The sequence below is a fragment of the Aquimarina sp. AU119 genome, from assembly GCF_900312735.1.
Taxonomy (GTDB): Bacteria; Bacteroidota; Bacteroidia; order Flavobacteriales; family Flavobacteriaceae; genus Aquimarina; species Aquimarina algiphila.
Window position 1 is genome coordinate 1 of record NZ_OMPF01000007.1, and the last position, 115,343, is coordinate 115,343.

General features: G+C 33.1%; 127 protein-coding genes and 1 pseudogene (1 of these 128 running past the window's edge). 46 read left to right on the plus strand and 82 right to left on the minus strand.

The window, feature by feature from the left end; all coding sequences use genetic code 11:
* Nucleotides 1-206 precede the first annotated feature (206 nt).
* Nucleotides 207-578 (plus strand): nuclear transport factor 2 family protein, encoded by a 372-nt coding sequence (locus tag DK442_RS06595; RefSeq protein WP_109435076.1) that lies wholly within the window; start codon nt 207-209, stop codon nt 576-578.
* Between the two features lie 82 nt (nt 579-660).
* Nucleotides 661-1,080 (plus strand): SRPBCC domain-containing protein, encoded by a 420-nt coding sequence (locus tag DK442_RS06600; RefSeq protein WP_109435077.1) that lies wholly within the window; start codon nt 661-663, stop codon nt 1,078-1,080.
* A gap of 57 nt (nt 1,081-1,137) precedes the next feature.
* Here the strand turns inward: DK442_RS06600 and DK442_RS06605 are convergent, their stop codons facing one another.
* The 3 genes from DK442_RS06605 to DK442_RS06615 are packed head-to-tail and all read right to left on the minus strand — an operon-like array spanning nt 1,138 to nt 2,712.
* A complete protein-coding gene (locus DK442_RS06605) occupies nt 1,138-1,923 on the minus strand; it encodes an SDR family NAD(P)-dependent oxidoreductase (protein WP_109435078.1) in 786 nt (261 codons plus the stop codon).
* Between the two features lie 10 nt (nt 1,924-1,933).
* On the minus strand, nt 1,934-2,398 hold the full coding sequence (locus DK442_RS06610; protein ID WP_160114075.1) for an SRPBCC domain-containing protein: 465 nt from the start codon (nt 2,396-2,398) through the stop codon (nt 1,934-1,936).
* A 20-nt stretch (nt 2,399-2,418) separates the two neighbouring features.
* Nucleotides 2,419-2,712 (minus strand): DUF1330 domain-containing protein, encoded by a 294-nt coding sequence (locus DK442_RS06615; protein WP_109435080.1) that lies wholly within the window; start codon nt 2,710-2,712, stop codon nt 2,419-2,421.
* A gap of 103 nt (nt 2,713-2,815) precedes the next feature.
* Between DK442_RS06615 and DK442_RS06620 the strand changes: the two genes are divergently transcribed.
* The 11 genes from DK442_RS06620 (at nt 2,816) to DK442_RS06670 (ending at nt 12,509) form a co-directional block, all read left to right on the plus strand.
* The gene (locus DK442_RS06620; RefSeq protein ID WP_109435081.1) at nt 2,816-3,241 is read left to right on the plus strand and encodes a helix-turn-helix domain-containing protein; all 426 of its coding nucleotides are present in this window, start codon (nt 2,816-2,818) and stop codon (nt 3,239-3,241) included.
* A 134-nt stretch (nt 3,242-3,375) separates the two neighbouring features.
* Nucleotides 3,376-4,140, plus strand: a complete 765-nt coding sequence (locus tag DK442_RS06625) for a hypothetical protein (RefSeq protein WP_109435082.1) — start codon at nt 3,376-3,378, stop codon at nt 4,138-4,140.
* 113 nt (nt 4,141-4,253) lie between these two features.
* A complete protein-coding gene (locus DK442_RS06630; protein ID WP_109435083.1) occupies nt 4,254-4,769 on the plus strand; it encodes a hypothetical protein in 516 nt (171 codons plus the stop codon).
* A 116-nt stretch (nt 4,770-4,885) separates the two neighbouring features.
* Entirely contained in the window at nt 4,886-5,605 is a 720-nt protein-coding gene (locus DK442_RS06635) for a hypothetical protein (protein WP_109435084.1), read from the plus strand.
* A 276-nt stretch (nt 5,606-5,881) separates the two neighbouring features.
* Nucleotides 5,882-7,327 carry a serine hydrolase gene (locus DK442_RS06640; RefSeq protein ID WP_109435085.1) on the plus strand — a complete coding sequence of 482 codons (1,446 nt, stop codon included), beginning with the start codon at nt 5,882-5,884 and terminating at the stop codon, nt 7,325-7,327.
* A gap of 165 nt (nt 7,328-7,492) precedes the next feature.
* Nucleotides 7,493-8,509 carry a hypothetical protein gene (locus DK442_RS06645; protein ID WP_109435086.1) on the plus strand — a complete coding sequence of 339 codons (1,017 nt, stop codon included), beginning with the start codon at nt 7,493-7,495 and terminating at the stop codon, nt 8,507-8,509.
* A gap of 138 nt (nt 8,510-8,647) precedes the next feature.
* A complete protein-coding gene (locus tag DK442_RS06650) occupies nt 8,648-9,181 on the plus strand; it encodes a hypothetical protein (protein WP_109435087.1) in 534 nt (177 codons plus the stop codon).
* 238 nt (nt 9,182-9,419) lie between these two features.
* Complete coding sequence (locus tag DK442_RS06655; RefSeq protein ID WP_109435088.1) at nt 9,420-10,799, plus strand: dicarboxylate/amino acid:cation symporter; 1,380 nt, start codon at nt 9,420-9,422, stop codon at nt 10,797-10,799.
* Entirely contained in the window at nt 10,762-11,193 is a 432-nt protein-coding gene (locus DK442_RS06660; RefSeq protein WP_160114076.1) for a helix-turn-helix transcriptional regulator, read from the plus strand. The genes DK442_RS06655 and DK442_RS06660 overlap by 38 nt, the downstream gene beginning before the upstream one ends.
* Nucleotides 11,194-11,286: 93 nt before the next feature.
* A complete protein-coding gene (locus DK442_RS06665; RefSeq protein ID WP_109435090.1) occupies nt 11,287-11,820 on the plus strand; it encodes a DUF4199 domain-containing protein in 534 nt (177 codons plus the stop codon).
* 83 nt (nt 11,821-11,903) lie between these two features.
* The gene (locus DK442_RS06670; protein WP_109435091.1) at nt 11,904-12,509 is read left to right on the plus strand and encodes a hypothetical protein; all 606 of its coding nucleotides are present in this window, start codon (nt 11,904-11,906) and stop codon (nt 12,507-12,509) included.
* Nucleotides 12,510-12,601: 92 nt separating this feature from the next.
* Here the strand turns inward: DK442_RS06670 and DK442_RS06675 are convergent, their stop codons facing one another.
* From DK442_RS06675 to DK442_RS06710, 8 genes and pseudogenes are all read right to left on the minus strand, one after another.
* Nucleotides 12,602-12,775 carry a DUF1737 domain-containing protein gene (locus tag DK442_RS06675; RefSeq protein ID WP_109435092.1) on the minus strand — a complete coding sequence of 58 codons (174 nt, stop codon included), beginning with the start codon at nt 12,773-12,775 and terminating at the stop codon, nt 12,602-12,604.
* A gap of 207 nt (nt 12,776-12,982) precedes the next feature.
* Nucleotides 12,983-13,443, minus strand: a pseudogene (locus tag DK442_RS06680) (hypothetical protein).
* Nucleotides 13,443-14,024 carry a MarR family winged helix-turn-helix transcriptional regulator gene (locus DK442_RS06685; protein WP_109435093.1) on the minus strand — a complete coding sequence of 194 codons (582 nt, stop codon included), beginning with the start codon at nt 14,022-14,024 and terminating at the stop codon, nt 13,443-13,445. Before DK442_RS06685 ends, DK442_RS06680 begins: the two are co-directional and overlap by 1 nt.
* Nucleotides 14,017-14,751: an AAA family ATPase gene (locus DK442_RS06690; RefSeq protein WP_109435094.1), complete on the minus strand. Its 735-nt coding sequence runs from the start codon at nt 14,749-14,751 to the stop codon at nt 14,017-14,019. The genes DK442_RS06685 and DK442_RS06690 overlap by 8 nt, the downstream gene beginning before the upstream one ends.
* A gap of 43 nt (nt 14,752-14,794) precedes the next feature.
* On the minus strand, nt 14,795-15,406 hold the full coding sequence (locus DK442_RS06695) for a hypothetical protein (RefSeq protein WP_109435095.1): 612 nt from the start codon (nt 15,404-15,406) through the stop codon (nt 14,795-14,797).
* A gap of 1 nt (nt 15,407) precedes the next feature.
* Complete coding sequence (locus DK442_RS06700; RefSeq protein WP_235010917.1) at nt 15,408-15,671, minus strand: DUF2024 family protein; 264 nt, start codon at nt 15,669-15,671, stop codon at nt 15,408-15,410.
* A gap of 2 nt (nt 15,672-15,673) precedes the next feature.
* Entirely contained in the window at nt 15,674-16,399 is a 726-nt protein-coding gene (locus DK442_RS06705) for a hypothetical protein (protein ID WP_109435096.1), read from the minus strand.
* A 65-nt stretch (nt 16,400-16,464) separates the two neighbouring features.
* Complete coding sequence (locus DK442_RS06710; protein ID WP_109435257.1) at nt 16,465-16,698, minus strand: thioredoxin family protein; 234 nt, start codon at nt 16,696-16,698, stop codon at nt 16,465-16,467.
* Between the two features lie 290 nt (nt 16,699-16,988).
* Here DK442_RS06710 and DK442_RS06715 point away from each other — a divergent pair, with 290 nt between their 5' ends.
* The 5 genes from DK442_RS06715 to DK442_RS06735 are packed head-to-tail and all read left to right on the plus strand — an operon-like array spanning nt 16,989 to nt 20,186.
* Entirely contained in the window at nt 16,989-17,399 is a 411-nt protein-coding gene (locus DK442_RS06715; RefSeq protein ID WP_109435097.1) for an Rrf2 family transcriptional regulator, read from the plus strand.
* Nucleotides 17,400-17,456: 57 nt separating this feature from the next.
* Complete coding sequence (locus DK442_RS06720; RefSeq protein ID WP_109435098.1) at nt 17,457-18,425, plus strand: alpha/beta fold hydrolase; 969 nt, start codon at nt 17,457-17,459, stop codon at nt 18,423-18,425.
* A gap of 12 nt (nt 18,426-18,437) precedes the next feature.
* Nucleotides 18,438-19,352 (plus strand): pyridoxamine 5'-phosphate oxidase family protein, encoded by a 915-nt coding sequence (locus tag DK442_RS06725; RefSeq protein WP_109435099.1) that lies wholly within the window; start codon nt 18,438-18,440, stop codon nt 19,350-19,352.
* 25 nt (nt 19,353-19,377) lie between these two features.
* A complete protein-coding gene (locus DK442_RS06730; RefSeq protein ID WP_109435100.1) occupies nt 19,378-19,776 on the plus strand; it encodes a DUF4440 domain-containing protein in 399 nt (132 codons plus the stop codon).
* 17 nt (nt 19,777-19,793) lie between these two features.
* Nucleotides 19,794-20,186, plus strand: coding sequence for a nuclear transport factor 2 family protein (locus tag DK442_RS06735; protein WP_109435101.1), 393 nt, complete (start codon nt 19,794-19,796; stop codon nt 20,184-20,186).
* Nucleotides 20,187-20,267: 81 nt separating this feature from the next.
* Here the strand turns inward: DK442_RS06735 and DK442_RS06740 are convergent, their stop codons facing one another.
* Entirely contained in the window at nt 20,268-20,699 is a 432-nt protein-coding gene (locus tag DK442_RS06740; RefSeq protein WP_109435102.1) for a helix-turn-helix domain-containing protein, read from the minus strand.
* Nucleotides 20,700-20,793: 94 nt separating this feature from the next.
* Here DK442_RS06740 and DK442_RS06745 point away from each other — a divergent pair, with 94 nt between their 5' ends.
* On the plus strand, nt 20,794-21,258 hold the full coding sequence (locus DK442_RS06745) for a hypothetical protein (RefSeq protein ID WP_109435103.1): 465 nt from the start codon (nt 20,794-20,796) through the stop codon (nt 21,256-21,258).
* 301 nt (nt 21,259-21,559) lie between these two features.
* On the opposite strand, the gene DK442_RS06750 is transcribed toward DK442_RS06745, so the two are convergent.
* From DK442_RS06750 to DK442_RS06785, 8 genes are all read right to left on the minus strand, one after another.
* The gene (locus tag DK442_RS06750) at nt 21,560-22,795 is read right to left on the minus strand and encodes a DJ-1/PfpI family protein (protein ID WP_109435104.1); all 1,236 of its coding nucleotides are present in this window, start codon (nt 22,793-22,795) and stop codon (nt 21,560-21,562) included.
* Between the two features lie 15 nt (nt 22,796-22,810).
* On the minus strand, nt 22,811-23,896 hold the full coding sequence (locus tag DK442_RS06755) for a DJ-1/PfpI family protein (protein WP_200825096.1): 1,086 nt from the start codon (nt 23,894-23,896) through the stop codon (nt 22,811-22,813).
* Nucleotides 23,897-23,994: 98 nt separating this feature from the next.
* Nucleotides 23,995-24,963 carry a GlxA family transcriptional regulator gene (locus DK442_RS06760; RefSeq protein ID WP_109435105.1) on the minus strand — a complete coding sequence of 323 codons (969 nt, stop codon included), beginning with the start codon at nt 24,961-24,963 and terminating at the stop codon, nt 23,995-23,997.
* A gap of 35 nt (nt 24,964-24,998) precedes the next feature.
* On the minus strand, nt 24,999-25,232 hold the full coding sequence (locus DK442_RS06765; protein ID WP_109435106.1) for a hypothetical protein: 234 nt from the start codon (nt 25,230-25,232) through the stop codon (nt 24,999-25,001).
* Nucleotides 25,229-25,591, minus strand: coding sequence for a rhodanese-like domain-containing protein (locus DK442_RS06770; RefSeq protein WP_109435107.1), 363 nt, complete (start codon nt 25,589-25,591; stop codon nt 25,229-25,231). The genes DK442_RS06765 and DK442_RS06770 overlap by 4 nt, the downstream gene beginning before the upstream one ends.
* Nucleotides 25,588-25,905, minus strand: a complete 318-nt coding sequence (locus DK442_RS06775) for a DUF3817 domain-containing protein (RefSeq protein WP_109435108.1) — start codon at nt 25,903-25,905, stop codon at nt 25,588-25,590. Before DK442_RS06775 ends, DK442_RS06770 begins: the two co-directional genes overlap by 4 nt.
* Before the next feature lie 10 nt (nt 25,906-25,915).
* Nucleotides 25,916-26,380: a hypothetical protein gene (locus DK442_RS06780; RefSeq protein WP_109435109.1), complete on the minus strand. Its 465-nt coding sequence runs from the start codon at nt 26,378-26,380 to the stop codon at nt 25,916-25,918.
* A gap of 61 nt (nt 26,381-26,441) precedes the next feature.
* Nucleotides 26,442-27,029: a TetR/AcrR family transcriptional regulator gene (locus tag DK442_RS06785; RefSeq protein WP_160114077.1), complete on the minus strand. Its 588-nt coding sequence runs from the start codon at nt 27,027-27,029 to the stop codon at nt 26,442-26,444.
* A 168-nt stretch (nt 27,030-27,197) separates the two neighbouring features.
* Between DK442_RS06785 and DK442_RS06790 the strand changes: the two genes are divergently transcribed.
* From DK442_RS06790 to DK442_RS06805, 4 genes are all read left to right on the plus strand, one after another.
* The gene (locus DK442_RS06790; protein WP_109435111.1) at nt 27,198-28,061 is read left to right on the plus strand and encodes a sigma-70 family RNA polymerase sigma factor; all 864 of its coding nucleotides are present in this window, start codon (nt 27,198-27,200) and stop codon (nt 28,059-28,061) included.
* A 54-nt stretch (nt 28,062-28,115) separates the two neighbouring features.
* Nucleotides 28,116-28,724, plus strand: a complete 609-nt coding sequence (locus DK442_RS06795) for an FMN-dependent NADH-azoreductase (protein ID WP_109435112.1) — start codon at nt 28,116-28,118, stop codon at nt 28,722-28,724.
* A 12-nt stretch (nt 28,725-28,736) separates the two neighbouring features.
* Nucleotides 28,737-29,252, plus strand: a complete 516-nt coding sequence (locus tag DK442_RS06800; protein WP_109435113.1) for a cupin domain-containing protein — start codon at nt 28,737-28,739, stop codon at nt 29,250-29,252.
* A 147-nt stretch (nt 29,253-29,399) separates the two neighbouring features.
* Nucleotides 29,400-30,428 (plus strand): LacI family DNA-binding transcriptional regulator, encoded by a 1,029-nt coding sequence (locus tag DK442_RS06805; protein ID WP_109435114.1) that lies wholly within the window; start codon nt 29,400-29,402, stop codon nt 30,426-30,428.
* On the opposite strand, the gene DK442_RS06810 is transcribed toward DK442_RS06805, so the two are convergent.
* The 3 genes from DK442_RS06810 to DK442_RS06820 form a co-directional block, all read right to left on the minus strand.
* On the minus strand, nt 30,425-31,474 hold the full coding sequence (locus DK442_RS06810; protein ID WP_109435115.1) for an aldose epimerase family protein: 1,050 nt from the start codon (nt 31,472-31,474) through the stop codon (nt 30,425-30,427). The two genes, DK442_RS06805 and DK442_RS06810, sit on opposite strands and share 4 nt — an antisense overlap.
* A gap of 219 nt (nt 31,475-31,693) precedes the next feature.
* Nucleotides 31,694-33,019 (minus strand): xylose isomerase, encoded by a 1,326-nt coding sequence (gene xylA, locus DK442_RS06815; protein ID WP_109435116.1) that lies wholly within the window; start codon nt 33,017-33,019, stop codon nt 31,694-31,696.
* 4 nt (nt 33,020-33,023) lie between these two features.
* Nucleotides 33,024-34,511, minus strand: a complete 1,488-nt coding sequence (locus DK442_RS06820; RefSeq protein WP_109435117.1) for a xylulokinase — start codon at nt 34,509-34,511, stop codon at nt 33,024-33,026.
* A gap of 327 nt (nt 34,512-34,838) precedes the next feature.
* Between DK442_RS06820 and DK442_RS06825 the strand changes: the two genes are divergently transcribed.
* From DK442_RS06825 to corA, 5 genes are all read left to right on the plus strand, one after another.
* Entirely contained in the window at nt 34,839-35,435 is a 597-nt protein-coding gene (locus DK442_RS06825) for a TetR/AcrR family transcriptional regulator (RefSeq protein WP_109435118.1), read from the plus strand.
* Between the two features lie 245 nt (nt 35,436-35,680).
* Nucleotides 35,681-38,065, plus strand: coding sequence for an RND family transporter (locus tag DK442_RS06830; protein ID WP_109435119.1), 2,385 nt, complete (start codon nt 35,681-35,683; stop codon nt 38,063-38,065).
* Nucleotides 38,066-38,091: 26 nt separating this feature from the next.
* Complete coding sequence (locus DK442_RS06835; RefSeq protein ID WP_109435120.1) at nt 38,092-38,865, plus strand: outer membrane lipoprotein-sorting protein; 774 nt, start codon at nt 38,092-38,094, stop codon at nt 38,863-38,865.
* Nucleotides 38,866-39,249: 384 nt separating this feature from the next.
* Nucleotides 39,250-40,455, plus strand: a complete 1,206-nt coding sequence (locus tag DK442_RS06840; RefSeq protein ID WP_109435121.1) for a hypothetical protein — start codon at nt 39,250-39,252, stop codon at nt 40,453-40,455.
* A gap of 95 nt (nt 40,456-40,550) precedes the next feature.
* On the plus strand, nt 40,551-41,633 hold the full coding sequence (gene corA / locus DK442_RS06845) for a magnesium/cobalt transporter CorA (RefSeq protein WP_109435122.1): 1,083 nt from the start codon (nt 40,551-40,553) through the stop codon (nt 41,631-41,633).
* A gap of 80 nt (nt 41,634-41,713) precedes the next feature.
* On the opposite strand, the gene DK442_RS06850 is transcribed toward corA, so the two are convergent.
* Genes DK442_RS06850 through DK442_RS06865 form a run of 4 tightly spaced genes read right to left on the minus strand, consistent with a single transcriptional unit; the run spans nt 41,714 to nt 46,826 of the window.
* Nucleotides 41,714-43,123 (minus strand): TolC family protein, encoded by a 1,410-nt coding sequence (locus DK442_RS06850; protein ID WP_109435123.1) that lies wholly within the window; start codon nt 43,121-43,123, stop codon nt 41,714-41,716.
* 1 nt (nt 43,124) lies between these two features.
* Nucleotides 43,125-44,474 carry an HlyD family secretion protein gene (locus tag DK442_RS06855; RefSeq protein ID WP_109435124.1) on the minus strand — a complete coding sequence of 450 codons (1,350 nt, stop codon included), beginning with the start codon at nt 44,472-44,474 and terminating at the stop codon, nt 43,125-43,127.
* A gap of 6 nt (nt 44,475-44,480) precedes the next feature.
* Complete coding sequence (locus tag DK442_RS06860; RefSeq protein ID WP_109435125.1) at nt 44,481-46,148, minus strand: peptidase domain-containing ABC transporter; 1,668 nt, start codon at nt 46,146-46,148, stop codon at nt 44,481-44,483.
* 3 nt (nt 46,149-46,151) lie between these two features.
* Nucleotides 46,152-46,826 carry a TetR/AcrR family transcriptional regulator gene (locus DK442_RS06865; RefSeq protein ID WP_109435126.1) on the minus strand — a complete coding sequence of 225 codons (675 nt, stop codon included), beginning with the start codon at nt 46,824-46,826 and terminating at the stop codon, nt 46,152-46,154.
* Between the two features lie 167 nt (nt 46,827-46,993).
* Here DK442_RS06865 and DK442_RS06870 point away from each other — a divergent pair, with 167 nt between their 5' ends.
* Nucleotides 46,994-47,359 carry a hypothetical protein gene (locus DK442_RS06870; RefSeq protein WP_109435127.1) on the plus strand — a complete coding sequence of 122 codons (366 nt, stop codon included), beginning with the start codon at nt 46,994-46,996 and terminating at the stop codon, nt 47,357-47,359.
* A gap of 83 nt (nt 47,360-47,442) precedes the next feature.
* Here DK442_RS06870 and DK442_RS06875 read toward each other — a convergent pair whose 3' ends face one another.
* From DK442_RS06875 to DK442_RS06905, 7 genes are all read right to left on the minus strand, one after another.
* Nucleotides 47,443-48,297 (minus strand): M57 family metalloprotease, encoded by an 855-nt coding sequence (locus DK442_RS06875; RefSeq protein WP_109435128.1) that lies wholly within the window; start codon nt 48,295-48,297, stop codon nt 47,443-47,445.
* Between the two features lie 539 nt (nt 48,298-48,836).
* Complete coding sequence (locus DK442_RS06880; RefSeq protein WP_109435129.1) at nt 48,837-49,112, minus strand: ATP-dependent Clp protease adaptor ClpS; 276 nt, start codon at nt 49,110-49,112, stop codon at nt 48,837-48,839.
* A 62-nt stretch (nt 49,113-49,174) separates the two neighbouring features.
* Nucleotides 49,175-50,014 carry a 50S ribosomal protein L11 methyltransferase gene (prmA, locus tag DK442_RS06885; protein WP_109435130.1) on the minus strand — a complete coding sequence of 280 codons (840 nt, stop codon included), beginning with the start codon at nt 50,012-50,014 and terminating at the stop codon, nt 49,175-49,177.
* Nucleotides 50,015-50,116: 102 nt separating this feature from the next.
* Entirely contained in the window at nt 50,117-50,869 is a 753-nt protein-coding gene (tpiA, locus tag DK442_RS06890) for a triose-phosphate isomerase (protein ID WP_109435131.1), read from the minus strand.
* 60 nt (nt 50,870-50,929) lie between these two features.
* Nucleotides 50,930-52,003 carry an ABC transporter permease gene (locus tag DK442_RS06895; RefSeq protein WP_109435132.1) on the minus strand — a complete coding sequence of 358 codons (1,074 nt, stop codon included), beginning with the start codon at nt 52,001-52,003 and terminating at the stop codon, nt 50,930-50,932.
* Nucleotides 52,004-52,005: 2 nt separating this feature from the next.
* Entirely contained in the window at nt 52,006-53,679 is a 1,674-nt protein-coding gene (locus DK442_RS06900) for a BT_3928 family protein (protein WP_109435133.1), read from the minus strand.
* An 89-nt stretch (nt 53,680-53,768) separates the two neighbouring features.
* Entirely contained in the window at nt 53,769-54,311 is a 543-nt protein-coding gene (locus DK442_RS06905) for a DUF1599 domain-containing protein (protein WP_109435134.1), read from the minus strand.
* Between the two features lie 184 nt (nt 54,312-54,495).
* Here DK442_RS06905 and folP point away from each other — a divergent pair, with 184 nt between their 5' ends.
* The 3 genes from folP (at nt 54,496) to DK442_RS06920 (ending at nt 56,962) form a co-directional block, all read left to right on the plus strand.
* Entirely contained in the window at nt 54,496-55,314 is an 819-nt protein-coding gene (gene folP / locus DK442_RS06910) for a dihydropteroate synthase (RefSeq protein ID WP_109435135.1), read from the plus strand.
* Between the two features lie 83 nt (nt 55,315-55,397).
* Nucleotides 55,398-56,174, plus strand: a complete 777-nt coding sequence (gene cdaA / locus DK442_RS06915; RefSeq protein WP_109435136.1) for a diadenylate cyclase CdaA — start codon at nt 55,398-55,400, stop codon at nt 56,172-56,174.
* A complete protein-coding gene (locus DK442_RS06920) occupies nt 56,174-56,962 on the plus strand; it encodes a DUF3667 domain-containing protein (RefSeq protein WP_109435137.1) in 789 nt (262 codons plus the stop codon). The genes cdaA and DK442_RS06920 overlap by 1 nt, the downstream gene beginning before the upstream one ends.
* Nucleotides 56,963-56,978: 16 nt before the next feature.
* On the opposite strand, the gene DK442_RS06925 is transcribed toward DK442_RS06920, so the two are convergent.
* Entirely contained in the window at nt 56,979-58,742 is a 1,764-nt protein-coding gene (locus DK442_RS06925; RefSeq protein WP_109435138.1) for an ABC transporter ATP-binding protein, read from the minus strand.
* Nucleotides 58,743-59,489: a tRNA pseudouridine(38-40) synthase TruA gene (gene truA, locus DK442_RS06930; RefSeq protein WP_109435139.1), complete on the minus strand. Its 747-nt coding sequence runs from the start codon at nt 59,487-59,489 to the stop codon at nt 58,743-58,745. It lies immediately after the preceding gene.
* Nucleotides 59,490-59,692: 203 nt separating this feature from the next.
* On the opposite strand from truA, the gene DK442_RS06935 reads away from it, so the two are divergent.
* Nucleotides 59,693-60,187: a metallophosphoesterase gene (locus DK442_RS06935; RefSeq protein ID WP_109435259.1), complete on the plus strand. Its 495-nt coding sequence runs from the start codon at nt 59,693-59,695 to the stop codon at nt 60,185-60,187.
* A 57-nt stretch (nt 60,188-60,244) separates the two neighbouring features.
* On the opposite strand, the gene DK442_RS06940 is transcribed toward DK442_RS06935, so the two are convergent.
* On the minus strand, nt 60,245-60,652 hold the full coding sequence (locus DK442_RS06940; protein ID WP_109435140.1) for a DUF4293 domain-containing protein: 408 nt from the start codon (nt 60,650-60,652) through the stop codon (nt 60,245-60,247).
* Nucleotides 60,653-60,850: 198 nt separating this feature from the next.
* On the opposite strand from DK442_RS06940, the gene rho reads away from it, so the two are divergent.
* The 3 genes from rho to DK442_RS06955 all read left to right on the plus strand — a co-directional run bounded on the left by rho (nt 60,851) and on the right by DK442_RS06955 (nt 65,084).
* Entirely contained in the window at nt 60,851-62,479 is a 1,629-nt protein-coding gene (gene rho, locus DK442_RS06945) for a transcription termination factor Rho (RefSeq protein ID WP_109435141.1), read from the plus strand.
* Between the two features lie 176 nt (nt 62,480-62,655).
* Complete coding sequence (gene msrA, locus DK442_RS06950) at nt 62,656-63,327, plus strand: peptide-methionine (S)-S-oxide reductase MsrA (RefSeq protein WP_109435142.1); 672 nt, start codon at nt 62,656-62,658, stop codon at nt 63,325-63,327.
* A 608-nt stretch (nt 63,328-63,935) separates the two neighbouring features.
* Entirely contained in the window at nt 63,936-65,084 is a 1,149-nt protein-coding gene (locus DK442_RS06955; protein ID WP_109435143.1) for an SH3 domain-containing protein, read from the plus strand.
* Between the two features lie 216 nt (nt 65,085-65,300).
* Here DK442_RS06955 and DK442_RS06960 read toward each other — a convergent pair whose 3' ends face one another.
* The 5 genes from DK442_RS06960 to DK442_RS06980 form a co-directional block, all read right to left on the minus strand.
* Nucleotides 65,301-66,188: a bifunctional 5,10-methylenetetrahydrofolate dehydrogenase/5,10-methenyltetrahydrofolate cyclohydrolase gene (locus tag DK442_RS06960; RefSeq protein WP_109435144.1), complete on the minus strand. Its 888-nt coding sequence runs from the start codon at nt 66,186-66,188 to the stop codon at nt 65,301-65,303.
* Between the two features lie 43 nt (nt 66,189-66,231).
* Nucleotides 66,232-67,560 (minus strand): signal recognition particle protein, encoded by a 1,329-nt coding sequence (ffh, locus tag DK442_RS06965; protein ID WP_109435145.1) that lies wholly within the window; start codon nt 67,558-67,560, stop codon nt 66,232-66,234.
* A 239-nt stretch (nt 67,561-67,799) separates the two neighbouring features.
* Nucleotides 67,800-69,995: a fasciclin domain-containing protein gene (locus DK442_RS06970; protein ID WP_109435146.1), complete on the minus strand. Its 2,196-nt coding sequence runs from the start codon at nt 69,993-69,995 to the stop codon at nt 67,800-67,802.
* Between the two features lie 122 nt (nt 69,996-70,117).
* Nucleotides 70,118-71,455: a fasciclin domain-containing protein gene (locus DK442_RS06975; RefSeq protein ID WP_109435147.1), complete on the minus strand. Its 1,338-nt coding sequence runs from the start codon at nt 71,453-71,455 to the stop codon at nt 70,118-70,120.
* Nucleotides 71,456-71,629: 174 nt separating this feature from the next.
* Complete coding sequence (locus tag DK442_RS06980) at nt 71,630-72,292, minus strand: hypothetical protein (RefSeq protein WP_109435148.1); 663 nt, start codon at nt 72,290-72,292, stop codon at nt 71,630-71,632.
* A 101-nt stretch (nt 72,293-72,393) separates the two neighbouring features.
* On the opposite strand from DK442_RS06980, the gene DK442_RS06985 reads away from it, so the two are divergent.
* From DK442_RS06985 to DK442_RS06995, 3 genes are read left to right on the plus strand one after another with little or no spacing between them, the layout of a single operon-like run.
* Nucleotides 72,394-72,909: an RNA polymerase sigma factor gene (locus DK442_RS06985; protein WP_109435149.1), complete on the plus strand. Its 516-nt coding sequence runs from the start codon at nt 72,394-72,396 to the stop codon at nt 72,907-72,909.
* A 55-nt stretch (nt 72,910-72,964) separates the two neighbouring features.
* A complete protein-coding gene (locus DK442_RS06990) occupies nt 72,965-73,870 on the plus strand; it encodes a FecR family protein (protein ID WP_109435150.1) in 906 nt (301 codons plus the stop codon).
* A 53-nt stretch (nt 73,871-73,923) separates the two neighbouring features.
* Entirely contained in the window at nt 73,924-76,386 is a 2,463-nt protein-coding gene (locus tag DK442_RS06995; protein WP_160114078.1) for a TonB-dependent receptor plug domain-containing protein, read from the plus strand.
* Here DK442_RS06995 and DK442_RS07000 read toward each other — a convergent pair.
* Nucleotides 76,376-76,849: a GNAT family N-acetyltransferase gene (locus DK442_RS07000; RefSeq protein WP_109435152.1), complete on the minus strand. Its 474-nt coding sequence runs from the start codon at nt 76,847-76,849 to the stop codon at nt 76,376-76,378. The two genes, DK442_RS06995 and DK442_RS07000, sit on opposite strands and share 11 nt — an antisense overlap.
* 137 nt (nt 76,850-76,986) lie before the next feature.
* Nucleotides 76,987-78,765 carry an arginine--tRNA ligase gene (gene argS / locus DK442_RS07005; RefSeq protein WP_109435153.1) on the minus strand — a complete coding sequence of 593 codons (1,779 nt, stop codon included), beginning with the start codon at nt 78,763-78,765 and terminating at the stop codon, nt 76,987-76,989.
* 88 nt (nt 78,766-78,853) lie between these two features.
* Here argS and DK442_RS07010 point away from each other — a divergent pair, with 88 nt between their 5' ends.
* From DK442_RS07010 to DK442_RS07020, 3 genes are all read left to right on the plus strand, one after another.
* On the plus strand, nt 78,854-79,285 hold the full coding sequence (locus tag DK442_RS07010; RefSeq protein WP_109435154.1) for a hypothetical protein: 432 nt from the start codon (nt 78,854-78,856) through the stop codon (nt 79,283-79,285).
* A 60-nt stretch (nt 79,286-79,345) separates the two neighbouring features.
* Nucleotides 79,346-80,773 carry an SDR family oxidoreductase gene (locus DK442_RS07015; protein ID WP_109435155.1) on the plus strand — a complete coding sequence of 476 codons (1,428 nt, stop codon included), beginning with the start codon at nt 79,346-79,348 and terminating at the stop codon, nt 80,771-80,773.
* Nucleotides 80,774-80,853: 80 nt separating this feature from the next.
* Complete coding sequence (locus DK442_RS07020; RefSeq protein ID WP_109435156.1) at nt 80,854-81,477, plus strand: chromophore lyase CpcT/CpeT; 624 nt, start codon at nt 80,854-80,856, stop codon at nt 81,475-81,477.
* Between the two features lie 8 nt (nt 81,478-81,485).
* On the opposite strand, the gene DK442_RS07025 is transcribed toward DK442_RS07020, so the two are convergent.
* From DK442_RS07025 to rpsL, 38 genes are all read right to left on the minus strand, one after another.
* On the minus strand, nt 81,486-81,896 hold the full coding sequence (locus DK442_RS07025) for an Rrf2 family transcriptional regulator (RefSeq protein ID WP_109435157.1): 411 nt from the start codon (nt 81,894-81,896) through the stop codon (nt 81,486-81,488).
* Nucleotides 81,897-82,014: 118 nt separating this feature from the next.
* A complete protein-coding gene (ctlX, locus tag DK442_RS07030; protein WP_109435158.1) occupies nt 82,015-82,947 on the minus strand; it encodes a citrulline utilization hydrolase CtlX in 933 nt (310 codons plus the stop codon).
* Nucleotides 82,948-83,032: 85 nt separating this feature from the next.
* Nucleotides 83,033-83,947: a dimethylarginine dimethylaminohydrolase family protein gene (locus DK442_RS07035; protein ID WP_109435159.1), complete on the minus strand. Its 915-nt coding sequence runs from the start codon at nt 83,945-83,947 to the stop codon at nt 83,033-83,035.
* A 214-nt stretch (nt 83,948-84,161) separates the two neighbouring features.
* Entirely contained in the window at nt 84,162-85,448 is a 1,287-nt protein-coding gene (locus DK442_RS07040) for a citrate synthase (RefSeq protein ID WP_109435160.1), read from the minus strand.
* 173 nt (nt 85,449-85,621) lie between these two features.
* The gene (eno, locus tag DK442_RS07045) at nt 85,622-86,911 is read right to left on the minus strand and encodes a phosphopyruvate hydratase (protein ID WP_109435161.1); all 1,290 of its coding nucleotides are present in this window, start codon (nt 86,909-86,911) and stop codon (nt 85,622-85,624) included.
* A gap of 186 nt (nt 86,912-87,097) precedes the next feature.
* Nucleotides 87,098-88,213 (minus strand): glutamine-hydrolyzing carbamoyl-phosphate synthase small subunit, encoded by a 1,116-nt coding sequence (gene carA / locus DK442_RS07050; protein WP_109435162.1) that lies wholly within the window; start codon nt 88,211-88,213, stop codon nt 87,098-87,100.
* Between the two features lie 209 nt (nt 88,214-88,422).
* Nucleotides 88,423-88,902, minus strand: coding sequence for a 50S ribosomal protein L17 (rplQ, locus tag DK442_RS07055; RefSeq protein WP_109435163.1), 480 nt, complete (start codon nt 88,900-88,902; stop codon nt 88,423-88,425).
* Nucleotides 88,903-88,962: 60 nt separating this feature from the next.
* The gene (locus DK442_RS07060) at nt 88,963-89,955 is read right to left on the minus strand and encodes a DNA-directed RNA polymerase subunit alpha (RefSeq protein ID WP_024770856.1); all 993 of its coding nucleotides are present in this window, start codon (nt 89,953-89,955) and stop codon (nt 88,963-88,965) included.
* 23 nt (nt 89,956-89,978) lie between these two features.
* Nucleotides 89,979-90,584 (minus strand): 30S ribosomal protein S4, encoded by a 606-nt coding sequence (gene rpsD, locus DK442_RS07065; RefSeq protein WP_109435164.1) that lies wholly within the window; start codon nt 90,582-90,584, stop codon nt 89,979-89,981.
* 135 nt (nt 90,585-90,719) lie between these two features.
* Entirely contained in the window at nt 90,720-91,103 is a 384-nt protein-coding gene (gene rpsK / locus DK442_RS07070) for a 30S ribosomal protein S11 (protein ID WP_025666464.1), read from the minus strand.
* Between the two features lie 8 nt (nt 91,104-91,111).
* Entirely contained in the window at nt 91,112-91,486 is a 375-nt protein-coding gene (gene rpsM / locus DK442_RS07075) for a 30S ribosomal protein S13 (RefSeq protein WP_109435165.1), read from the minus strand.
* 2 nt (nt 91,487-91,488) lie between these two features.
* On the minus strand, nt 91,489-91,605 hold the full coding sequence (ykgO, locus tag DK442_RS07080; RefSeq protein WP_013621733.1) for a type B 50S ribosomal protein L36: 117 nt from the start codon (nt 91,603-91,605) through the stop codon (nt 91,489-91,491).
* Nucleotides 91,606-91,722: 117 nt separating this feature from the next.
* Nucleotides 91,723-91,938 (minus strand): translation initiation factor IF-1, encoded by a 216-nt coding sequence (infA, locus tag DK442_RS07085; protein ID WP_008613577.1) that lies wholly within the window; start codon nt 91,936-91,938, stop codon nt 91,723-91,725.
* The gene (secY, locus tag DK442_RS07090; protein ID WP_109435166.1) at nt 91,938-93,278 is read right to left on the minus strand and encodes a preprotein translocase subunit SecY; all 1,341 of its coding nucleotides are present in this window, start codon (nt 93,276-93,278) and stop codon (nt 91,938-91,940) included. Before secY ends, infA begins: the two co-directional genes overlap by 1 nt.
* A gap of 10 nt (nt 93,279-93,288) precedes the next feature.
* A complete protein-coding gene (gene rplO, locus DK442_RS07095) occupies nt 93,289-93,741 on the minus strand; it encodes a 50S ribosomal protein L15 (protein WP_109435167.1) in 453 nt (150 codons plus the stop codon).
* Nucleotides 93,742-93,750: 9 nt separating this feature from the next.
* Nucleotides 93,751-93,930 carry a 50S ribosomal protein L30 gene (rpmD, locus tag DK442_RS07100; protein WP_027392536.1) on the minus strand — a complete coding sequence of 60 codons (180 nt, stop codon included), beginning with the start codon at nt 93,928-93,930 and terminating at the stop codon, nt 93,751-93,753.
* Between the two features lie 10 nt (nt 93,931-93,940).
* Nucleotides 93,941-94,465 (minus strand): 30S ribosomal protein S5, encoded by a 525-nt coding sequence (rpsE, locus tag DK442_RS07105; RefSeq protein WP_109435168.1) that lies wholly within the window; start codon nt 94,463-94,465, stop codon nt 93,941-93,943.
* A 6-nt stretch (nt 94,466-94,471) separates the two neighbouring features.
* A complete protein-coding gene (gene rplR, locus DK442_RS07110; RefSeq protein WP_109435169.1) occupies nt 94,472-94,828 on the minus strand; it encodes a 50S ribosomal protein L18 in 357 nt (118 codons plus the stop codon).
* Nucleotides 94,829-94,839: 11 nt separating this feature from the next.
* The gene (gene rplF / locus DK442_RS07115; RefSeq protein WP_109435170.1) at nt 94,840-95,382 is read right to left on the minus strand and encodes a 50S ribosomal protein L6; all 543 of its coding nucleotides are present in this window, start codon (nt 95,380-95,382) and stop codon (nt 94,840-94,842) included.
* A gap of 21 nt (nt 95,383-95,403) precedes the next feature.
* On the minus strand, nt 95,404-95,802 hold the full coding sequence (rpsH, locus tag DK442_RS07120) for a 30S ribosomal protein S8 (RefSeq protein ID WP_109435171.1): 399 nt from the start codon (nt 95,800-95,802) through the stop codon (nt 95,404-95,406).
* Between the two features lie 70 nt (nt 95,803-95,872).
* Nucleotides 95,873-96,142 carry a 30S ribosomal protein S14 gene (gene rpsN, locus DK442_RS07125; RefSeq protein WP_108866676.1) on the minus strand — a complete coding sequence of 90 codons (270 nt, stop codon included), beginning with the start codon at nt 96,140-96,142 and terminating at the stop codon, nt 95,873-95,875.
* A gap of 2 nt (nt 96,143-96,144) precedes the next feature.
* On the minus strand, nt 96,145-96,696 hold the full coding sequence (rplE, locus tag DK442_RS07130; RefSeq protein WP_109435172.1) for a 50S ribosomal protein L5: 552 nt from the start codon (nt 96,694-96,696) through the stop codon (nt 96,145-96,147).
* Between the two features lie 2 nt (nt 96,697-96,698).
* On the minus strand, nt 96,699-97,010 hold the full coding sequence (gene rplX / locus DK442_RS07135; RefSeq protein WP_109435173.1) for a 50S ribosomal protein L24: 312 nt from the start codon (nt 97,008-97,010) through the stop codon (nt 96,699-96,701).
* A gap of 13 nt (nt 97,011-97,023) precedes the next feature.
* Complete coding sequence (gene rplN, locus DK442_RS07140) at nt 97,024-97,392, minus strand: 50S ribosomal protein L14 (protein WP_027392543.1); 369 nt, start codon at nt 97,390-97,392, stop codon at nt 97,024-97,026.
* Nucleotides 97,393-97,394: 2 nt separating this feature from the next.
* Nucleotides 97,395-97,652, minus strand: coding sequence for a 30S ribosomal protein S17 (gene rpsQ / locus DK442_RS07145; RefSeq protein WP_024770871.1), 258 nt, complete (start codon nt 97,650-97,652; stop codon nt 97,395-97,397).
* Between the two features lie 12 nt (nt 97,653-97,664).
* Nucleotides 97,665-97,859: a 50S ribosomal protein L29 gene (gene rpmC / locus DK442_RS07150; RefSeq protein ID WP_025666452.1), complete on the minus strand. Its 195-nt coding sequence runs from the start codon at nt 97,857-97,859 to the stop codon at nt 97,665-97,667.
* A 13-nt stretch (nt 97,860-97,872) separates the two neighbouring features.
* Nucleotides 97,873-98,292 carry a 50S ribosomal protein L16 gene (rplP, locus tag DK442_RS07155; protein ID WP_109435175.1) on the minus strand — a complete coding sequence of 140 codons (420 nt, stop codon included), beginning with the start codon at nt 98,290-98,292 and terminating at the stop codon, nt 97,873-97,875.
* Between the two features lie 20 nt (nt 98,293-98,312).
* A complete protein-coding gene (gene rpsC, locus DK442_RS07160) occupies nt 98,313-99,041 on the minus strand; it encodes a 30S ribosomal protein S3 (protein ID WP_109435176.1) in 729 nt (242 codons plus the stop codon).
* An 8-nt stretch (nt 99,042-99,049) separates the two neighbouring features.
* Nucleotides 99,050-99,457 (minus strand): 50S ribosomal protein L22, encoded by a 408-nt coding sequence (gene rplV / locus DK442_RS07165; RefSeq protein WP_109435177.1) that lies wholly within the window; start codon nt 99,455-99,457, stop codon nt 99,050-99,052.
* A gap of 8 nt (nt 99,458-99,465) precedes the next feature.
* Complete coding sequence (gene rpsS / locus DK442_RS07170) at nt 99,466-99,744, minus strand: 30S ribosomal protein S19 (protein WP_024770876.1); 279 nt, start codon at nt 99,742-99,744, stop codon at nt 99,466-99,468.
* A 6-nt stretch (nt 99,745-99,750) separates the two neighbouring features.
* The gene (gene rplB, locus DK442_RS07175; RefSeq protein ID WP_109435178.1) at nt 99,751-100,575 is read right to left on the minus strand and encodes a 50S ribosomal protein L2; all 825 of its coding nucleotides are present in this window, start codon (nt 100,573-100,575) and stop codon (nt 99,751-99,753) included.
* Nucleotides 100,576-100,584: 9 nt separating this feature from the next.
* Nucleotides 100,585-100,875 carry a 50S ribosomal protein L23 gene (gene rplW / locus DK442_RS07180; RefSeq protein WP_109435179.1) on the minus strand — a complete coding sequence of 97 codons (291 nt, stop codon included), beginning with the start codon at nt 100,873-100,875 and terminating at the stop codon, nt 100,585-100,587.
* Between the two features lie 5 nt (nt 100,876-100,880).
* A complete protein-coding gene (rplD, locus tag DK442_RS07185; protein WP_109435180.1) occupies nt 100,881-101,510 on the minus strand; it encodes a 50S ribosomal protein L4 in 630 nt (209 codons plus the stop codon).
* Entirely contained in the window at nt 101,510-102,127 is a 618-nt protein-coding gene (rplC, locus tag DK442_RS07190; RefSeq protein ID WP_109435181.1) for a 50S ribosomal protein L3, read from the minus strand. The genes rplD and rplC overlap by 1 nt, the downstream gene beginning before the upstream one ends.
* Nucleotides 102,128-102,274: 147 nt before the next feature.
* On the minus strand, nt 102,275-102,580 hold the full coding sequence (rpsJ, locus tag DK442_RS07195; RefSeq protein WP_010181931.1) for a 30S ribosomal protein S10: 306 nt from the start codon (nt 102,578-102,580) through the stop codon (nt 102,275-102,277).
* Nucleotides 102,581-102,591: 11 nt separating this feature from the next.
* Nucleotides 102,592-104,718: an elongation factor G gene (fusA, locus tag DK442_RS07200; RefSeq protein WP_109435182.1), complete on the minus strand. Its 2,127-nt coding sequence runs from the start codon at nt 104,716-104,718 to the stop codon at nt 102,592-102,594.
* A gap of 10 nt (nt 104,719-104,728) precedes the next feature.
* Nucleotides 104,729-105,205 carry a 30S ribosomal protein S7 gene (gene rpsG / locus DK442_RS07205; RefSeq protein WP_024770882.1) on the minus strand — a complete coding sequence of 159 codons (477 nt, stop codon included), beginning with the start codon at nt 105,203-105,205 and terminating at the stop codon, nt 104,729-104,731.
* 23 nt (nt 105,206-105,228) lie between these two features.
* A complete protein-coding gene (gene rpsL / locus DK442_RS07210; protein WP_024770883.1) occupies nt 105,229-105,603 on the minus strand; it encodes a 30S ribosomal protein S12 in 375 nt (124 codons plus the stop codon).
* A 513-nt stretch (nt 105,604-106,116) separates the two neighbouring features.
* Between rpsL and DK442_RS07215 the strand changes: the two genes are divergently transcribed.
* The 4 genes from DK442_RS07215 to DK442_RS07230 form a co-directional block, all read left to right on the plus strand.
* Entirely contained in the window at nt 106,117-109,380 is a 3,264-nt protein-coding gene (locus DK442_RS07215; protein WP_109435183.1) for a SusC/RagA family TonB-linked outer membrane protein, read from the plus strand.
* 14 nt (nt 109,381-109,394) lie between these two features.
* Nucleotides 109,395-111,137, plus strand: coding sequence for a SusD/RagB family nutrient-binding outer membrane lipoprotein (locus DK442_RS07220; RefSeq protein ID WP_109435184.1), 1,743 nt, complete (start codon nt 109,395-109,397; stop codon nt 111,135-111,137).
* A gap of 48 nt (nt 111,138-111,185) precedes the next feature.
* Nucleotides 111,186-112,235: a hypothetical protein gene (locus tag DK442_RS07225; protein ID WP_160114079.1), complete on the plus strand. Its 1,050-nt coding sequence runs from the start codon at nt 111,186-111,188 to the stop codon at nt 112,233-112,235.
* Between the two features lie 330 nt (nt 112,236-112,565).
* Nucleotides 112,566-115,343, plus strand: the 5' portion of a protein-coding gene (locus DK442_RS07230) for a SusC/RagA family TonB-linked outer membrane protein (protein WP_109435186.1). The gene runs 405 nt beyond the window's last position; 2,778 of the gene's 3,183 nt are visible here — the first part of the coding sequence; its start codon is at nt 112,566-112,568; its stop codon lies off the right edge, out of view.

Consider the following 115,343-nt stretch of genomic DNA (forward strand, 5'->3'; position numbering starts at 1 on the left):
CTTAGTAGGAAAAGAGAAGGGATTATCAATGTTGACGAACTGCAATGTTCTACGTGTATATTAATCTTATTCCTCTCTTTTGTTCTTTCTGATTAAACCTTAAAATTAAGAGATTGTAAACTTAAGATGTGTATAATATCCATGATGCTTTCGGGATTCAAACTCATCATATAAGAAACGTTAGCAGCAATTAAATACGATAATAAATGAAGCCAGAAGATTTTATAACAGCATATGAAACTGCTTTAAAAACGCGGGAATGGAAAAATATTGAACCATTATTTCATGATAATGTTTGTGTGACATTTTCAAATGGAACTGTGCATAATGGAAAATCCATGGTGAAGGTTGCTTTTGAAAATAATTTTTCGGTAATCAAGAATGAAGAATATTCAATACAAAATGTCAAATGGGTACTAAAAAACGAGTCAATTGCTGTTTTCTTGTTTGATTTTTTTTGGGAAGGTGTTATTAATAAAAAGTATACAAAAGGAAACGGAATTGGGACTTCTGTATTGATAAACAAAAATGGAAAATGGATTCTATTGACAGAAAACCTAAGTAAAAAAGCAACTTGACAAATCAATAGAAGGAATAAAAACAAAGAATTCTATGTCCTAGTATTGAGATTGAATTCATTATATAATTAAATTGAAAGAAATGGCAAATATTAGACACAACTTAACAATTACCGCATCTACTAAACAAGTATATGATGCAATAACATTAGAAAATGGTTTAAAAGGTTGGTGGACACAAGAAGCTACTGCAAAACCGGAAGAAGGAAACATAAATCATTTCAAATTTGGTGATGAATATTTCAACGAAATGAAAATCTTAAAACTAAATCCCCCAAATCAAGTTCATTGGGAATGTGTAGATGGAGATAAGGAGTGGATCGGAACTAATTTGTCTTTTGTACTGGAAGAAAGAGACGGCATTACTTTTCTTAAATTCTCCCATTTAAATTGGGCAGAAGAAAGTGAATTCTTTGGATTTTGCAGTCATCATTGGGGTAGGTTTTTAGATAGCCTTAAATCATTGTGTGAAACTGGAAAAGGTCAACCATTTATAAAATAGATTACTGAAATATAATTCACTCTGCCGTATAACAAAGTGAATTATGATATTTATCGACTACTCCAAAATGTGTCCGACTGATTGATTGATGATAGTTCCTGTCATATAACTTGCTAAATCCGATGCTGCTAAGACCACAACATTTGCTGTATCTTCTGTAGAAGGGAGTTTTTTCATTGATGTTTTATTTTGCGTTATAAATTGCTGCATTTCATCTCTACTCATTCCCATATTTGATCCCATAGTAGCAAAAGTATAGTCAATTGTAGGTGAATCGGGCATTGCTTCTGTTCTTACACCAATTACTCTTACCCCTTCTGGCCCCCACTCATTTGCCAAACTCTTTAGTAAACCTTCAGTAGCAGCATGAGATGCTGTTAATGCTGGACTCCATGGAGAGCCCACCTTAGCCAAGGTAGAAGTGATAAATATGATAACCCCATCCCCTTGTTGCGACATTATTGGGTATGCTGCTTTAGCAGTAAGAAACTGGCATGCAGTAGTGGATTTCAAAGGAATCATAAATTGCTCTAAAGATACTTCCATAGCAGGTTTTCCATGATTATACTCTGCTGGATCCGAAGCACTTAAATTAATCACAATATCAACAGCTAAGTTTTCTTTTTTAAACCAATTAAAATACTCTTTAACGGCGGTCTCATCTAAAGTGTCCAACTTTCTTATTTCTCCTATCTCTGATTCTTCTGCTATGCCATCTACATTAATATCAGACATATAAATAACGGCCCCATGTGCCTTTAAAGTTCTTGACACTTGCATTCCTGTAGCTCCTTTGGCTCCAAAAACAAGCGCATTCTTGTTTTTTAATAATTGATTATTCATATTTTGAGTTTTAATTTTGACTATTCGCTACTAAGTTTGGAGCTCCAATTCCCGTTTCTAAATATTGCTTAAGGCTACTTGCTATAAAATGAGTCCACCCAGCATCACAAATTTCATAACAATTTAAATTTGGGGTTAACCCTTTGTGGGTAAATGAAACTTCTATCATCTCATCACTTAACCCTTTAAAAACAAAAGATATTTCGCTATTCAACCATTCTTTTTTTATGTTTTTAAGACCTGAAAATGAATGATTTGCATAAATACATCTCCAAGTGACATGACGAAATTCTTCCAATTCTGAAATTACAAAACGCCATTCTGTATCTTCTTCAAAAAAAACAGAAAACTCATGTCCAATTTCATTAGCTACTTTGTTATCTACGTTTCCCCACCATTTATTCACTTCAGTTGTTATTGCTTCAAATGCTTTTTCTTTTGATGCTTTAACTCTAATTGTTTTTTTAAAATCCATATTCATTTGTATTAATTTTATTATCTAAAATATTCTGGAGCTAAACTTATCCAACCTCGAGTTGTATTTTCATATAGCTTTTTATACTTCTCATAATCTTTAGAATTATAAAATTCTTGAGCATTCTTAACCGATTTAAACTCTATCACTACGACAACTTCTAATGGTGTCCCAAATAAATTTTTAGATTTTGGCGTTGCCACCAAAAATTTTCCATTAAACTTTTCCAATACTTCATTTATTATTTTCACAGGAGGAACGTAATTCTTCTTATCTGTCACTGTATAATTTTCTATAAGATAACCTCTGTTCATAAATCTAATTTTTCATGTATATTTGACCAGTTGCAAAAAACAACTAGACAAATATATAAAACTAATTGTTTTTTACAACTAGTTTTTAAATAAAACTAAAAAAATGAAAGAGTCAAAATCATTGTGCCCTGTAAATCAATACCTTGAAATCTTTGGAGATAAGTGGACTTTACTAATAATAAGGGATATTATGTTTGACGGGAAACGATACTTTAATGAAATAAGAGAGTCTGATGAGAAAATCGCAAGTAATATTTTAACAGACAGACTTAATAAATTGGAAAAATCAGGTGTTATACTTAAAACAAGAGATATTAAACACAAGCAAAAAAACATATATACATTAACCAAAACGGGCATTGATCTAATGCCTATTATAATAGCAATGTCTGAATGGAGTTTAAATCATAGAAAAGTTTCTGATAAAGATAGAATACATGTCTCAAACCTCATAAAGGGAGGTAAGGCATTACAAAACAAAATGAGTGCAGCCCTTTTAGAAGAGTTTGAATCTATTTCTAAAAATTAGATTACATTTTTTTTGCTAAAAGAAGTAAACAAATGTAATTTACCTAGAGAGAAATATTAATTGAATTATGGAATACCTAATTAAACAAAACATTTAAAAAAACTATAATGTAAACAAAATGTATAACTAATGATATGAAGTTTTATAAACTATTTCTAATACTAACTTTTATTATAATACATCTATCTTGTAAAGCCCAGGAATTAGATTCAAGAATCGAGATTGTTCCTGTAATCATTGAGCAAGAAGCAACATCTATTTGGAGAACGATCAATGATATTGCTTTTTTTGAAAAACAAGGCTATACCATAAACCTTCCTAAACACAAGTTAATCGATTCACTAATTGTTAAATCAAAAAATGGAACATTTAGAAACGAAGATTTTACATCCATTTACACCCTTTTAGAAACCAAAATATTCAATAAAGAACACTATACTAAAGCCATTGAAAAATTAAATAAACATAGCAATCTTATTAATTCATTAATTAATCAAATTGATGCTCAAAAAAAGGATTGGGATTGGGAGTTCAATATATTTGATACTTATAAAATTATATTAACTCTGTATGGAACAGGAGGAAGTTATGATCCCGATGAAGGAACTATAACTTTATTGACCACTCAAGAAGGCAGTTTTATGAATTATCAAAACCCTGCAAATACTATAATCCATGAAATCACTCATATGGGAATGGAATACTCAATTGTTCAGAAATATAAGCTTTCTCATGGCAATAAAGAGCGTATAGTTGACACCTTTGTCTTTCTAATGTTTAAAGAAGCACTTCCTGAGTATCGTATCCAAAATATGGGAGACATAAAAATCGATAATTATTTAAATACTCAGAAAAATATAAACGCACTAGATGAAATAGTATCAAAATTTGCCAACTAATTGTTTTAGCAAAATATTAACCTGTGATGCTTGGTTTCCTTTTACTATTTTAGTTATTTAAAATATGCGACTAACTATCCCCTATTAGTTGTAAAAAAATTAATACAAACATTATGAAGAACAAATTATCCTTACTTATAGTCGGACTTTTGTTCATTTGCTGTTCTGACAAACAAAAGACAAAAAATGACACTCCTATTACAATAGTAAATAAGTTCGATCATGAAGAGGTAAAGTGGTTCAAGACCAAAGGAAAAGGAACGATAAGAGGAGTCGCAAAATTCAAATCAAAACAAGGAGATTTACGCTTTGGAGAAGAATTTAGAATAGAATTAATGCCTAACTGTCTTTATACTGAGGAGAGGTTAAGTAAAATATACCAAAATAAGAATTCTGGATTTATTTATGTAGAAGATGGTATTCCCAAATTTACTCCTGACCCCAAAAGATATCACGAAACAAAAAAAACAATGTGTAATCAAAAAGGGGAATTTGAATTTAATAATCTTCCTGAGGGTGACTATTACATCATTGCTTTTATGTTATGGGATAAAACAGGAGGTGGAATAATGCAGCACGTAGTACTTTCTGAAAATGAATCAAAAAGTATCGAGATGATTAACTTTTAATAAATCAAACATAACTTCTCCTTACTATGTATAAAAAAAGAGGATATGTAAAATGATCTATTTACCTAACCTAGATGCACATAACTAATCTTATCTATCCATAAAAAACTCATCATATGAAAAAACATCTTCCAACGATTAACTTTATCCTTTTACTCCTGCTGGCTTGTTTTATTTTTTTTGACAGACAAACCAGTGCAATCGAAACATTTAAAGAAATACAAGCGGAAAGATTAAGCATTATTGGTGCCGATAAAAACCTATATATAGCTATCAGCAATCCAGAAAAACAGGCTTTAGCCACTACTCATGGTGTGCCTAATAATCCCGGTTCTGATAGAGATTTACCCGGAATAATATTTTTTAATCGTGTTGGCGATGAAGTAGGTGGTATTTATTATGATGGAACAGATGATGAAAATTTTGCCGGAATAACTTTTGATCAGCAAAAAAATGATCAGATTATGGCAATTATGAAGGATGAATACATCGAAAAAGGGGAATGGAAAAGGTGGTATGGAATGTTCTTTAGAGAAAGGTCGGATTCCATCAGAGTTCAAAAACTTTACGATCAATTTCTAGAAAGAACCAAATTAATGACCAAACAGGAAAAGGATAATGAGTATTTAAAATTTAAAAAATATCTGGATTCAGAAATTAATATTTATAGAATGTTCCTTGGTCGGGAAGAAAGTAAAAACACCGGCCTATTCATTTATGATTCTAAAGGTAATGAACGGATCAAAATTTATGTTGACAAGTTTGACAATACTCGATTTGACATTTTGGATAAGGATGGAAATAAAATTAATGCCGAGAACGATGTAGAAGAATAAAATGTTTTATAACTATTAAATGATTACAACTAAGAAAATAACATAGCGAGATTCTGATGGAATTTATGAAGGTTTTTTAGCTCATAATCAAAATATTAAAACCAAAATTCCCGTCATATTAATTGCTCATGCATTTGGAGACCAATCCATATTTGAAGAACACAAAGCGATTGAACTCGCCAAATTAGAGTCCATTGGTTTTGCAATTGATACTACTTATCTTAATAATCTATTATAGAGTTCTGCGTTTATATTTATATAAAAACCTATCGAAATATGAAAGTCTCAACCAAACTAATGTCACTCTTATTAGGATTAGTGATTTTGGCCTGTAAATCCGACTCAATTTCTAAAATGAATATTGGTATAGAAAAAATTGAGAATGGTTTGATTACGACCGCTTCTATAAATGGTAAAAATGGAGAGTATAATATTTATAAAAGAATGGAATATTATGGTGTTCCTGGGGTTAGTATTTCGGTTATAGACAAAGATACCTTCCGAATAAAAAAGGGTTACGGTCTTCGCAATATCGAACAAAAAGATTCTATTGACTCAAATACAATATTTCAAGCCGCGTCTGTAAGCAAGCCTATAACCTGTTTTGCCATATTAAAAATGGTAGAAAGTAATTTAGTTTCCTTAGACGTAGATGTAAATAGTTATTTAAAAAATTGGAAAATAGATTATTCAAATTATAAGGATTCTACTAGAGTTACTCTTCGCCAACTCTTGTCACATAAATCTGGATTATCTGTTGGAGGGTTTCAAGGCTATGAAAATAAAGATAGCATCCCAAATTTAATAAGTATTCTAAATGGAACCAGCCCTTCTAACAATACACCTGTGAAGTTAAAATTTCAACCAGGCTCAGATTGGTCTTATTCTGGAGGTGGATATGTTGTCATACAAAAAATCATTGAGGATGTCTTACAAGAAAGGTACTCGGATGTTATGGACTCTATAGTACTAAAACCCCTTAAAATGGATTCGAGTTTTTTTGATCCAACTTTTGCAGATAAAAATAAAAACGTAGCTCTAGGGTACAATTATGATCGCAGCCTTGTAGGTAGTGGCTGGAGATTTTATCCTGAGCTGGCAGCAGCTGGATTATGGACCACCCCTTCTGATATATTAAAATTCATTGTGGCAATTGGAGATTCCCTTAATAAGAAACCAAATAGTCTTTTAACTGCTGATAGTGCGAAGGAAATGCTTGACTTAGGTCTTTTTGTGGATAATAAAGAAGAACCGACCGTATTTTCCTTTAGAGGAACAAACAAAGGATACCGTTGTGAATTTATCGGATTTACGAAAAATGGCGAATGTAATGGGGCGATGGTTATGACAAATTCATATGCAGGAAGGTATTTAATTCAAGAAATTTTACGATCAATAACAAGACAATATGATTGGAGATATCCTTTCGCAAAAGAACCGGTTGAATTTATCCAAAACCTAACTAACAATAAACCAATACATCAATTCAGTGGTGATTATCAATACGCTGATAGTAAATTCGTTTTTTCAGTAAAACCTTCAGATAGCCTATTGTTAATAGAAAGACATTGGAATGGAAATTTTTCTTATTTGACACAAATTTCGGATAGTCTATTTATTGATACATCAACCTTGAACGAATACAAGTTTGTCTATAATCGAGAAAATAGAAATCCTATCCTAATTGTCAATAACAAACGAGAATATAAAAAAATAAAGTAACTGCGCTTAATGTTGACTATAATTCATTGTAATTAATTATTGGTACGACTCAACTTACCAAAACCCATATGTATTTTCTATTCAGTTTGTATTTACTAAATTAGGTATTTAAACCATCTAACACATCTTATACATGAATTGTTGGCAATACTAAAATCTATAAGAATGAAATGTAGTATACTATTCTTAATCTCACTTGTAATAAACTGTAGTGCCTTTAGTCAGAATAAAACCAATACAAGTATAGCAGAAACGGATTATTTTGAATTCTATAGTGATTATTGGATCAATCTTCATCATTTTTTATTTCAAAAAGCTAGTAGTGATCAGGAAAAAAGGATACAAGAAGATGGACACCGATTACTGGATATTAATGAAGCAGTCGTATATAAAAACTTGAACGATAAGCAAGCAAAAAAATTAACTGAAGCAATTACATATTACAAAAAGAACATCATCGATAGAAGTTTACACAGAAGGCTTGGCAGAGAACGCGTTTGGCTTCAAAAACAACCAATAGACCAACCTATAACAGATACCTTGTTTTCTAAACGTTATACAAAAATTCTAAATCAAGCTTCAGAGGTATACAGAACTACGTTTTGGCCTATTCACACGAAACAAAATAAGCAAGTCATCACAAAACATCTGTCTACAATTAAAAAATTAGAAGCCAATGTATTTTCTAAAATGGTAAAACTCACTCTCACCGATTGGCCCACAAAAACCAAAGTTAGAGTCGATTTAACAGCATATGCAAACTATGCGGGTGCTTATACACCTACACGACCCAAATTTAACCTTTTTATATCTACATTAGATCCTAGAATAGAAAGTACAGCAGGTATTGAAATCCTATTTCATGAAGGATCACACCTATTCTTTCGGTATGGCGGTCCTTACAGAGAAGGCATTAGTAAAATCTTTAATAAAAAAGGGTTAAAAATAAAGTATCCAGGGCATTTATGGCATGCATCTATGTTTTATTTATGTGGTAGAGTTGTACAAGACGAATTGAAAAAACTGGATAGTACCACACATCAATTAATTATAGATAGCCGGAACGTTTATAGTAATTATAACACCCCTAAATTTAGAAAAGCCTTAGAATCCTATTACCAAAATGAACATGATTTTGAAACTACGATAATTAAATTATTGGATAACTTAAATAGTCAATAAAAATAGATAGAAATTTGGTACATTAAATTAATATACAACAAGTAAAACAAAAGATATTTAAGTTTCACCTTTAACAGGGTGTAATTATAACAACATAAATGATAATTTTGAAACTTAAATACATAACCACTATACATAATGAACACTAAAACTTTCTTACTTTTTTTTATAGGTATTACAATCGTAGGCTGCTCAGGAGATACTCCTGATAGTTATTTTGGTAAGACAACATTAAATGTCAATAGGTATTTTAATTTTGGAAAAAGAGACTTTACAAGTATGCAACAATCCCAAAAGCAAAATATGCTCATCAAACTATCTGATAGTGAAATAGGGTATACAGAAAGTTATGTCGAACATATAGAAACCTATTTAATCCCTTTAATCAATGAGGATATTAAAAAAGTAAAAGATCTAAAACCTACAACAGATACTCAGGAATTAATCGATGCATCTTTAGAAGTATATACCTTTATACAACAATCGTATGAGACCGATTATATGGCAATAGCAAAAATGATGGATGCCAAAGAAAGTCAGAATAAAATTGATGCAGCCATCGAACAGCTACAAGCCGAAAAAGCATCCCTCCTCAATGATAAAAAGAATAAATTATACTTTATAGCCAAACCTTTTGCAGAAAAAAATGGTATTAATGCCGAGTTTAGATAAGATTACAAAGTGGAAACTATATCGATCACCTTAAAACTTGTGCTGCAGATCCTGCTAAAGGGCTAACCCTGGTTTCTAATTTTGATGAACCAATAATCATTTAAAAATAAAAGGTGGAACAATACCCTGTACACCTCATTATGACTGAATTCTAAATCAAAAATCATTGCAATTTCATTAACTTTGGGTAAAGCAGAAAAACCTTGCGGATATTTTCCACAACGAACCATACCTAAACATGTTGACAAACATTAAGAACACCGTGATAGAATTCAGACCTCTTAATAATTTATCAGTTTATTTAGATCGTCTTACAAAAGGTCGATTATGGATTAAGGTAAGTATTGGAATCATTTTAGGGGCGGGATTAGGGATTCTACTTAATCCATCTACAGGACTGCTTTCAGAGGATATTAGTTTGCGGCTGGCCGATTGGCTTGATCTACCGGGTCAAATTTTTATGAGGCTGGTTCAGATGATCATGATCCCATTGATATTTACATCAATCATTACGGGAATTGTGAGTAACACCTCAGAGAACCTTAAAACCTTTGGTCTTCGGCTATTACTGTATTTTGTTTTTACTACTGCTATTGCCATCATAATAGGTCTGGCTGTAACACTTATTTTGAGACCCGGCCAGTATATTTTTACACTTGGTGGATTTCCAAATAGTGGTAAAAGTCAAATCGTTACTGATGAACAGACTAGTCTTATTGACAACATTCCAAATGCTATATCAAACCTTATCCCTAATAATCCGCTTGAGTCCATCTTAATGGGAGAAATGTTAGGCGTTGTAATTTTTACCATCATAATTGGTGTAGCAATTACCCAACTCAGTCAAGAAACAGCAAGACCTATTATTCGTTTTTCAGAAGCTATTCAGAAAATTTGTATGATCATAGTATCATGGGCTATGATGCTGGTCCCCTATGCTGTATTTGGTTTGATAGCAGCTTTGTTATCCAGAACAAGCATTGAAATATTCCTTGGTTTAGGATACTATATGGTTGTAGTTATACTGGGTCTGATCGTATTAGTGACATTCTATTTAGTACTGGTTTTAGTAATAGCCAAGAAAAACCCTTTCAAGTTCTTAAAAGCAATTAAGGAACCACAACTATTGGCATTTTCTACCGCCAGTTCTGCTGCGGTTATGCCGCTTTCTATGAAAACAGCAGATGAAAAATTAGAGGTATCCTCTAATATCAGTGATTTTATTATCCCGGTTGGAGCCACAATTAATATGGATGGAACAGCATTATTTCAATGTGTAACGACTTTATTTCTGGCACAAGCTTATGGCATCGAATTGACCATAATCAACCTACTATTAATCACCTTCACCGTTGTGGCCGCTTCTATAGGAACTCCCGCCATTCCAGGAGGTGGAGTTATTATTTTGACAACGGTATTACAGAGTGCAGGAATTCCGATTGATGGCCTTATTATTATTATTGGGATAGATCGTATTTTGGGAATGTTTAGAACAGCTGTTAATGTAACCGGAGATCTTACTGCATGCTTAATCTTTAACAAGTTTTATGGGACTACATCAAACACTAAAACACGTACCAATGAAGACAAAAATATTACCTATCATAAAGTCGAATAAGATTTTGGGGATTTTAGCCTTACTTGTTTTTATCGGAGTTCTTGTATTCGATATATTTTATCTTTCTGCTTCTTACGGAATCGTGGAAATCAATAGTATAAACTCTCTATTATTAGTCCCATTCATAGTTCTGGTATGCTGGTTTGGGATATTACTTGGAAAATCAAAACTATCGGATGAATTTGATATGGCATATCAAGGAAAAATTAGCAATAGAGAAAAAGAAGTTATTGCTCTAATAGTCACAGGAAAGAAAAATAAAGAAATTTCTGATGAACTTTTTGTGGATATTTCGACTATAAAGTCACATATAAATAACATCTACCGAAAAACGGGAGTGAAAAACCGAAAAGAACTCATTTCGGTTGCCAAATCAGTTCTAGAAAAGGATTGAATCTACAAAGTCCACCCTTTTTTCAGCCCTTTAACAATAGACATTCAAATTATTCTTGAATAAAATTGTAGAAAATTTTAAAGATCTACAACAATGAAAAAAATTAGAACACCAATTTTCTATGGCTTTGTAATTGCTTTGGCAGGAACCGTCTTAATGATTAGTTTGTTAGCACTTGATTTACTTGGTCCCAATGCCATCTCTTCTGATAGAGAAATGATTGGAGGGACCATCTTATTTTTAATGCTTTACCTCTTTTTGTTAATCGGAATTTATTTTGCTTTAAAGAAGAAAAAGCAACAAAACAATTCTCAATTAAGCTTTAAAAATTCACTATTACTAGGTTTTATGATAAGCATATCGACTGCTTTATTTAGTGTGGTTTTTACCTATATTTTCTATGAGATATTATATCCCAAATATGTAAATGAACTTCTTTTAGCGATGAAAGAAAAGATGAACCTTTTAAGCATCCCAAAAGAGAAAATCGATGAAAAGCTTGCAGAAAGGACTACATACTACAGCACCGCTATCCAAAGTGGTTATTCTTTTATAGGAAATTTTATTACCGGTATGGCATTTACTCTTTTATTGAGTTTTTTTTTAAAGACAAACAAAAAGATATAAATAAAAAGAAATAGGAATGATTACAATAACTTATAAAAAAATAAGGTAATTTGGATGCTTAGTATTTTACTAACAACAAATCAATGATTAAAAAGCTATTAAAAGTAGTACTTGCCTTGATTCTTATTGTTTCCATTGGCGCTGGGTACCTTTATTTTAGATTGCATAATGATATTGATAATATTCTTGATGCAAAAAGTGATTGGCGAAGTGAAGTACTGGAGTTTCCATTACTCTTTGCTGGAGATCTGGACTATGAAGGTGAAGAACATATTCGATTTGCTCCGGGTTGGGGAGAACCCAATAGTGAGGATTACTTTTCGTATGTATTTGTATGGATGATTAAAGAAGACCCTAATCTCAATCCCTCTGAATTAAAAAATATCATCAGTACCTACTTTGATGGATTGATGAATATGGGGGCAATAACCAATCTCAGTTTCTTTAAAGATATTCCAGAAACTATAACTACCATACAACAAATAGATACAAATACATATCAAGGTACTATAACCCTTTATGATGAATTTTTTTCAAAAAAGATCTTTGTACTTAATGCAAAAATCAAAAATGAATATTGCTCTACTAAGGAAAAACATTTAGTTTGGTTTTATCTGTCTCCACAAGAATACAATCATCCCATTTGGAACGACCTTATAGGTATACAGTTAACATCAACATGTGATTAGTTCATAGAGGAAACACTATGAACCGTAAAATAATAGTAAACAAAACTGCTTCTCTATTGGGCGTAGCTAAGTATATTTCTGGTAATGAACTCCTAATTAGGACTCAATTCTTCCTTAATAATGGATTGAAAATATCGTACTCCCAATTGACCTCCGTAGGCTAACACAAATATTCCTGCGGTAGGTTTCCAACCATCTTCTAAAAAAATATTGACTTTCTCTTCTAATTTGTGTTCAGATTGATCAGATAGTATTTTATATTCCATAAGTAATTTTTGATTAAACGCATTTCACCTAAAACAAATTTATTTTAAGTTTTCTTCATTTTCTTACGGATTACCGTAATGAGATTACCATATAAAACCCTTATCAGAGTTACATCAACAAAAAACAACACCTGATCTACTAGAAAACAGATCATTAGTCAAAACATATACCATGAAGTATAAAAAATGGTCAGTAGTTTTTTTTCACTATTTAGTTTCATCCCAATAGTAGCCATCTGGATAGATTCTTTCTCCAAAAATAGCAGTTTCCACTCTAATTATCGTAGCTCCTTCTTCTATGGCGATCTCCAGATCACCACACATCCCCATAGATAATTCATTCATGGTTACATTGGCAATATTGAGGTCTATCACCTCATCCTGGATTTGCTTTAATAACTGGAAACATGTTTTCACTTCTGTAGTATCAGAGCTAAGCAATCCTATAGTCATCAAGCCTTTTATATGAATATTCTTGAATTAAGTTCTTGCACTTTATTCTCTCCAATAATCGTTTCTCCTTGTTGTAAAGCAAAATTTATCTTGTCTGTATCTACTATTTTTGTAGCCAGTAATAAACGAACCTGCTTTGGATCTCTATGAACACGTATACAGGTTTCCTGTATTCTTTTATGAATACGGCTTAAATTACCTGTAATAGTTTCCATTATTCCACAAGTGTTTGATGGTCTGGACAATCGATTTGAAGTTCGTGATTATTGAGTGACTTTTCCAAGAAAGAACAATAATGCTCATTACCATTTTTTGAATAATGATAGCAGGTTAGACACATGCGTTGGATTGATATTATTGAATTTCGGTTTAAATTTTCAATAATCTTTAACAACCCATTTAAAAATATCCCTTTTGTGGTATCTGTTAATTTACCTATAGCATGATCTAATGCATTGGTATACCCTGAAACTTTATTTGCTATTTCTTTTCCTTCTTTTGTTAACTCGACCATATAGCTTCTGGAGTCATAGGTATCAGGAATTTTTATAAGCATCTTTTTTTCGAGCAATACTTTAACCGAATCGCTTATGGTTGCTTTGGTCAAATCAAATTCTTTAGCAAAGAAACTCACCTTTAACATCTCCTGCTCATGAGTAAGGCAGAATATCAAAATTTGTATTTGTATAGGGCTTATTCCGTATTTCTTACTTTCCTGCCATAAGAGCACTCTAAACGTTTTCGATATTCGTTCTAGGGCTTGAGTAATTTTATAATTTACCTCTATATCAGTCATGATCTTGGGTTACCAGGATTCCTTTGGATTCTTCTCTTTTAATAATTTCCTTTTTCATTTCCTTATACATATGGTCTTTTGCCTCTGCATACGAGATCCCATAGACTCTTTTTACATTTCTATGGCTTTTAGGAAATTTAGTCAATATATCGTCATAAAACGTATCTAATTCATTTTGATCAGGAAGTTCAAATTTTAATTTTAATTGAAAACGTCTCAATAAAGCAGTATCAATACTCCTGAAATGATTGGTCGCTGCAATTAACAAGGTCGTATCGGGCAGGTAATCAATTAACTGAATTATTGTATTGACCAGACGTTTCATTTCTCCAGAATCCTTATTATCATAATCTCGTAGTGTACCGATATAATCAAATTCATCTATAAACAATACCGCTTTTTCTCGATCTGCTTTGCGAAATACATTGGTCATATTCTTAGCAGTTTCTCCTAACTTCGAAGAGACAATGTTTCCCAGATCTAAAATCATCATCTTTTTACCTATCGCATTGGCAATAGCTTTTGCCGTAGTTGTTTTTCCGCAACCTGTATGGCCGTATAACAACAATTTATTATCCACCGGCAAGTTATAGCGCTTTAAAGCTTCAACGTGCTTAAACTCCTTTAATAATTGATCTAAAGCATTTTTATTATGCTCATTAAAATGAATTTTATCCAAAGGAAGTATCGTTTCTTCCTTATGAATCAACAAATCATATATATTCATTCCCTTCTACTTCTATATCATTAAGATTACAAAGTTAGCAATCCTAATTAAAAGAAGTAATCTTATCGGCTATTTCTTTATAAGTAATATGACCAAACCACTCTGCTATGATTTCATAACTATCGTTAAATAAAACAAAACTTGGGGTACCTCTCAATTGATTTAAGGTGAATGTGAGTGCTATTTTGTCTAATGACCTTAGATAATGAGCAACTCTTTTTTGCAATGCTACTTTTTCAAAATCTGGCCATAGTGCATAACTAGGATTGATGTTACAAATAGTTTCTATGGCAACATTTATATCGCTTAGGGTTTCTTCTATCTTATCCATCACAATAGGAAAATCCAGTGAATATGGAAGCGTTTCTATACCTTGTTGTAACATCATCTTTTTGGTCTCCCCTACCAAAGCCCCATCATTAACCAAATGTGTTGTATGCGCTATGGTATTTTTGTCATAATCCTCAAAAGCTGTGGATAAGGCTAAAAAAGAAACATCTTCTTTATGAAACTGGTGATATAGTTCATTAAAGAGCGGTAATGCATAAGAAAAGCATCCCGGACAATTTACTTGAAAGACCAAAAGGAGATTAAAATCTTTGATCTTAAAATCTCCTTGTAATGTCTTTTCAAAATGTAATTCAAGTTTTTTCATATTAATTACAGTGTTCCATTTCAATAATGTAATATCCTTTTTGTCGAATTTCTTGTTCAACAGCTTCCGGAGCACGCTCCATATGGCAAAAATTACATTCTTTTGTCGTTAACTGAAAATTTAAAATCCCTTTTTGGGCTAAATATTCCTTTCCATAGGCATATACATCTTCTACTGATGTATGATCTTCAACCAGGATATCAAAATGCATGTTAACATTGGTTGCTTTGGGCACATAGGTATCATAAACAGAAACTTTCATCATCGTTATTTCAATTTTACAGTATAGGGTAATGATAAATCTCCACTGGCTACACTAAACACATCATAGACTCCTAACATAGGTTGATCTTCTTTACTTGTATTTACAATCATATAGGCTGCTACTCCATCATATTTAAAAGAAGTTTGATTATTCATTCTATAATCAGGAATTACCACTTTGATCGTGTTCTCTATTGTCGTCACGGGAAAACCTGGAGAATCCATATACATAGGCATTCCTGGATTTGTAGGTGGTAATGTAACATTATCTGTATCTGTAAATTGTTTTACAGCCAATCCTCCTGGTACACGCTCATCTTTATGCAAAACTACCCAGTGCGGGTGCCAGATCACGCCATCATTATCAAAGATAGCATCATTGTTTTCATCCCAGATCGGTGTATCATCAAAATCAGGATGAGAAGTAAGTGCCATAGCAACTATTCCTTCTGTCTGACTAAAACCTACATCAGTTGGTTTTAAAGATGTAGGGAAAACATATCCTAATACAGGTGCTCCATCCAAAGATCCATTAGGAGTTGGAGTAGTTTTACCTGCTGTTCCTTTAACATTGATTTCCCATACACTTATACTTAGATTAGAATGATGTGTTACTTCTGCATTCTTAATGACAAAGTCGTCGTTGTTATATGGTCTTTCCTGAGCACATGAAGTGGTTATTACACCAAGAACTAAAATTGCTAATATTACTAGTTTATCTAATTTCATTTTATCTTATTTTTAAAAGTTAGGAATCTTAAAATTAGGATTCCTAACTTTATAGATTAAAAAAATTACCCTTTTACATCTGCCATTGAGGCTCCAAAGTTTAAATGCAATACATTTCCTTTTGGAGTTAACAATGCTGGTACCGATTGCACTCCTGCTTTTTCGGCTTCGGGGATTCGGTCTCTGACCTCTCCTATATTTACTATTTCGACATTTTCATTACCTACTAATTCTAAAATGTCATGTTCTGCACTTATACATACTGAACATCCTGCATGATAAAAAACTGATTTATTCATAATTTTATTTTTATACTTTTTATTTTTTAGCAATATTGCCAATACAAATATAGTTAGGATTCCTTACTATATAAAATATTTTTTCACTTTTCTCATTATTCATAGGCAATTAATCTCATTAGGTCCTTATATTACTCATCTTTCTTACCTCATAATTTTTATGTTATCAAGCTTTACCTTTTATATTATCTAAAGAACGGATTGCAAATAGTATATATTTCTAAAATTTAATTTTGCAGTTACAAAAACATTCTTATCTTTGTACTGTAACAATTTTTAATACAGTTATATTGGTCAAAAGCAAATTTTCCATATCATTACACATTATGACACTATTGGCTTTGTATAAAGATGATTGGTGTTCTTCTTCTGACATTGCGAGTAGCCTAAACATTAACCCTGTTCTGGTTAGAAAGGAAATTGCTGCTCTTAAAAAAGGACATTTGATTGAAAGTAAAGAAGGAAAAAATGGAGGTATACGTTTGCTTAAGGATGCAAATAAAATTTATCTATCTGATATTTTTACAGTAATAAAAGGAGATAGTAGTGTCCTGTCATTATCCAATAATATACCAGACCCAACGTGCAGAATTGGAAAACAGATAAACACAAAACTCGAAACGCTGTTAGAAACTATTGACAATTCTATTGTAAGGGAATTAAACAAACAAACCTTGGAAGAATTTAAAAATCAATTTTAGCTTTTTTTTAACCAAAACTGTAACAAAATAAATTACAGATAAAATAAATTATTTAAAATGAAAACAAAAAAAATACTCCTTGGACTATTCGGTCTTGCTTTGTTGTCTGGATGTACCAGTATTGATCAACAACATAAAAATTCAATATTAATTAAAACCGAACCTATGAAAACAAAAAACAAAGTAGTAAAAATTGATGATCTATCTATTTTCTATCGAGAAGCAGGAATACAAAACAAAGAAACTATTTTGATGTTACATGGTTTTCCTTCTTCATCTCATATGTATAGGGATCTTATAGGACAATTATCCGATAAGTATCATATTATCGCACCAGATTATCCTGGTTTTGGTTTAAGCTCTATCCCTCCTATATCTGAGTTTGAGTATACATTTGAGCATATAACTGACATCATGAATCAGTTTGTTGATAAACTTAAGTTAGATGGTTTCTATCTATTGGTTCAGGATTATGGTGGGCCCATTGGTTTTAGAATTGCATCGCAGAGACCAGAACTCATTAAAGGGTTAATAATTCAGAATGCAAATGCATATCTGGAAGGATTTGGAGAATGGGGTATTAAAATTGGAAACTATATGAAGAATAATGATATCGAAGCTCTAAATACTTATAAAGATCATTTGATGTCTTTAGATGGTATAAAAGAACAATATCTAACTGGAGTATCAGATGCCACCAAAATTGACCCTATTTCATATCTCACAGACTATGCTTTTTTAAATCGTAATCATGTCAAAGATATACAATCGACAATGTTTGATAACTATAAAACAAACTTCGCCAAGTATTCAGAATGGCAAGAATATTTTAAAATGCATCAACCTCCAACATTAGTGGTTTGGGGAGAAAATGATAAATTTTTTAGCAAAGCGGGAGGAGAGGCATTTAACAAAGATCTCAAAAACATCGAATCTCATTTTTTTAATGGAGGCCATTTTATGCTAGAGGAATATGCCGCAGAAGTAGGTGATCTAATTGATCATTTTATAAAAAAACAACACTAAAATTCTTTTGTTATGAGCACTTACTTTCATAAAGGAGAATTAGAGCTTCAAAAAAAATACGATGCCTGGCATGATCCAAAATTAGTGGAGCGGTTACTTAAGGATAGTATAGTAAGCACTCTAATCCCATTCATTGAACATCAAACCACATTAATTTTAAGCACCTATGATGATGACAATATATGGGCATCTATGCTTATTGGAGACACTGGCTTTGTCAAAGTAAAAACATCAAAATTAGTACATATCGATCTCAGTAAAGTAAAAAGTACCAAAACAGATATTGGTTTTAAAAATATCAAAAAACATTCAAAAGTGGGACTTCTTTTTATCGATACCTCTACACGAACCAGATATCGTCTTAATGGTTTTGCCCATTTATCTAAAGAGTTATTAAGCATTGAAGTGTTAGAAGCTTATCCTAATTGTCCTAAATATATTCAGCAGCGTGTCATCACTCTTTCTGAAAATACTTCGGGTCTAGGAATAGAAGTGGTGAAAGGAATGACCTTATTGGATCATCATAAAGAATGGATTAAAGAGGCTGATACATTTTTTCTTGGAAGTATGAACACTGATGGAGATATGGATGCATCTCACCGAGGTGGACATTCTGGTTTTGTCGACATATTAAAAAATAGAACCTTAAAAATTCCAGATTATACGGGAAATAACCTATTTAATACGTTAGGGAATTTCCTTGAGTATCCAAAAGCTGGTTTGTTATTTATAGATTATGAAAAAGGACACTCCTTACAATTGTCAGGGAATGTAGAACTCTTATTGGATCAAGAAACCTCATCGGATATAGAAAAAACTACCGGAACCGGACGATATTGGTTGTTTAAAACCAAACATTGGATTCAAACCCAAAACCATAATAAAGTAGATTGGAAATTTATCAATTTTTCTCCTTTTAACCCATAAACAAATATTCATAAACCATAAAATCATGAATGAAATATTAAAAAATGAAATTAGAAACGTCTTAAACCAATGGTTAAAAGCATTTAACGACAATGATCTGGAAGCGCTAATGCAGTTATATGATCCAGAAATAAATTATATGAATAGTAATGTTCCTATACAAGTAGGAATCCCTGTTGTAAAAGAAGGATTTGCCGCAAGTTTTCATATCCAACCAAGTGTGATTTTTAAAGAAGAACAGGTCATTGCCCAAGATGGGTTAGGCTATATTGCAGGACAGTTTAGAGTCACAGGAACAAATCCAGAAGATGGAGAAGCCATTGATGAAGCGGGTCGTGTGGTATGTATTTTTAGAAAAAACAACGAAGGTGATTGGAAACTTGTCTTTGATATGGATAACCGACCACCAGACATCAATTTATAAACTTCAAAAAGATAATAATGAATACAGAAATAAAACGTAAAGCAATGCGTCCACGTGATATCGCAAATCATATTAGCGAATGTATTAAAGAAGGAGATCTGGAAAATATAGTAGATTTCTTTCACCCTGATTATATAATGTCTTTTCCGCCTTCAGAGAATCCTAAAAGTGGTCTAGATACAATACGTGAAGTCTTTGGTGAATTTATAGCATCCAAATCTATATTATCAAGTGAAGTTACTGGAGAAATCATAAATGGAGACACAGCTCTTTTACAAGCAACCTGGACCGTCACAGATATCTCTGATACCATAATAGCAGAAGGAAAGTCTACCGAGGTGATAAAACAAAGAATAGATGGTTCATGGGTTTATTTTATAGACTGCCCAATGGGACTTCCTAAAATATAAGTAGACCAAGAATATTACAAAAGCCTTATAGATTTTTATAAGGCTGTATTTTTTTTAAATTTAAAAACGAAACTTTAGAAATCACTTTTTTTCTCCTAAATGTTCTTCTTTTAATTTTTTAATAATATCTCGAATAGCATCTTCTCCTCCATCTAGAATTGCCTGTGTTTTTATAGCATCTTGCTCATTTACTGGCTTATATTTTAAACTCCATCTGGCATTTTCTATTAAGATCGGAAAAAGATCAACTCCCTTTTCTGTAAGTAAATAGATAATCTTTTGCTTATGACTGGGGTCTTTTTTTTTATGAATTATCCCTTCTTCCTCCATTACCTGAAGACGATTTGCTAAAATATTAGTAGCGATCTTTTCTTTGGATTGAAGAAATTCTCTGAAATATTTCTTTCCATCAATCATCATATCTCTAATAATCAATAACGTCCATTTATCTCCAAAGGCCTCTAAAGCTAGGTATTGAGGGCAATATGATTTATATTTTTTTTGTTTTTTCATATCTAATAGCTTAAAAGCAATTTGCAAAGTAAAAATATTATTTATAATATTACAACTAGTTGTTTTACACAACCGGTTTTCAATATTCAAAATTATGTCACAACTAAAACAAAATGATAATAGTTATCAAAAATATGTCATCATCGATACAAACGTTATTCAGGTTTTTGAAGCATTAACTACTAACATGGATAAATGGTGGGCCAAAATAGAAGGTTCGGCTCAAAAAAAAGGTGATGTATTTAAAATATCTTTTAATGGTAATTCGTATTGGAAGTTTAAAGTAACTAATATAACCGAATTTAGCAGTATTTCCTGGAAATGTATTGCATCCCATCAGAATCATAATATTAACGGAATGGACGAAGAATGGCTTGATTCTACATTACATTGGGAGATTAAGCAGGACAATGATCTCATACAAGTGCACTTTTTACATCAAGGTTTAGTCCCTCATGGTATCTGTTACAATGCATGTTCATCTGCCTGGGACTTCTATATTACAGACAGTCTAAAAAGATTTTTAGAACATGGAGAAGGCAAACCCGAGTTCATGTAATTTTTTTATCGCTTGCTATATATTTACTATCAAGAAAGAAAACAACACAAATTAAGATTACAAACAATCAGTCTCTCAAAACACATATCAAAAAAGCATTTGACGCTTTAACAATAAATATTGAAACCTAGTGGATAATCGCAGATCATTCTCCACAACGATTATGATTTTTGTTCTTCTACTTAGGATCATTTTGTAACAAATGAATTAAAGGTGTTTCAGGAAGAAAATGAGTAATTATATAATTCTTTATGTATTTCCTTTTTTACCGTGAGAACACCCTATATATTGTATCCAGTAATTATATCTTCCCTGATTGTTCTAAATCTTCTATTTTATCTTTTGCCATCACAAAATCAGCATCTAATTTTATGGCTTCCTTATACAATTTTATTGCCTTGTTTAGCTGATTATTTCTTTCATAATACACCCCTAAAACATAAGTTGTATAAGCATCGTCTGGAAATATCATTTTAGCAAAATCTTGAATTTTTATTGCTCTTTGAAGATTATTTTTTAGGTAATTATCAACGTATGATAATCTAATTAGATCATCGGGATGAATAAAAACCCAGTTTTTAAACTTTGCTTTGTTTTCTAGATATATTTTTTCGGCTTGTTCAATGCCTTCGTTTTTTATAATTTCAATAAATTCCTTACTTGTTGGAGGCACTTCTTTATTTTGAAGCTTATAGTTTTCTCTTAAATACTCATACGTTTCTGTATTAGGGGTTCTCATTTTTGAGATTACATATTTTATTCTTTTTTCAGCTTGTTCATATGCGCCTTTTTTTGATAATTTATCTGACAAATTAAGTATCTCACCTGGGTATAGGTCTACTTTCCAATTCATTGATTCAAAATCATTTTCTGTTAACTTTTGATTTTTGATAATCAATCCTTCTTCGGGAATCCATTTATCATATTCTAAATCCCGGGCCACCTGTTTTGCAAACTTTTCTCCTTTTAACTTTGAAACCAAATGAAGAGCGCCATCGATTCCTGCAGATATTCCCGCGGTAGTTATTACTTTACCATTATCCACAAATCGTACATTATCTCGTACATCAATTTTTGGAAACGTAGTTTTTAAATACTCGATTGATTGATGATATGTAGTTGCTATCATATGATCTAAAAATCCGATTTCGGCTAGGAAAAAAGCTCCTGTACAAACAGTAAATTGTAATTCAGTTTTAGAAGATACATCTTTTACCCATTCTTTTATATTATCTTCTTTTGCAACAGCCAGATCTCCTCCTCCAACAAATGCAATAATATCAGGTATAGGAGCATTATCTATTGAATAATCAGGAATAATGGTTAGTGAATGCATTGCTTTCATAGGTTCTGTTGTTTTTGCCACGGTATATACATTAAAACCTGCTACTATAAAAACTTCCATGGGTCCTGCAAAATCTAAAATCTCCACGTTATCTTGTAAGAAAATAGCAATATTTTTGATTTCCGTTTGATTTTGACTATAGGCGAAAAATTGAAAATGTAGCCCCAGAATTAATACGATTATTTTTTTCATGATGTATGAGATTAATTATTGTTTTTTAAAGAATACTCCTCTATATTCACTAGTTTCAAGTCCGATAATGATATCCTTTTCATTTCTTTTAAAGTTCATTATATGAGAAGAGTGTGATGTCAAAAATCTATCTTTCTCTAGATAAAATATTGGAAATAACCTCCCCTCTTTAAAAAGGTGAAGTTGACCTTGTTCTTTATTCAGTTTAATAGATATTTCTTCAGTAGATATTGACATAAAAACCCCTCTATACTGTTGCAAGATTTTGATGTTGTTCATGTCTTTATAAGGGTTTTCTTCACATGGTACTACTCCTCGATTTGGCACCCAATCATACTCCATATAAAAAGCTGTTTCTCCTGCTATTGCTAAGCTATTGAGTTTGGCAACCATATGTAAAGCCCCATCTATTCCTGCAGATACACCTGCAGTGGTAATCACATTTCCATTATCAACATATCTAACCCCTCTTAAAACATCTATTTTGGGATAGTTTTGTTCTAAAACATCCAAAGTATTGCGAAACGTTGTTGCTTGCTTGCCATTCAAAATTCCTGCTTCTGCCAATATTAAAGCTCCGCTGCACACCGAGAAATAGTACTTCGTATTCTTCTGTTGCTTTAGCCATTCTATAAGTTTTGGATCTTTTGAAGGTAAAATGGCATTACCTCCAAAAAAAACTAAAATATCAACAGAGGGCGCATCTTCTAAATCATAATCAGGGGTAACTTTTAGTATCCCTTGAACAAATACCTGATCTTTATTTTTGGAAATTGTAATGACATCATATCCCGAATAATTAAAAACCTCCATTGGTCCGGCAAAATCCAATATCTCTACTCCGGATTGTAAATAAAATCCAACTTTCATACGATTTTTTTTAGGCGATTCTTTTATTTCTTCTTGTGTAATTAACTTCATATTACAATGCTCACAAACACCTGCTGTTTCAAATTCTAAATCATCACATCTTCTATTGCATGGAGGGCAGACATAGATTTTTTTATCATTAGATGCTAAAAAAAATTCTGGGACTACCACTCCTTGAGAAAAACACAAATTGGTACCTAAAAAAAAGAGTAATATGACAGCAATTTTCATAGTATCTAAGATTGATTACTACAAAATTAATTATGACTGCTATTTATTAAAAGGACAGAATAGGATGATTTTGGGACATTATTTCTATTAAAAGAACATTAAAAATCAGGAAGGTGTTTTCTGTATTTATTTAAGACCACTCTTAACTGACTAACACTTTTAAACCCACATTCATCAGCTATTAACTCAATTTTATTTTTCTCTGAAAGTAGATTTAATGCTTTTTCTACTCTAAGTTTTTCTGTATACAAATGAATAGTTATTCCTGTAGTTTTCTTAAATAATCTAGTTAAGTTTCTAGAACTCATGTGCACTTCTTCAGCTATATCAGAAATATTAAATGATCTATGTATATTCTGAATTATAAATTCCTGAGCATTATGAATTCGTTCCTCAAGATGATTCCTATATTGAAGATAGATACTAAGCTGTGGATCAAATTCACCTCTCCTAAAATAAATCACGGCTTCCTTTGCCACATCAACTGCTATTTTACTTCCAAACTTTTCTTCCAAAATATATAATGCCAGATCGATTCCTGAAGAGATTCCAGCACTCGTATAAACATTGTCATCTATAACAAATAATCGATTATCCTTCACATCTATTTTTGGATATCGCTTTTTAAATGTCTCTAACCTTTTCCAATGTGTAGTGCATGATCTTCTCTCCAGAATACCAGATTCGGCTAGCAAAAATGTACCCGTACAAACGGAACAAATATGAACTCTTTTGTTATTCTGGATAGATAACCATTCAAAAAAAGGAGTACAATTTTTAATAAAATGAGAGTTCTGAAGAAGTGAGAAATATATACCTGGTACAAATATAAAATCTCTATCCGTTAGTTGAAACTCACTAAAATGAATCAAGTCAGAAAAAATAAGTCCGGCACTACTGGTTACTTTATTTTCTATAGTTGGAGTTACAAAATGTAAATCTACGTCAGCTCCGTACTCCTTTGCTTCGTAAAAAATATGAGCAGGACCATTGATATCTAAGAGATGTACCTTGGGAGGTACAACAAAAAGAACCTTTCTTCTAGTTGTATTATTATCCTTATGCAATGACTTAAAATTATGTTTTGAATTTTAAATAAACTTTAATCCATATCAAAAAGCAATTCAGAATCTAAATCTACGCATTCAATTCCATTTCTTTTGAGTAGATCTATAACTTCTTGTGAAATATCATTTGTACATTCGATCCTTAATACATTATCGCAATCTTCCAGATCAAAATTCCACCTAATTATTGCTGGTAATGCATCTATAAATGGTGAGATCGAATTTGCTTTTTCAGTAGAAGTTACAGTCGTTTTAAATACTAAAATCATTTGTTCTCATTTATGATTTCTTCAAGATCGCTCCAGATACCTCCGTTGTATACCTTTTTAATCCCCCGCTCTTTTAATAAATTCACTGCTTTAATACTTCTCAATCCATGAGAACAACAAGTAATATAGATTTTACTTGTATCCAGCTCAATATACCTTTCTCTTATGCTACCAAGAGACATATTAATAGCGCTATTAATATGACCTTCTGAAAACTCTTTTGAAGTTCTAACATCTAAAATAATTGCACCTTTTGCTACTAAACGATCTAAGTCCTTGGCAATATTTACTTGCTGATATATTTTATAAGTACCATATATGATGATTACAAGTATAAGTGTTAAGAGTATTTTGTTCATAATGTAGATTGATGTATTTCTTTAAGTATTTTTTTATCGATATAAAAAGTGCCAAAAGGAAAGAAACAAGCAATAATAACTTTACTTGTTGTTCTTTTAAAATTCCATTTCTGTTCTACTGCAACCTTCAATGTATTAAAAACAAAAAGTACAAAGAATATTCCATGAGCCTGTCCTATAAATTTTACCAGAATTGGTTCTCGAAGCATATACTTAACCGGAACAGCTACAAACATCAATAACAATAAAGAACATCCCTCAAGATATCCTAATATTCTTAATCTTCCGATAGTAGAGTTTAAATAATTCTTCATTATAATGAGTTTAAAAAGTTCTTATGTAAGGGCGATTTGAAAGAGGAGAAAATGGCCAGGGGATTGCTATTAGAATAATTAGTAATGCGATTGTAAACCAGATCACCGTAGTTTTATATTTATCTTTTTTATTCAATTTCCTTTTAGCTAAAGCAGAACCTATCGTTAAAACTATAATAGCCGAGCACATCAATAAAAAATGAATCAAACCAAAAAAAACTATATCCATTTCATAAAAAGCATCTTTAAGGTTTCTCCAGAAGTATTGAATAATTGGGCTTTGAGCGTATAAAATAATTCCTAGTACTAACTGAATGTGAGCAATCGTAACAGTCCAATGACGTATTGAATTATCTATTTTGTAATATGGTAAATTGTAAAAGTACCCTTTATAAGACCTGTATAACGTCAATATTAACGCTAACAAAACACACCACTTTACCAATGAATGTAAGATCAAAACTGTAGTATACATATATTATTTCTCTTATTATTTTTTAAAACTTACCAAACGGTATGTTTTTGATTAAAAAAAATTACTCTATACTGCTTAAGTATCTTTTTAACTCCTTTAAATATACCTGATAGCAATCAACACCATACAACTTACCTAGGTTTCTAATCCCCATATAACTTGTAATAATAAAGACAGATGATTCTTTTACGTTTAATTCTTTACAAATTTGACCAGCTTTTTTCCCTCTTGTTAGGACTTCTTCTAAGGTATTTTGCATTTCATCAATAAGTCTTGACAGTGCTTTGTTAAAGGAAGTATTAAGTGGAGCCATCTCTTCAATAATATTTACAGCAGGACAACCGTATCTTGGATCAAAGGCAGGATCTTCAATCAAAATAGATTTGATCATATCATAAATGCTTTGAGTTGCCGGTTTATTCTCATTTAAAGGAATGACTAATGCTTTATACATCCCCGGATACATTATTTCATTGATCATGGCCAACCCCATTTCATCTTTATTTTTAAAATGATAAAAAAATGACCCTTTAGAAACTGAAGTAAGCGCAATGATATCATCCACACTAGTCGATTGATATCCCTTTTTGTAGGATATCTCAAACGCTTTCTCCAGAATCGTATGCCTGGTGTATTCACCTTTTTTCAAAAACTTACCATTTAGTATGTTTTACAAATATACAGATTTATTTAAAATAAGCATGTCACGTTCATAAGGTTTCAATTGTCATATTGTATTAAAACGAAAAGTTTATCTATTTTACAATGTAAATTAAAGCTATACTATTCGTTCATAATTTCTAAACACTACTATGAAATGAAAAATGACACTTTAGATCTACATACCTATCACAACCTCTTGTTTCCTTACGCTTATAATATTTTAGGGTCTGCAGAAGATGCTAAAGATGTTGTTCAGGAAGTTTTAAGTAAATATTTAAAAATAGATGCTACCGTTAAAAACGAAAAAGGGTATCTTATTACCAGTGTTATTAATCAAGCTATAAATATCAAAAATAGACAGAAAAAGAACCTTTCTGGAGATATTCTTCTGCCAGAACCTATTGCTACAGAAGAGTCAGATATAGCATTACATCTAAAAGATATTATATCCTATTCTTTACTCATTCTACTGGAACAACTTAATGTAAAAGAAAGAGCTGTCTTTATTTTAAAAGAAGCTTTTAACTATTCTCATCAGGAAATTGCAGAAGTAATTTCGGAGACTAAAGAAAATTCAAGAAAACTACTTAGCCGTGCAAAATCAAAGCTCAGAACCTCTAAAAGACCTAATAACACACTAAAACGTAGTGAAAGCAATATCTATTTAAAAAAATATATCGCTGCTATCCAGGATAGGGATGTAAAAAAACTAGAATTACTTTTTACAGAAGATATACAAATTGTTGCTGATGGTGGTAACGAAATTAAAGTGTTACGAAATCACACTAGCGGAAAATCAGCATGTATCGACCTCATGTTTGAAGTATTCAAAAAATTTCTACAACACCAAGAAGTAAAGCTCACAGAAATTAATCACCAACCTGCAATTCTTTATTTTACAAAAGGCAAACTATTATCTTGCTTGGTTTTCTCTATTGATGATAATGAAAAAATCTATCGCATAAGCTCTATTATAGATCCTAAAAAGCTAATTAACATTACTGAGCATATTAATTAATGTCACGTTTTCTTTTTCTGGTTTGTCTTATTAGCAAATCTAAAATTTAAGAAAATGAAAATATTGTTACGGATTGATTCCAGCTCAAGAACAGAAGGTTCACATTCAAGGAAACTTGCAGATTTTATTGAAAAACATTGGAAATCTAATCATCCAGATGGCCAAGTACGATATCGTGATTTAGCAACATATCACATACCACACATACAAAATGATACTATCCTTGGTTTTTATACTCCAGAACACCAACACAACAACGTCCTTAAAAAAGCACTATCAACCTCTAATGAGTTAATTAGTGAATTAGAAAATGCAAACGAAATTCTTATTAGCAGTCCGCTATACAACTTAAACGTTCCTTCTAATCTTAAAGCCTATTTTGATCAAGTTACCAGAGTTGGCAAAACATTTGGAGTTGATGAAAAAGGGAATTATTTTGGAATGCTAAAAGAAAAAATAGCATACCTAGCACTTGCAAAAGGAGGTTCTTATAAAGGAACTCCAATGGAAAAATATGATTTTCAGGAGCCTTATCTAAAAGCAATTTTACATCACATTGGTATTGATGTAAAAAATACATTTTCTATTGAAGGTACTTCTAACCCAGAAGTATTACAAAAAAAACTCAATGAAATTCATCAACAAATTCAAGAAAACATTTAAAAATAGTATACCATGAAAGAAGATTTTTTTAATGATGCATTAGAAAACAATGCTGTAGTTGTTCAACCCAATGAAGGAGAAACGTTTACTATGAACGGTATTTCTTTTACTTTTAAAATTACCAGTAAATTGTCTAATGACCAATTGGGAGTTTACAATATTGTTTTAGCTCCGCGAGCAATTGGTGCAAAATTGCACTATCATAGATTTATGGATGAAACTTTTATTGTAAATAAAGGAATATTAACAATTATTACCGGTACAGATAATACTACTTATAAAGTTGGACCAGGTACCGTGATATATGCACCCAGATTTACTCCCCATGGATTTCAGAATGACACTAATGAAGAAGTCAACATAACCCTTATGTTCAATCCATCTCAAAAGCGGGAAGGTTTTTTTAGAGGGTTGAATGAAACTCTTAGTGATCAACCTATTGATCCTGAAAAATACTTAAAATTGTATAATAAATACGATAGTTTTCCTGTGGACACAGCGAATATGTTGCCTATAAGAAACAAATAGCGTTTTCAAAAATACTAAGTATATGAAAATTTAAATTTAGGATGATAACAGATTTGATAATTATCCTGATAAACCTTTACATTCTTTTTATGTTTATTGTTATATCTCAAATGTTTCTTATAAATTGAGCATTTATTATCGCATACAATGAAAAAGAAAAGAATAACCTTAAAAGATATAGCAAATGAATTTAATGTGTCTATTGCTACAGTTTCTAAAGCTCTCAATGATAGTTACGAGATTAGCACTAAGACTAAAGCTAAAATTCAGGAATACGCAAAAGAACATCATTACAAACCCAATAGTATTGCGTTAAACTTACAAAATAAGAAGACCAAAACTATTGGGGTTATTATTCCGAATATCTTAAATCATTTTTTCACCAAAGTATTTGTTGGTATAGAAAAGACAGCTACCGAAAAAGGCTATAACCTCATCACTTGTATTTCTAATGAATCTTATGAAAAAGAGGTTAGCGCAATGGAGCTTCTTAAAAACTCTGCATTAGATGGTTTTATTCTTTCTATAGCAGAAGAAACGCAGGTAAAACAAAACTTCACTCATTTTCAAAACACAATAAATCAAGGCATTCCTATTGTTATGTTTGACAGAGTAACTGATGATATTGAATGTGACAAAGTTATTGTTAACGATAAAGAAGGAGCATATAACGCCACAAATCATTTTATAGAAACTGGCTGTAAAAACATAGCTATTGTTTCTACTATACATAACCTAAGCGTAGGGAAACTAAGATTAGAAGGATATAAGAAAGCACTTTTGGAAGCAGGTATTCCGGTAGATGAATCTCTTATCTTAAAAGTGGATGAATTTAACGATATCAATACTTTACTAAAAGCCTTGCTAGACTCTAGAAAAGTTGATGCTATGTTATGCTTAGAAGAAGATTCTGCAGTAAATACATTAAAAATGGTTTCTTCAAAAGGATATAAAGTTCCTGAAGATATTTCTATTATTGGTTTTACTAACGGAGTCCTGCCTAGATATGTTACACCCACCATTACTACAATTAGTCAACATGGTATCTACTTGGGAGAAACTGCTACTAAAATGCTTATTGAAAAATTAGAAAATGAGAATTCTGAAACGTCTCATACTACAAAAGTGATAAAGACCAATCTCATAGAACGTGAAACCACCAAACCTCTCTATTAACGTATATTTTTTGCTATACTAAATTTAAAAGTGCTGCTATTTTTATAAAGTTCTTTTGCCTTTAAAAGTGCAGACGGAAAATGCTCATGATTGGGAGCGTCTGGATAATTCTGAGTTTCAAAACAAATAGAAGGAAATGTACCATATTTTACTCCATTTCTGAAGTTCCAATCCGGAAATTCTTCCAAGGTATAAATAACAACTGCAGGTTGATTTGTATACACATCCATCTGAATCCCTGTTTTTGGAGAATAAACAGATGCCTTTGCTTCTTTTTCTTTATCAAAAATAAAAGCATCATCAATGATTCCTTTTTCTTCAAGTGTATCTAGTTTTCTTGATACCAAAAAATCATATTTTGTATTAGCAACGGACTGTATTTTTCCTGTTGGTAAATGTTTTTTATCAACCTCTAAATAAGTAGAGCAGTTCAACTTTAACTCATGATCAGCAATTGTATTCTCTCCACTTAGATTATAGTATGCATGATTTGTAAGATTTATTATAGTATCCTGATCTGAAATTGCCTGATATATAATATTTAATTCATTATCATTAGTCAATTGATACGTCACTTTAACCCCAAGGGCCCCTGGATATCCTTCTTCCATGTGTTCACTATAGTAAGAAAGAGAAACTGATAATTCTTCTTCATCGATATCATCTATTTCCCAAACTTTTTCATCAAAACCTTTTCTTCCCCCATGCAGATGAACCCCTTGTTCATTATGAAGTTGATATTCTATACCGCCTACAATTATTTTTCCCTTAGAAATCCTACCTGCATACCTCCCTACAGAAGCACCTAAAAACTTGGATTCTTTTCCTTCTGATTTTGTAATATAGTCCTGCAATGTATCAAAACCTACAACCACATTAACTAATTCTCCTTCAATATTTGGTACTTCTAAACTCGTAATGGTTGCTGCAAAATTGGTAATTTGCAATTGCATCCCATTGTTATTTTTTATCGATAAAATGAATACTTCTTTTTGATTATGAAAGCCAAATGATTTCTGCTGTATTCGTGTTTTTAATTTCCTCAATCTAAAAATTTATTTATTGTAATTTAATCAAAGTTATACATATAATCGGTAAGAATCTTTAATATCATTTATTTTACAAAATATCACAACCTATCCGAATTGAACATTTAAAAAAAACCAGAAACTACTATTTAAAATAGTAGTTTTTGGTTTTTATGTTTGTTAAGAGTATTCTTCAAGAACACTCAATAGACCAAAAAAATAAATTCTAAAAAAATCTTATATATATTGATTTATAATATTTTCAAAAAGCTCTTGTTTACCGCTTTGTAATTCTAATTCTCCATTTTCTACAGCGATATCATAAAGTTTGTTAAGATCTAGTTTTCCTTCTTCGAATGCTTTACCATTACCTGAATCAAAAGAACTATATCTTTTTTCTCTTAAACTCTCATATGAAGAAGATGAAATAATCTTATCTGCTATAGTTAGAGCTCTTGCAAATACATCTGCACCTCCAATATGCGCCAGGAATACATCTTCCATATCTGTAGAGTTTCTTCTTATTTTTGCATCAAAATTTACGCCCCCTCCTTGTAAACCACCAGATTTAAGGAAAACCAACATTGCTTCTGTTACCTCAGCAATATTATTTGGAAATTGATCTGTATCCCAGCCGTTCTGATAATCTCCTCTATTAGCATCAATACTCCCTAGCATGCCTGCATCTGCAGCAACTTGTATTTCATGCTGAAATGTATGTTGTGCCAATGTAGCGTGATTCACTTCTATATTAATCTTAAAATCTTTATCTAATCCATGTTCTTTCAGAAAAGCAATAGAGGTTGCCGTATCAAAATCATATTGATGTTTCATAGGTTCCATCGGCTTTGGCTCGATAAAAAATGTTCCTGTAAACCCTTGCCCTCTTGCATAATCTTTTGCTGCAGTAAGGAATTTACCCATATGGTCCAACTCTCTTTTCATATTGGTATTAAGAAGTGACATATATCCTTCTCTTCCTCCCCAGAAAACATAATTTTCACCATTTAGGGCAATGGTTGCATCCAATGCTAACTTTACCTGACCTCCAGCTCTCGCTAGCACATTAAAATCAGGATTTGTAGCAGCTCCATTCATGTATCTCGGGTTCGAAAAGCAATTCGCAGTTCCCCATAATAATTTTACACCAGAAGCTTTTTGCTTTTCTTTTATATACTCTACAATGCTCGATAATCTTTTTTCAGATTCTGAAAATGTCGATGCTTCTCTTACCAAATCATAATCGTGAAAACAGAAGTAATCAAATCCCATTTTGGTAATAAATTCAAAAGCTGCATCTGCTTTTTCTTTTGCCGCCGTAATGGCATCCTGAGATGAATCCCATGCAAAATTTAACGTCCCTGGCCCGAATGGATCTGCTCCTGTGCCGCAGAAGGTATGCCAATATGCAATAGCAAATTTAAAATGTTCTTTCATTGTTTTACCAGCAACCACTTTATTAGCATCATAGTGCTTAAATGCCAATGGGTTATTCGAAGTAACACCTTCAAACTTTATATCTCCAATCCCTTTAAAATATTCTTTATCTCCAACTAAAGCCATCTATTTATTCTTTTATGATTTTTTTTAATTCTTTTTTCCAATTATTATACGCCTCCAAATAATCTTCTTTATTCTGAAGTGGGTGATATGTCATTACATGATCATTTTTAGTAATCATCGTACCAAAATCTTTAAATGTACCTTCACTCAAACCTGCTGCTCGAGCTGCTCCTGTGGCACCTGTAGTATTATAAATTTCTATTTCCTGATTTATTAGGGTTGCAACAGTATTTGAAAAAATCTCTGAACGGAATAAATTATCATTACCAGCACGTATCACTTTAATATCTGTTCCATCTTTCTTTAAAATTTCCATCCCATACACAAATGAAAATGCAATTCCTTCTAATGCTGCTCTAAAGATATGAGACCTTGAATGTTTATTTAAATTAATATTACATATATGAGTTCCGATGGTTTGGTTGTCAAACATTCGTTCTGCGCCATTACCAAATGGAATTAATTGTAAATTATTAGAACCTATAGGCACTTTTGAAGCATGAGAATTCATCGTCTGATAAGAATTCGTCTCAAGGTTAAGATTATTTTTCAACCATCTATACTGAATCCCAGCTCCATTAATACATAACAGTTTTCCAATACTTGTAGTTGTATCAGAATGATTAACGTGTGCAAAGTTGTTAAACTTAACTCCTTCTTTTGCATAAAGGGTATCTGTTACCGCATAAAGAACACCAGACGTCCCTCCTGTAGCAGCAACTTCTCCCGCATTAAAAACATTAAGGGATAAGGCATTATTGGGCTGATCCCCCGCTCTATAAAGGATGGGGATTCCAGCACTAAGGCCACTTTCTTCTGCCCCTTCTGAAGATAGTTCTCCCTGGTTAGAAAAGGTCGAGACTACCTCTGGTATCAAATCTGGATCTATATCATAATGTTCTAATAACCATTTTGCAGGTTCATCCTTTTTAAAATCCCAAAGTGTACCTTCTGATAAACCAGATCTTGTAGTATTAGCAATTCCTGTAAATTTATAAGCAATATAATCTCCCGGTAATAAGAACTTATGTACTTTTTTATATTTTTCAGGTTCATTATCTCTTACCCATTTTAATTTAGAAGCAGTAAAATTTGCAGGTGAATTGAGTAACGTAGTCATACATTGTTCCTCCCCTATCTCTTGGAATGCTTTATTTCCTATTTCTACAGCTCGGCTATCGCACCAAATGATAGAATTTCTGATCAATTCTCCATCCTCATCTATAAGCACTAATCCATGCATTTGATATGAAATCCCAATTCCTTTTATTTGATCAGGACCGATCATATTCTCTTTAAGAATACGTTTTGAAGCTTTACAAACATTTTGCCACCAGAATTCTGGATTTTGCTCTGCCCACTCTTTATGAACCGAAATAATATCCATTTCTTCCTCTGGTTCATTTACTGAAGCAATCGACTTACCAGTTTTGGCATCAACTAAAGCTGCTTTTATTGAAGAGCTTCCGATGTCAAATCCTATATAATACATACTATTCATTTTGAGGGTTCTAAATTAATTTTTATAAGATTTCATTCAAAGAAAGTATGCTTTAAAACCCCAAAAATCACTTTCAAAAAAGCGAAAAAAAAGAATATTTACATGCAGCAAAAACTCACAAAACATTAAATATCAAATACATACAAACATTTTTACAAACATTTCTTTTTCTCTCAAACGTTTAAGTAAATAATCAACTTACTAAAGCATTTATTCTTCATTTTTAAACCTTAGGCACGTAAGTAAACAAAATTTTAACATTTAAAATTTTGTTTTACTAGACGACTGGTCATACTTTTGTGTCGGAAAAGAAAGATAATGTCAAAAACCCTAAAACACGAAACAAAAGCCGATCACCTTCTTGAGAAAGGTATGGAAATTGTTTGGTCAAAAGGGTACAATGGTACAAGCGTAAATGATATTGTTAAAGCCGCTGAAGTACCTAAAGGTTCTTTTTATTTCTATTTTGATAGTAAAGAAGATTTTGTTGTTAAAGCACTGGATAAATATTTTTCTTCGCAATTTACACCTGCATTAAATATTTTACAGGATAAATCAGTTTCTCCCAAACAACGTTTAACCAATTTTTATGAGTATAGGATTGAAGTACTCAAAAAAGAGTTAGAATGTAAACTAGGCTGTATGGGATGCAATTTAAGTAATGAAATGGCAGAACATAATGACAATATTCGTGAAGCCGTTTTGCTAAAAAATAATTTTGTAAAAGGAGAAATTACAAAAGTAGCTCTAGAAGCTCAAGAACAAGGAGAAATTGAAGCCTCAATGGATGTAGTGAGCATGGTAGAATTTATAGAAGATGCAGGTAAAGGTGCTATGACGACTATGAAAGAAATGCAAAGTGCATCGCCTATTGACAACCTCTTAAAAATGACAAAAAAGGTATTTTTAAAATAATTTTTTTTTGACCACATTATAGATGACTGGTCAATTATTTAATATTAAACAATTCTAACCTATAATTATGAAGTAAAATTTAATAAATCAATAAACAATCAAAAAAATAGATGACCGGTCAAGTATTTAAATTTTTCTTTCGTACCGTGTCCAATTATTAATCATTTATTCGTCTACATATAAAACTCGCATCATGTCTTCTTATTTTAACCAACAAGTCGACTGGTCAACTAATCAATAAAAAAATGAATGCACTTAAAAAAGCGAGCAACGTTACTAATACGTTTGCAAAAAAATGGGCTGAATTTGTTATCAAATTTAAATGGCCCGTACTAATTACAACGCTGATTTTAGCTTTAGGGCTAGGTTCACAAGGTAATATGGAATTTGATGGAGATTATCACGTATTTTTTAGTGAATCTAACCCTGAATTAGAAGCCTTTGATGCTTTACAGGAGAAGTACACCAAAGATGACAATATTGTTATTGTTTTATCCCCTTCAAATGGTGATATATTTACCAAAGAAAATCTTATTGCGATTGAAGAACTCACTGCAGAAGCCTGGAACACTCCTTACTCTTCCAGAGTAGATGCTGTAACTAATTTTCAGCATACAAGCGCACAAGGAGATGATCTCTATGTAGATGATTTATCCTATGAATCTGCATCCAAAACAGATGCCGAAATCAAAATTATTAAAGAAAAAGCACTTAAAGAACCTTTACTTGTAAATCGCATTTTAAATGAAAAAGGTAGTGTTACTGCAATTAACGTTACTGTTAGACTGCCAGGAGAAGATAGTGCAAAAGAAATTCCAGAAGTAACTGCTTTTATTCGTGGAGCCATTTCAGATTTTCAGGAGAAACATCCAAATTTTCAGGTACATTCTTCAGGTTTAGTACCTCTTAATACAGCTTTCTTCGAATCTTCTATGAGAGATATGATGTTAACTATGATTATGCTAATTATTGTAATCATTACTACATTGATTCTTACCAGAAACTTTTTTAGCACCTTAGCTACTTTAGTTGTTGTATTATTCTCTATTATGAGCGCCATAGGGTTTGTAGGTATTATGGGTATTAAACTCACTCCTCCTTCTTCTGTATTCCCGACTATGATATTAACTCTCGCTGTAGCCGATAGTATTCATATACTGATCACTATGCTTCAGAAAATGCGTAAAGACGGATATACAAAAAAAGAAGCTTTAGCCGAGTCCATGCGTCTTAATTTTATGCCAGTTTTCATCACCAGTTTAACCACAGTTATTGGATTTCTAACTATGAATTTTGGGGATGTTCCTCCATTTTGGGACCTCGGAAATATCACAGCATTCGGAATGACAATGGCCTTTATTTTCTCTACAACTGCACTACCAGCCCTAATGGCAATTTTACCCGTAAAAGTTAAAGAGAAAAAAGAAACAACTGAAACAGAAAAATTGGGATGGTATACTAACCTTGGTCTTTTTGTAGCCAAACAACCCGTAAAACTCACTTTGATTTCAATAGCTATCATTAGTGGACTTACTTATTTGGCAACCAAGAATCAATTTAATGATGAATTCATCAATTATTTTGATGAGACCGTACAATTTAGAAGTGATACTGATTATATAAGTAACAACTTAACTGGAATATACAATGTTGAATTTTCTGTAGGAAGTGGTGAAAGTGGTGGAATTAATAATCCACAATATCTTAAAAAATTAAATGAGTTTGAAGACTGGTTAGATGAACAACCAGAAGTTGTTCATGTAAATGCTTTTAGCGAGGTTGCCAGAAGGGTAAATAGATCCATGCATGGCGATAATGAAGCTTATTACAATGTTCCCAGCAACAGGGAAGAAGCTGCTCAATATCTATTATTATACGAGCTTTCTCTTCCATTTGGATTAGACCTAAATAACCAAATTAATGTAGATAAATCTGAGACACGAGTAACAGTAACTATCGAAAATATCTCGAGTGCAGAAATGATTGCTTTTTCTAAACGAGCAGAAAATTGGTTAAAAAATAATACTCCAGAACCTATGCATACTATAGGCGTAAGTCCAACACTTATGTTTTCAAAACTAGGGTTTCGTCAAGCCGATAGTATGTTTAAAGGAAACATTATTGCTTTAATCTTGATTTCTTTAGTATTAATGTTTGCTTTAAGAAACTTTAAGCTGGGGCTTTTAAGTATTATCCCGAATGTGACTCCTGTCTTGGTTGGGTTTGGTTTTTGGGCTATGTACAAAGCACAAATTAATACTGGTATGGTTATCGTTTTTGGTATGACTCTAGGAATTATAGTAGACGATACGGTTCATTTTATGAGTAAGTTTCTTCGGGCTCGTAGAGAACTTGGATATGACTCAAAACAAGCTGTGATTTATGCCTTCGAAACCGTAGGTAAAGCATTAGTAACGACAACCATAGTTCTCCTGGCAGGATTTGCAGTACTATCTACCTCATCGTTTGCTTTAAATAGTTACATGGCTCGAATCACGGTTATCATTATTCTAGCCGCACTAATTATCGATTTTATATTACTTCCCTCACTACTTATTCTTGTGAGTAAAAAAAGTGAAACCAAAGCTCCTGTGCAGGAACTAAAACCACAAGTACAACTTGATAAATAACATATTCAATATTAAAAATTAAAACAATGAAAAAGCTAATTTTTACAGTAATAGCATTAGTAGCAATAACCAATTTAAACGCTCAAAATGCTGCAGAACGAGGTTTACAAGTTGCTAAAGCAGCTGATAAAGCCGATCAAGGTTTCAATAGCTCTATTGTAAACCTAAAAATGACCCTTAAAAATAAGAATGGGCAAACCAGTGAACGATTATTAATAACAAGAACTTTAGAGCAAACAGAAGATGGGGATAAATCTTTAATCGTTTTTAATAGTCCAAAAGATGTAAAAGGTACTTCCACACTTACCTTCACTCATAAAGTCGGATCAGATGATCAATGGTTGTTCTTACCTTCTATTAAAAGAGTAAAAAGAATCTCTTCTAATAACAAATCAGGTCCTTTTGTTGGAAGTGAATTTGCGTATGAAGACCTTTCTTCTCAAGAAGTTGAAAAATACACCTATACATTCTTAGAGGAAAAAGGAAATCTTCTGATTGTAGAACAAGACCCCGTTGACCCAAAATCCGGTTATACCAGACGTCTGGTAACCTATAATAAAGAAAAAGGATATCGTCTTGAAAAAGTGGAATTTTACGATCGAAAAAATTCATTATTAAAAACGCTCAATTATAGTGATTATAAATTGTACAAAGGCAAATTTTGGAGAGCACTCACTTTGCATATGGTAAATCATCAAAGTAATAAAGAGACTGTTTTAAAATTTGGTGAATATAATTTTGAAGCAAAACTTGCAGAGGAGGATTTCACCCAGGTGGCGCTTCAGCGTGCCGGACAGTAAATACATATCATAATGGAACACACAAGGTTAAGTTTACTATACTCTATAGCAGTTCTTTGGATTAGTGGATTGTTATTATTAGTTAAACCAAGCCTTGTGTTCTCCTTTTTAAATAGTAGCACAACATATCCGCTAGAATTGGCTAACTTATTGGGAGTACTATTCTTAATCATAGGGTCTTTTATAACTCTAATATTTAAGTATAAAATAGAAAAGATTTATAAATGGACGATCTTGATTCGTATCTTTTTTAGTTTATGTTCCTTAGGACTATACTTCGTATATCACAATTCTTTTTTCGTTACTCTGCTTTTTATGATTCTTATCGGAGTATTGATTACAGTGCTTGGCCTTGTCAAAGACCAGGAAATAAAAAAATAGTACATGAAAATTAAATATATTTATTACCTACTTCTGTTATCAGGAGTATTTACTACATATGCTCAAAACGAAGATGTAAAAAAAGTCAATCATGATTTTGAGCTAGAATTAGAAAGTGAATACCGATATTTTTATGACGATGCTCTTTTTGAAGATCAGAAAGATCATTTCCCTTCTTTTGCTATACGTCCAGAATACGCTATTGATTGGAACAAAGGTTATGAAAGTATCAATTTTAAAGGTTTTTTCAGACTTGATGTTGATGATGAGCGTACTCATTGGGATATACGAGAATTATATTATCAAAAAGCCAAAAATAATTGGGAATTCAGTCTTGGACTCAAAAAGGTATACTGGGGTGTAACCGAAAGTAACCATCTGGTAGATATTATTAACCAAACCGATGCAGTTGAAACTTTTGATGGTGAAGAAAAACTCGGACAGCCTATGGCACAATTTACCTGGATTACTCAAAATTTAGGAACTTTTGATTTCTTTTATCTCCCCTATCACCGTAAACGTACTTTTGCCGGTGAAAAAGGAAGATTACGTTTTCCTGTAGTTATTGACAAAGAGGATTTGCAATATGAAAGCAGTGCAGAAGAATGGCGTCAGGATATTGCATTTAGATGGAAGCATTATTTTGATATTGTGGATATTGGAGTATCACACTTTTACGGTACAGGTCGAGAACCTCTTTTTGATTTTGATGCTACAGGAAATATTAATGCCTTTTATCCTGTAATTAACCAAACTGGTTTAGAATTACAGATTACTCATGATGCTTTTCTCTGGAAACTAGAATCTATTTATCGTAATGCAGATGCTCAGGATTTCTTTGCTTTGGTTGCTGGTCTGGAATATACGTTTTCTAATATTGATGGAAATGGCCTGGATATAGGATTATTAGGAGAGTATTTGTATGATGAACGCGATGAACTTGCTTTAAATGCATTGCAAAATGATCTGTTTTTTGGAAGCAGAATAGCTTTTAATGACACTCAAGATACTTCAATCTTAATTGGAGGTATTACAGATCTAGAGTCTGATAGTACCATATTCAGTCTAGAAGCTTCTCGACGTTTTGGTAGTAGCTGGACTGCAGAAGTAGAAGCTCGAATATTTAATAACATCGATCAAAATGAATTAATCTTATCTAATTTTAGAGAAGATAGTTTTTTCAGAATTTCAATTTCTAAATATTTTTAAGTATTAATTTCTAAATCCTTTTCATAGAAAGAAAGTTTTTTACTCTTCATACAGCAAGATATCTTTTAGTATTTTTACTAAACAAGTGATATCACATGAAGAGAAAACAACCTGTAAAAATCAAAAAAACAAAGTTAGCTAAGAGCTTTGGAAAAGCTCCGGGAACTGTAGTATATATAGGTGAAAAAGAGCATCTTTCAACAAAAATAGAAATTCATGATTACACTAAAGACTCTTATAATATAACCGAAACTGATAATATTGAAGATGCTTTTGTATTTAAAGGAAATGATCATACTTCCTGGATTAACATAAACGGATTAAGTCACACAAAAGAGATTACACGAATTGGAGAATTTTATGGATTACATCCTTTGTTGCTTGAAGATATTGTAAATACAAATCAACGTGCCAAAATAGAAGAGTATGAGACTCATATTTTTTTGGTTTTAAAAATGATGTATTTTAATAAAAAACAAGAATTTACAGTAGAACATATATCAATTGTGCTTGGCAAGGGCTATGTAATTACTTTTCAAGAGTCAGAAGAAGATATTTTTGACCCCCTGAGATCAAGAATATCTAATTCAAAAAGTAGAATTCGTAATTCTTCTTCCGATTATCTTGGGTATTCACTGTTGGATGCAGTCTTTGATAATTACTTTGTAGTAATTGAGCATTTAGGAGATAAAGTTGAACTTTTGGAAGATGAACTATTTAACGAAAAAACTAATAGTAATATCACGCAAGATATTCAATCCCTAAAACGTGAAATCCTTAGAATACGAAGAAGTGTTCTACCATTAAGAGAAGTTATTGGCAGAATAATAAAATCTGAAACCGATCTTATTCAAGAGAAAAATAAGGATTATTTTAGAGACTTATATGACCACATTATTCATGTTCATGAAAATATTGATGTATATCGTGAAATGATTTGGGGGCTAATGGACATGTATATGACGACCATAAGTAATAAAATGAATGGAATAATGAAGGTCCTAACCATCATTTCAACTATTTTCATTCCCCTGACTTTTATTGTAGGGGTTTATGGAATGAACTTTGAATACATTCCCGAATTAAAGTGGAAATACAGCTATTATGTCCTTTGGGGCATTATGTTCCTCTTATTTTTGGCATTATTAATATTCTTCAGGAAGAAGAAATGGCTTTAAACTATTCATAATATCACCACGAATTTCCAAATAAACAAAAACAGTTAAATCACGGTTAACATTTAGATCCAAGGAGACACTTAAAGGCTTAGAGGATTTACAGCCAAACTATTAAACAACTTAGCTTTTGTTGTGAAAAACTTGTTCTGTACTTCTATTTCCTTAAGTTTTGCATCAATAAGGCTTTTTTCTCTTGAATTGATGAGAAATAATGAACTCTCTCCAAAACTAAATTTACGTTCTTCTGCGGCAAGCAAAGTATTATAATCTCTGACTATATTTTCTATTAACTCATTTTGGTTAATAAAGGATTCTAATTCTGCAAATATAGCTGTCACTTTATTTTTAATTTGTAACTGTGTAGTTTCAAGTTCGAATCTAGCATCTTGAACTTTATACTTTGCCAATTTTAAAGCTCCTCGTTCTTTCCTTAAAAAAAGAGGGAAACTAAAACTAACACCACCCTTATATTCTGCAGTGTTAAAAGATCGTGCTGTTTCTGGTGTTTCTGTTAAAAAATTATATTCTAGATCAATCTTTGGTAATAGCTTATTAGCTTTTAACTTTCTATCGACTTCCAAACCTTCAATTTTATATGCTAAAGATTTAAGTTTAGGGTGGTTTTCTAATGTAAAACTACTTAACGGACTACCTTCTATTTCTAATGTACTATCAATAACTTCTTCAACTTTCTGATCTGGTATCACATTAGATTGCAATTCTATTGGCACATTACCTTCTAACCATAAGAAATTAGATAATGCTAAGGACGACTTCATGAGTTTTACTTTTGCCTGCTCAAGGCTCAAGGTTCTATTCTGAAAAGCAATTTTAGCCTCTGTTGTATCAATAGCTGCTTTATCACCAGCCAAAGCACTCCTCTTTACACCTTCAAAGCGAATTTTAGCATTTTGTACAAAGTCATTATAAATCTCTTTTTCAGCATAAGCTCTTAACCAATCAAAATAAGCTAAAGAAGCATCATATAAAATTTGATTTACCAATAGATCTCTATTTGCTTTAGTTTGTTCTCTAAAAAATTTAGCTTTACGCAAGGTTGCCATTCTATCATTAATCAATAAACCTCGTGCAATAGGGATAGAGACTCCTGCACTAAAAAGACCATCATCAGGAACAGAATTTTGGGGATTTAGAAAATCACCATCATTTTGTTCAAAACCTCCTTTAAACTCTATACCATACCAGGTTGGAATCTTAAATGTAGCATTTAACAGATCATAATACTCTGTTCCTTTAAATTTCTTTCTATCATAATCTACTTCCATTTTAGGATCAAACCCTCCACGAGCTTTCATAAGATTTGCTTGTCCGATATCTATATTTAACTCAGCTTGCTTAGTTATCGGATGATATTTTTTTACATACCCCAGGTATTCTTTAAAATTAAGAACAATAGTATCGGTTTCTATTTCTTGAGAAAAGAGTGAAGAGACCAAAAAAAGTAGGGAATACAATAAATAGTTCCTCATTTTATTTTTTTTCAGATATTACTTTTTCTCCATTAGGTTGATAATAATTTGGTGGGAAACCGTTGAGTTTACGCCATAATTCAAACCATATAGGTACATCTTCTAATAATGCAAGTGTTCTGGCTCCGGATCCAACTTGTATTTTTGGCCACTCATGATCATCTTGATCAGGAGCAATTAGAATTCTGTATTTTCCATTTTTACTGATAAAAGTTTCGATAGCAACAATCTTTCCTCCATAAGTACCATATGAAATATTAGGCCATCCGCTAAAAATAATTGCAGGCCAACCATCGAATTGTATACGTATCTTTTCACCTAAGTGAATTAAAGGAAGATCTATAGGTTTTACATAGGTTTCTACTGCCAAATCATATTCAGAAGGCATTATATTCACCAACTGATCTCCTTCTTTGAACGTTTCCCCTACTCCTGATCGTAATGTTTTATTAATAAAACCACTTTGGGGGGCTTTAATGTAATGCATATCATTACGCATTTCATAATTCGTATATTGATTTTCTAGTTTGGTCACCTGAGCTTCTGCATCAAACTGGCTAGATTGCGCCGTAAATCTATCACTCTGCGATTTTGATATTTTATCTGTGTACTCTGCTTGAACGCGATTAATTTCTACTTGTGCATTAATCACTTCATTTTTGCTAGCTAACAATTTATTTTCTTGCGAAATCAATTTTGCCTGTGTTTCCTGCAATTTCAATCTTTTTTCCTCTACATCTGTAACTGCTTTTAATCCTTCATTCTGTAATTGCTCAGTACGATTATATTGACGTTCTGCTATTGTAACATTGGTTTTTGCAGCTTCTAAATCTATACTGTCACTTTGTACCTTTAGTTTTGATTGTAACAGTTTATTTTTGGCTTGTTGTAGTTTTAGACTTCGCTCATTAACCAAAGCACTTGCTTGATTTTCTAAAGCCTTAACCTTTTCCTGATAGGAATTCACTGCCATTGATTTTGCCTTAATTTGTTGACCAGTACGAGCTACCAGATTAGGATCAAAATATTCGTTTTTCACTTCAGAAATAAATAAAATAGTATCTCCTTTCTTTACAAAATCTCCTTCTTGAACATACCATTTTTCTATTCTACCAGGTATCGGTGATTGAATGGTTTGCGGACGTTGATCTGGTTTTAAAGTGGTTAAATAACCATCTCCAGAAATATTTTGAGTCCAAGGAAGAAAGAGTATAATAAATACAGATACGGCAAATATTTTCAAAAAACGATTAAAATATTTATGATGCCTTTTGTGAAAGACCTTTTGAATCGCATTATAATCAGAAAGGTCAACCTTCTTATTTAATGTATTATGTGAGATATTCAACATAGTTCTTTATTTATCACTTATAATTTTACCATTTTCGATATTGATAACTCTACCGCATCGTTTTATCCATTTGTTATTTTGACTCACTACAACTAGAGCCCAAGGGTTGGAAGAGTCTGTAAGAAAATCCATAATTCTATTTACTTCCTGATCATCAAACTGATCTAATGGATCTTTTAAAATTAAAAGTTTAGGTTTTCTAACAATACTTCTAGCCAAAACTATCTTTTTAGCTATAGTATAAGACATTTGTTTTCCTTCTGGATACAGTATCGTTTTTAGACCTTTGGGTTGTTCCTTTACAAATTGAGTAAGTCCAACTTTTTCAAGAGCCCAATACACATCTTCAAAAGGGATATCGGTATCCCCAAAAGTTATGTTTTCCAGTATTGTACCTTCAAAAGGGGATTCCTCTGTTAGAGACTGTCCCAAATGAGCTCTGTAGTAATTAAGATTAATTCCTCTAAGTTCTACATCATTTATATAAATACTCCCTCTATTAGGTTCGATAAGCCCAGCTATTAATCGTAATAACGTTGATTTACCAGATCCATTAGACCCCTGCACCAGAATAGTGCAGCTTTCTGTTATTTTGAGTGAGACATCATCCAATATTTTTCTTTTACCTTCAGGAGTAGCATAAGAAACGTGATCTAGTTCTACTGTGAATCCTTCATTTGTTTTAAAAGGTTTTTCACCTTCTTGCGGTTCTAAATCTTTATCCACAACCTGTCCTAATTTTTCGAGAGAAGTTAGAACATCATAGAAAGATTCTAAGCCAGTTATTAATTTTTCTACAGAACCAATAACTAATACTATAATAATTTCTGCAGCAACAAATTGTCCTATATTCATTTCTTGATTAAGGACAAGAATACCTCCTATGAGCAAAAGTCCAGCAGTTACCAAAACTTTAAAACCAATCATTTGAATGAATTGAATCACTAGCACTTTAAAATGACTTTCTCTTGCCGAAAGATATTCTGATACTAATGCATCATTTTTTTGTAATGCGAGATTTGTTTTTCCAGAAAGCTTAAAACTTACTATAGATCTCGCTATTTCTTGAATCCAATGCGCAACTTTGTATTTACTTTTGGATTCTTTTAGACTTGTTTCTAAACCACGTTTAGCAGTATATTTAAAGACTATATACACCAGAAGTAATAATAATAATCCATAAATTATAAAAAATGGATGATAAAATGAAAGTAGAGTCAATCCAAAAATTATCTGTAAAAGAGCAGCCGGAAAATCAACTAATATCTTAGCTAATCCTTTTTGAGTTGTTAACGTATCAAAAAAACGATTGGCCAACTCTGGCGGATAATAATTACGTAATTCACTCATTTTGATTTTCGGGAAACGATATGAAAATTCAAAAGAGGCTCTTGTAAAGATTTTTTGTTGAACATTCTCTATTATCCGAATTTGCATAAGTTGTAATAATCCAACAAACAAAACACCTGCGGTTACCAGAATTACTAAAATAATCCAGGAAGTGCTAATTTGAGCACCTTGTACCAGATTGATAATTGCCTGAATACCTAGAGGAAGTGAAAGATTAACTAATCCTGCAAATATCGCATAATAAAATGTCTGCAAAATATCCTTTTTGTCAAGCTTCAAAAGCCCTATTAGCCTTTGCCAAGCCGTCAAAACGTTTTTTGCCATAAATTATTTCTTTATCGAATTAAAAACAAGGTTCATAAAATAGGTTGTGGGAGTCACATTTTTATTACAATCAGTTAATGAAGGAAAATGCTCTCTTAAAAAATGTTGATGTAGCGCTCCTTCAATAATTGTACTCGATAAACTAGAGCTATATTGATATTGAGAATCAAATTCTTTAATCATATCACTAAGTCGCATTACCAAACGTTTATATATAGAGAAATAACCTTCTTTATTTTCTTCATCTACTTCTTTGGTTAAATATGATTTAGAATATTCGTTAATTACAATTTTGTTTAAAAGCACTTCATTAATATGAGAAAAAGAAGAATCCTCTTTTACTGACCTGGTAATGATTTCTATTGCTTTTTTTAATTTTTCTTCCGGATTAGCAATACTATTGGTCGAAAACACCAATTGATATTCTAGCCATCCCCAATACCAAGATGTTAAATACAACAATAGCTTATGCTTGTTTTCAAAATATCGATAAATAGAACTTTCATTAGAACCAATTTTCTCACCAAGTTTCTTAAATGTGAAACTTTCAAAACCAACTTCTTGAATCATAAGAATACTATGCTCTATGATTCTTTTGCCTAATGCAGAAGATTCTGGATCTTTGATATAAATCTTCTCATTAATCCTAACTTTCAAATCCTGAAGTAAATATTTCATTTGTTTATCTTGATTAATTTTAAAAACATTTAGTGCAAATTTAAAAGTAATACTATCAATTACTAATAGATTAACTTTTATTTAACCAATGATATATTTACAAGTCCTTAATAATTAATAATTTTATAATTAGACAAGCCATTTAGTAACCATAAATAAGAATAGTCATGAAAAAAATTCTAATTTTTGCATTATTATCATTTTTTATAACAAAAGGACAAGGAAACACGTCTAATGCACAGGATCCAATTGAAGTTGGAGATATTTTGGTTATCGGAAAGCCTTCTGCCCAACAATATCAGCACATACACTTTCCTAAGACAAATTTCATTATAAAAAAAGGAGGTATCCCTAATTACAAATCGTTGATTGGAGAACGCGTAATCGTTACCGAAGTAGCTCAAGATAAAGAAGGAAATCGCAAGATTACTTTGAAAAGGGAAGATGGACGTAAATTCTTCAATAGTATATCTCGAGTTAAAATAAACCTAGAAAAAGCGCTGGAGAACAAAGAAGTTGCCCTCGTTAGATGATGATCAGAAAATAAAAAACCATCCCTAGTAAACGGGATGGTTTTTATGCAAAAGTTCAAAGCTTTTATATTTTTTGTTCTTACTTAATATAAGAATTGTAAAGCAACTATGTCGAAGTTACTGAATTCTCCATCTTCAGTTCCATCAAAACATGAAATCATTATAGAGTCAGAATCTAAACCATTCTGCCCCCATCTGTTAGCTGTTGGTGTACCAGGGATATTTATTGCTCCTACTCCAGCTTGTCCTTCATTAGCTCCACCGCATCTTCTTTGTGCATAATCAGTATGTCTAAAACCTAATGCATGACCCATTTCGTGACCAATAACATGCTCATTCACATTATTACTTGCATTAGCCATACCTCCTAGAATCTGGATAAATTTACCAGGATTACCTCCATTTGGAAATTCTGCTTGTCCTCCTTGACCAGTTCCACCAGCATTATAGACAACCATATCACCATTAGTACTAGTTGCAAACGTAAGGTTAAAATTTAAAGAAAAATTATTAAGTGCGTTATAATTATTAACAGCCCACTGCAAACCAGTTCTCATTCTACTAGTAAGCGCGAATCTTCCTCCTGTATATCCTATAACGTTAATCGTACGGTTTCTACTTACAAGATTATTCGTTCTATACTGCTTAGCATTATTCTCAGCATCCTGAGCCAAAGCTTGTGCAGCAATGTTTTCTAGAGCAATGGAAATATCACCAGATGTTAAATAGTCAACTGGCTCTTGTCCTGGATGCTGAATACTTTCATAAAAAGCCCCTGCAGGATTCACACCAGCTTCGGCTAATCCATCTAAATGCTTTTTAGATACTGTTTCTGTAACTGCTTCTGGTTGAGCTTCGCTGGCAACATCACTTTTTTCACAAGATGTTGAAAAACCAGCAACGATAGCGCAAAGCGCTAGTACTTTGATTTTTTTCATTTTAATAAGTTGAGTTTGTGTAGTTATTAAACTAAAATAGAATTTTTACATCCTATCCTAAATGCAATTATGTAAAAAACTTTGAACTTTTTAAATTTTTGCGAGCTGAAGATATGATATTTTTTTTTAAATATCAGTTAATATTTTAAAGAATTCTCTGTAAATACGGTAAAACCGTAAGATTCTTCTAAAGAAAACGAGGAAAACTTAAAGTGTAATTAATAGAAAATCGATCAAATACACAAAGTATGAATTGTACAAATATGTGAAAAAACTGTTAAAACAAAAGAAAAATAAGGATGTTAAATAAAACTTAAACTACCCCAGGAAAAACAGACAAGAGAGTTTTTTCTTACAAATTATAAAGTTTACAATACAAATGTTAAAAAAAACTAAAAAAATTATATATATAACAAATCAAGAAAAATTGTACTTAAAAATAACATGATGTAAATACACTATTCATCCCAATGGAAGAAAAAAAACATAAAAAAAAGCCCAATATATGGGCTTAAAAATGATATAATTATTTGATTCTTTTATACAATCTCTGCACTTAAGCCTGCATCTAACAGCTTAGAACAACGAGGCACTAATTCTTCATACACTCCAGTTTTTACCGTGCATTTTCCTTTGTAATGCACCAATAAAGCACATTGTTCTGCTTGTACAGGAGTATGCTCGCAAGTATATATTAATGTTTCTATTACATGATCAAATGTATTTACGTCGTCATTATACAACACGATCTCATTATTACTTTGATCAACGGTTTTCTCTAGAACCTCTTCTAAAACCTTTTCTTGAGTACTCATAGGGAGGTAAATTATTTTATACAAATATAATAACTTATAACATATAACAATCAATCAATATGTTATTTTAAATCATAAGATGCTGCTATCCAATTATTTCTACTGATATGATCAATATAATTCAAAGTATTGCTCTTACACTCTCTAGTAATCATTTCTAAATCTTCTTTATAAAACCCACTTAAAAACAATTTCCCTTTAGGGTTTAGGGATGCCACATAATGCTTAATATCTTGCAACAATATATTTCTGTTAATATTAGCTATAATAACATCGTATTTCTTTTCTGAAAGAAGTAAAACATCTCCTTCATAAGCAGTTATACTCTCGCAATTATTACGTTCTATATTTTCTACAGTATTTAAATAACACCAATTATCTATATCTATTGCATCTATTGGCTCAGCTCCTCTCATTTCGGCTAAAATTGCTAAAACTCCAGTACCACAACCCATATCCAATACCTTTTTACCTTTCATATCATTTTTTAAAATATGCTGAATCATCATATGAGTAGTTTCATGATGGCCAGTACCAAAAGACATCTTGGGTTCTATAACAATATCGTATGTAGTATTTGGTTTTTCATGAAATGGAGCTCTTACACTACAAATATCATCGACAATAATAGGGCTAAAATTCTTTTCCCATTCTTTATTCCAATTGATTTGCTCTATTTCTTCTATAGTATAGTGTATTTCAAATTCTCCCGAATTCAACACATAAATCCCTTCTAGGATTTCTTTATTCCATTCTCCTTTTTGAATAAATGCATTAACTCCTTCCTCAGTTTCTACGAAGCTTTCGAATCCTGCATAACCTAATTCTGCAATTAAGATCTCAATTGCAGGTTTTTGGGGTGAAACTTTAAAATAATATCCTATATATTTTGTATTCGACATGTTGATTTTTTATGCTTTTGCAAAGATACTCTTTTAGCTTAATAAAAAAGCACCCTCATAATAAAGAGGATGCTTTTAAATGTATTTAATTTTATGATACTTCTAGATTGCGTTTGCAATTGCTGCAAAACTTTTTGCATCTAATGATGCTCCTCCGATCAATCCACCATCTACATCTGGTTTTGCAAAAATTTCTTCGGCGTTAGCTGGCTTGACACTTCCTCCATATAGAATAGAAACTGCATCGGCTATATCTTGATTATAGGCCTTTGCAATTTCACTACGGATAAAAGCATGCATTTCCTGAGCTTGTTCTGGAGATGCCGTCTCTCCTGTACCAATAGCCCAAACAGGCTCGTATGCAAGAACTACATTTTTCCAGTTAGTCTCTGCAATATGAAAAATACCGTTCTTTAATTGGTTTTCTACTACAGAAAAGTGATGATCACTCTTACGATCTTCTAATTCTTCTCCGAAACAAAAAATAATAGTCATATTATTTTCTAGCGCTGTATTTACTTTTTCTACAAGTAAAGCATCTGTTTCTCCAAAATACGCTCTTCGTTCACTATGTCCCAAAATCACAGTTTCCACTCCAATATCTTTAAGCATATCAGCAGAAATCTCTCCTGTATAAGCACCATTTGTTGCTTGATGCATATTCTGCGCAGCAACAGTAACATCAGATGATTTTAAAGCTTCTACAGCACTGTATAGATTAGTAAAAGTAGGTGCTACAATTATCTCTGCATTCGATGATTGTCCAAGTTCTGTTTTCAACTCTGAAAGTAATGTCCTGGTTCCTGCCAGATTTTTATTCATTTTCCAGTTTCCGGCTACAATTTTTTTTCTCATTAATTTAAATTTTATGTTTTGGTTAAAAGTGTGGTTATACGATTACAAAGTGGTGAGTGACTATATTCTTATCCTTGGATCTAGCCATCCATATATAATATCAACAAATATATTGATTAGTATAAACATAGTTGCTATAATCAAAACAGCTCCCATGATTACCGGAAGATCTAAGGTGTTAAGTGCATCAACAATTTCTTTTCCTAATCCGTTCCATCCAAAAATATATTCTACAAATACTGCTCCTGCCAACATTGAAGCGAACCATCCAGAAATAGCCGTTACTACAGGATTAAGAGCATTTTTTAATGCATGCTTTTTAATCACTTGAAACATAGAAAGTCCTTTTGCTTTTGCAGTACGTATATAGTCCTGACTCATTATTTCTAATAAAGAATTACGCATTAATTGAGTGACTACGGCTAGTGGTCTAATACCAAGTACTATAGATGGCAGGATCAAATTTTTCCATTGAATATAACTCCCTTCTCCAAAATCATCTACTTCATACAAACTTCCTGTCATGTTTAAATTAGTAAACTCCTGTAACACATAACCAAATAACCATGCAAAAATGATTGCGCTAAAAAAAGAAGGAACACTCATCCCTAATGTACTTAACAATTGAATTACCTTATCCGGCCATTGATCTTTGGTCAACGCGCTTATTATCCCCATTAGGATTCCTACAATTATCGCAATACAAATTGCAGAGATTGCGAGAACCGCTGTATTTGGCAATGTTTCACTTATTACTTCACTAACATATTTTCCATTCTTTTGAAAAGATTCTCTTAAATAAGGAAGTTTAAGTACTGTGACGCTTTGATCAGTTTTAAATAACTGAATCGCTGAATATTTTTCGCTCTCAAAATGCGAAAAATCATCGGGATTTAAACTATGAAATGAAATAGGTGAAAGGTCATTTAAGTAGTATAAATATTGCTTAGAAATAGGCTGATCAAAACCATACTTCTTTCTTACATTATTTAATTGCTCTTCACTTTCGTTCTGTCCAAGCATCATTTGTGCCGGGTCACCTGGTAGTAATGTAAAAAGCAAAAAAATTACCGTTACCACACCTAATAAAGTAAGTAAAGCATATCCTATTTTACTGATAAGGTAATTAATCATTATTATTTATTCTTTTCTATAAGCCCTTCAACCTCTTCTAACGTATACAATTTATAAGGAACCCCTAAAATACGTTGACAATACTCCTCTATAGTCTCGCTTAATCCAGCATTTTTCCTTCTCTGATTAACAGATTCAGGATCTTTAATTGGCCAAATCAAACTAATCGATTTTCCTTCTTTTTGATCTATAGTTTCAATATATGTTCCATATGTCTGCGCTGCACCTTGCTTTACCAGATGAAGATCCTCTGCCATAGCAGCGTAATCAGAACCAAATTCTCCTTTTTCTCCAGCTGCTTTAATTAAAGGATAATATTCTTCGAATTTATTAGAATTCATAATCACATGCAAAGCAATTACATTCGTCGGAGAATCACCAACTAAAGTTTTACCAGGATATCCATACTTTTTAAATACCTCTTCTACATAAACCAATTGCGTACTATCAATTTCTTTTCTTTGTTCCCACGAAATATCATGCTGTAGGCTTCCATCTTCTGATTTTGGACCTAAATTAATAATACTATCTAATTGAGCTTTTAATTCTCTATTAACTTTAGGTTTAGGTGGGTCAACTTTTTCCAGCGTAAGCTTTTCTGCATCATTCCAATGCAGCTTTTCTACTATAGTTCCCTTTTTAAGTTTTACAATCCCAGGATTAGAACGCAATATTGTTTTCAGAGCAGTTTCATCAGTGGTGTAAAAATCAAAGTTAAGATCATATTGTTGCTTCGCCTGCGATATATCTTTTGGAGTAGAAGCTGTAAGACCAATTACTTCATAACCTTGAGATATCGCTTTATTTGTAATATCTCTTACCGCATTAAAACCTTCAGCTTCACTTTTAGACAAGTTATAAGTTACAATCAGTATTAAATTTTCTCTTTCAAGAAATTCAACAGTATAATCAATATCATTCTTTTCTATTGCAAAATCATGGATAGGAGGTTCATATCCTTCATCTACAGTTTCTGTTTCAACTTCGATAAATTCACCATCTACTTTTGGATAATCTCCACTAGTAGTCACAATTTTTTCTTCTCCGTTTACATTAAATTTCCAATGGTATGCAAACTCCGCCTTTGGTGCATCATCCGGAACTGCCATCCCCTCTTGTATATTGACTCCTACTTTATAAGCTCTAAAATCAAAAGCAGGCATATGCATTAAAACATAATACGCAAAAGCTAAACAAGCAGTAAAAGAACCAAAAACAACCCATTTATGAATCGCTAATGGATGAATAGGTGTTATATATTTTCTACCAAAGAATAAAACCAATACAAGAACTAAAAGAATTACATCTTTTGTAAAAGACTCCCAAGGAGTTAATGGTAAGGCGTCTCCAAAACACCCACAATCTGTAACCTTATTAAAATACGCCGAATAAAACGTAAGAAATGTAAAAAAGACAATCATTAACAATAACGACCATACTGTAAACTTTGGCAAGTACCCTAATAACAAGGTAATTCCTAATATCACTTCGAAAATCACCAAAAAAACCGCTATCAAAAGCGCAAACGGAATCAAAAATTCTAAGTTAAGCACACCTTCTCCAAAATACTCCTGAAGTTTATATGAAAACCCTAAAGGGTCATTTAGTTTAATAAATCCTGAAAATAAAAAAAGTGCAGCTACAAATATTCTGGAAAAGTTAACGAGTATTTTCATTTTTAAGCCCTAATGTTTTTATATAATTTCACAATATAGTTATGAATACACTATGTCATTTTTAGTTTAACAGTATTTTATACAAATCACTATTTTGCTTCACCCAGATGAATCATTGCAAAAACAGCATAATTAATCATATCTTGATAATTCGCATCAATCCCTTCACTAACCAAAGTTTTTCCTTTATTATCTTCAATCTGTTTCACTCGTAATAGCTTCTGAATAATTAAATCAGTAAGCGAACTTACTCTCATATCACGCCAAGCCTCACCATAATCATGATTTTTATTCATCATTAATGTTTTTGTAATATCAATATGTTTATCATACAATACTGAAATTTCTTCTGAAGATAAATCTGGTTGTTCGGCAACTCCTTTTTCGAGTTGAATCAATGCCATGATACTATAATTAATGATCCCTATAAATTCTGGAACCTCTCCCTCATCTACTTTACGTACTTCATTTTCTTGTAAACTCCGTATACGTTGAGCTTTAATAAAAATCTGATCGGTTAAAGAAGGGAGACGTAGTATTCTCCATGCGCTGCCATAATCTTTCATTTTTTTGACAAATAGATCACGACATACTGTAATTACTGCGTCATATTGTGTAGACGTATCTTGCATAAAACTGTTGAATTTTGCGTAAATTTCGCTTTAATATGGGAATTAAAAAAATCATACCTCAAGTTTAGAAACAAAAAATGTGAAATGAGCCATAATAATGCTACCAATCTTAATCGAAATGACTATTAATCAATTTCATTTGAGCATTAAAAATCATTATCGATAAACCAATCAAACTTCAAAAATGACAATCAATTGCAGAGGCCGCCTAATCGATTTATTTACTCCAAAAGTGATGGGTATTCTTAACTTAACTCCGGATTCTTTTTATGATGGAGGAAAGTATAAAAACGAAACTGAGATCTTAAAAAAAGTGGAACAAATGCTTCTCGAAGGAGCTACTTTTATCGATTTAGGAGCTTATTCATCCAGACCAGGAGCGGATCATATTTCTACCGAACAGGAAAAAAAAAGAATATTACCTATAGTATCATTACTACTAGATAAATTTCCTGAAATTTTATTATCAATAGATACATTTAGAAGTGAAATCGCAACGGCATGTATAAAAGCCGGAGCAGCACTTATTAATGATATTTCTGCTGGAAATATGGATCAAAATATGATTCCTACTGTAGGAGAATTAGAAGTCCCATATATTATGATGCATATGAAAGGAACTCCACAAACTATGAAAACGCTAGATCAATACGATAATCTTATTCTTGAAATAAACACTTATTTTTCAGAAAAAGTTGCCGAAGCAAAAAAACACGGAGTGAATGACATTATTATAGATCCAGGATTTGGTTTTGCTAAAAACATTTCTCAAAATTTTGAGCTTTTAAAAAATCTAAAGCTGTTACAATTTCATAACCTACCAATTCTAGCTGGAATTTCAAGAAAATCTATGATATACAAAACATTACATCTAAACCCTTCAGAAGCTTTAAACGGTACTACTGCGCTCAATACAGTGGCAATACTTAATGGAGCTTCTATATTAAGAGTTCATGATGTTAAAGAAGCCATGGAATGCTTAAACCTGATGAATCATCTATAATAAACCTAGATTTAAAAATGCTTTTTAAGCTTTTCAAATCTAAATTTCGCTAATTTTTCTATTTTTACAAAAACACCAGACATTTGGATTTAATAAACCTTAGAATACTAGACATACTTGATATTGTACTTGTTGCTTTCTTATTGTACTATATCTATAAGTTGGTTAAAGGTACAGCTGCGATTAATATTTTTATTGGAATCGTAATTATTTATCTAGTCTGGAAACTCACACAATTCTTAGCTATGGAGATGCTAAGTAGTGTTTTAGGAGAATTTATTGGAGTAGGAATGTTTGCTTTAATTGTTGTTTTTCAACAAGAAATACGAAAATTTCTTTTAATGATCGGTTCTACTAATTTTGGAAGAAGACGTAAATTCCTAAGACAACTAAAATTTATTAGGGATACTCCTGAAGACAGCCTTACCAATATCCCTGCTATTGTTACCGCATGTATAGAAATGGGTAAGACTCATACTGGTGCTCTTATTGTTATAAAAAGAACCACTTCTTTAGATTTTGTCAAAACTTCTGGTGATTCTATGGATGTAAGAGTTAATACTCCTATAATAGAAAGTATTTTTTACAAAAATAGTCCGCTTCATGATGGCGCAATGATTATAGAAGATAATCACATCGTAGCCACAAGAGCAATTTTACCAGTTACGAATGACAACAATATGCCTTTGCGTTTTGGACTTAGACATCGTGCCGCAGTTGGAATAACCGAAAAAACAGATGCTTTGGCTCTAGTAGTAAGTGAAGAAACTGGTAAGCTCTCTTATATTAAAAATGGAGAGTTTGTTATATATAAAACAGAGGAAGAGTTAATAGAAAAAATAAAAAGGGATTTAGATTAATGAATGAATTAATACCTATCACAAATTGTAAGAATTGTAATCAACAAATAGAAACTTATAATTTTTGTCCCAATTGCGGAGCTAAAAAAATCAACAAACGAATTACATTTAAAAACTTGCTTCATGAATTTGCCGATCGCTTTCTTAATCTAGACAATTCGTTTTTCAGAACTTTTTTACATTTATTCACAAAACCTGATGAAGTAATTGATGGTTTTATAAATGGACTTAGAAAACGATACATAAATGCATTTAGTTATTTTGCTATCTCTATAACCATTACCGGGATATATTCTTTTTTGGCAAAAAACAGACTGGCAGAACTTATGAACAAAATATTTAGTTCTCTTCCAGAAGAGCAAATAGCATCTCAAGAAATTGCTCTAGACTTCACTTTTAAATATCAATCACTATTAAATCTGTTGTTAATACCAGTGCTCGCATTATTATCAAGATTAGTTTTCTGGAATTATAAAAAATATAACTTAACAGAACACTTTGTTATTTATCTATATGCATATTCGCATATAGTAGCTTTTATGACAATCATATTACTCCCTATTACTTTTTGGTTTGATAATATCTTTAATATAATGATAATTCAATTTTCTATATATATCATTTACATTACATACGTTTTAAAACGACTTTATCAAATTAATCTAAGGAGAACACTTATTAAAACCTTGTTATTTTTCATCTTTGGAGTAATATTCTACTTGATCATAGGAATAATTATAGGCTTAATCATGGCTCATACTGGAGCTATGGAAATCCCTGCTAAATAAATCCAAGAAGGCATCATTACTCCGTAACGGTAGCAAATTGAACTTCGTACAAGCTTCTATAATACCCATCATTAATCTCTAGCAATTCGTTGTGATTACCTTGTTCTACAATTTCGCCTTGATCCATTACGATAATCTTATCAGCATTTCTAATCGTAGCTAATCGATGTGCGATAACTATAGAAGTTCTGCCTCTTGTGATCTTATTTGTAGCATCCTGGATGAGCTGCTCACTATGAGAGTCTATAGAAGACGTAGCCTCATCTAATACCAAAATACCTGGATTAGCTACATAAGCTCGTAAAAAAGATAATAATTGTCGTTGTCCAGATGAGAGCATTGCCCCTCTTTCTTTTACATTATACTCATATCCTCCCGGAAGACTCATTATAAAATCATGGATTCCAATTTCTTTTGCCGCTTTATGCACATTTTCTTCGAGAATATGAGGATTATTAAGAGTAATATTATTTAAGATGGTATCTGCAAACAAAAACACATCTTGTAGCACTACAGCAATATGACTCCTTAACGAATTTAATTCTACATCTTTTATATCTGTATTATCAATAGAAATCACACCATTGTTTATTTCATAGAATCGACTTAACAGATTAACGATGGTTGATTTCCCTGCTCCAGTTGCACCAACTATAGCAACAGTTTCTCCTGCTTCAACATCAAATGAGATCCCTTTTAAAACCTCTTCATCCTTAATATAACTGAATCTAACATTCTCAAATTTAATTTTCCCTTTTACACTATCGAGCATCAGTTCTCCATTATTTTCAATTTTAGATTCAGTATCTAAAATAGCAAATACTCTATTAGCAGCAACCATCCCCATTTGTAGCGTATTAAACTTATCTGCAATCTGTCGTAATGGTCTAAAAAGCATTTGAGCCAATTCTATAAAAGCAATAACTACTCCCAATGTAATTACATCACCCTGAGCTGCTTTTAACCCACCAAACCACACAATCAATCCTATAGCGACCGAACTAGACATCTCTGCAATGGGAAAAAATATAGAGTTATACCAAACTGTTTTTATCCACCCTTTTTTGTGCTTTTCATTGATCTCTTTAAAAGTAGAATATTCAGTTTCTTCTCTGGTAAACAACTGAACAATCTTCATCCCGGTGATTCGCTCTTGTACAAAAGAATTTAAATTAGATACTTGAGTTCTTACTTCTTCAAAAGCTGCTTTCATCTTTTTCTGAAAAACTCTGGTAGCATATACTATTAAAGGTAAAACTGCTAATACTAATACGGTAAGTTGCCAACTTTGATATAGCATATAACCAAGAATCACTAACATCTTTAAGAGATCACTAATAATCATAAATAATCCCTGACTAAAAATACTGGCTATAGTTTCAATATCACTTACTGCTCTTGTTACCAATCTACCCACCGCAGATTGATCATAATATTGCTTTTTAAAGCCAAGCATATGCTCAAATAGCTTTATTCTAAGATCGCGAATCACTCCTTGCCCTAACCAATTAGCAAAATATATGAATAAGAATTGCGAAATAACTTCCAACAAAAGAACTCCAACCATCGAACTGATAAAGAATATCAAAAGTTCATTATCTTTTGGTATAATTGTTTTATCAATTGTTTGCTGTAACAGGTACGGTCTTAAAACAGCAAATATTGATAATAATATAGCCGAAAAGGCTACAAAATAAAAAGTCAGTCGGTACGGATTAGTATATGTAATCAACCGTCTGAATAATTTAAAATCAAAAGCTTTACCACTCTTTTCTGCCATCTATATACTATATATTATTTTGGGATATTCTACTGCTGTTAAATATAGACCATGAGCCGGTACCGAATATCCAGCCTGGCTACGATCTTCACTCTTTATAATATGTATCAAATCTTCTTTATTCAATTTATGTTCTCCAATCTCGATGAGAGTTCCTACAATTGCTCTTACCATATTTCTTAAAAAACGATTTGCAGAAATTTTAAATATCATTTGATCATTCTCAATCTCCCAAGAAGCATTTGTTATCGTACAATTATACGTTTTTACATCGGTTTTAGACTTACTAAAGCATTTAAAATTAGTGTAGTTTAACAGTAATTTAGCAGCTTCATTCATCGCAACGATATCCAACGGTTTCTTTACATAATATGAAGCATTGATCTTAAAAGGATCCTTAAGCATCGTAACATAATACTCATATGATCTACTTATCGCATCAAAACGAGCATGAGCATCGTCTCTTACTCTACTCAATTTATAAACAGCAATCTGTGCTGGCAAAATTGCGTTAAGCTTATATTTTAATTCTTCTGATTCTAATCTATTTTCATAATCAAAATGTGCCATGATTTGTTTTGCATGAACTCCTGTATCTGTTCTTCCTGCGCCTACAACAATAACTTTAATTCTTAATAATGTAGATAATGCCTGTTCCAAAACTTCCTGCACCGAAATTGCATTTGGTTGTCGTTGCCATCCATGATATGGAGTTCCGTTATAAGAAAGTTCTAAAAAATATCTCATCTATTAATTATATATCTTTAAATATCATTCAACCAAAATGTATAAAGTATTGATTAAGGTAAACTATACATTAACATCATTTCAAAAAGTAATATTCTATTTTTGCACAAAGCAGAGGCAAATATACTTTAAAAATGGAGACAGAAGTTACGGTTTGTCTTCTGTTTTTCTATCATTCTATAACTCATAATTATAATCCTATTTTGAAAAAAATTCTTTTACTTAGTGATACACACAGCTATATTGATGACAGAATTATTCATTATATAAATGAAGCTGATGAAGTATGGCATGCCGGGGACATTGGAGACCTTAAAGTAACTGACACTATCGAATCTCTGAAACCTCTCAGAGCTGTATATGGTAATATCGATGATGATAAAGCCAGAACTACATATCCTTTACACCAACGATTTGTTTGCGAAGGAGTGTCGGTTTGGATAACCCATATTGGTGGATATCCTCCCAAATACAATATAAACACTAGAGACGAGATCAAGGCCAACCCACCACAACTCTTCATTTGTGGACATTCTCATATCCTTAAAGTAATACCAGACAAAAAAAATGGTGTACTACACATGAACCCTGGAGCTGCAGGAAAACATGGATTTCATAAAGTTAGAACAATGCTTAGATTTACTGTAGACTCTGGCAATATTGAAAATTTAGAGGTCATCGAATTAGGGAAAAAATAAAACCCGGAGTTGGCATACTCCGGGTTTTAACGCACTAATACTACTAAGATTTTAGGTTTATCGTAATCGATCTACAGATTTTACAAGATCTTCATCCTTTTTAATAGCCTTGTTGGCCATCACTAATAAAACGATAGAAATAATAGGAATGAATTTCCCAATACCCTTCATAGGATCAGATCCTCCAGGTAATGTTAGTGACCAATAAACAAATACTCCTAGTAAAATAAAGTTTAATAAGATATTGAGACGCCCCAGTACAAACTGAAGCTTTCTATTTTTGAATAAAAAAATGGAAATCAAAGATAGCATCGATGATCCCATAAACCCTCCTAGAAGAAAAAAATCCTCCTTTATATATAACTCTTCACCATTTTCACCTAACCCATATGGTAAATACATACAAAGCACACCAGAGACTATGGCTGCTAATAAAAGGTAAATAGTTTGAATCCTTTGTATCATTACATTTTTTTCTTAAGGAAAAGCAAAAATAAGAGTTTCTTTTTAAAAATATGTGCAAAATATTAAAATAAAGTTGTATACTTGCAACGCAAAACCTGTAACCTTCTCAACTAAGGTTACTTACCTTCAAAACAAAATTTTCCTAGAATTCTTCTTTAGAAAATTTATATCTAAACGTAAATTATATAACACATTTAAATGTTAGAGATTTCTGAATTAAAAGCAAAAAAGCTTCCTGAATTGCAAGAGATTGCGAAAAACCTTAATGTACCCAAATTTCGCACATTAAAAAAATTAGATTTAGTATATCAAATATTAGATCACCAAGCAGCAAATCCTGATGCAGTAAAAAAGGATACACCTGGTGAGACTTCAGAAAAAGTAAATTCTGACAAACCAAAACCAAATCCTCGCCAGAGAAGACCCAGAGCCCGAAAACCTGAAGGAACTGGAAAACCTGCTCCCGCTAACAAGGAAACAAAAGCACCACAGGAGCAAAAAAACGAGACAAAACCAACTGCACCAGAGGACGCTATTGCAAAAAGCAATGACAATTCTGAAAAGAAAAAACCTCAGCAAAATAGAGACAACAGAAATAGAGGTAATGAAAAATCTCAACAAAACAAACAACCGCAACAGTCTCGAAACAATAACAAAAAAGAAAACGGAAATCGGGATAACAGAAATCGTTATAAAGAACCAGACTTCGAATTTGACGCCATTATTGAAAGTGAAGGAGTTCTAGACATCATGCAAGATGGCTATGGATTCTTAAGATCAAGTGATTATAACTACCTTTCATCTCCTGATGATATTTATGTATCTCAATCACAAATACGTCTTTTTGGACTTAAAACAGGAGATACCGTATTAGGACAGGTTAGACCCCCTAAAGAAGGAGAAAAGTATTTCCCTCTTATTAAGGTAAATAAAATTAATGGTCTTGACCCTCAAGTCGTGCGGGACAGAGTCTCTTTTGAACACCTGACTCCGCTATTTCCTCAAGAAAAATTTAAACTAGCAGAAAGACAAAGTACTATTTCTACTAGGATAATGGACCTTTTTGCACCTATAGGTAAAGGACAACGTGGTATGATTGTATCACAACCTAAGACTGGTAAAACAATGCTACTAAAGGATGTTGCCAATGCAATTGCAGCAAATCACCCAGAGGTATACCAAATGATTCTACTTATAGATGAAAGACCTGAGGAAGTTACAGACATGCAACGTAATGTAAAAGGAGAGGTAATCGCTTCGACATTTGACAAAGAAGCTAACGAACATGTAAAGGTTGCTAACATTGTTTTAGAAAAAGCAAAAAGATTAGTCGAATGTGGTCATGACGTGGTAATACTATTAGATTCTATTACCAGACTTGCTCGTGCATATAACACAGTACAACCTGCCAGTGGTAAAATATTGAGTGGTGGTGTTGATGCTAACGCATTACACAAACCAAAACGTTTCTTTGGTGCCGCTCGTAACATAGAAAATGGAGGATCACTTACTATTATTGCAACAGCATTAACAGAAACAGGATCCAAAATGGATGAAGTCATCTTTGAAGAATTTAAAGGTACAGGTAACATGGAACTTCAATTAGATCGTAAAATATCTAATCGTCGTATTTTCCCAGCCATCGACCTTACTTCCTCAAGTACACGTCGTGATGACATATTACTTGACGAAACAACAATTCAGAGAATGTGGGTAATGCGTAAATACTTAGCAGATATGAATCCTGTTGAAGCAATGGAATTTATTAATGAGCGTTTCAAACAAACTAGAAACAATGATGAATTCCTGATTTCTATGAATGGATAAATATTGTAACACCAAAGAACATAAAAAAATTAAAGACGGTTATCAAAAATTGATAGCCGTCTTTTTATTTACCACCACCCTATACATTATATTTTTTCTATTTAATTTTACTTTTTAAACCCAGTCACCTGAAAGTTTTTTAAAAAGAAGTTGACCAAACACAAAAAATATACACTATGAAGAATATATTATATATATTATGGAGTGCAACGTTATTACTATCCAGTTGTCAAGGTAATAGTCAATCAGTAAAAGGCGAAAAAGAAAATAGCCAAAAACAGAATATAACCCCTGTACAGGTTGAATCCGTTGACGGATTAGAAAGAGCTTATTTTGCCAGTGGATGCTTTTGGTGTGTTGAAGCCGTTTATGAAAGTGTAATAGGAGTCAAAGAATCTATCTCAGGGTATTCTGGAGGACATACAGAAAACCCAACATACCAATCAAGCAATACAGGACGAACCGGACATGCCGAAGCGGTAGAAATAATATACGACCCTAAACTTGTTTCCTTCTCAACACTTGTTGATGTTTATTTTGGATCACAGAATCCAACTCAAGTAAACGGACAAGGCCCAGATCATGGATCACAATACAGATCGATTATTTTTTACCAAAACGACGAACAAAAACAAATAATACTACAAAAAAAGGAAGCTCTTTCCAAAAAGCTAAACAAAAGAATTGCTGCAGAAGTTATGCCTTTTCAAAAATTCTGGAAAGGTGAGGGATATCACCAGGATTATGAGAAAAGAAATCCAAATAACCCTTACATTCGCAATGTTTCTATACCCCGATTACTAAAATTTCAAAGAAAATTTCCTAATCTTATTAAAGAAAAACACTAAAAACAGATATATCTCGTTACTTAAACCGGAATAAATTTGGTGATAACAACATAATAACCGCGTTGTTAAAGCTGTGTTAAAAACAATACATCCCGGACACCCCATAAAATTAGACATTTTTCAATTTTATTTTGTCTTTTTTACTTAAAATACAAAACCGACAAGAAGCTTATAAAAAATGAATCAAATCGGTTGTAATGCTAAAAAAAATCGTTGAAAAACACAATTTGATGTAAAGAAAACACTATTTTTATGCAAATAAAATGAAAACAAGTTGTGTTTTTCATATTAAAACATTACTTTTGAGTCTGATTTAATGGTTTTCTTTTCAGTATTTTAATCGTAAATATTGAAGTTTTGCTAGAGCAAAAACGAATTAACACACTGAAAAACAAACTATTAACAGATAAAATGTTCTTTTAAAAATTGTATTTTTTGATAGTTTTAATACATCGTATTAAAGTATTGAATTAGCGCTAAATTATTTTTGGCACCTTTTTTGGAGTTCGATTTTTTGATGGTAAATTATGTTTTTTATAACATTTTAAGTTAAGAAAATATTAATATTGAATTTGAATTATAACCCAATCTACTTAAAAACAAGAGATATGAAATCTATTTTTACATTTATTCTGCTTTTGGTGATTACCTTTTCGTCTCATGCTCAAGATGGACAATATTTAATGTCTGTTAGTAAATTATCAGTACATAGTGGTCCAGGTTTAAACTTTAATACTATTGCTGAGGTTCCTCAAGGAACTCAAGTATATATTATGAGTTCTAATTATGGAGACTGGAGTGCTATACAGTACAAGAGTATGAATGGTTTTGTACTAACCAAAAACTTAACAAAAGACAGCAGTATTGCTGACGCAGAAAGAGCAGCAAAAGAAGCTGCTGCAAAAAGAGAAGCTGCAAAACAAGCTGCTGCTCAGGCTATCGCAAGAGCTGAAGCTGCAAAAAGAGCTGCTGAAGAAGCTGCAAGAAAAGCTATTGCTGATGCAGAACGCTTAAAAAGAGAAGCTGAAGCTAATGCAGCACAAGCTATTGCTGAAGCAGAAGCTGCAAAAAGAGCACAAGATGCTACTGCAAAAAGAGCACTGGCTGATACAGAAGAAACTAGAAGAGCACTAGAAGAAGCAAACAGAAGAGCTGCCAAAGGTAGCGCTGTTACTTCTGCTCCTATTGAGTCTGCATCTCCTTCTTATGGTTCTTCTACAACAACAAGTACTCCTAGAGCTGCTTCTATAGAAGTATCTAGAGAAGATAAGTATTCTAGTTGGGAGAAAAAGACCTATAAGTCTGGTGCAACTCCAAAATCATTTAATTTCAAAGGTAAGTTTGACTATAAATTAGACAACTACCTAAAAATTAAAGTAGGAAAAAATACAGAAGTAGTTGTTAAAATGTACAAAATGGGTAAAACCAAGGCTGACGATGAGTTAGTTCGTGTTACCTATATCAATTCAAACACTACACAATTTATTAGAAACGTACCAGTTGGTGAATATTATTTAAAAATAGCTTACGGTAGAGACTGGAGAGAAACTATTGTTGATGGTAAAAAATTCGGTACATTTACTAAGAATGCACTTTATGAGCAAGGTAAACAAATCTTAGATTTTAACACTGTTAAGACCTCAAAAGGTATTAATGTTCCTTCTTATAACTTAGCACTGGATTTACTTCCTAGTGGAGGTGGATACAGTACTGGTAGTAAGGATGACATATCTGCAGGAGAATTTAATGCAAACTAAAAAAAGCATTAATTAATCATTGTTAAAATACTACATATTATAATCACCAAAATATAAATGTAACATAAAACCCAGAACTCAAAAAAGAGTTCTGGATTTTATGTATTATAAAGATTATTCTAGCAGAATTAATCTTATACAATTAAAAAAGCCTGCGAAACATTATGTTTCGCAGGCTTTTTTAATACTTTAATTTATATTTTCACGTAATAAAAATTATTTTTTATTACTACGATGCCTTTCTCTTGCTAATAATGTATTCTTAAGTAACATTGCAATTGTCATTGGTCCTACCCCTCCAGGAACCGGTGTAATAAAAGATGCTTTTTTGCTTACATTTTCAAAATCTACATCACCAACAATCTTATATCCTTTTGTAGCAGACTCATCAGTTACCCTTGTAATTCCTACATCAATAACCACAGCATCATCTTTTACCATCTCTGCTTTTAGGAAATTAGGCACTCCTAATGCAGAAATTACAATATCTGCCTGAGAAATAATTTGTGTTATATTTTTAGTATGACTATGTGTTAATGTCACTGTAGAGTTCCCAGGCCATCCTTTTCTACCCATCAAAATACTCATGGGTCTACCTACGATGTGACTTCTTCCAATAACTACTGTATGTTTCCCTTTAGTATCTACATTATAGCGTTCTAACAATTCTAAAATACCAAATGGCGTTGCAGGAATAAAAGTAGACATATCTAATGCCATTTTCCCAAAGTTCATTGGGTGAAAACCATCTACATCCTTATCAGGATCTACTGCTAATAAAACTTTTTGCGTATCAATTTGTGGTGGTAGTGGTAATTGCACGATAAAACCATCGATATCATCATTTTCGTTAAGCTCTTTGATCTTAGCTAATAATTCTATCTCACTTGTAGTACTTGGCATTTTAACCAAAGTAGATTCAAATCCTATTCTCTCACAAGCTCTTACTTTACTACCAACATAGGTTAAACTCGCTCCATCATTTCCTACCAATACTGCTGCAAGATGTGGGACTTTTTCGCCGCGTTCTTTCATTTTTTGAACTTCAACAGCTATTTCGTCCTTAATATCATTGCTTACTTTTTTTCCATCTAATATTTCCATTCCCCCTAATTACCTTATAATAATATTATCTTTAGTTTTATACTTATCGCATTTTGCCCATCATTTGCATCATCCGTTTTCCACCGCCTCCTTGCATCATTTTCATCATCTTACTCATCTGATCAAATTGTTTAAGTAATTGATTTACCTGTTGTATCGATGTGCCAGAACCTTTACCGATACGTTTTTTTCTACTAGAATTAATGATTTGTGGTTTTGATCGTTCTTCCGGAGTCATAGAATGAATAATAGCTTCAATATGTCTAAAAGCATCGTCATCAATATCCATGTTTTTCATCATTTTTCCTGCCCCAGGGATCATTCCGATTAGGTCTTTCATATTACCCATCTTCTTAATCTGTTGAATTTGTTTTAGAAAATCATCAAATCCAAATTGATTTTTAGCAATTTTCTTTTGTAATTTCCTAGCTTCTTCTTCATCAAATTGCTCCTGAGCTCTCTCTACAAGAGATACTACATCTCCCATCCCAAGAATCCTATCTGCCATACGAGAAGGATAGAAAACATCAATAGCTTCCATTTTTTCTCCTGTACCAATAAACTTAATTGGTTTATTTACAACAGATTTAATAGATATTGCTGCCCCTCCTCTTGTATCACCATCGAGTTTAGTAAGGATTACTCCATCAAAATTTAAAACATCGTTAAAGGCTTTTGCTGTATTTACTGCATCTTGACCTGTCATAGAATCAACTACAAATAGTGTTTCATTAGGTGTAATTGCCTCATGAATATTAGCTATCTCTGTCATCATAACTTCATCCACAGCCAAACGCCCCGCAGTATCTATAATCACAACGTTACATCCGTTTTCTTTTGCGTGTGCTATACCTGCTTTTGCAATAGCAACAGGATCATTATTACCACGATCACTAAAAACCTCTACACCAATTTGGTCTCCAACTACATGTAACTGATCTATTGCAGCCGGTCTATATACATCACAAGCAACAAGAAGCGGTTTTTTTGTCTTCTTAGTGGCTAGAAAATTAGCAAGTTTTCCAGAAAAAGTAGTTTTACCAGAACCTTGTAGTCCTGACATTAGAATAATTGATGGTTTCCCAGATAAATCAATATCTTCTACATCTCCTCCCATCAATTCTGTCAATTCATCTTTGACAAGTTTTACCATCAACTGTCCTGGTTTAAGGCTTTTAAGTACATTTTGACCTAAAGCTTTCTCCTTTACAGTAGCAGTAAATTCTTTTGCTATTTTATAATTTACATCAGCATCTACCAAGGCCCGACGTACTTCTTTAAGAGTTTCAGCAACATTTACTTCTGTTATCTGTCCATGCCCTTTTAGAATGTGTAAGGCTTTATCTAACTTATCACTTAAATTATCAAACATATATTTTCTGGTATTATGAAAACACTATCTTTATCGATAGATCGGTGCAAATTTAAGGATTTGAAATGTATAAAGAAAGCCCACAATTACAGAATTATAGATTCCTAATTAAACGCTAAACTTATTTAAAAAACAGATGAACTTTTTAGTTTATTTTCAGTAAAAATTCAACAATAAAAAAAGCAATCAAAACTCATAAAAATATGAATCATGATTGCTTATACAACTTTTCACTCTTTTTAATGGGTAAAAGAAGGTGGAATTAACACTCCTTTAATCACATGCACAATACCATTAGAAGCCTCAATATCAGCAATATCTACTTTTATTCGATGATTTAGGATCACTTGACCTCTATAATTTCTTTGGATAGTTACTTTTTCACCCTGCAAAGTAGTAACAGTATGTTCTTGCAATAAATCTTGCGCAGTAAATTTTCCAGAAACTACATGATACAGTAATACTTCTTTTAATGCGTCTCCACCTGGAATTGCATCCAGAGCATCAAAAGCGGTATTTGTCGGAGCAAAAACTGTAAAAGGACCATCTCCGCTTAAAGCATCAACTAAATCTGCAGATTGCAATGCTCCTACCAATGTAGACAACTCTGGAGTTGCGATGGCTAATTCTACTATTGATGGTAAGTTTGTAGGAGGAAGTAAAACTCCTTCTATTACATGCACAATACCATTAGAAGCCTCAATATCGGCTAAAGCAACTTTAATAGTTCCGTTAAGGAATACATTGCCATCACCATCTGCCTCAATAGTAACTTCATCTCCTTGTAGCGTAGTAACTGTTTGCTTTTCAAGTAAATCTGCAGCTGTAAATTTACCAGCGGCAACATGATATAATAACACCTCTTTTAATGCGTCTCCACCAGGAATTGCATCCAGAGCATCAAAAGCAGCATTTGTCGGAGCAAAAACCGTGAAAGGACCATCTCCGCTTAAAGCATCAACTAAATCTGCAGACTGCAATGCTCCTACCAGTGTAGACAACTCTGGAGTTGCTATGGCTAATTCTACTATTGATGGTAAATTTGTAGGCGGAAGTAAAACCCCTTCTATTACATGCACGATACCATTAGAAGCCTCAATATCGGCTAAAGCAACTTTAATAGTTCCGTTAAGGAACACATTGCCATCAACGTCTGCTTCAATAGTAACCTCATCTCCTTGTAACGTGGTAACCGTTTGCTTTTCAAGTAAATCTGCGGCTGCAAATTTACCAGCAGCAACATGATATAATAACACCTCTTTTAATGCATCTCCACCAGGAATTGCATCCAGAGCATCAAAAGCAGTATTTGTCGGAGCAAAAACTGTAAAAGGACCATCTCCACTTAAAGCATCAACAAGATCTGCAGACTGTAATGCTCCTACCAATGTAGACAATTCTGGGGTTGCAACAGCGATCTCTACTATACTCTGTAATGGCTGAGTGGATGGCGGTAGTAAAACGGCGTCGATTACTTGTACAACACCATTGGTTCCTCCGATATTAGCAGAAAGTAATTTTACCGTATCATTAATAACAATTTCATTATCATCATTAAGGCTTACTTTTATATTTTCTCCCTGTAGGGTTTCAATCATTTCTTGCTCAAGTAGTTTTGGCGTATTTAATCTACCGCTAGCTACATGGTATAACAAAATTTCTTTTAGCTGATCTGCTGCAGGTATTTGATCCAATGCTTCGAATGCATCATCTGTTGGCGCAAATACTGTAAAAGGCCCATCACCTGTAAGTGGCTCTACCAAATCTGTTGCTTGTAAAGCTCCAACTAATGATGTAAATCGACCATCTTCTATAATAAGTTCTACTATAGTCTTGTCAGGAAAAACTGTATTTATCAATTTAGCTTCCCAACTTCCTCTTCCAACACCAGAAGAGGTAAATAACCTAAAACTTCCTTCTAAATCTCCTTCTTCTCCTACCCTTCCGATACCAAAAATCAGATCTTGTCCTGGAGGGTTTATAATAAGATACACTATTCCATCACTAATAATAGCACCACGAGTTCTCGCTTTTGTGCCATCTGGCAACTCTAAATTACCTCTTACAATAGTAAAACTAGAATGATATAACGTAAAATTAAGTTTTAACTCTCCTGCTAACTCTGTTCCAACTGCAGCTCCACTATTAACAGTTCCTGAGAAATCATATACTCTTTTTTCTCTACTGATGTCAAAACCAAAGAATTTACTATCGTCATTAGATGTCTTATCTTCTTCGACGGATAGCTCGCCCTCCATTATATTTTTTGTCATCTCTTCGATAGCATCGAAGCTAATTATTTTGGATTCTTCAAATTCAACACCTTGTTCTGGCGTGGTGGTTGCACTATCATCACTTTCACATGAAGTGATAAGAAAATTCATTAAAATAAGGCACAAGAAGGGTACCGTTAACCTTTTGATTAGCGTTTTCATTTTAGTAAGTTTTAAAATTAGTGAATAAAGATTATGTGTGTAAAGGATCTAGGCTGTTACCTAAAAATGTAACTTGAGAACAGGAAACAGCCTAGAAATTTTTATAAGGAATGGGTGGTATTTTACATTACAGGTAACAATACCTGATCAATAACATGAATTACGCCATTTGATGCTTGTACATCTGCAGCGACTATATTACTTGCATCCATATTAGTAGCTCCTTTAACTGTTGGAGGCATAGCCGTTAAAGTAATAGTTCCATTTAAAGTCATTGCCATAGAAGTACTTGCTAACATATCAGAAGTTACGTTACTTCCTGCAACAACATGATGATTTAAAATTGCCGCCACATCATTTTCGTCTGTTGGTACCGTAATAGCTGCAAATGCATCGTTATTAGGCACAAATACTGTAAAAGGCGCAGGACTTGTTCCTAATGCTGTGTTTAAAATAGCATCAAACTCAGTAGAAGGCGTTAATGTAGTTAAAGCTGCAACTAAGGTTGAAAAATTAGCATCTGCAGTAGCAAAAGTTACAACAGTCGGAAGTGTTATTACTGCATCTACAATATGAATCACTCCGTTACTTGTTACAATATTTGCTGTAGTCACAGTAGAGATACCATTAAATTCTACTCCTCCATCGGTATTTATATATATACTTAAGTTTTTATCTGTAGTTCCATAGGTTGCCAAAGTATTACCATATCCTGTAGATAAATCTGTTGATTGTAATTTACCACTTATTGCATGGTTTAATAGAATTTGTTCAAGTTGTGTAGAAGACAATCCTGAAACATCTCCTAATGCAGTGAAAGCAGCATTATTTGGCGCTAACAATGTTAAACTACTAGCTTCATCACTTAATGCAGAACTTACCGTAGCACTGTTATCAGTTGCTACTGTTGCCAAAGAAGACAAATTAGGATCGATCGCTACAAAATCAATCATTTTTGGAATACTAATTACTTTATCTACTGCATGGATTACACCATTTGATCGATCAACATCTGCAGTTGTTACCGTAGCTTGGTTATTAATTTTAACCTCACTACCAGATTTTGAGATATAAGAACTAAAGTCCGCAACGTTAGTAACATAACCGGTTTCTATTTCGCCAGAAGTAACTTTAACATTTAAAACGTGGTTAAGCAATATCGGAGTTAATTGATCTTTAGTTGCTGTTTCTAATGTTAATCCGTTTGCGGTTAAGAACTCATCAAAAGCTGCATTATTAGGTGCAAATACAGTAAAAGGTCCGTTACCAGAAAGCGTCTCTACTAATTCTGCTTTTTGCAAAGCTGCTAATAAAGAACTATAATCTGCATTTTCTGCTACAAAGTCAGCAATTGTTGTAGATGTGGATGGAAAGGTTGTATCGTCATCATCACTACAAGAAAAAACAGTTACTGCGAGAAAAGTAATTAAGACTGTTTTAAAAAGGGTTTTGAATTTCATGGTTTTTCAATTTATTGTTCGATCATAAAACAACTTACAAAATAAAACTCTAACCCTCTAAAGTGATTTTAGCATTATTTTAACTTTTTGTTTAATTTTTTATAAAATTTGTTAAACAAAAAAGTCGTTATTCAAAATAACGACTTTTTATCATTTCTTATGTCTTAATTTTTATTAATTATCATTTTCATCACATGCTGAAGCTACATCCATTATAGAACTTAATAACTCCTCATTATGCCGAGCATCTACTTTTTCACCATTATGAAGTAATAAATCAATTGGATAATTTATACTTACTGAAGTATTATCATTTAAATCTGACATAAACCTGAATAGCACTGCATCATGATCTATATCTACGGTTTGTAATTGATTCGTATTACTATCAAAGGTAGAAAATTGCACAGGATATATAAAATCTATACACTCTATATCGTCATCAACAGATTTACAAGACCCTGCAAAAACAGCAAGAGCTAACTGACTTGCAACAGGTTCTTCTTGATGATTAAGCAGTGTTATTGTTATTGGAAATTGAATTTCGATTACATCAGAATTAGACAAATTATCATAGTCATCGATTTGATCAATTATGACTTCATTGCCGTTTAACAAAATAGTATATGGCAAATTTATACTAAAACAATTGGCATTATCCACTACATCATCATACGATCCATCATGAGTTACTATATTTTTCATTAAACCTGCCAATTGAGAATTTTTAGGAATTGTAGTATCCTCTGCTGGAGTAATTAACTCTCTCTCTTCCTCTTGGCACGCTATAAATGCTAAACCTGTCACTACAAAAAAGCACAATATTATTTTTTTCATTTTCAAAGCGTTATTTTCCTTAATAATTTAAAATAAAACAATATACAAGATAAAACTCCTACGTATAAAAACTATTTTTTTTAATTTTAACAAAAAAATTAATGCCAAAAGATCTATTTGAGAATGTTTGTGAGGAAAAGTTATTCTCAGAACTTTTTAAAAAACATGCTAAAGAATTGCATGACTTTATATATTATAAATATGGAGAGCACATTCATCCAAAAGATAAGGTACAGGAAGCATTTATAAAGCTTTGGGATAATTGCAAAAAAATCTCACTCCAAAAAGCAAGAAGTTTTCTTTTTACCGTAGTAAACAACCTATCATTAAACCAAATAAAACACAATAAAGTAAAATTAAAGTTTCAGCAAATAAAACACAATGATAAAACCAATGAAAACCCTGAATTTATCTTAGAAGAAAAAGAATACCTTCAAAAATATCAAAAAGCCCTTTCTAAACTTACTGAACCTCAACGCGTAGCATTTCTGCTTAATAGAGCAGAAGGAAAAAAACATAAAGAAATTGCTGAATTACTAGGTATTTCAAGAAAAGCTGTAGAAAAAAGAATATACGGTGCATTAGAAAAGCTCAGAAAAGAAATTGAAGGAATTTAATACATAAGGGTAGGAATTTTTTAAATACAATTGTTATATAGATAGAAATCTTGCTATGAAAGAGAAAGATCTCATAAATAAATGGTTGAATAATGCACAACTCACGCATACAGAATCAGAGGCGTTTAAGAATTTAAATGCCTATGATTCTTATGTCAGAATTTCGGATACTGCAAAGAATTTTAAAGCTCCCGAATATGATATCGAATCTAATTTAGAAGATTTAAAGACCACTCTTATCGATCACAAAAGTACTGCCGCATCAAAACATTATATCACTATTCTAATGAGAGTTGCAGCAATATTTGTCATAGGAATAGGCACCTATTTTACTCTATTTTATACTACTGAGACAACAGTTGATTCATTAGCCAGTCAAAAAATATCTGTAGAATTACCCGATCATACTGTGGTTCAATTAAATGCTCTATCATCTATTTCATACCAGGAAAAAGATTGGGAAAACAACCGTAAAATCAAACTAGAAGGAGAGGCTTATTTTAAAGTTGCTAAAGGAAAAAAATTCGATGTACAAACGTCGTCTGGTATAGTAAGTGTATTGGGCACACAATTTAATGTTAAACATCGTGATCATTACTTTGAAGTCATTTGTTATGAAGGTCTCGTAAGTGTAACTTATGACAAAAACATAGTTAAATTGCCTGCAGGAAAGACTTTTAAAATACTTAAAAATGTAATCTCAAAAGGAGAAACAAATATTATCCAACCAGATTGGATTGAAAACAAAAGTATGTTTTCCAGCACTCCTTATTCCTATATTCTTAAGGAATTTGAAAGACAATATGATGTCACTATTATTGCAAATAATATAGATCAAAATAAACTTTTTACGGGTAATTTTGTACATTCAGATATTCAAACTGCTATACAATCTATTACTATACCTATGCGTTTGAAATATAAGATCAATGACAATAACATAACCTTATACAAAGAGTGATCAAAACCAAAATCACAGCTTTATTTATTGTTTTATTTTTTACTTTCTTTCAGATGTATACTCAGCCTGAACAGAACTCTATATCTCTTTTTTCATTGTTAAATCAAATACAGGAAAAATTTGATTGTAGTTTTTCTTATGCAGATAATGACATCAAAGGGATTACGTTATTAAACCCACCAGAAATATCTGATTTACAAGAAATCATTCAATATTTAGAACAAAACACACCTCTTAACTATACATTCTTAAGTGCAAAAAACATTGTATTAAGCCTTACTATAAACGAGAACAGAATCTGCGGAATTTTACAATCTTTTGTAAATGAAAAAAGAATTTCTAATGCTACCATACAGACAAGAAATAATGCAGTTATTAGCAATGAAAAGGGAGAATTTAATCTTGAGATACAGGATATAAATGAATTAGTGCGTATTAGTTTTATAGGTTTTAAAACACAAACATTTCTTGCTAAAGAACTTATTAATACTCCCTGTATCACCATTGTTTTGATGCCAGAAGTACAATATTTAAATGAAATTATCCTAAATGACTATTTAATAAAAGGTATTGATAAAAAATCTGATGGATCTATAAGTATTGATTATAATGATTTTGGTATCCTTCCTGGATTGGTCGAACCTGATCTATTACAGACTATCCAAGCTTTACCTGGTATATTAAGTGTAGAAGAAACAGTTTCTGACATCAATGTAAGAGGAGGAACCAATGATCAAAATCTTATTCTTTGGGATGGAATTAAGATGTATCAATCCGGACATTTTTTTGGACTCATCTCTGCATTTAATCCTTACTTAACCAAAAACGTACAATTAATTCGAAACGGATCTAGTGCAAGTTATGGTGGTGGCGTTTCTAGCATTATATCGATGAACACAAGTAATGAGATTAACAAAGAGCGTGATATAAGTTTAGGAATTAATATGATTAGTATTGATGGGTATATTGACACTCCTTTAGGAAAAAAATCATCTTTACAGTTATCGATGCGTAAATCTATAAGCGAAGTATTAGAAACTCCAACATACACTCAATACTTTGACAAAGCTTTTCAGGATTCTGAAGTACTAAACACCACTGATAACACTTTTAATACAAATGATGATTTTTCTTTTTATGACATAAGTTTGCGTTGGTTATACCAATTGACTCCACAAGACCTTATTAAAGTAAACGCTTTGGTGATTAGAAACGACTTAGATTTTCAGGAGAATGCTACTATTAACCAGGTTAACATTGCCAGAGAAAGCAATGTAAATCAAAATAATAGTACTGGAAGTATTTGGTACCAAAGAAAGTGGAATGACTTTTTTAGAAGTGAAATCCTTATGTATGGCACTAGTTTTACCCTAGAAGCTATAAATTCAGATATTTTTAACGATCAGCGATTACAGCAAGAAAATAAAGTTTTAGAAAGTGGAATTAAGTTGAATACACTTCTTAAAATTAACTCCAATTTTAATGTAAAATCTGGGTATCAATTTAACGAAACCGGTATCACAAATCTTAGGGACGTAAATAATCCTACATTTAGAGATCTTATTAAAGAAGTAGTACGTACCAATAGTATTTTTTCTGAAGTCGAGCTTAAATCAAAAAATAACAATACTCACCTTAATCTCGGGGTACGTTTTAACTATTTTGACAAATTCGATACGTTTATCGCAGAGCCTCGTTTGAGTTTTAATCATAAATTTCTTGATCACTTTACTGTAGAAACACTTGCAGAATTGAAAAGTCAGATAACCTCTCAAGTTATAGAATCACAAAATGATTTCCTAGGAGTAGAAAACAGGAAATGGGTACTTTCTAATGACAATAATATACCAATACTTAAAAGCCAACAAGTATCTCTTGGGTTGAGTTACAATCATAATAACTGGTTAGTTAGTACCGATACTTATTATAAACATATTGATGGTATTTTATCACAAAGTCAAGGATTTCAAAACCAGCTTGAGTTTGAATCTGATCATGGTAGTTACACGGTAAAAGGGGTGGATTTTTTAATCAATAAGAGATTTGAGAAATTGAGTGCATGGTTGAGTTATTCTTATGCTACCAACATGTATTCATTTAATACATTGAGTGAACGAGATTTTCCTAATAATATAGATATTAGACATAATATCAACTTTGCTGTTTCATATACTCTTGACAATTTTAAATTTTCTACAGGTATCAACTGGCATAGTGGTAAACCTACTACAATTCCTATTGCCGGGGATGAAATTAGTGAAGATGGCAGTATTAATTATAATCACCCTAATAGTGATACTATAGAAGATTACACCAGATGGGATGCATCTGCAACGTATAATTTTAAACTTTTTAAAAACACGAATAGTCTCTTAGGTGTATCGGTTTGGAATATCTTAAGTCAGGAAAATATAGTTAACAATTACTATAGAACAAATAATACTCAAAATGTGGAAGAAGTTAGGCAGTTCGGACTAGGATTTACACCTAACGTTGTATTTAGAATTAACTTTTAATGTGTTTAACTCCGCTATATGTTATTACCTCATCACCTCCAACAACTTGTACAGCATTTTTTACAATTTCAAAACCTTTTTTCTCAAAAAATGAGCGAGTTAATAGGTTTATTTGAGTAGTTAATACGGTAATACCTGAACGTATTGCTATCTCTTCAATAGACTTATACAACTCACTAGCAATTCCTTGTCCGTGATAATTCATATGAACAAAAATATATTCTATATTTCCTTTCTTGTCCATAGAAAAAGAACCTACGATCTCACCATTTAGTTTAGCATTATAAATAAAATCCTTTTCGAATTTATTTTGCCAATAGATTTTATTTGTTGCTAATCGAGAGTAAATCTTGATTTCAGATTTTGTAAATATCATCGAGCCATATGTAGTAACCGTTTGATAAAACAAACGTTGCATCAAAGGTAAATCTTGATTAGTTGCTCTAGATACTTCGCATTTCATACTTCAAAAATAAAAAACATGACCTATAAGATAGCAATTATCTCTGATTTTTACCTTATACTTTTAGACGAAAGAACTAAAAAATCGACAACCTTCACTTTTTAAATCCAAAAAGCATTGATTTTCAACACATAAGTCTACATTCGCTCTGGAACATTTATTCCTAAAAGTTGAAATGCAGATTTGATAGTGCTCCCCACCAAACTTGATAATTGCACTCTGAATATTTTTTCAGAGTCTGTATCTGCTCCAAATATGGATACATTCTGAAAGAACGAATTATAGCTTTTCACCAAATCATATGTATAATTTGCCACTATTGCAGGACTAAGTTCATTTGCTGCATTTTGGATAACATCGGGATATAACTCTAATTGCTTAATGAGTTCCTTTTCTTTTTGTTGTAAATCTATATTAGTAATTGTTTGAGAATATTCGAAATCAGCTTTACGCAAAATTGCCTGAATACGAGCATATGTATACTGTATAAACGGCCCAGTATTTCCTTGGAAATCCACAGATTCTTCAGGATTAAAAAGAATACGTTTTTTAGGATCCACCTTCAAAATGAAATATTTTAAAGCACCTAAACCTATGGTGTTATATACCTCTAATTTATCTTCTTCTGTATATCCTTCTAATTTACCTAGATCTTTGGAGATGTCTCCAGCGGTCTTTGCCATTTCTAAGATCAAATCATCTGCATCGACTACCGTACCTTCTCTACTCTTCATCTTACCGCTAGGCAAATCTACCATACCATAACTCAAATGATGTAAATGTTTTGCCCAATCATATCCTAATTTTTTTAGAATAGCAAATAGTACTTTAAAATGATGATCTTGCTCATTTCCTACGGTATAGATCATTCCACCAACATCAGGATTATCTTTTATACGTTGAATCGCTGTCCCAATATCCTGAGTCATATAAACAGAAGTTCCATCACTACGCAGTACCAATTTATCATCTAGTTTTTCTGCACTAAGATCACACCAAACAGATCCATCTTCTTTCTTATAAAAAACACCTTTAGACAGACCTTCTTCGATATTATCTTTTCCCAGAAGGTACGTATTGCTTTCATAATAATAGCTATCAAAATCTACTCCAAGAGTCTTATATGTTTGATTAAAGCCTTCATAAACCCATCCATTCATCATTTTCCAAAGTTGAACCACTTCTTCATCTCCAGACTCCCATTTACGAAGCATTTCTTGAGCTTTTATCAAAATTGGAGCCTCTTTCTTTGCTTCCTCTTCTGTTTTACCTTCGTTGATCAATTGTACTATTTGATCTTTATAGATCTTATCAAATTTCACGTAGTAGTTACCTACCAGTTTATCCCCTTTAAGATTCGTAGATTCTGGTGTTTCTCCATTTCCGTATTCCTGCCAAGCAAGCATTGATTTACAAATATGTATTCCACGATCATTAATAATCTGAGTTTTATATACGTTCTTGCCGCTCGCCTTAATAATCTCTGCTACAGAATATCCTAACAGGTTATTTCTAACATGACCAAGATGTAAGGGTTTATTTGTATTTGGTGAAGAATACTCTACCATTACAGATTTATCTTCTTTAGAAGGTGTAACAAAACCATATGCTACATCGTTTCTGATACCATTGAAAAATTCAAGGTAATAAGCATCCAAAATGACAAGATTTAGAAATCCTTTGACTACATTAAAATCATTAATTTCATCTACATTGGAAACCAAATATTTTCCAACAGCCTCTCCTATCTGTACAGGATTGCCTTTTACTACACGAAGCATTGGAAATACTACTACAGTTATATCTCCCTCAAATTCTTTTCGGGTTGCTTGTAATTCTACAGATTCCAGACCAGCACCATACAACTCTTGTACAGCTTCTTTTACTTTTTCTGAAATGGTTCTTTGTAAACTCATCTTCTAAAATTAAGCTGCAAAGATAATAGAAATTATAGTGTCTCCATAGGCGTTCCCTCTTCATTTCACTATATTGTAAATAAAAAAAATGTTAGTCAACAACTCATACAAAAATCCTGAGTTAACCAAAAAGATAAATCACGAAGTTGGCGCTCCTTTTACCTTGAAACAACGTATTAAACTAGGAGGTATCGGCTCTCCTAAACTTCATATAACTGAAAGTAGTATCCAAATACACAACTTACTTATACTTGATAACACACTAAACACCTGCAATATAGAATTAAGACCTAAAGGAATTCTAATAGGTTTTCATGTGAGATTAGAAACATACCTATTAGTCATCCCTTTTTATAAACTAAATATTTACAAAGGAAAAGCCGAAGAATACTCAATTTACCGAGATCACTATTTTATTAAGTTTAGAGCATTAAAAAATGATGTAGCAATACACAAATTTGTAAAAAAAATCTTGTCCTATAAAATAGATAACAGTCCTTCTAACATTCATGACTTATAGAAAATGAAAAAATAATTCTTATGTATCTAAGTTAATTTCTTCGTACCTTAAACATTAAAAATGCGAATTCTTCTTACTGGAACCAATGGATATATTGGAATGCGACTTTTACCCTTACTTCTTAATGCTGAGCATACAGTAATATGTTGTGTTAGAGATAAGAATAGACTTTCTATTGATCAGGAAATTAAAGAAAGAGTAGAAATCGTCGAAATAGATTTTTTAGACACACCTGATACTTCTTTATTACCCAAAGATATTGATGCGGCATATTATCTAATTCATTCTATGAGTTCCTCTACAAGTGATTTTGATAAAAAAGAAGAGATTGCTGCTAAAAATTTCAATATATATGTTAAGCACACCAACATAAAACAAGTAATCTATTTGAGCGGTATTGTTAATGAGAAGAATTTATCTAAACATTTATGGTCAAGAAAAAATGTTGAAGAAACATTATACAAAGGAAATTACAACCTTACCGTTTTACGTTCTGGTATAATCGTAGGTTCTGGCAGTTCCTCTTTTGAAATCATTAGGGATTTATGCGAAAAACTGCCTGTAATGATTACTCCAAAATGGGTAAACACCAAAACTCAACCTATAGCGATTAGGGATGTACTTAATTTTATGGTTGGTGTTCTTGGAAACTCTAAATGCTATAATGAATCATATGATATTAGTGGACCAGATGTTCTGACCTATAGAGAAATGTTGATGTCGTATGCAAAAGTAAGAGGAATTCGATTATACATCATCACATTACCTATCATGACTCCAAAATTATCGTCATATTGGTTATATTTTGTTACTTCGACCTCATATAAGTTAGCACTAAATCTAGTAGACAGTATGAGTATTCCTGTAATCGCAAATGATAAGCGTCTTCAAGAAATTTTATGTATTTCACCAATGACGTATGACAAGGCTTTAGAATTAGCATTTATAAAAATAGAGCAAAACCAAGTTGTTTCTAGCTGGAAGGATTCTATGATTAGTGGACGTTTTGAAAAAGATATTCAAAAATATATTACTGTACCCAGACGTGGTTGCTTTAAAGATCAAAAAAAGATTAAACTAATAAACTCAGAAAAAGCATTAAATCGTATTTGGGCAATCGGGGGAGAGACGGGCTGGTACTATGGAAATTGGATGTGGAAAATCAGAGGGTATTTTGACAAATTTTTTGGAGGTGTGGGTTTACGAAGAGGGCGAACACACGCAGATGAGATATTTTCTGGGGATGCTTTAGATTTTTGGAGAGTACTTGTAGCTGATAAAAATAATATGCGTTTATTATTATTTGCCGAAATGAAAGTACCTGGAGAAGCGTGGCTAGAATTTGACATTGATGAAAACAATATATTACATCAAACCGCTACTTTTAGACCCAAAGGTATTTGGGGAAGATTGTATTGGTATATCATGGTGCCCTTTCATTATTTTATTTTTGGAGGTATGATTCGTAAAATTGCTGCTTTAAATTAATTTTACTAGGATAAAACGCTAAGTTTTATCGGTAAATTGCATTTTTTTGACATTTTTTCATATATTTAGTAAAAAACTATATGAAGCAATTTTTACCAATTATTTTTCTATTAATTGTATTTAATTCTTGCAATTCTAAACCTATAAAAGATATAGAATTACATAATTTGGCAACATTAATGATTGGTGAATTCTCTAATAAAGAACAATCAAAAAAAGATAATGGCTTTTCCCATTCACATATGATAAATGTAAGAATCTGGAAAGATAAACCTGGATATTGGATATATTCTGAATTGTCGGCAGTAAAAGAAAACAATTATGTGTACAGTCAGAGAATAATAAATTATGACAGAATAGATTCAATTACTTTTAAAAGTACAGGATACAGAATTCTTAATGAAAAAGATTATAAATTAGGGTGGAAAGACATAGAAGTTTTTGACAAGTTGACTTTGGATAGTTTACAAATCAGAAAAGGATGTCAGGTATATTTTAAGAAAAAAACTTCGACCATATATTCTGGAAAAACAAATAAAGGAACCTGCTCTAGCAGTATTGATCATGTAGATTATATCTCAAGTTCTTTTGTAGTTAGTAAGGATAAAATATCAATATGGACAAGAGGATATGATGAAAAAGGAAAACAGGTTTGGGGAAAAATTAGAGGTCCTTTTAAATATAAAAGATTAGCAAAAAATTGATATCAATTTCAATTTATAAAATCTTCCAAAGTTTTGTTTTCCAAAACTTTAAGTGTATTATCTCTTACTTCTATCATAACACTATGGACAGCACACTTATCCTCATCGGGACAATCGTCACATTTTTCATAAAAATTAAGACTCACACAAGGGAGCATAGCTATAGGACCTTCTAAAACTCTAATCACAGAAGCCATTGTTATTTCTTTAGGCTCTTTAATTAAGTAATACCCCCCGCCCTTACCTTTTTTTGATCCTAAAAACCCGGTTTTCCTCAACGTTAACAAAATACTCTCTAAAAACTTTTGAGAAATATTCTCACTAACTGCAATTTCTGATATTAAAACCGGATGTTCACATCTTTTTCTAGCAATATATGTTAACGCTTTTAAGCCATATTTTGTTTTTTTTGAAAGCATATTTTGTTTATTTCACCTATACATATTTACTATTTTCTTATCCAACCAAATAGCATATACAACTAATAGTAAAAGGATATATCCAGAAGAAATACTTTAATACACTTCAATCCTATATCTATTTTTTTGGAAGAAAAACTTCAGCCATCATACAACGTGCACTTCCTCCTCCTAAAGTTTCAATAGTATTAAGATCACTATGTAGAATTGCACAATGCTTTTCTATCTTGGTTATTTGATCTTTACTTAAACTTCTAAATGCTGCTGATGACATGACAAGATAACGCTTATCTCCCGAACCTACAACTTGAAGCATGTTGCCTGCAAAATTGTTAACCTGATCTTCAGTAATTGCAATAATATCTTTTCCATCTTTCTTTAGATGATCAATAAGGTTTTTTCGTTCTTTTTTATCGTCTATACACTCCAGGCATACTACCGCAAATGTTTCTCCAATCCCCATCATTACATTAGTATGGTAGATTGGAAGTCTTTTTTCACCAACAGTTTGGTATGCAATAAAAACAACAGGGGTATATTCGAAATCCTCACAAAATTCGATAAATAGCCCTTCATCTGCTCGAGCAGATAAAGCGCAATAAGCCTTTCTATTAGTTCTATCCAACACAATACTTCCTGTACCTTCTAGAAATAGTTCTTCATCTTCTGCAGAAGTATAATCTACAATGTTTTTTATTTCAAAGCCTGTAGCTTCTATCTGATTTAAAACCTCTGGTTTACGTTCTTTTCTTCTATTAACAGCAAACATAGGATATAAACCAACATCTCCATTTTCATGAAAAGACACCCAGTTATTAGGAAAAATAGAATCTGGAGTATCATTTTTGGGGTCATCATCAATCACTATAACCTGAACTCCAACTTTTTTTAATGAAGCTACAAACTGATCAAATTCTTGCTGTGCTTTTACATTAGCTTTCTCTGCAATAATACCAGGATTCTCTTGATAATAATTATTTACAGCTGTTTGCTCATTCATCCTAAACTGTACCGGACGAATCATAACTATGGTATTCGTTACTTGTCTCATCTGTTTTATTTTTTTTAAGATTCGAGATAGTATATAATATTTACTTCTCTAAATGATATACTAATAAATAGTATTGTATATTTTATTAATCTCTTATTAATGGCATTGTAGAACAACGCAATAACCCTTCTTGTTTTGCTATTTCTGCATAAGGGACTTCCTCTACTATGATATTATTGCTACGCATCCAAGTATTTAATCTTGTGAAATTCTTCTCTGAAATAACAACATCTTCTGCTATAGAAAAAATGTTCGAATTCATATTATACATTTCATTTTTATCAATATGAAAAAGGTTTTCATTACCAAATAGATTAACAAGATATTCATAATCTAAAACATCTCTAAAACCTTCTTTATGGATGATAGCCTTATTGTTTCCTACGGGTTGAAAACAACAATCCAGATGTAATGCATTATCTCTGGGATCTTTCATTGACTTATTAAGATCGAATTCTTTAACTATTTTATTTGGGAAAAGAGATTGTATATAGGCTACCCCTTTCATATTTGTTCTGGCAACAATACAATCTGAGTAATCATCACCTTTATATGTCCCAATAAATATATGATCATTATGTACCATGATATCACCGCCTTCAAAATGAATAGCTTCTGACGGAGCTTTATAGACTTTATCAGGATCTATTTGGTCTATAACATATTGAATTGCTTTTATTTCTTTTTCTCTATCAGGAAGGATATTAGATTTGATAAATTTATCTTCTATTACCAAAGCAATATCTCTTGCAAAGATTTGATTATAATCTTTTATTATATCTGGACGATATACTTTTACATCATATTTTTCAAAAACTTTGGCCACAGATTCCATTTCTGTAACCATAGCAGATTCTTCAGGATACGTTCCTGCCTTTATATGTTCAATAGATTTAGGATCATAAGCTTCCTCTATTTTTGGAACTGGACCATTACTCTTTGCCGTTCCTAAAACCACTGCTCTTAATCTAGACGTTTCGTTCTGTATATTTAGTTGCAAAAAAATAAGTTTTTAAGTGTAAATAATTATGTTAACCCGAGTAGTTAGGCAAATATATAAATAGACAATCTCTGAAAACCAATTTTATGCAAAAAAATATCAATTCTTTTATTAAATTCGAAAAATGAGCATCTTTAGAGAAGCTCATCTTATCAATCTAACAAAAAAGGCGTTGAATATAACTCAACGCCTTTTTACATAATATTATTAAATATTAACGTTCGGATACTGTTTTGAACGTTCTATGATTTTCTCCAATATATATTTGTCTTGGTCTCCCTATTGGTTCTTTACGAAGACGCATTTCTCTCCATTGAGCAATCCATCCAGGTAATCTTCCTAAAGCAAACATTACAGTAAACATTTCGGTTGGAATACCTAACGCTCTATAAATAATTCCTGAATAAAAATCCACATTTGGATACAATTTTCGTTGTACAAAATATTCATCTTCCAAAGCAACAGAGGATAGTCCCTTTGCTATATCAAGAACAGGATCTTCGATACCCAAATCACCTAGCACTTCTTCTGCAGATTTTTTAATGATTTTAGCTCTAGGATCAAAATTCTTATATACCCTGTGTCCAAATCCCATTAAACGGAAAGGGTCATTTTTATCTTTAGCTTTGTTTATATATTTTGCCGTATCTCCACCATCTGCTTTAATAGCTTCAAGCATTTCTATAACTGCCTGATTTGCCCCTCCATGAAGAGGTCCCCATAGTGCAGATATCCCTGCAGATAATGACGCAAATAATCCAGCATGAGAAGAACCTACTATTCTTACTGTAGAAGTAGAACAGTTTTGTTCATGATCAGCATGAAGAATTAGCAATTTATCAAGTGCATCATAGACTAATTTATTTGGCTCATATGTTTTATTAGGTCTTGCAAACATCATTTTATGCAGATTCTCTACATAACCTAAAGAACTATCTCCATAATCTAATGGTAAACTTTTTCTTTTTCTCATCGTCCAAGCTGCAAGTACAGGAAATTTTGCTAATATTTTTACAATAGCATTGTACATTTCCTCTTCAGAATCAACATCAACAGATCCTGGATTAAAAGCAATCAATGCACTTGTTAAAGAAGACAATACTCCCATTGGATGAGCACTTTTAGGGAACCCATCTAAGATTTTTTTCATATCCTCATCTACATGAGATTCTTCCTTAATATCTTTATCGAATTTTTCTAATTGTACTGCAGTAGGTAATTCTCCAAAAATTAATAAGTAGGCAACTTCTAAAAAATCTGCTTTTTCTGCTAATTCTTCGATAGAATATCCTCGATATCTTAAGATTCCTTTTTCTCCATCTAGAAAAGTAATAGCACTCTCGCAACTTCCAGTATTTTTATATCCTGGATCAATTGTAGTAACTCCATTAGTTACCCCTCTAAGTGCCTTAATATCAATTCCTAATTCATTCTCTGTCCCTTCTATTATTGGGAACTCATACCTATTACCGTCGATTTCTAACGTAGCTGTTTTTGACATGTGATTATTTTAGAATTTTGCTGTTATTGTAGATTCGCTAAATTACGAAATATAGTGTTAATATGTTATTAATCGTAAGATGATTTTTACCCTTACAACCTATTTCCTAAATTATTCAAAAAAAAAGAGACTACCTTTTCAGATAGCCTCTTTGTTACTATTAATATATCGTATTATTTTATCTTAAAAGCGTTCTCTTTTGGATAGTAAGCAACAACACCTAATTCTTCTTCTATACGAAGTAATTGATTGTATTTTGCCATTCTATCACTTCTAGATGCAGAACCTGTTTTTATCTGTCCTGTATTTAAAGCTACTGCCAAATCTGCTATTGTATTATCTTCGGTTTCACCGGATCGATGAGACATTACAGAAGTATATCCCGCATTATGAGCCATATTAACTGCTGCAATAGTTTCGGTAAGTGTTCCTATTTGATTAACTTTAATAAGAATTGAATTTGCAATACCATTTTCAATTCCTCTAGACAATCTTTCAACATTGGTTACGAATAAATCATCTCCAACTAACTGAACTTTATCTCCTATTTTATCTGTAAGGTATTTCCAACCATCCCAATCATTTTCGTCCATACCATCTTCTATAGAAATAATAGGATACTTTGAAGCGAGCTCTGCAAGGTAATCAGCCTGCTCTTCACTTGTACGAATTACTCCGGTATCTCCTTCAAATTTGGTGTAATCATATTTACCATCAACATAAAATTCTGCTGCGGCACAATCTAGAGCAACCATTACCTCGTCTCCAAATTTATATCCTGCCTTTTCCACAGCTAGAGCAATCGAATCCAAAGCATCTTCTGTACCATCTAAAGTCGGAGCAAAACCACCTTCGTCACCAACAGCAGTACTTAATCCTCTATCATGTAATACCTTCTTAAGATTATGAAAGATCTCTGTTCCCATTTGCATGGCATGAGTAAAATTCTCAGCTTTTACAGGCATCACCATAAATTCTTGAAATGCTATTGGCGCATCACTATGTGATCCACCATTAATTATATTCATCATAGGAACAGGAAGTGTATTAGCACTCACTCCTCCAACATAACGGTACAACGGCATGTTTAATTCATTTGCAGCTGCTTTTGCAGCCGCTAAAGAAACACCTAGAATTGCGTTCGCCCCAAGTTTTGATTTATTAGGAGTTCCATCAAGTTCTATCATAGTTCGATCTAATAAATTCTGATCAAATATAGAATAGCCTAGTAACTCTTCAGCAATTATTGTATTTACATTTTCAACAGCCTTAAGCACTCCTTTACCCATATAGTTTTTACCTCCATCACGTAACTCTACAGCTTCGTGTTCTCCAGTGGACGCTCCAGAAGGAACCGCTGCTCTTCCTAGAACACCATTTTCAGTAATCACGTCTACTTCTACAGTTGGGTTACCACGTGAATCTAAGATCTGTCTAGCGTGAATATTAATAATTACACTCATGTCTTTAATTTATTTTGTTGGATAATTTTAATTCTTCGCAATATACAAAACCAGTAAACTTTAATCCCTTCAAAAAAGTCTTAATTTACTAGTAAAACCACAATATTATAGTCAAGTTATCAACTATAACGTTATAGCATAATACATTGCAAAAATGCTTTACATATCATTTAAACAATCTAAGTTTTACGCAGTAATTTTTGCGTTCTTAATATTTTCAATAAACTGATCAAATAAGTAAACTGAATCATTTGGTCCCGGACTAGCTTCTGGATGGTATTGTACAGAGAAACAATTCTTATTTTTCATTTTAATCCCTGCAACTGTATGATCATTTAAATGCACATGTGTTATTTCTACCTCAGGATGTTTTTCAGTTTCTTCTCTATGTATTGCAAAACCATGATTCTGAGAAGTAATCTCCCCTTTACCTGTAATTAGGTTTTTTACAGGATGATTAATTCCTCTATGCCCATTATGCATTTTATAAGTACTAATCCCATTAGCCAATGCAATAACCTGATGCCCTAAACATATACCAAAAAGTGGTAAGTCATTAGCTAAAATATCTTTTGCCGTCGCGATAGCCTCTGTTAATGGCTCAGGATCTCCAGGTCCATTTGATAAGAAATATCCATCAGGACCCCATTCACTCATCTCTGCAAAGGTGGCATTATATGGAAACACTTTTACATAAGCATCTCTTTTGGTTAGATTACGAAGAATATTTTTCTTTATCCCTATGTCCAATGCCGAAATTTTATAAGTAGCATTAGGATTTCCAACAAAATAAGGTTCAGATGTAGAAACTTTTGAGGCCAACTCTAAACCATTCATGTTAGGCACTGCTGCCAATTGTTCTTTTAATTTATCTATATCATCTATTTCAGTTGAAATGACAGCATTCATCGCTCCATTATCTCTAATATAGCTTACTAAAGCCCGTGTATCTACATCAGAAATTGCCAGGAGGTTATTTTTCTCTAAAAATTCTTGTAAAGAACTATCCGCAAGGTCACGAGAATATTCATAACTAAAGTTCTTTACTATAAGTCCAGCAATTTTTACAGAATCTGACTCGACCTCTTCATCATTAGTACCATAATTACCAATATGGGCATTAGTGGTAACCATTAATTGTCCATAATATGAAGGATCAGTAAAAATCTCCTGATAACCTGTCATACCCGTATTAAAACATACTTCACCAAAGGCACTACCCTCTTTACCGACAGCTTTACCGTGAAAAATTGTACCATCAGCTAATAACAGGATTGCTTTTTTTCGAGATTGATATTTCATTTATTTACGTTTATTGTTTTCAAAAATCTTTCAGAATCTACAAAGTAACTATATTGTTACTATAATAATTTCAAATTCTGTTATCTTCTATTTAATTTAACAACATATTTCCTTTAAGGCGGAAATTAAACCATTACAATTATTCAAAAAAAAAGGATAAACGGCGAACGTTTATCCTTTTAGTATTATGTGTGATATACACTATTCATTTATTCTTCTTCAGAATTAGCAGTTTCTTTAGCTGGTGCCGCCGGAGCAGTTTCAGCTTTCTTTCCTTTTCCTCCTCTTCTTCTTGCTTTCTTCTTTGCAGGTTTTCCAGCGTTATATAACTCGTTATAATCCACTAGTTCAATCATTGCCATATCAGCATTATCACCTAGACGATTTCCAAGTTTAATAATCCTTGTATATCCTCCTGGTCTATCTCCTACCTTTGGTGCAACGTCTCTAAATAGTTCGGTTACTGCATATTTATTGCGTAATCTACTAAAAACAATACGTCGGTTATGAGTAGTATCTTCTTTAGATTTAGTTACTAACGGCTCCACAAATTGCTTAAGCGCTTTTGCTTTTGCAACTGTAGTATTGATTCTTTTGTGCTCTATTAGAGAACAAGCCATATTCGCAAGCATAGCTTTACGATGTGCCGTTTTTCTCCCTAAATGATTTACTTTCTTTCCGTGTCTCATGACATTTAATTTTAATCATCATCTTGCTTCAACCCTTTCTGGGGAGCAAAATATGATGGATTAGTCTTTATCTAATTTATATTTAGAAAGATCCATACCAAAGTTAAGTCCTTTAACATTAACTAGCTCTTCAAGCTCGGTTAAAGATTTCTTACCAAAGTTACGGAACTTCATTAAGTCATTTTTATTATAAGATACTAAGTCTCCTAAAGTGTCTACCTCTGCAGCTTTTAAACAGTTAAGTGCACGTACAGAGAGATCCATATCGATCAACTTTGTTTTTAACAATTGTCTCATGTGAAGTGATTCTTCATCATAAGTTTCTGTTTGTGCAATCTCATCAGCTTCTAATGTAATACGCTCATCAGAGAATAACATAAAGTGATGAATTAATATTTTAGCAGCTTCAGTTAATGCATCTTTTGGATGAATAGATCCGTCAGTTACAATTTCGAAAACTAATTTTTCGTAATCTGTTTTTTGCTCTACACGATAATTCTCAATGCTATATTTAACATTTTTAATCGGAGTGTATATAGAATCTGTAAAAATGGTTCCAATAGGAGCGTTAGCTTTCTTATTTTCTTCAGCAGGAACATAACCTCTACCTTTTTCAATAGTAATCTCAAGGTTAAGTGCTACTTTTTTATCCATATTACAGATAACTAGATCAGGATTCAATACCTGAAATCCAGAAATAAATTTCTGAAAATCTCCAGCAGTTAATTGCTCTTGACCTGAAATAGAAATAGTAACAGATTCATTATCTATATCTTCTATCTGACGCTTAAAACGTACTTGCTTAAGATTTAAGATAATTTCTGTAACATCTTCTACTACTCCAGAGATTGTAGAGAACTCATGATCTACACCTTCTATTCTAAGAGAAGTTATAGCGAATCCTTCTAAAGAAGATAGCAAAACTCTTCGTAAAGCATTACCAACTGTTAATCCATACCCTGGTTCTAATGGTCTAAATTCAAATTTACCATCGAACTCAGTAGAGTCGATCATGATAACTTTATCGGGCTTCTGAAAATTTAATATTGCCATGTTATTTTTTCTTCTTAGAGTTATTACTTAGAGTATAATTCGACAATGAATTGTTCGTTTATATTTTCCGGAATCTGAATTCTTGCCGGAACCGACACAAAAGTACCTTCTTTAGTATCGTTATTGAATGTAATCCACTCATATACTTTGCTATTATTAGCAAGAGAATTTTGAATTACTTCTAATGATTTTGATTTTTCTCTTACTCCAACCACATCTCCAGCTCTTAATTGGTAAGACGGAATGTTAACTTGTTGACCATTAACAGTAATATGCCTGTGAGAAACCAATTGTCTTGCTCCTCTACGAGAATTTGCTAATCCCATTCTGAATACTACATTATCCAAACGTGATTCACATAACTGAAGTAACACTTCACCAGTAATACCTTGTGCACGTGTAGCTTTTTCGAACATATTACGGAACTGACGTTCTAGAACACCATAAGTATATTTTGCTTTTTGCTTTTCCATTAACTGGATAGCATATTCACTTTTCTTACCTCTACGTCTGTTATTTCCGTGTTGCCCTGGAGGGTAATTTCTTTTTTCGAATGATTTATCATCTCCGAATATCGCTTCACCAAATTTACGAGCGATTTTAGTTTTTGGACCAGTATATCTTGCCATTATTAATAATTTAGTTACTGAGGATGATTATGAATTAAGGTCTCTTTCCTTCGATAATCATTTTTCCCCATTTAGATTTACTTACTTATTTTAATTTATATATAATAAAGATCCCGAACAATGTTCGGGATAAAATTATACTCTACGTCTTTTAGGAGGGCGACATCCATTATGAGGCATTGGAGTTACATCAATGATTTCTGAAACTTCAATTCCTGAATTATGAAGAGAACGTATTGCAGATTCTCTACCATTACCTGGACCTTTTACGTATACTTTCACTTTCTTAAGTCCTGCTTCGATAGCAACTTTAGAAGCATCTTCTGCAGCCAATTGAGCCGCATAAGGAGTATTCTTTTTAGAACCTCTAAAGCCCATTTTACCAGCAGAAGACCATGAAATAACGTCTCCTTTTTTATTTGTTAGTGAGATAATAATGTTGTTAAAAGAAGCTGTTACGTGTGCTTCTCCAACAGACTCAACAATTACCTTACGTTTTTTTGAAGTTGACTTTGCCATACTACTTATTATTTAGTCGCTTTTTTCTTGTTAGCAACTGTTTTTCTTCTTCCTTTACGTGTTCTAGAGTTATTCTTAGTACGTTGTCCTCTAAGCGGTAAACCAGCTCTATGACGAATACCTCTGTAACATCCTATATCCATAAGACGTTTGATATTCAACTGTACTTCAGAACGTAATTCTCCTTCTATGGTATAGGCTCCAACGGCTTCACGGATAAGACCAATTTGGTCATCATTCCAATCAGAAACTTTTATACTCTCATCTACTTTGGCAGTCGCTAAAATCTCTTTAGCTCTACTTCTACCAATTCCGAAGATATAGGTTAATGCTATAACTCCTCGCTTTTGTTTAGGTATATCTACCCCTGCAATTCTTGCCATAATTACCCTTGTCTTTGTTTAAATCTAGGATTCTTTTTATTAATCACGTAAAGTCGGCCTTTTCTACGCACAATCTTGCACTCGGCACTTCTCTTTTTTATTGATGCTCTAACTTTCATCTCTTTGTTTTTAATTTCTAAAACACGTCGAAACATATTTTAAAATGAATCAGTAACAAGATTTTTCAGCCCGCAAAAGTACACAAAAAATCTTAATTTACAATATTCTTAATTTATTTAGTATCTATATGTTATCCGAGCCTTAGTTAAATCATAAGGACTCATTTCTAACTTCACTTTATCTCCTGGTAATAATTTTATATAATGCATACGCATTTTACCAGATATATGGGCAGTCACAACGTGACCATTTTCTAACTCAACTCGAAACATTGCATTAGACAATGCCTCTATAATACTTCCGTCTTGTTCTATTGCCGGTTGCTTTGCCATTATGCTACTGCTTTACGGTTTTTACCTGTTTTCATCAATCCATCATAATGTCTATTCAACAAATATGAATTAACCTGTTGCATCGTATCAATTGCTACACCTACCATAATAAGTAGTGATGTTCCTCCAAAAAATAACGCCCAACCTTGTTGCACATCTAATAACTTAACCGCTATTGCAGGGAATACTGCTATTAAAGCTAAGAAAATTGAACCTGGTAATGTAATTTGTGACATTATCTTATCTAAGTATTCTGAAGTTTCACTTCCTGGTCTAATACCCGGAATAAAACCTCCACTACGTTTTAAATCATCTGCCATTTTATTTGTAGGTACTGTAATTGCGGTATAAAAATATGTAAACACAATAATAAGCACCGCAAATAGAACATTATACCAAAGTCCAAAAATATCACTAAAAGCAGCTGCCACACCTTGCGAAGCGTCTGAATCTGAAAGACCAGCAACCGCCGCAGGAACAAACATAATTGCCTGAGCAAAGATAATTGGCATTACACCAGAAGCATTTAATTTTAATGGTATATATTGACGAGATCCAAAAACATTTTTCTCATATCCACCACCTGCTGTTCTTCTCGCATACTGAACTGGTATCTGACGAACAGCCATTACTAACAGAACAGAAGCTAAAATGATTACAAACCAAATAACAAGCTCAATTAAAACCATTATCATTCCACCACCATCACCAGAAACTCTTGAAGAAAAGTTCTGTACAAATGATTGCGGAAGTGTAGCGATAATACCTACCATAATCAATAAGGAGATACCATTACCTATACCTTTATCTGTAATTTTCTCACCTAACCACATTGCAAAAATACAACCAGTAGATATTATGATTACAGAAGATACAACAAAAACTGTTTGACTTATTTCAGCACTAAATGCAGAGGGAGGAAGTGTAGCAAATAAATTATAAATGTACCCAGGCCCCTGAACCAAAGTAATAGCAATAGTTAACCAACGTGTAATTTGGTTAATCTTTTTTCTACCGCTCTCTCCTTCTTTTTGTAATTTTTGTAAATATGGAATTGCTATTCCCATTAACTGCACTACAATAGAAGCAGATATATATGGCATAATACCTAGTGCAAATACTGAAGCATTAGCAAAAGCTCCTCCTGTAAATGCATTAAGGAGTCCCAGCAAACCGTCTTGGGTCTGTGTACCAAGGTTTGCTAGTTCTGAGGCATCTATTCCTGGAAGTACTACTTGTGCTCCGAATCGATATACTAAAAGAAGTCCTAGTGTAACTAAAATTCTATTCTTTAGCTCTTCGATTTTCCAAATGTTTTTTATTGTATCAATAAATTTCATGAATTGTCTATTATAAGGTTACTGCTTCACCACCTGCTGCTTCTATAGCAGCTTTTGCAGTGGCTGTAAATTTGTGAGCTGAGACTTTTAATTTAGCCTTCAGTTCACCTCTTCCCAATATTTTAACCAAATCATTTTTCCCAGCAAGACGCGTATTTAAAAACACATCCAGATCCGCAATATCTTTAATTTTTCCATCATCTACTAACTTTTGTAGTGTGTCTAAATTAATCCCCTGATATTCTTTTCTGTTAATGTTTTTGAAACCAAACTTTGGTACACGTCTTTGAAGTGGCATTTGCCCTCCTTCAAAACCGATCTTTTTAGAATAACCAGATCTTGATTTCGCTCCTTTATGTCCACGAGTAGCAGTTCCTCCTTTACCAGAACCCTGTCCGCGACCTACTCGCTTACTATTATTTTTTACCGAACCTGCAGCAGGTTTTAAGTTACTTAAATCCATTTGCTTTAATTATTTTGTTTCTACAGAAACTAAATGTTTAACTTTATTTACCATCCCAAGGATATTCGGAGTATCATCATGCTCCACAACCTGGCCGATCTTTTTAAGACCTAGAGCTTCTAAGGTTCTCTTTTGTCTTTGAGTGCGGTTAATTGCACTTTTTACTTTAGTAATTTTAATCTTTGCCATCGTTCCTGATTTATCCTTTAAACACTTTCTCTAGTGAAACACCTCTTTGAGCTGCTACCTGCTGCGCACTACGCATCTGTAACAGAGCATCAAATGTTGCTTTCACCACATTGTGTGGGTTAGACGATCCTTGGTTCTTAGAAAGTACATCATGTACTCCTACAGATTCTAATACTGCACGAATAGCACCACCAGCAATTACCCCGGTACCAGTTGCAGCAGGTAAAAGCAATACTCTTGCTCCACCATACTTACCTTTTTGTTCGTGTGGCAAAGTACCCTTATGTAATGGAATACGAACCAAATTCTTTTTTGCATCTTCTACTGCCTTAGCGATAGCTTCTGCTACCTCTTTAGACTTTCCTAAACCATGACCTACAACACCATTTTCATCACCAACAACAACAATTGCAGAGAAACCAAATGCTCTACCACCTTTTGTTACCTTAGTCACACGTTGCACACCAACTAAACGATCTTTAAGTTCAAGTCCGCTTGGTTTTACTAATTCTGCGTTTTTATATTTCTGATACATAATTTCTTAGAATTTAAGTCCTGCTTCTCTAGCACCTTCTGCTAATGATTTTACTCTACCGTGATATAAATATCCTCCTCTATCAAAGGACACAGTCTCGATACCAGCTTTCTTAGCTTTTTCTGCTAGCGCTTTCCCTACCAAGTTTGCTTTTTCTATTTTATTTCCTGTTGCCGAAGCAATGTCTTTATCTCTTGAAGAAACAGCACTGATAGTTTTACCAGTTACATCATCTATAACCTGAGCATAGATTTCTTTATTACTTCTAAAAACAGATAATCTAGGACGTTGTTCTGTTCCGCTTACACTTCCGCGGATACGCTTTCTTATCTTTAATCTTCTTAAATCTTTTGAGAATGCCATAACGTTAGTTATTATGCAGATTTACCTGCTTTTCTTCTTAATTGTTCTCCTACGAATTTGATTCCCTTCCCTTTATAAGGCTCTGGTTTACGGAAGCCTCTAATTTTAGCTGCTATCTGTCCTACCAATTGCTTATCATGAGAAGTTAATTTTACTATAGGATTTTTACCTTTTTCTGAAATTGTTTCAACCTTAACTTCTGGTGCTAAGTCTAAAACTATATTATGAGAGAATCCTAAAGCCAAATCTAATTTCTGACCTTGATTAGAAGCTCTGTAACCAACTCCTACCAATTCTAACTCTTTAGTAAATCCTTCAGAAACACCAACTATCATATTATTAATCAAAGCTCTGTACAAACCGTGCTTTGCCTTATGATCTTTAGCTTCAGTAGGTCTTTCTAAAACTACCTGGCCTTCCTCTACTTTCACATCGATACTATCGATATCTTGAGAAAGCTCTCCTAATTTTCCTTTAACAGTAACAACATTACCTGTCACTTCAACAGTGACACCAGACGGAATAGTTACTGGATTTTTTCCTATTCTTGACATTTCTTTTGTCCTTTTATACTGTTAATATACGTAACAAAGCACTTCACCACCTACGTTCTCTTGCTTAGCGCGCTTACCGGTCATTACACCGTGAGAAGTAGAAACTATCGCAATACCTAATCCATTAAGAATTCTTGGAATATCATTTGACCCAGCATACTTACGTAAACCTGGCTTACTGATTCTCTGTAACTCTTTAATAACTGGCTCTTTAGTTAACTTGTTGTACTTAAGTGCTATCTTGATAGTACCTTGTGTAGTATTATCTTCAAATTTATAACTCAAAATATATCCTTGATCGAATAATATTTTAGTGATCTCTTTTTTAACCTTCGATGCAGGGATCTCAACCACTCTGTGTTGAGCACTATTTGCATTACGAATTCTGGTTAAATAATCTGCTATAGGATCTGTATTCATTGTATTTAATTTATGGTATTGGTTTTCAATTTGTTTAATCGAACCTTAAACCAATTAATTTAATTTATTATTACCAACTAGCTTTTGTAACACCTGGAATTAATCCCTTATTCGCCATTTCTCTGAAAGTAACACGAGAAATTCCAAATTGACGCATATATCCTTTTGGTCTTCCTGTTAGCTTACAGCGATTATGTTTGCGAACTGGTGAAGCATTTTTAGGCAACTTCTGTAATGCTTCATAATCTCCAGCCTCTTTTAAAGCCTTACGTTTTTCAGCATATTTCTCTACAGTTTTTGCTCTTTTCACCTCACGGGCTTTCATTGATTCTTTAGCCATAATTAATTCTTTTTAAAAGGTAATCCTAGTTCGGTTAACAATGATTTTGCTTCTTTATCGGTTTTTGCCGAAGTTTCGAAGGTAATATTCATTCCAGAAATCTTATTTACTTTATCAATATCGATTTCAGGGAAAATAATCTGTTCCAGAATACCTAATGAGTAATTACCTCTACCATCAAAACCTGTAGCTTTTATTCCGCTAAAATCTCTAACACGTGGTAAGGCAGAAGTTATCAAACGATCTAAAAACTCATACATTCTTTCTCCTCTTAACGTAACCTTTGCGCCAATTGGCATTCCTTTACGTAATTTGAAAGAAGCAACATCTTTTTTAGAAATTGTCGCTATAGCCTTCTGACCAGTTATAGTTGTTAATTCGTCTACTGCATAGTCGATTAACTTCTTATCAGCTACTGCAGCTCCAACACCTCTACTTAAAACAATTTTTTTAAGCTTTGGTACTTGCATTACATTATCATAGCTGAATTCTTCTGTAAGAGCTGACATTACTCTGTCTTTGTACTCTTGTTTTAATCTTGGGATATAAGCCATAATTATATTACTTCATTAGATTTTTTAGAAAATCTCACTTTCTTATCTCCTTCTACTCTATATCCAATTCTTGTAGTTTCTCCTTTAGAAGTTAACAACGATAAATTAGAAATATGAATAGGTGCTTCTTGTTTTACAATTCCTCCTTGTGGATTTGTTGCACTAGGCTTCTGGTGTTTTGAAACTAAATTAACACCTTCTACGATCGCCTTGTTCTTATCTTTCAATACTTTTTGCACCGTACCCTCTTGACCTTTATTGTCTCCAGCGATAACTCGTACTGTATCTCCTGATTTTATTTTTAGCTTAGTCATCTTTACAAATGTTTTAAAGCACTTCTGGCGCTAGTGAAACAATCTTCATGAATTGCTTGTCACGAAGTTCTCTTGCAACAGGACCAAAAACACGTGTTCCTCTCATTTCTCCTGCAGGGTTCAAAAGAACACATGCATTATCATCGAAACGAATATAAGAACCATCTGGTCTGCGCACTTCTTTCTTGGTACGAACTACAACTGCAGTAGAAACGGCTCCTTTTTTAATGTTTCCATTTGGAGTTGCTTCTTTTACACTGACAACGATTTTGTCTCCTACAGAGGCGTATCTTCTTTTTGTACCACCTAAAACACGAATGACTAAAACTTCTTTACCACCTGTGTTGTCTGCTACTTTTAATCTAGACTCTTGTTGTACCATAATTACTTCGCTCTTTCAATTACTTCTACTAATCTCCAGCATTTGGTTTTACTCATAGGTCTTGTTTCCATGATCTTTACAGTATCACCAATATTGCAGTCGTTCTTTTCATCGTGTGCAACGTATTTTTTCGTTTTCAACACGAACTTTCCGTACATCGGGTGTTTTACCTTTTTAACTTCAGCAACCACAATTGATTTCTGCATTTTGTTACTAGTAACAACACCTATACGTTCTTTTCTTAAATTTCTTTTTTCCATCTTTCAGCAGAATTAACCGTTTAATTCTCTTTTTGTTAGCTCTGTAGCCATTCTCGCAATAGATCTTCTTACTTTACGTAATTGTAAAGGGTTTTCTAGCGGTGACATGGCATGAGCCATTCTTAAATCTGAATACGCTTTTTGAGATTTACCAAGTTCCTCTTGTAATTCAGCTGTAGATAATTCTTTTACTTCTGATTGTTTCATAGTCTCTCAAATATTAAGCTTGATAATCTCTAGCTACGATAAACTTAGTTTTTACAGGAAGTTTTTGTGCTGCAAGACGTAATGCTTCTTTAGCAACGTCATAAGACACACCACTTATTTCAAATAAAATTCTTCCTGGTTTTACTACTGCTGCCCAATACTCAACAGCACCTTTTCCTTTACCCATACGTACTTCAAGAGGTTTCTTAGTGATAGGCTTGTCCGGGAAAATTTTAATCCACAGAGCACCTTCTCTTTTCATATAACGAGTAGCAGAAATACGAGCTGCTTCTATTTGTCTAGCAGTAACAAAACTTGAATCTAATGATTTAATTCCGAAGGTACCGTTAGAAAGTGTATGTCCTCTTTGGGAAAGACCTTTCATACGTCCTTTTTGTTGTTTACGGAATTTTGTTCTTTTAGGCTGTAACATTGTTAATTTACTTTAAAAAATTACTTTCTACGACGAGATTTGTTATTACCTCCTCGTCCACCTCCACGGTTGTCACCTTTTCCTTGTTTCTTGGATAAACCAACTAAAGGAGAAAGTTCTCTTTTACCATATACTTCACCTTTCATGATCCACACTTTAATACCCAATCTACCGTAAGTGGTATGAGCTTCTACTAAAGCATAATCTATGTCAGCTCTAAATGTTGATAAAGGAATACGACCTTCTTTATAAGACTCTGAACGTGCCATCTCTGCCCCATTCAAACGTCCTGAAATCTGAATCTTAATACCTTCTGCATTCATTCTAATTGCAGCCGCGATAGCCATCTTGATAGCACGACGATATGAAATACGACTTTCAATCTGTCTTGCTACACTAGATCCTACTAAAAATGAATCAAGTTCTGGTCTTTTGATTTCAAAAATATTGATCTGAACTTCCTTTTCAGTAATTTTCTTAAGCTCTTCTTTCAACTTGTCTACCTCCTGTCCACCTTTTCCGATAATGATACCGGGTCTGGCAGTGGTGATAGTAACGGTTACAAGTTTAAGCGTACGCTCAATAATTACTCTAGATACACTAGCTTTTGATAAACGTGCGTGTACATACTTTCTAATCTTATCGTCTTCGGCAAGTTTATCACCGTAGTCATTACCTCCATACCAGTTGGATTCCCATCCTCTGATAATACCAAGGCGATTTCCGATTGGATTTGTCTTCTGTCCCATATCTATTATTAGCTTTGTGTATTATTGTTTGCTGCAACCACAATTGTAACGTGATTAGAGCGTTTTCTTATTCTGTGTGCACGACCTTGTGGAGCAGGACGAAGTCTTTTTAACATACTTCCTCCGTCTACACGGATCTCTTTTACAAAAAGATCAGCATCTTCGATGCTAGCGTCTTCATTTTTCGCCTGCCAATTAGCTATTGCTGAAAGCAATAACTTCTCCAAACGACGTGATGCTTCTTTAGGGTTAAATCTAAGAATCTGAAGCGCCTTTTCAACTTTTACACCACGTACAAGATCAGCTACTAAACGCATCTTACGAGGTGATGTAGGGCAGTTATTAAGTTTAGCAAAAGCAATCTGCTTTTTCTCTTCCTTAATTCTATCTGCCATTTCTCTTTTACGAACTCCCATGACTTAAATTATTTTTTACCTTTATTTTTAGCACCAGCGTGGCCTCTAAAGGAACGTGTTGGCGAAAATTCTCCTAATTTATGTCCCACCATGTTTTCTGTAATATATACAGGTACAAATTGGCGACCATTATGTACTGCGATTGTTTGACCTACAAAATCAGGTGTTATCATCGAAGCTCTTGACCACGTTTTGATTACTGATTTTTTGTTAGCTTCAACATTTGCAGCCACTTTTTTCTCTAACTTATAGTGAACGTAAGGTCCTTTTTTTAATGAACGTGCCATATCTTATTATTTCTTTCTACGTTCTACAATATACTTATTACTCGCTTTCGTCTTAGAACGGGTTCTATATCCTTTTGCAGGAAGACCTTTTCTAGAACGTGGGTGACCTCCAGAAGAACGTCCTTCACCACCACCCATTGGGTGATCGACAGGGTTCATCGCTACAGGTCTCGTACGTGGACGACGACCTAGCCATCTTGTTCTACCTGCTTTACCACCAACGATCAACTGATGATCACTGTTTGATATCGCTCCAATAGTAGCCATACAATTAACTAGTATCATTCTTACTTCTCCAGAAGGTAATTTTACAGTAGCAAACTTACCATCTCTTGCCATAAGCTGAGCAAACGAACCAGCACTACGCGCCATAACAGCACCTTGACCTGGACGTAATTCTATACAAGAAATAATAGTTCCTAAAGGGATATCACTTAATGGCATTGCATTTCCAATCTCTGGAGCAACGTTACTACCAGAAACTATGTTTTGACCTACTTGCAAACCATTTTGAGCTATAACATAACGCTTCTCACCATCCTGGTAATTCACAAGCGCTATAAATGCAGTTCTGTTCGGATCGTACTCTATTGTAGCAACGGTAGCAGGAATTCCTTGCTTATCTCGCTTAAAATCAATAATACGATACCTTTTTTTATGACCACCACCTTTGTAACGCATGGTCATTTTTCCTTGACTGTTTCTACCTCCAGATCTTTTTTTCGGAGCCAATAGGCTTTTTTCCGGCTTATCAGTAGTAATGGCGTCAAATCCATTTACTACTCTAAAACGCTGACCTGGGGTAATTGGCTTTAATTTTCTTACTGACATTTTTTAGTCTTAAAGATTACTATATAAATCAATTACTTCACCTTCCGCCACCTGTACAATTGCTTTTTTATATGCACTTGTTTTACCAGTGACCATACCCGTTTTTGTATAACGTGTACTACGGTCTGGACGGACATTTAATGTTCGAACTTTAGTAACAGATACACCATAAGCAGCCTCAACTGCTTTTTTGATCTCTACCTTATTCGCTTTCTTATCTACTACAAAACCATAGCGATTATACACTTCACTATCTGCAGTAGCCTTTTCCGTAATAATAGGTTTTATTAAGATACTCATGGCTTCTATTTACTTAAATTCGTTTCAATTCCTTTCAAAGAACCTTCCAAAAGTATAACACTATTAGCATTAAGTATTTTATAAGTACTTAATTCTGAAGCAGTTACAACTTCTGAACTTTTCAAATTGCGTGACGACAAATATACATTTTTATTTGACTCAGCCAACACAAACAAAGATTTTTTGTTTTCAAGCCCTAAAGACTTCAAAACAGCAGTAAAATTCTTAGTTTTTACAGTATCAAAAGTAAAATCCTCTACAACCGTAATTGCCTTGTCATTTGCCTTAATACTCAATGCTGATTTACGCGCTAACCTTTTCAGGTTTTTATTCAATTTGAACGAATAGTTACGTGGTCTTGGACCAAATACTCTACCCCCTCCTTTAAAAATAGGAGACTTAATACTACCTGCTCTGGCAGTACCTGTTCCTTTTTGTTTCTTTATCTTTCTAGTACTACCTGCGATATCTGCACGTTCCTTAGCTTTATGAGTTCCTTGACGTTGATTAGCCAAGTATTGTTTCACATCTAAGTACACAGCATGATCGTTTGGCTCAATACCAAAAACAGTATCAGAAAGGTCTGCCTTTCTTCCTGTTTCTTTTCCGTTTATATCAATTACCGCTACTTTCATTACTTCTGAATCGTTACATAAGCGTTTTTATGTCCAGGAACACATCCTTTAACAACAAGCAAATTCTTTTCAGGAACTACTTTTAACACTCTTAAGTTTTGAATTTTTACTTGATCTCCACCCATTCTTCCTGCCATTTTCATTCCTTTGAAAACTCTTGCAGGATAAGATGCAGCACCTATAGAACCTGGAGCTCTTAAACGGTTATGCTGACCATGAGTTGCTTGACCTACACCACCAAAGTTGTGTCTTTTCACAACCCCTTGAAAACCTTTTCCTTTAGAAGTTGCTGAAACATCAACAAATTCTCCTTCAGCAAAATGCTCTACTGTTACCGTATCTCCTAATTTGTACTCCTCCTCAAAACTTTTGAATTCGACAACTTTACGTTTAGCAACAGTTCCTGCTTTTTTAAAGTGACCTAAAGCCGCTTTAGTAGCATTTTTGTCTGCTTTGTCATCGAAACCTAGCTGAATAGCCTCATAACCATCAACCTCTTTAGTTCTGACTTGGGTAACCACGCATGGCCCAGCTTCGATAACTGTACATGGAATATTCTTTCCATTTTCGTCGAAGATGCTGGTCATACCGATCTTTTTTCCTATTAACCCAGACATATTTATTAATTATTAATTAGTATTCATTTTTATTTTTGCAAAAAAACAGGGTCAAAATACTTCAACCCTGAATGTATTTTTTTGCCGTTTTTCCCTTGCGCGCAGCTTGGGACATTTATCGTAAGATCTTCTTACTTAAAAGCTGTATCAAACTTTGATCTCAACCTCTACTCCACTTGGTAATTCTAGCTTCATCAACGCATCAATTGTTTTTGAAGACGAGCTATAAATATCCAAAAGTCTTTTATAAGAACTTAATTGAAATTGCTCTCTAGATTTCTTATTAACGTGCGGAGAACGTAATACTGTAAAAATCTTCTTATGTGTTGGCAATGGAATTGGCCCAGTTACTACAGCACCAGTACTCTTTACCGTCTTTACGATTTTCTCAGCAGACTTATCCACCAAATTATGATCGTAAGATTTTAGTTTTATTCTAATTTTTTGACTCATTTCTGTAATAATTAAGCGTTAACTCCTTTTGCAGCTGCGATTACTTCTTCTGAAATATTAGAAGGAGTTTCAGCATAGTGAGAAAATTCCATTGTAGACGTTGCTCTACCAGACGACAATGTTCTTAATGTTGTTACATACCCAAACATCTCTGAAAGCGGAACAGTAGCTTTTACAGTTTTTGCACCTGCACGATCTCCCATATCACTCACTTGCCCTCTACGGCGGTTAAGATCACCTACGATATCACCCATATTTTCTTCTGGAGTAATAACCTCTAACTTCATAATTGGCTCCATAATTACGGCTTTAGCAGCTTTCGCTGAATTTTTAAAACCTAATTTAGCAGCTAATTCGAAAGATAGCTGATCCGAATCCACATCGTGATAAGAACCATCCTTCAATGTTACTTTCATAGCATCCACTTCATATCCTGCCAACGGTCCATTCACCATTGCCATTTTGAATCCTTTTTCAATTGACGGTATAAATTCCTTAGGAACATTACCACCCTTAATCGTAGACTCAAACTGAAGTCCCACCTGACCTTCATCAGCTGGCTCAATAGTAAATACAATATCTGCAAACTTACCACGACCACCAGATTGTTTCTTATAAACTTCTCTGTGATCAGCTGCTGCTGTAATAGCCTCTTTATACTCTACTTGTGGCTGACCCTGGTTCACCTCCACTTTGAATTCACGTCTTAAACGATCAACAATAATATCTAAGTGAAGCTCACCCATTCCAGAAATAATAGTCTGACCAGAAGCTTCATCAGTTCTTACTGTAAATGTTGGATCTTCTTCAGCTAACTTAGCCAATGACAATCCTAATTTATCAACATCTGCCTTAGTCTTAGGCTCAACCGCGATACCGATTACAGGATCAGGAAAATCCATAGATTCTAAAACAATAGGATTTTTTTCATCAGACATAGTATCACCAGTCTTGATATCCTTAAACCCTACTGCAGCTCCAATGTCTCCTGCTTCTATATAATCTATTGCATTTTGTTTGTTAGAATGCATCTGATAAATACGAGAGATACGCTCTTTTTTACCTGAGCGATTATTCAAAATGTAAGAACCAGCATCTAAACGACCAGAATATGCTCTAAAGAATGCCAAACGACCAACAAAAGGATCAGTAGCAATTTTAAATGCAAGTGCCGAAAAAGGCTCTTTTACATCTGGTTTACGCAATTCTTCTTGATCTGTATTTGGATTCACCCCTACTATACCATCTTTATCCGTTGGAGAAGGCAAATAACGACATACCGCATCTAAAAGGAATTGTACTCCTTTATTCTTAAATGCAGATCCACAAATCATTGGAATGATACTCATATCCATTACAGCAGCACGAAGAGCAGCATGCACTTCATCTTCCGTAATAGAATCCTCATCTTCCATAAATTTTTCTAAAAGGTTTTCATCATAAGCAGCAACTTCTTCAATAAGCTTACCTCTTAATTCAGCAGCCTCAGCTTTTAATTCTTCAGGGATATCAATAACATCAAATGTAGACCCTTGCGTTTCATCATGCCAAACAATAGCACGGTTTTTAACCAAATCTACAATTCCCTTAAAATCAGCCTCATCACCAATATTCATTACAATCGGCACTGCATTAGACCCTAACATATCCTTAACTTGTTGACAAACTGCCATAAAGTTAGATCCTTGACGGTCCATTTTATTTACAAAACCTATACGAGGTACTTTATAATTATCAGCAAGTCTCCAGTTAGTTTCAGATTGCGGCTCAACACCATCAACCGCACTAAATAAGAATACTAATCCATCAAGAACACGAAGAGAACGGTTAACTTCGACCGTAAAATCAACGTGACCCGGAGTATCAATAATATTAAAGTGATAACCTTTAGTATCATCTATCGGCTGACCATTTTCTGTTGGAAACTTCCACTCACATGTAGTAGCAGCCGAAGTAATTGTAATACCTCTTTCCTGCTCTTGCTCCATCCAGTCCATCGTAGCAGCACCATCGTGCACTTCACCTATCTTATGACTTACACCCGTATAATAAAGAATACGCTCTGTAGTTGTAGTTTTTCCTGCGTCAATATGCGCAGCAATACCTATATTTCTTGTATATTTTAAATCTCTAGCCATTTCTTAATGATTAAAATCTAAAGTGTGAGAATGCTTTGTTTGCTTCAGCCATCTTATGAGTATCTACTCTTTTCTTAACCGCTGCTCCTTCTTCTTTTTCTGCTGCAATAATCTCTGCTGCTAGTTTCTGAGCCATAGATTTCTCGTTTCTTTTACGAGAAAACTGAATCAACCACTTCATAGCGGTAGATATTTTACGGTCTGGTCTGATTGGATTTGGAATCTGGAAAGTAGCTCCACCTACACGTCGACTTCTAACCTCCACATGTGGCATTACATTAGATAATGCATCTTTCCAAATCTCTAATGACGTTTTTTCGTCATTTTGTTTTTTCTCTTCTACAATGTCAATAGCATCATAGAAAATTTTAAAAGCAGTTGACTTTTTACCATCCCACATCATCATGTTTACAAAACGAGTCACTAATTGATCGTTAAAACGTGGATCTGGCAAAATTGGTCTTTTTTTAGCCTTTCTTTTTCTCATGTCTTCTTCTTAAAGTTTTTTAATTACTTCTTAGGGCGTTTTGCACCATACTTAGATCTACGTTGTGTTCTACCTTCAACACCTGCGGTGTCTAAAGCTCCACGAACAATATGATATCTAACTCCTGGTAAATCTTTTACCCTTCCACCTCTAACTAATACTATCGAGTGCTCCTGGAGATTGTGACCTTCACCACCGATGTATGCGTTTACTTCCTTACCATTTGTTAACCTAACACGAGCTACTTTACGCATAGCTGAATTTGGTTTTTTTGGTGTAGTAGTATAAACACGCGTACAAACACCGCGGCGTTGCGGGCACGAATCCAAAGCAGCCGATTTACTCTTCTTAGTTATTTTGGCTCTACCTTTTCTTACTAATTGTGAAATTGTTGGCATAATTTGCTTTACACTATATATTAAATAATTTTTATAATATTCCCTTTAAAAGGGCTGCAAAGGTAGAAATATTTTTCAGCAAATCAAATCCTAATTGATTAATTTTTATTCATTTAAATATATCACCCAAAACTTATCGAACAAAAACAATGAGATTATGATTATTTCCAAGCTTCAAAACTAATATTATCTAATCAAACAAAATCTTAAACACAACATTAAACTACAGACACATCATTATAGCCACTTAAGTCAACCTTATATTACATAAAACACAACACAATAACACATCAAACAAGACCTAACCACAACACACAAGCCCCTTTTTTAAGCATTAAAATCAAAGTAGAAAAAAGAAACAATCATTTTAAAGAAAAAAAGAAAATGATTATTAAATTATTATAATTTAACATTTAAAAATCTTAATAAAAGTTAAAATAATCAAAAATACACCTATTTAATGCTATTTTATTGTGAATTTTGAAATTGACCAATTTAAATAAATCACACACAATGAAATCATCAAGGAAGCAAATTCTAATGCTTTTTACAGCATTAGTCGTGCAATTTTCTTTTGCACAAGAAAAAACCATAACAGGTAAAATCACAGACGACATTGGCTCACCTTTACCAGGAGTAAACATTATTGTCAAAAACACGAACACTGGTACCCAATCAGATTTTGATGGAAACTACAACCTTCAAGCATCCCAGGGAGACATACTGGTCTTTAGTTATCTCGGCTTTACAAACAAAGAAGTAACCGTAGGAACCAGCGACACAGTTGATATTCAATTAGAATCTTCGGCCTCTCAATTAGAAGAAGTTATTGTCACAGCTCAAGGTATAAAACGAGAGAAACAAGCTCTTGGGTATGCTGTTGCAGAGGTTAAAAACGAACAATTAGAACAAAGAGCCGAAGGAGATATTGGTCGTGTCTTATTCGGAAAAGCCTCTGGAGTTAACATCACACAACAAAATGGTCTTTCTGGATCAGGAACCAATATTGTTATTAGAGGATTAAGTTCTTTTAGCGGAAGCAACCAACCATTATTTATTGTTGACGGAGTTCCTTTTAGTAGCGACACCAATTCACAAGGGTCAAATGACGGAAACAGTCAGAACGATTTTGTAGACGGAAACTCCGGTTCAAGTAGATTTTTAGACCTTGACCCTAACAGTATTGAAAGCGTTAATGTACTAAAAGGTCTTGCGGCCGCAACACTATATGGTACAGCAGGACGAAATGGAGTTATTCTAATCACCACAAAAAATGGATCTGCCGGAAATGCACTTAAAAAGAATGAAGTAACGATAACTTCATCATTATTTTTTAATGAAATCGCATCTCTCCCCGATTATCAAAATCAATATGGAAACGGTTTCGACCAAGCATTCGGATGGTTCTTTAGTAACTGGGGACCAAGTTTTGAAAGAGAAGGAGTTGCCGGATGGGGAAATGGTATTGACAGCGACCCCAATAGAGGTTTTAATGAAGATGGCACCTTAGCGCATCCATATAGTACAGCTGCTTCAGCTACAGGTATCCCAGCAGCATTTCCAGAATTTGCAGGAGCTCGTTATGAATGGAGACCATATGATAGCGTTGAAAATTTCTTCAAAACCGGAACTGTCGCTAATACAGCAATTAATTTTAGAGGCACATCAACAGATAACAAACTAAGCTACAATGCTAATTACAGTTATTTAGAAGATGAAGGTTTCACCCCAGGAAACACACTAAGAAGAAATACACTTGGATTTGGAGGAAAAGCCGTCCTGTCTAATAAATTTACAATCTCTAATACATTAAATTACTCTAAAACAGATTTCAGATCACCACCTGTCTCTGCAAGTAGAGGTAATGGATCATTCGGAACAGGCTCTTCAGTTTTTGGAGAATTATTCTTCACTCCAAGAAGTGTAGACTTAATTGGACTACCATCTGAGAATCCTCAAGATGGATCAAGCGTATATTATCGACAAAACAATAGCATACAACACCCTATCTGGACGGTTAACAATGCCCTAAACAGACAAACAACAAATAGAGTATTTGGTAACGGAACGTTACAATATGACTTTACCGACAATCTAAATCTAATCTATCGATTCGGAATTGACAACTACACTGAATCAAACATCAACCAACAAAACAAAGGAGGGGTTAGTGATGACGCCGCCTTACGAAGTGGAATTTACCAAACCTGGACCAACATTAATACCATCTTCGATCACAATATTATCATTAATGGAAATTTTGCATTAAACGACAACATTGGCATGACATTTAATGTAGGAGGAACCAGCAGAAGAGAAGTCTTCGAACGTAACGGTGTTGCGAGCAGCAGTCAAGTAGAATTTGACGTATTTAGACACGTTAACTTTCTCAACCAAGATGAGATTGAATTTAAACAAGAACGAAACATAGTCGGTTTATATGGTCAAGCTGATTTTGACTATAAAAAAATGCTCTATCTTGCTTTAGCAGGAAGAAATGATTGGGTTTCTAATTTGACCACAGAAAATAGATCTATTTTTTACCCTAGCGCAAGTGTATCCTTCTTACCAACTACCGCATTTAAAGGACTAAGGTCTGATAATGGAATAAATTATTTAAAGGTCAGAGCCGGATACGGTACATCCGCAAACTTCCCCACTGGCTTCCCTGTAGCAGTTACTTTGGATTTAGACACTCAAAACTTTCAGAATTCTGACAGCGGGAATGATATTGTAACCAACTCGATCCCTCCAAGAGAGGGGAATCCAAATTTAAAACCCGAAAGATTAAACGAAATAGAATTCGGTATAGAATCTAGGTTTTTCAAGAATCGCATTAACCTAAACGCTTCGTATTACAACAGAACAACCAAAGATCTTATTATAGACAGACCTTTAGATCCTTCTACTGGAGCCACCATAAGAAGTGAAAATATTGGGGAAATAAAAAGCGATGGATTTGAAGTAGATTTAGGTGTAGACATTGTTAAACAGGTCAATAATGGATTTACCTGGAACGCCAATATCAATTTTACAGCCAGTGAAACAACAGTTGAAGATCTTGGTGCAGATACAGATATCATAGTATATTCTGGATTTTCTAACTTAGGTAATGCCGCTATTGAAGGAGAACCACTTGGAGTAATTGTAGGAAGTCGAATTCAAAGAAACGATAATGGAGAATTTTTAGTAAATGATGCTGGTAACTATAGAGAGGAAGAAGGAACATTTGTAATAGGAGATCCTAACCCAGACTATTTGTTAAATGTAAATAATTCATTTTCCTTCAAAAACTTCAACTTAAGTTTCTTATTTACCTTTGTAAAAGGAGGAGACATTTACTCTAGAACCGTATCTACTTTATTAGGCAGAGGACTAACAACCGACACAGTAGATCGTGAAAACACATTTATTTTGCCAGGAGTTAGAGATGATGGCTCCCAAAACAATATCCAAATAAACAATTCCACTTTTTACTTTTCGAATGTATTGTTTGGCCCGGATGAATTGGGTGTGTTTGACGGAACCGTACTTAGACTACAAGAACTATCATTAGGATACACCATCCCAACCAAATTTTTAGATAAAACTCCTTTTGGAGCAGTAAGTATAAATCTTACCGGATATAATTTATGGTTCGACGCTTTTAACATACCTGATGGAACCAATTTTGACCCTAACGTTGCCGGACTTGGTGTTGGTAATGGTCGTGGATTTGATTTCTTAAACGGACCGAGTTCAAGAAGGTATGGTATGAGTATTAAAGCTTCTTTCTAATAAAAAAAACAATCATGAATATACTAAAATCAATATCATATAAAGTATCAGTAATTATCATTCTGATTATAGGAATGTTATTTACCGCCTGTGAAAGCACAGAGCTAGACCTTACTGAGAACCCTAATCTATTAGACCCTTCTCAATCCAACCCTGATCTATTTCTAAATTCAATTCAAGTAGATTTTGGAAAGGTCGTTGAACGCTTTGGCGCCATTGGTAGTCAGGTCACAAGAATAGACAACATGAACGGAAGAGACTACCAAAACGTATACTCCCCTTCAGATTTTAATGACTTATGGAGTGGATCATATCAATCTACCGGAGTATCATTTCCTGATCAAAATGGCCATAGTCAAAGATTTAATGGAATTCTAGCAGACGCAAGAGCACTTGAACCGATCGCTACTCAAAACAACTTATATCACCATTTGGCGATATCCCAAGTTATTGAAGCATATATTATCGTAACCTTAGTAGACTTTTTTGGCGATGTCCCTTATAGTGAAGCTCTTCAGGGAAGTACAAATCTAAATCCTAAAGTAGATGATGGGGCTTTAATATATGATGCTGCACTAAACTTATTAGACAATGCTATTTCAAATTTCAATAAAGACGTTACCGATGAACCCGATAACGACTTCTATTATAATGGTGATTGGAGAAAATGGATTACAGCAGCCAATACAATAAAAATGAAGATTTACCTTCAGAAAAGATTAGTTGACACTCAAGCTATTACAAACTTCAACAACATTATTAGTGATGGTGATTATATCCAAAGTGCTGATGAAGACTTTCAATTCTCTTGGGGGACAAACGAAATTCAACCTGACAATCGTCACCCTAGATACGCCAACAACTACGAAGGAGATGGTGCTGATGAATATATGTCAAACTGGTTAATGAACCTAATGTCCATTCCGAGCGACCCTAATGAAAATGACCCAAGAATAAGGTATTATTATTATAGACAAACAAATGTTGTTCCAGGAGCAGAAACAGCCCCAAACGAAGAAACACTAAGCTGTTCATTAGAAAGTGCTCCCCAGCATTACATTGATGGTGGATTTACGTTTTGTTATTTAAATAATGGGTATTGGGGACGTGATCATGGTGATGATGACGGAGTACCACCAGACGGTTTTTTAAGAACAAATTTTGGTGTCTATCCTGCAGCTGGTCGCTTCGACGATAGTAGCTTTAAAGGAACTCAACAAGGTGATGGAGGCCAAGGAGCAGGAATTACACCTATACTACTATCATCTTGGGTTGATTTTATGATAGCAGAAGTTGCCATGGAACAAATGAACACTTCTTCTGCAAGAACAGCTTTATCAAACGCTATAACAAAATCAATAAGCAAGGTAACTACATTCGGATCTTTAGACAGCTCTGCCAATCTAGTATTCGAACCCAATGCAACCGAAATCAATACCTTCATTAATAATCGCCTTGCAGATTTTGATGCAGCAGCAACACCAGTTGATAGATGGAATGTTATAGCAGAACAATATTGGATTGCTTTGTTTGGAAATGGAATAGATGCATACAACTTCTACAGAAGAACAGGATACCCTACAACCCTACAACCAAATGTAGAACCATTTCCTGCTACAGGTAATTTTATCAGATCATTTCCTTATCCGGCAGATTTAACAACCAACAATTCATCTGTAGACCCTAAACAAAATTTGGATCAAAAGGTTTTTTGGGACAACAATGACGATTCGCCATTATTTCCAATCGCTAACTAATTTTAATCTAATTAAAACTTAAAAGATTAAAACAAAACATATAGAAAAATGAAAAGAATAATCAAATATCTAAATATACTGTTCCTTACAGGCTTAATCCTTGGGTGCGGCAGTGATGACAAAACTGTGGACGTAATACTTGACAGCGTTACAAGCGGTGGAGTATTAAGAACAATTGACATTGACAACAACCTTATCTATAATGACTTATTACTAGAATTTGACGAAGGAGCCAATTACACACTCACTTTAGAAGAACAAGACAATCAAAATGGTGAGTTGCTAGACCAAATTGAAATCTATGCTCGATTTGTTGAAAATACACGGATCGACACTAACATGGATGGAGTAATAGACGACGACGACGATGACTTATCAACAGAAGAAGGACTCATAAGAACATTAACAGCTTCTGATTTCCAACCTGGAGAAAGAGGAGTGCCTATTTCTGTAATTACCTTTACTGCAGATGAATTTTTAACATTTACAGGAGTAGATGAAAGCAAACTTCAAGGAAAGGATGATTTTGCAATTAGATTTGTACTTAAACTTAAAGATGGAAGGACATTTTCTGTTGATGACGCCAATGGGAATGTATCGGGAGGTTCATACTTCTCTTCACCATACACTTACAGAACAACAATAGGATGTACTATCACAGAGACTCTTGCAGGTACATATACTTATAATGTAACCTCTTTGATTCCTGCACCAGGCGGAAGGAGTCAATGTAACAGCATGTCGCTTCCTAGTGGAGAAGTTACCTGGACAGAAGATGAAGATAGAGGCGAATATAGTACCACTGATTTAAGTTTTGGGCAATTTGATAATTGTTATACGGGAACATTTAACACAATTAACTTCTCAAAAGGGACAATTATTTGGGATTGCACTAAACTTGTGGCTGATGGAGAAATCATAGTAGAAGAAGACACTAGTGATGAAGAAGAATTCACCTATACCTATAAAATAACACAGATAATGGGAACCGATATTACCATAGACTTCAGCAACTCTGCAGGAGATAGAGGAACAGTTGTTTTGACCCGTCCAGATAGTAAAACATGGCCTGTGCTTTTTAAGGCTGAAGACGACTAATATCCATAAAAAAACCATTAGAATACATTTTTTCTTATAAAAAGAGGAGGTTTTCAATTGAAAATCTCCTCTTTTTATAACTTGACACAAGACCAACAAAACAAATACAACTCAACATTTAACAACTCCTTAAGAAGTTGTTCATTATCTGACACTTAAACAAATTAAAAAACACAAAAAACTTCACAACCACTGTATAACTTACCTACAACAACATCTAATAATTTGGATATATCCAAATAGCTGCAATTTAAATTTTAATAACAAAAAGTTGTTTTATAAAGATATTATTATGATTTTTGGAACTGGCTAATTCAAATAAATTGTAAAATGAGAACAAAGTTTAGTGGAATTTTAACGCTATTACTAGCGTTTGTTGTGCAATTCACTTTTGCACAAGAAAAAACAATTTCAGGAACTGTAACCGATGATAAAGGGTTACCTCTTCCTGGGGTTAATGTTGTTGTAAAAAATACAGCAAGCGGTACGCAAACTGATTTTGATGGTAATTATACCCTTCAAGCGAATCGGGGCGCAGTACTTTCTTTTAGTTATGTCGGTTTTGACACTAAAGAAGTTGTAATCGGGGATGGTGACTCCATCAATATTCAATTATCAGCTTCTGCTTCAGAATTGGAAGAAGTTGTTGTAACTGCACAAGGTATTAAGGCAAAACCAAGATCCTTGAGTTATGCAATTGCAACAGTCGCAGATGATGAAATTGAAAACACAGGTGAGGTTAACTTAGTAAGTTCCTTAACAGCAAAAGCTCCTGGGGTTTCGGTTGTAACGTCTTCAGGTTCTGTTGGTGCATCCGCTAACATTAGAATTCGTGGTAATACTTCTATTTCAAGAAGTAACTCTCCTTTATTTATTGTTGATGGTGTGCCTATTGATAATACAAGTACAGGAAATGCTACTAACGGAGTTGACATCTCGAACAGAGCAATCGATATCAATCAAAACGATATTGAAAGTATTTCAATTCTTAAAGGTATTGCAGCACAAACATTATACGGTTTAAGAGCCGCTAACGGGGTTGTATTAATTACTACGAAAAAAGGTAAAATTGGTGCTCCTACTGTTTCTGTAAGCTCAACTGTTCAAATTAGTGAAATTACTCAAACACCAGATTTACAAAGACAATTTGCTCAAGGTAGACCAGTAGGTGGAGTTCCTACTTACAGAGGACCTGAAACACAAGAAGGTTTTAGCTGGGGTCCAGCTATCTCTGGTCTTGAGTACGACGGAGACACTTCTTACCCATACCACAGATTCGGAAGATTAGTTCCAGCTGGAACAGGGAATGGGAGAGCTGCTGAATCTTATGATCATGTAGATGACTTCTTTGTTAATGGTTTATTAACAGATCTTAACGTATCTGTAAGAGGTGGTACTGAAACTGTAAGATATTATTTATCTGCTGGTAAATTAGATCAAACAGGTGTTGCTCCAACTGAAAACTTTGACAAAAGATCTTTCAGAGCAGATATTACTGCTGATCTTTCTGAAAAATTCGAAATCTCTGCAAGTGGTTCATTCGTAAACTCAGGTGGACGAAGAGTACAAAGAGGATCTAACATCTCTGGTATTATGCTAGGTTTGTTAAGAACAACTCCAACTTTTGATAATGGTAACGGATTAACAGGTAGAGATGCTGCAGAAACTAATTCTGTATTCCAATTGCCTGACGGTACTCAAAGAAGTTATAGAGCTGGTGTATATGATAACCCGTTCTGGACTGTTGCAAAAAACCCATCTAGTGATGATGTAAACAGATTTACAGGAAGATTATCTTTTGAGTACAGACCTATGGATTGGTTAACATTACAAGGAAGATATTCGTATGACAGATATAGTGATGTTAGAAAAGCATCTCAAGATATCAACTCAGCTGCAAATCCTGGAGGTAGAGTATTTGATGATAATATTTTTAATGAAGATATTACAGCTAATTTCTTAGCCTTATTTAATAAAGACATTTCTGAGAACATTACCTTTAATGGTATTTTAGGTTATGAAAACTACCAAAGTGATTTCTTAAGAAGAAGTGTACAAGCTGATGGTTTAACTATACCTGGATTCTTTGATGTTTCAAACTCTTCAACTCAGGTTAATACAAATTCAGTATTTAAGAAAAAGACAGATGCAATTTTTGCCGACGCTAAGTTTGGAATCAAAGACATGATCTTTATTAATGGTTCTGTTAGAAATGACTGGTCTTCTACTTTACCAGAAGACAATAACGATTTCTTATCTTATAGTACGGGTTTAAGTTTTGTATTTAGTGAACTTATCGAAAGTGACGTATTTACTTATGGTAAATTAAGAGCATCTTACGGTAGAACTGGTAATGATGCACCAATATATGCTACGCAAACTTTCTATCAAGGTGGTGTTGCTGGTGGTGACGGTTTTATTAACCCTGGAAATCAATTTCCTTTATTTGGAGCTGTTGCTTTAGAAAGAAGTGGACAATCTGGAAGTCAGCAAATTGAGCCAGAAGAAACTACTGAATTAGAATTCGGTGGAGAGCTAAAATTCTTCAACAATAGAATTGGTTTAGATATTACTTATTACGATAAAGAAACTACCGGGCAGATATTTGCTGTTGATGTAGCTCCTTCTACTGGTTTTAATGGTCGTAATGCTAATGTAGGTAAGATTGAAAATAACGGTTTTGAAATTGGTGCTAACTTTACACCTGTTCGTACAGATGATTTCTCTTGGGATGTTAATGTAAACTGGACTGCTTATGATTCTGAAGTTATTGAATTAGCTCCTGGAGTTGAATCATTTACTTTAGCTGGATTTACTTCAGTTTCTTCTAGAGTACTTCCTGGAGAGTCTTATGGAGCAATATTTGGAGACAGATTCCTAAGAGATGATAGTGGTAATGTATTAATTGACGATACTGGTTTCCCAATTGTTGACCCTACATCTGGTGTAATTGGAGATCCAATACCAGATTGGCAAATGGGTATTAAAAATACTGTTTCTTATAAAAACCTTTCTTTATCGTTCTTATTTGATATAAGAGAGGGTGGTGATGTATGGTGTGGTACTTGTGGTATCATTGATTACTTCGGAGTTGGTCAAACTACAGCA

Bases quoted from the DNA above. Each gene is read 5' to 3' on its own strand.
- corA (WP_109435122.1), top strand. From the start codon at position 40,551: ATGAAGAGAAAACAACCTGTAAAAATCAAAAAAACAAAGTTAGCTAAG.
- DK442_RS06735 (WP_109435101.1), top strand. From the start codon at position 19,794: ATGAATACAGAAATAAAACGTAAAGCAATGCGTCCACGTGATATCGCA.
- rplV (WP_109435177.1), bottom strand. From the start codon at position 99,457: ATGGGAGTTCGTAAAAGAGAAATGGCAGATAGAATTAAGGAAGAGAAA.
- rpsE (WP_109435168.1), bottom strand. From the start codon at position 94,465: ATGTATCAGAAATATAAAAACGCAGAATTAGTAAAACCAAGCGGACTT.
- DK442_RS06660 (WP_160114076.1), top strand. From the start codon at position 10,762: ATGAAGACAAAAATATTACCTATCATAAAGTCGAATAAGATTTTGGGG.
- carA (WP_109435162.1), bottom strand. From the start codon at position 88,213: ATGAAATATCAATCTCGAAAAAAAGCAATCCTGTTATTAGCTGATGGT.
- secY (WP_109435166.1), bottom strand. From the start codon at position 93,278: ATGAAATTTATTGATACAATAAAAAACATTTGGAAAATCGAAGAGCTA.
- DK442_RS06665 (WP_109435090.1), top strand. From the start codon at position 11,287: ATGAAAAAAATTAGAACACCAATTTTCTATGGCTTTGTAATTGCTTTG.
- DK442_RS06800 (WP_109435113.1), top strand. From the start codon at position 28,737: ATGAAAGAAGATTTTTTTAATGATGCATTAGAAAACAATGCTGTAGTT.
- rplC (WP_109435181.1), bottom strand. From the start codon at position 102,127: ATGTCTGGGTTAATAGGAAAAAAGATCGGTATGACCAGCATCTTCGAC.
- ykgO (WP_013621733.1), bottom strand. From the start codon at position 91,605: ATGAAAGTTAGAGCATCAATAAAAAAGAGAAGTGCCGAGTGCAAGATT.
- DK442_RS06900 (WP_109435133.1), bottom strand. From the start codon at position 53,679: ATGAAAATACTCGTTAACTTTTCCAGAATATTTGTAGCTGCACTTTTT.
- rpmD (WP_027392536.1), bottom strand. From the start codon at position 93,930: ATGGCAAAGATTAAAATTACTAAAGTAAAAAGTGCAATTAACCGCACT.
- eno (WP_109435161.1), bottom strand. From the start codon at position 86,911: ATGAGTGTAATTATTAATATTCACGCTAGACAGATCTTAGATTCACGT.
- xylA (WP_109435116.1), bottom strand. From the start codon at position 33,019: ATGGCTTTAGTTGGAGATAAAGAATATTTTAAAGGGATTGGAGATATA.
- DK442_RS06835 (WP_109435120.1), top strand. From the start codon at position 38,092: ATGAAAAAGCTAATTTTTACAGTAATAGCATTAGTAGCAATAACCAAT.
- DK442_RS06955 (WP_109435143.1), top strand. From the start codon at position 63,936: ATGAAATCTATTTTTACATTTATTCTGCTTTTGGTGATTACCTTTTCG.
- DK442_RS06630 (WP_109435083.1), top strand. From the start codon at position 4,254: ATGAAGAACAAATTATCCTTACTTATAGTCGGACTTTTGTTCATTTGC.
- DK442_RS06970 (WP_109435146.1), bottom strand. From the start codon at position 69,995: ATGAAAACGCTAATCAAAAGGTTAACGGTACCCTTCTTGTGCCTTATT.
- DK442_RS06645 (WP_109435086.1), top strand. From the start codon at position 7,493: ATGAAATGTAGTATACTATTCTTAATCTCACTTGTAATAAACTGTAGT.
- DK442_RS06860 (WP_109435125.1), bottom strand. From the start codon at position 46,148: ATGGCAAAAAACGTTTTGACGGCTTGGCAAAGGCTAATAGGGCTTTTG.
- DK442_RS06620 (WP_109435081.1), top strand. From the start codon at position 2,816: ATGAAAGAGTCAAAATCATTGTGCCCTGTAAATCAATACCTTGAAATC.
- rplW (WP_109435179.1), bottom strand. From the start codon at position 100,875: ATGAGTATCTTAATAAAACCTATTATTACGGAAAAGGCTACTGCAGAT.
- DK442_RS06650 (WP_109435087.1), top strand. From the start codon at position 8,648: ATGAACACTAAAACTTTCTTACTTTTTTTTATAGGTATTACAATCGTA.
- DK442_RS06855 (WP_109435124.1), bottom strand. From the start codon at position 44,474: ATGTTGAATATCTCACATAATACATTAAATAAGAAGGTTGACCTTTCT.
- DK442_RS06850 (WP_109435123.1), bottom strand. From the start codon at position 43,123: ATGAGGAACTATTTATTGTATTCCCTACTTTTTTTGGTCTCTTCACTC.
- DK442_RS07225 (WP_160114079.1), top strand. From the start codon at position 111,186: ATGAAAAGAATAATCAAATATCTAAATATACTGTTCCTTACAGGCTTA.
- DK442_RS06635 (WP_109435084.1), top strand. From the start codon at position 4,886: ATGAAAAAACATCTTCCAACGATTAACTTTATCCTTTTACTCCTGCTG.
- DK442_RS06960 (WP_109435144.1), bottom strand. From the start codon at position 66,188: ATGGAAATATTAGATGGAAAAAAAGTAAGCAATGATATTAAGGACGAA.
- rplR (WP_109435169.1), bottom strand. From the start codon at position 94,828: ATGGCATTCTCAAAAGATTTAAGAAGATTAAAGATAAGAAAGCGTATC.
- rplF (WP_109435170.1), bottom strand. From the start codon at position 95,382: ATGTCAAGAATAGGAAAAAATCCAGTAACTATTCCGTCTGGTGTCACT.
- DK442_RS06625 (WP_109435082.1), top strand. From the start codon at position 3,376: ATGAAGTTTTATAAACTATTTCTAATACTAACTTTTATTATAATACAT.
- DK442_RS06655 (WP_109435088.1), top strand. From the start codon at position 9,420: ATGTTGACAAACATTAAGAACACCGTGATAGAATTCAGACCTCTTAAT.
- DK442_RS06600 (WP_109435077.1), top strand. From the start codon at position 661: ATGGCAAATATTAGACACAACTTAACAATTACCGCATCTACTAAACAA.
- DK442_RS06705 (WP_109435096.1), bottom strand. From the start codon at position 16,399: ATGAAATTAGATAAACTAGTAATATTAGCAATTTTAGTTCTTGGTGTA.
- DK442_RS06730 (WP_109435100.1), top strand. From the start codon at position 19,378: ATGAATGAAATATTAAAAAATGAAATTAGAAACGTCTTAAACCAATGG.
- rpmC (WP_025666452.1), bottom strand. From the start codon at position 97,859: ATGAAACAATCAGAAGTAAAAGAATTATCTACAGCTGAATTACAAGAG.
- DK442_RS07220 (WP_109435184.1), top strand. From the start codon at position 109,395: ATGAATATACTAAAATCAATATCATATAAAGTATCAGTAATTATCATT.
- DK442_RS06920 (WP_109435137.1), top strand. From the start codon at position 56,174: ATGAATGAATTAATACCTATCACAAATTGTAAGAATTGTAATCAACAA.
- rplX (WP_109435173.1), bottom strand. From the start codon at position 97,010: ATGACTAAGCTAAAAATAAAATCAGGAGATACAGTACGAGTTATCGCT.
- rpsD (WP_109435164.1), bottom strand. From the start codon at position 90,584: ATGGCAAGATATACTGGTCCAAAAACTAAAATCGCTCGTAAATTTGGT.
- rpsS (WP_024770876.1), bottom strand. From the start codon at position 99,744: ATGGCACGTTCATTAAAAAAAGGACCTTACGTTCACTATAAGTTAGAG.
- DK442_RS06770 (WP_109435107.1), bottom strand. From the start codon at position 25,591: ATGAACAAAATACTCTTAACACTTATACTTGTAATCATCATATATGGT.
- rpsQ (WP_024770871.1), bottom strand. From the start codon at position 97,652: ATGGAAAAAAGAAATTTAAGAAAAGAACGTATAGGTGTTGTTACTAGT.
- rpsC (WP_109435176.1), bottom strand. From the start codon at position 99,041: ATGGGACAGAAGACAAATCCAATCGGAAATCGCCTTGGTATTATCAGA.
- DK442_RS06710 (WP_109435257.1), bottom strand. From the start codon at position 16,698: ATGAATAAATCAGTTTTTTATCATGCAGGATGTTCAGTATGTATAAGT.
- DK442_RS06595 (WP_109435076.1), top strand. From the start codon at position 207: ATGAAGCCAGAAGATTTTATAACAGCATATGAAACTGCTTTAAAAACG.
- fusA (WP_109435182.1), bottom strand. From the start codon at position 104,718: ATGGCTAGAGATTTAAAATATACAAGAAATATAGGTATTGCTGCGCAT.
- DK442_RS06790 (WP_109435111.1), top strand. From the start codon at position 27,198: ATGAAAAATGACACTTTAGATCTACATACCTATCACAACCTCTTGTTT.
- DK442_RS07025 (WP_109435157.1), bottom strand. From the start codon at position 81,896: ATGCTTTCAAAAAAAACAAAATATGGCTTAAAAGCGTTAACATATATT.
- DK442_RS07010 (WP_109435154.1), top strand. From the start codon at position 78,854: ATGTTAGTCAACAACTCATACAAAAATCCTGAGTTAACCAAAAAGATA.
- DK442_RS06670 (WP_109435091.1), top strand. From the start codon at position 11,904: ATGATTAAAAAGCTATTAAAAGTAGTACTTGCCTTGATTCTTATTGTT.
- rplO (WP_109435167.1), bottom strand. From the start codon at position 93,741: ATGGATTTAAGTAACTTAAAACCTGCTGCAGGTTCGGTAAAAAATAAT.
- DK442_RS06750 (WP_109435104.1), bottom strand. From the start codon at position 22,795: ATGAAAAAAATAATCGTATTAATTCTGGGGCTACATTTTCAATTTTTC.
- DK442_RS06700 (WP_235010917.1), bottom strand. From the start codon at position 15,671: ATGATGAAAGTTTCTGTTTATGATACCTATGTGCCCAAAGCAACCAAT.
- DK442_RS06985 (WP_109435149.1), top strand. From the start codon at position 72,394: ATGCCAAAAGATCTATTTGAGAATGTTTGTGAGGAAAAGTTATTCTCA.
- DK442_RS06895 (WP_109435132.1), bottom strand. From the start codon at position 52,003: ATGATTAATTACCTTATCAGTAAAATAGGATATGCTTTACTTACTTTA.
- rpsH (WP_109435171.1), bottom strand. From the start codon at position 95,802: ATGAATACAGATCCTATAGCAGATTATTTAACCAGAATTCGTAATGCA.
- DK442_RS06695 (WP_109435095.1), bottom strand. From the start codon at position 15,406: ATGAAAAAACTTGAATTACATTTTGAAAAGACATTACAAGGAGATTTT.
- DK442_RS06940 (WP_109435140.1), bottom strand. From the start codon at position 60,652: ATGATACAAAGGATTCAAACTATTTACCTTTTATTAGCAGCCATAGTC.
- rplQ (WP_109435163.1), bottom strand. From the start codon at position 88,902: ATGAGACACGGAAAGAAAGTAAATCATTTAGGGAGAAAAACGGCACAT.
- rpsN (WP_108866676.1), bottom strand. From the start codon at position 96,142: ATGGCTAAAGAATCAATGAAAGCCCGTGAGGTGAAAAGAGCAAAAACT.
- DK442_RS06830 (WP_109435119.1), top strand. From the start codon at position 35,681: ATGAATGCACTTAAAAAAGCGAGCAACGTTACTAATACGTTTGCAAAA.
- DK442_RS06795 (WP_109435112.1), top strand. From the start codon at position 28,116: ATGAAAATATTGTTACGGATTGATTCCAGCTCAAGAACAGAAGGTTCA.
- rpsL (WP_024770883.1), bottom strand. From the start codon at position 105,603: ATGCCAACAATTTCACAATTAGTAAGAAAAGGTAGAGCCAAAATAACT.
- ffh (WP_109435145.1), bottom strand. From the start codon at position 67,560: ATGTTTGATAATTTAAGTGATAAGTTAGATAAAGCCTTACACATTCTA.
- DK442_RS06995 (WP_160114078.1), top strand. From the start codon at position 73,924: ATGTATACTCAGCCTGAACAGAACTCTATATCTCTTTTTTCATTGTTA.
- rpsK (WP_025666464.1), bottom strand. From the start codon at position 91,103: ATGGCAAAGTCAACTTCAAAAAAACGTAAGGTAATTGTTGAGTCTGTT.
- DK442_RS06990 (WP_109435150.1), top strand. From the start codon at position 72,965: ATGAAAGAGAAAGATCTCATAAATAAATGGTTGAATAATGCACAACTC.
- DK442_RS06975 (WP_109435147.1), bottom strand. From the start codon at position 71,455: ATGAAATTCAAAACCCTTTTTAAAACAGTCTTAATTACTTTTCTCGCA.
- DK442_RS06980 (WP_109435148.1), bottom strand. From the start codon at position 72,292: ATGAAAAAAATAATATTGTGCTTTTTTGTAGTGACAGGTTTAGCATTT.
- DK442_RS06820 (WP_109435117.1), bottom strand. From the start codon at position 34,511: ATGTATTATATAGGATTTGACATCGGAAGCTCTTCAATAAAAGCAGCT.
- DK442_RS06780 (WP_109435109.1), bottom strand. From the start codon at position 26,380: ATGTATACTACAGTTTTGATCTTACATTCATTGGTAAAGTGGTGTGTT.
- rplD (WP_109435180.1), bottom strand. From the start codon at position 101,510: ATGAAAGTAGCGGTAATTGATATAAACGGAAAAGAAACAGGAAGAAAG.
- ctlX (WP_109435158.1), bottom strand. From the start codon at position 82,947: ATGAGACAAGTAACGAATACCATAGTTATGATTCGTCCGGTACAGTTT.
- rho (WP_109435141.1), top strand. From the start codon at position 60,851: ATGTTAGAGATTTCTGAATTAAAAGCAAAAAAGCTTCCTGAATTGCAA.
- folP (WP_109435135.1), top strand. From the start codon at position 54,496: ATGACAATCAATTGCAGAGGCCGCCTAATCGATTTATTTACTCCAAAA.
- rplP (WP_109435175.1), bottom strand. From the start codon at position 98,292: ATGTTACAGCCTAAAAGAACAAAATTCCGTAAACAACAAAAAGGACGT.
- DK442_RS07040 (WP_109435160.1), bottom strand. From the start codon at position 85,448: ATGTCAAAAACAGCTACGTTAGAAATCGACGGTAATAGGTATGAGTTC.
- DK442_RS06865 (WP_109435126.1), bottom strand. From the start codon at position 46,826: ATGAAATATTTACTTCAGGATTTGAAAGTTAGGATTAATGAGAAGATT.
- DK442_RS06925 (WP_109435138.1), bottom strand. From the start codon at position 58,742: ATGGCAGAAAAGAGTGGTAAAGCTTTTGATTTTAAATTATTCAGACGG.
- DK442_RS06605 (WP_109435078.1), bottom strand. From the start codon at position 1,923: ATGAATAATCAATTATTAAAAAACAAGAATGCGCTTGTTTTTGGAGCC.
- DK442_RS07000 (WP_109435152.1), bottom strand. From the start codon at position 76,849: ATGAAATGCGAAGTATCTAGAGCAACTAATCAAGATTTACCTTTGATG.
- DK442_RS06740 (WP_109435102.1), bottom strand. From the start codon at position 20,699: ATGAAAAAACAAAAAAAATATAAATCATATTGCCCTCAATACCTAGCT.
- argS (WP_109435153.1), bottom strand. From the start codon at position 78,765: ATGAGTTTACAAAGAACCATTTCAGAAAAAGTAAAAGAAGCTGTACAA.
- DK442_RS06720 (WP_109435098.1), top strand. From the start codon at position 17,457: ATGAAAACAAAAAAAATACTCCTTGGACTATTCGGTCTTGCTTTGTTG.
- DK442_RS06640 (WP_109435085.1), top strand. From the start codon at position 5,882: ATGAAAGTCTCAACCAAACTAATGTCACTCTTATTAGGATTAGTGATT.
- rpsJ (WP_010181931.1), bottom strand. From the start codon at position 102,580: ATGAGTCAAAAAATTAGAATAAAACTAAAATCTTACGATCATAATTTG.
- DK442_RS06725 (WP_109435099.1), top strand. From the start codon at position 18,438: ATGAGCACTTACTTTCATAAAGGAGAATTAGAGCTTCAAAAAAAATAC.
- rpsM (WP_109435165.1), bottom strand. From the start codon at position 91,486: ATGGCAAGAATTGCAGGGGTAGATATACCTAAACAAAAGCGAGGAGTT.
- DK442_RS06675 (WP_109435092.1), bottom strand. From the start codon at position 12,775: ATGGAATATAAAATACTATCTGATCAATCTGAACACAAATTAGAAGAG.
- DK442_RS06775 (WP_109435108.1), bottom strand. From the start codon at position 25,905: ATGAAGAATTATTTAAACTCTACTATCGGAAGATTAAGAATATTAGGA.
- DK442_RS06905 (WP_109435134.1), bottom strand. From the start codon at position 54,311: ATGCAAGATACGTCTACACAATATGACGCAGTAATTACAGTATGTCGT.
- DK442_RS06615 (WP_109435080.1), bottom strand. From the start codon at position 2,712: ATGAACAGAGGTTATCTTATAGAAAATTATACAGTGACAGATAAGAAG.
- DK442_RS06765 (WP_109435106.1), bottom strand. From the start codon at position 25,232: ATGATTTTAGTATTTAAAACGACTGTAACTTCTACTGAAAAAGCAAAT.
- DK442_RS06690 (WP_109435094.1), bottom strand. From the start codon at position 14,751: ATGAATATATATGATTTGTTGATTCATAAGGAAGAAACGATACTTCCT.
- DK442_RS07215 (WP_109435183.1), top strand. From the start codon at position 106,117: ATGAAATCATCAAGGAAGCAAATTCTAATGCTTTTTACAGCATTAGTC.
- infA (WP_008613577.1), bottom strand. From the start codon at position 91,938: ATGGCAAAGCAACCGGCAATAGAACAAGACGGAAGTATTATAGAGGCA.
- DK442_RS06610 (WP_160114075.1), bottom strand. From the start codon at position 2,398: ATGGATTTTAAAAAAACAATTAGAGTTAAAGCATCAAAAGAAAAAGCA.
- DK442_RS07060 (WP_024770856.1), bottom strand. From the start codon at position 89,955: ATGGCAATATTAAATTTTCAGAAGCCCGATAAAGTTATCATGATCGAC.
- DK442_RS06875 (WP_109435128.1), bottom strand. From the start codon at position 48,297: ATGAAAAAAATCAAAGTACTAGCGCTTTGCGCTATCGTTGCTGGTTTT.
- DK442_RS07020 (WP_109435156.1), top strand. From the start codon at position 80,854: ATGAAGCAATTTTTACCAATTATTTTTCTATTAATTGTATTTAATTCT.
- tpiA (WP_109435131.1), bottom strand. From the start codon at position 50,869: ATGAGAAAAAAAATTGTAGCCGGAAACTGGAAAATGAATAAAAATCTG.
- DK442_RS06840 (WP_109435121.1), top strand. From the start codon at position 39,250: ATGAAAATTAAATATATTTATTACCTACTTCTGTTATCAGGAGTATTT.
- DK442_RS07015 (WP_109435155.1), top strand. From the start codon at position 79,346: ATGCGAATTCTTCTTACTGGAACCAATGGATATATTGGAATGCGACTT.
- prmA (WP_109435130.1), bottom strand. From the start codon at position 50,014: ATGTCGAATACAAAATATATAGGATATTATTTTAAAGTTTCACCCCAA.
- DK442_RS06745 (WP_109435103.1), top strand. From the start codon at position 20,794: ATGTCACAACTAAAACAAAATGATAATAGTTATCAAAAATATGTCATC.
- truA (WP_109435139.1), bottom strand. From the start codon at position 59,489: ATGAGATATTTTTTAGAACTTTCTTATAACGGAACTCCATATCATGGA.
- DK442_RS06805 (WP_109435114.1), top strand. From the start codon at position 29,400: ATGAAAAAGAAAAGAATAACCTTAAAAGATATAGCAAATGAATTTAAT.
- DK442_RS06685 (WP_109435093.1), bottom strand. From the start codon at position 14,024: ATGACTGATATAGAGGTAAATTATAAAATTACTCAAGCCCTAGAACGA.
- DK442_RS06825 (WP_109435118.1), top strand. From the start codon at position 34,839: ATGTCAAAAACCCTAAAACACGAAACAAAAGCCGATCACCTTCTTGAG.
- DK442_RS06880 (WP_109435129.1), bottom strand. From the start codon at position 49,112: ATGAGTACTCAAGAAAAGGTTTTAGAAGAGGTTCTAGAGAAAACCGTT.
- rplB (WP_109435178.1), bottom strand. From the start codon at position 100,575: ATGTCAGTAAGAAAATTAAAGCCAATTACCCCAGGTCAGCGTTTTAGA.
- rplN (WP_027392543.1), bottom strand. From the start codon at position 97,392: ATGGTACAACAAGAGTCTAGATTAAAAGTAGCAGACAACACAGGTGGT.
- rpsG (WP_024770882.1), bottom strand. From the start codon at position 105,205: ATGAGAAAAAGAAAGGCTAAAAAAAGACCAATTTTGCCAGATCCACGT.
- msrA (WP_109435142.1), top strand. From the start codon at position 62,656: ATGAAGAATATATTATATATATTATGGAGTGCAACGTTATTACTATCC.
- rplE (WP_109435172.1), bottom strand. From the start codon at position 96,696: ATGGCTTATATCCCAAGATTAAAACAAGAGTACAAAGACAGAGTAATG.
- DK442_RS06870 (WP_109435127.1), top strand. From the start codon at position 46,994: ATGAAAAAAATTCTAATTTTTGCATTATTATCATTTTTTATAACAAAA.
- DK442_RS06755 (WP_200825096.1), bottom strand. From the start codon at position 23,896: ATGAAAATTGCTGTCATATTACTCTTTTTTTTAGGTACCAATTTGTGT.